General features: G+C 71.1%; 108 protein-coding genes and 1 pseudogene (1 of these 109 cut by a window edge). 46 read left to right on the plus strand and 63 right to left on the minus strand.

Features of this window, described 5'->3' with window-relative positions:
- Positions 1-154 precede the first annotated feature (154 nt).
- The 4 genes from ACIBHX_RS06970 to ACIBHX_RS06985 are packed head-to-tail and all read right to left on the minus strand — an operon-like array spanning position 155 to position 4701.
- The gene (locus tag ACIBHX_RS06970; RefSeq protein WP_397065045.1) at positions 155-313 is read right to left on the minus strand and encodes a hypothetical protein; all 159 of its coding nucleotides are present in this window, start codon (positions 311-313) and stop codon (positions 155-157) included.
- A 7-nt stretch (positions 314-320) separates the two neighbouring features.
- Positions 321-1409, minus strand: coding sequence for an acetate/propionate family kinase (locus tag ACIBHX_RS06975; RefSeq protein WP_397065046.1), 1089 nt, complete (start codon positions 1407-1409; stop codon positions 321-323).
- Positions 1406-2374 (minus strand): Acg family FMN-binding oxidoreductase, encoded by a 969-nt coding sequence (locus ACIBHX_RS06980; RefSeq protein ID WP_397065048.1) that lies wholly within the window; start codon positions 2372-2374, stop codon positions 1406-1408. The genes ACIBHX_RS06975 and ACIBHX_RS06980 overlap by 4 nt, the downstream gene beginning before the upstream one ends.
- Before the next feature lie 50 nt (positions 2375-2424).
- Positions 2425-4701 carry a phosphoketolase gene (locus ACIBHX_RS06985; RefSeq protein ID WP_397065050.1) on the minus strand — a complete coding sequence of 759 codons (2277 nt, stop codon included), beginning with the start codon at positions 4699-4701 and terminating at the stop codon, positions 2425-2427.
- Positions 4702-4897: 196 nt separating this feature from the next.
- Between ACIBHX_RS06985 and ACIBHX_RS06990 the strand changes: the two genes are divergently transcribed.
- The gene (locus ACIBHX_RS06990; RefSeq protein WP_397065051.1) at positions 4898-5530 is read left to right on the plus strand and encodes a hypothetical protein; all 633 of its coding nucleotides are present in this window, start codon (positions 4898-4900) and stop codon (positions 5528-5530) included.
- 118 nt (positions 5531-5648) lie between these two features.
- Positions 5649-6494, plus strand: coding sequence for a M55 family metallopeptidase (locus tag ACIBHX_RS06995; protein ID WP_397065053.1), 846 nt, complete (start codon positions 5649-5651; stop codon positions 6492-6494).
- Here ACIBHX_RS06995 and ACIBHX_RS07000 read toward each other — a convergent pair.
- Positions 6463-7116: a protein-L-isoaspartate(D-aspartate) O-methyltransferase gene (locus tag ACIBHX_RS07000; protein WP_397066042.1), complete on the minus strand. Its 654-nt coding sequence runs from the start codon at positions 7114-7116 to the stop codon at positions 6463-6465. The genes ACIBHX_RS06995 and ACIBHX_RS07000 overlap by 32 nt on opposite strands.
- A gap of 6 nt (positions 7117-7122) precedes the next feature.
- A complete protein-coding gene (locus tag ACIBHX_RS07005; protein ID WP_397065054.1) occupies positions 7123-7971 on the minus strand; it encodes a universal stress protein in 849 nt (282 codons plus the stop codon).
- Positions 7972-8220: 249 nt separating this feature from the next.
- On the opposite strand from ACIBHX_RS07005, the gene ACIBHX_RS07010 reads away from it, so the two are divergent.
- A complete protein-coding gene (locus tag ACIBHX_RS07010; RefSeq protein ID WP_397065056.1) occupies positions 8221-9441 on the plus strand; it encodes an SGNH/GDSL hydrolase family protein in 1221 nt (406 codons plus the stop codon).
- Positions 9442-9518: 77 nt separating this feature from the next.
- On the plus strand, positions 9519-10133 hold the full coding sequence (locus ACIBHX_RS07015; protein WP_397065058.1) for a TetR/AcrR family transcriptional regulator: 615 nt from the start codon (positions 9519-9521) through the stop codon (positions 10131-10133).
- 86 nt (positions 10134-10219) lie between these two features.
- On the opposite strand, the gene ACIBHX_RS07020 is transcribed toward ACIBHX_RS07015, so the two are convergent.
- Both ACIBHX_RS07020 and ACIBHX_RS07025 read right to left on the minus strand, forming a co-directional pair.
- On the minus strand, positions 10220-10465 hold the full coding sequence (locus tag ACIBHX_RS07020; RefSeq protein ID WP_397066044.1) for a class II aldolase/adducin family protein: 246 nt from the start codon (positions 10463-10465) through the stop codon (positions 10220-10222).
- Positions 10466-10499: 34 nt separating this feature from the next.
- The gene (locus tag ACIBHX_RS07025; protein WP_397065060.1) at positions 10500-11411 is read right to left on the minus strand and encodes a LysR family transcriptional regulator; all 912 of its coding nucleotides are present in this window, start codon (positions 11409-11411) and stop codon (positions 10500-10502) included.
- Positions 11412-11516: 105 nt separating this feature from the next.
- Between ACIBHX_RS07025 and ACIBHX_RS07030 the strand changes: the two genes are divergently transcribed.
- Complete coding sequence (locus ACIBHX_RS07030) at positions 11517-11918, plus strand: carboxymuconolactone decarboxylase family protein (RefSeq protein ID WP_397065062.1); 402 nt, start codon at positions 11517-11519, stop codon at positions 11916-11918.
- 48 nt (positions 11919-11966) lie between these two features.
- Positions 11967-12416 carry a hypothetical protein gene (locus ACIBHX_RS07035; protein WP_397065063.1) on the plus strand — a complete coding sequence of 150 codons (450 nt, stop codon included), beginning with the start codon at positions 11967-11969 and terminating at the stop codon, positions 12414-12416.
- On the opposite strand, the gene ACIBHX_RS07040 is transcribed toward ACIBHX_RS07035, so the two are convergent.
- Genes ACIBHX_RS07040 through ACIBHX_RS07055 form a run of 4 tightly spaced genes read right to left on the minus strand, consistent with a single transcriptional unit; the run spans position 12400 to position 14962 of the window.
- Entirely contained in the window at positions 12400-12873 is a 474-nt protein-coding gene (locus tag ACIBHX_RS07040; protein WP_397065064.1) for a nitroreductase family deazaflavin-dependent oxidoreductase, read from the minus strand. The two genes, ACIBHX_RS07035 and ACIBHX_RS07040, sit on opposite strands and share 17 nt — an antisense overlap.
- A gap of 2 nt (positions 12874-12875) precedes the next feature.
- Entirely contained in the window at positions 12876-14039 is a 1164-nt protein-coding gene (locus ACIBHX_RS07045; RefSeq protein ID WP_397065065.1) for an FAD-dependent monooxygenase, read from the minus strand.
- On the minus strand, positions 14036-14626 hold the full coding sequence (locus ACIBHX_RS07050; protein WP_397065067.1) for a TetR/AcrR family transcriptional regulator: 591 nt from the start codon (positions 14624-14626) through the stop codon (positions 14036-14038). The genes ACIBHX_RS07045 and ACIBHX_RS07050 overlap by 4 nt, the downstream gene beginning before the upstream one ends.
- Positions 14627-14635: 9 nt before the next feature.
- Positions 14636-14962, minus strand: a complete 327-nt coding sequence (locus tag ACIBHX_RS07055) for an NIPSNAP family protein (RefSeq protein ID WP_397065068.1) — start codon at positions 14960-14962, stop codon at positions 14636-14638.
- A gap of 172 nt (positions 14963-15134) precedes the next feature.
- Between ACIBHX_RS07055 and ACIBHX_RS07060 the strand changes: the two genes are divergently transcribed.
- Positions 15135-16325 (plus strand): FAD-dependent monooxygenase, encoded by a 1191-nt coding sequence (locus ACIBHX_RS07060; protein ID WP_397065069.1) that lies wholly within the window; start codon positions 15135-15137, stop codon positions 16323-16325.
- Positions 16326-16463: 138 nt separating this feature from the next.
- Positions 16464-17099, plus strand: a complete 636-nt coding sequence (locus ACIBHX_RS07065; RefSeq protein ID WP_397065071.1) for a C40 family peptidase — start codon at positions 16464-16466, stop codon at positions 17097-17099.
- Between the two features lie 176 nt (positions 17100-17275).
- Here the strand turns inward: ACIBHX_RS07065 and ACIBHX_RS07070 are convergent, their stop codons facing one another.
- Positions 17276-17542, minus strand: coding sequence for a hypothetical protein (locus ACIBHX_RS07070; RefSeq protein WP_397065073.1), 267 nt, complete (start codon positions 17540-17542; stop codon positions 17276-17278).
- A gap of 272 nt (positions 17543-17814) precedes the next feature.
- Entirely contained in the window at positions 17815-18897 is a 1083-nt protein-coding gene (locus tag ACIBHX_RS07075; RefSeq protein WP_397065075.1) for a GEVED domain-containing protein, read from the minus strand.
- A 160-nt stretch (positions 18898-19057) separates the two neighbouring features.
- On the opposite strand from ACIBHX_RS07075, the gene ACIBHX_RS07080 reads away from it, so the two are divergent.
- Positions 19058-19285 carry a hypothetical protein gene (locus tag ACIBHX_RS07080; protein WP_397065076.1) on the plus strand — a complete coding sequence of 76 codons (228 nt, stop codon included), beginning with the start codon at positions 19058-19060 and terminating at the stop codon, positions 19283-19285.
- Positions 19286-19456: 171 nt separating this feature from the next.
- Here the strand turns inward: ACIBHX_RS07080 and ACIBHX_RS07085 are convergent, their stop codons facing one another.
- Positions 19457-20710 carry an NAD(P)-binding domain-containing protein gene (locus ACIBHX_RS07085; RefSeq protein ID WP_397065078.1) on the minus strand — a complete coding sequence of 418 codons (1254 nt, stop codon included), beginning with the start codon at positions 20708-20710 and terminating at the stop codon, positions 19457-19459.
- A 40-nt stretch (positions 20711-20750) separates the two neighbouring features.
- Positions 20751-21845 (minus strand): ATP-grasp domain-containing protein, encoded by a 1095-nt coding sequence (locus tag ACIBHX_RS07090; RefSeq protein WP_397065080.1) that lies wholly within the window; start codon positions 21843-21845, stop codon positions 20751-20753.
- Between the two features lie 422 nt (positions 21846-22267).
- On the opposite strand from ACIBHX_RS07090, the gene ACIBHX_RS07095 reads away from it, so the two are divergent.
- Positions 22268-23530 carry a glycosyl hydrolase gene (locus tag ACIBHX_RS07095; protein ID WP_397065082.1) on the plus strand — a complete coding sequence of 421 codons (1263 nt, stop codon included), beginning with the start codon at positions 22268-22270 and terminating at the stop codon, positions 23528-23530.
- On the opposite strand, the gene ACIBHX_RS07100 is transcribed toward ACIBHX_RS07095, so the two are convergent.
- From ACIBHX_RS07100 to ACIBHX_RS07135, 8 genes are read right to left on the minus strand one after another with little or no spacing between them, the layout of a single operon-like run.
- Complete coding sequence (locus ACIBHX_RS07100; RefSeq protein ID WP_397065083.1) at positions 23505-24611, minus strand: glycosyltransferase; 1107 nt, start codon at positions 24609-24611, stop codon at positions 23505-23507. The genes ACIBHX_RS07095 and ACIBHX_RS07100 overlap by 26 nt on opposite strands.
- A gap of 12 nt (positions 24612-24623) precedes the next feature.
- The gene (locus ACIBHX_RS07105; protein ID WP_397065084.1) at positions 24624-25739 is read right to left on the minus strand and encodes a GNAT family N-acetyltransferase; all 1116 of its coding nucleotides are present in this window, start codon (positions 25737-25739) and stop codon (positions 24624-24626) included.
- Positions 25736-26353, minus strand: coding sequence for a Wzz/FepE/Etk N-terminal domain-containing protein (locus tag ACIBHX_RS07110; RefSeq protein WP_397065086.1), 618 nt, complete (start codon positions 26351-26353; stop codon positions 25736-25738). The genes ACIBHX_RS07105 and ACIBHX_RS07110 overlap by 4 nt, the downstream gene beginning before the upstream one ends.
- Positions 26353-27465, minus strand: a complete 1113-nt coding sequence (locus ACIBHX_RS07115; protein WP_397065088.1) for a glycosyltransferase — start codon at positions 27463-27465, stop codon at positions 26353-26355. The genes ACIBHX_RS07110 and ACIBHX_RS07115 overlap by 1 nt, the downstream gene beginning before the upstream one ends.
- Positions 27462-28160, minus strand: a complete 699-nt coding sequence (locus ACIBHX_RS07120; RefSeq protein WP_397065089.1) for a polysaccharide deacetylase family protein — start codon at positions 28158-28160, stop codon at positions 27462-27464. Before ACIBHX_RS07120 ends, ACIBHX_RS07115 begins: the two co-directional genes overlap by 4 nt.
- Complete coding sequence (locus tag ACIBHX_RS07125) at positions 28157-29683, minus strand: lipid II flippase MurJ (protein WP_397065091.1); 1527 nt, start codon at positions 29681-29683, stop codon at positions 28157-28159. The genes ACIBHX_RS07120 and ACIBHX_RS07125 overlap by 4 nt, the downstream gene beginning before the upstream one ends.
- Positions 29680-31020, minus strand: coding sequence for an O-antigen ligase family protein (locus ACIBHX_RS07130; protein ID WP_397065093.1), 1341 nt, complete (start codon positions 31018-31020; stop codon positions 29680-29682). Before ACIBHX_RS07130 ends, ACIBHX_RS07125 begins: the two co-directional genes overlap by 4 nt.
- Positions 31020-32351 (minus strand): sugar transferase, encoded by a 1332-nt coding sequence (locus tag ACIBHX_RS07135; RefSeq protein WP_397065095.1) that lies wholly within the window; start codon positions 32349-32351, stop codon positions 31020-31022. The genes ACIBHX_RS07130 and ACIBHX_RS07135 overlap by 1 nt, the downstream gene beginning before the upstream one ends.
- Before the next feature lie 707 nt (positions 32352-33058).
- Here ACIBHX_RS07135 and ACIBHX_RS07140 point away from each other — a divergent pair.
- Positions 33059-33925: a hypothetical protein gene (locus ACIBHX_RS07140; protein ID WP_397065096.1), complete on the plus strand. Its 867-nt coding sequence runs from the start codon at positions 33059-33061 to the stop codon at positions 33923-33925.
- Between the two features lie 177 nt (positions 33926-34102).
- Positions 34103-35074 (plus strand): hypothetical protein, encoded by a 972-nt coding sequence (locus ACIBHX_RS07145; protein WP_397065098.1) that lies wholly within the window; start codon positions 34103-34105, stop codon positions 35072-35074.
- Here ACIBHX_RS07145 and ACIBHX_RS07150 read toward each other — a convergent pair.
- The 4 genes from ACIBHX_RS07150 to ACIBHX_RS07165 all read right to left on the minus strand — a co-directional run bounded on the left by ACIBHX_RS07150 (position 35071) and on the right by ACIBHX_RS07165 (position 40195).
- Positions 35071-36855: a flavin-containing monooxygenase gene (locus ACIBHX_RS07150; RefSeq protein ID WP_397065100.1), complete on the minus strand. Its 1785-nt coding sequence runs from the start codon at positions 36853-36855 to the stop codon at positions 35071-35073. The genes ACIBHX_RS07145 and ACIBHX_RS07150 overlap by 4 nt on opposite strands.
- 111 nt (positions 36856-36966) lie before the next feature.
- On the minus strand, positions 36967-38313 hold the full coding sequence (locus ACIBHX_RS07155; RefSeq protein ID WP_397065101.1) for a family 2B encapsulin nanocompartment shell protein: 1347 nt from the start codon (positions 38311-38313) through the stop codon (positions 36967-36969).
- Positions 38314-38331: 18 nt separating this feature from the next.
- Positions 38332-39372, minus strand: coding sequence for a polyprenyl synthetase family protein (locus ACIBHX_RS07160; RefSeq protein ID WP_397065102.1), 1041 nt, complete (start codon positions 39370-39372; stop codon positions 38332-38334).
- A 91-nt stretch (positions 39373-39463) separates the two neighbouring features.
- Positions 39464-40195, minus strand: coding sequence for an IclR family transcriptional regulator (locus ACIBHX_RS07165; RefSeq protein WP_397065104.1), 732 nt, complete (start codon positions 40193-40195; stop codon positions 39464-39466).
- A gap of 165 nt (positions 40196-40360) precedes the next feature.
- On the opposite strand from ACIBHX_RS07165, the gene ACIBHX_RS07170 reads away from it, so the two are divergent.
- The 4 genes from ACIBHX_RS07170 to ACIBHX_RS07185 are packed head-to-tail and all read left to right on the plus strand — an operon-like array spanning position 40361 to position 44723.
- Positions 40361-41725 carry a family 2B encapsulin nanocompartment shell protein gene (locus ACIBHX_RS07170; protein WP_397065106.1) on the plus strand — a complete coding sequence of 455 codons (1365 nt, stop codon included), beginning with the start codon at positions 40361-40363 and terminating at the stop codon, positions 41723-41725.
- Positions 41726-41738: 13 nt separating this feature from the next.
- The gene (locus tag ACIBHX_RS07175) at positions 41739-42563 is read left to right on the plus strand and encodes a geranyl diphosphate 2-C-methyltransferase (RefSeq protein ID WP_397065108.1); all 825 of its coding nucleotides are present in this window, start codon (positions 41739-41741) and stop codon (positions 42561-42563) included.
- Between the two features lie 22 nt (positions 42564-42585).
- The gene (locus tag ACIBHX_RS07180) at positions 42586-43749 is read left to right on the plus strand and encodes a family 2 encapsulin nanocompartment cargo protein terpene cyclase (RefSeq protein ID WP_397065110.1); all 1164 of its coding nucleotides are present in this window, start codon (positions 42586-42588) and stop codon (positions 43747-43749) included.
- A 41-nt stretch (positions 43750-43790) separates the two neighbouring features.
- Positions 43791-44723: a TIGR03619 family F420-dependent LLM class oxidoreductase gene (locus ACIBHX_RS07185; RefSeq protein ID WP_397065112.1), complete on the plus strand. Its 933-nt coding sequence runs from the start codon at positions 43791-43793 to the stop codon at positions 44721-44723.
- On the opposite strand, the gene ACIBHX_RS07190 is transcribed toward ACIBHX_RS07185, so the two are convergent.
- Positions 44720-45562: a sulfurtransferase gene (locus tag ACIBHX_RS07190; RefSeq protein WP_397065114.1), complete on the minus strand. Its 843-nt coding sequence runs from the start codon at positions 45560-45562 to the stop codon at positions 44720-44722. The two genes, ACIBHX_RS07185 and ACIBHX_RS07190, sit on opposite strands and share 4 nt — an antisense overlap.
- A 115-nt stretch (positions 45563-45677) precedes the next feature.
- On the opposite strand from ACIBHX_RS07190, the gene ACIBHX_RS07195 reads away from it, so the two are divergent.
- On the plus strand, positions 45678-47012 hold the full coding sequence (locus ACIBHX_RS07195) for an alpha/beta hydrolase family protein (protein ID WP_397065116.1): 1335 nt from the start codon (positions 45678-45680) through the stop codon (positions 47010-47012).
- On the opposite strand, the gene ACIBHX_RS07200 is transcribed toward ACIBHX_RS07195, so the two are convergent.
- The 7 genes from ACIBHX_RS07200 to ACIBHX_RS07230 form a co-directional block, all read right to left on the minus strand.
- Positions 47009-47791 (minus strand): pyrroline-5-carboxylate reductase family protein, encoded by a 783-nt coding sequence (locus tag ACIBHX_RS07200; RefSeq protein ID WP_397065117.1) that lies wholly within the window; start codon positions 47789-47791, stop codon positions 47009-47011. The two genes, ACIBHX_RS07195 and ACIBHX_RS07200, sit on opposite strands and share 4 nt — an antisense overlap.
- A 130-nt stretch (positions 47792-47921) precedes the next feature.
- Positions 47922-49190 carry an ABC transporter substrate-binding protein gene (locus tag ACIBHX_RS07205; protein WP_397065119.1) on the minus strand — a complete coding sequence of 423 codons (1269 nt, stop codon included), beginning with the start codon at positions 49188-49190 and terminating at the stop codon, positions 47922-47924.
- Between the two features lie 128 nt (positions 49191-49318).
- On the minus strand, positions 49319-51763 hold the full coding sequence (gene mgtA / locus ACIBHX_RS07210; RefSeq protein ID WP_397065121.1) for a magnesium-translocating P-type ATPase: 2445 nt from the start codon (positions 51761-51763) through the stop codon (positions 49319-49321).
- The gene (locus ACIBHX_RS07215) at positions 51747-52094 is read right to left on the minus strand and encodes an ArsR/SmtB family transcription factor (protein ID WP_397065123.1); all 348 of its coding nucleotides are present in this window, start codon (positions 52092-52094) and stop codon (positions 51747-51749) included. Before ACIBHX_RS07215 ends, mgtA begins: the two co-directional genes overlap by 17 nt.
- 25 nt (positions 52095-52119) lie before the next feature.
- Entirely contained in the window at positions 52120-52329 is a 210-nt protein-coding gene (gene tatA / locus ACIBHX_RS07220) for a twin-arginine translocase TatA/TatE family subunit (protein WP_397065125.1), read from the minus strand.
- Between the two features lie 45 nt (positions 52330-52374).
- A complete protein-coding gene (locus tag ACIBHX_RS07225; RefSeq protein WP_397065127.1) occupies positions 52375-53706 on the minus strand; it encodes a 6-phospho-beta-glucosidase in 1332 nt (443 codons plus the stop codon).
- Complete coding sequence (locus ACIBHX_RS07230) at positions 53703-54464, minus strand: DeoR/GlpR family DNA-binding transcription regulator (RefSeq protein ID WP_397065129.1); 762 nt, start codon at positions 54462-54464, stop codon at positions 53703-53705. Before ACIBHX_RS07230 ends, ACIBHX_RS07225 begins: the two co-directional genes overlap by 4 nt.
- 112 nt (positions 54465-54576) lie before the next feature.
- Here ACIBHX_RS07230 and ACIBHX_RS07235 point away from each other — a divergent pair, with 112 nt between their 5' ends.
- The 5 genes from ACIBHX_RS07235 to ACIBHX_RS07255 are packed head-to-tail and all read left to right on the plus strand — an operon-like array spanning position 54577 to position 61299.
- Entirely contained in the window at positions 54577-55692 is a 1116-nt protein-coding gene (locus ACIBHX_RS07235; protein ID WP_397065131.1) for a carbohydrate kinase family protein, read from the plus strand.
- Positions 55689-57035, plus strand: a complete 1347-nt coding sequence (locus ACIBHX_RS07240) for an ABC transporter substrate-binding protein (protein WP_397065132.1) — start codon at positions 55689-55691, stop codon at positions 57033-57035. The genes ACIBHX_RS07235 and ACIBHX_RS07240 overlap by 4 nt, the downstream gene beginning before the upstream one ends.
- The gene (locus ACIBHX_RS07245; RefSeq protein WP_397065134.1) at positions 57032-57913 is read left to right on the plus strand and encodes a carbohydrate ABC transporter permease; all 882 of its coding nucleotides are present in this window, start codon (positions 57032-57034) and stop codon (positions 57911-57913) included. Before ACIBHX_RS07240 ends, ACIBHX_RS07245 begins: the two co-directional genes overlap by 4 nt.
- A complete protein-coding gene (locus ACIBHX_RS07250) occupies positions 57910-58710 on the plus strand; it encodes a carbohydrate ABC transporter permease (protein ID WP_397065136.1) in 801 nt (266 codons plus the stop codon). The genes ACIBHX_RS07245 and ACIBHX_RS07250 overlap by 4 nt, the downstream gene beginning before the upstream one ends.
- A gap of 18 nt (positions 58711-58728) precedes the next feature.
- A complete protein-coding gene (locus ACIBHX_RS07255; RefSeq protein ID WP_397065138.1) occupies positions 58729-61299 on the plus strand; it encodes a sugar-binding protein in 2571 nt (856 codons plus the stop codon).
- Here the strand turns inward: ACIBHX_RS07255 and ACIBHX_RS07260 are convergent.
- Positions 61296-63035 (minus strand): serine/threonine protein kinase, encoded by a 1740-nt coding sequence (locus ACIBHX_RS07260; protein ID WP_397065140.1) that lies wholly within the window; start codon positions 63033-63035, stop codon positions 61296-61298. The genes ACIBHX_RS07255 and ACIBHX_RS07260 overlap by 4 nt on opposite strands.
- A gap of 42 nt (positions 63036-63077) precedes the next feature.
- Here ACIBHX_RS07260 and ACIBHX_RS07265 point away from each other — a divergent pair, with 42 nt between their 5' ends.
- The 3 genes from ACIBHX_RS07265 (at position 63078) to ACIBHX_RS07275 (ending at position 66228) form a co-directional block, all read left to right on the plus strand.
- Entirely contained in the window at positions 63078-64082 is a 1005-nt protein-coding gene (locus tag ACIBHX_RS07265; protein WP_397065141.1) for an aminotransferase class V-fold PLP-dependent enzyme, read from the plus strand.
- 62 nt (positions 64083-64144) lie between these two features.
- Positions 64145-65485 (plus strand): serine/threonine-protein kinase, encoded by a 1341-nt coding sequence (locus ACIBHX_RS07270; RefSeq protein WP_397065143.1) that lies wholly within the window; start codon positions 64145-64147, stop codon positions 65483-65485.
- Positions 65482-66228, plus strand: coding sequence for a hypothetical protein (locus ACIBHX_RS07275; protein ID WP_397065144.1), 747 nt, complete (start codon positions 65482-65484; stop codon positions 66226-66228). The genes ACIBHX_RS07270 and ACIBHX_RS07275 overlap by 4 nt, the downstream gene beginning before the upstream one ends.
- Before the next feature lie 368 nt (positions 66229-66596).
- Here the strand turns inward: ACIBHX_RS07275 and ACIBHX_RS07280 are convergent, their stop codons facing one another.
- The 5 genes from ACIBHX_RS07280 to ACIBHX_RS07300 all read right to left on the minus strand — a co-directional run bounded on the left by ACIBHX_RS07280 (position 66597) and on the right by ACIBHX_RS07300 (position 69628).
- Entirely contained in the window at positions 66597-67463 is an 867-nt protein-coding gene (locus tag ACIBHX_RS07280; protein ID WP_397065146.1) for an LLM class flavin-dependent oxidoreductase, read from the minus strand.
- 142 nt (positions 67464-67605) lie between these two features.
- Entirely contained in the window at positions 67606-68736 is a 1131-nt protein-coding gene (locus ACIBHX_RS07285; protein ID WP_397065148.1) for a phosphatidylinositol-specific phospholipase C1-like protein, read from the minus strand.
- A gap of 81 nt (positions 68737-68817) precedes the next feature.
- On the minus strand, positions 68818-69339 hold the full coding sequence (locus ACIBHX_RS07290; protein ID WP_397065150.1) for an XdhC family protein: 522 nt from the start codon (positions 69337-69339) through the stop codon (positions 68818-68820).
- 2 nt (positions 69340-69341) lie between these two features.
- Complete coding sequence (locus ACIBHX_RS07295) at positions 69342-69470, minus strand: helix-turn-helix domain-containing protein (RefSeq protein WP_397066046.1); 129 nt, start codon at positions 69468-69470, stop codon at positions 69342-69344.
- The gene (locus tag ACIBHX_RS07300) at positions 69416-69628 is read right to left on the minus strand and encodes a hypothetical protein (protein ID WP_397066077.1); all 213 of its coding nucleotides are present in this window, start codon (positions 69626-69628) and stop codon (positions 69416-69418) included. Before ACIBHX_RS07300 ends, ACIBHX_RS07295 begins: the two co-directional genes overlap by 55 nt.
- Before the next feature lie 196 nt (positions 69629-69824).
- On the opposite strand from ACIBHX_RS07300, the pseudogene ACIBHX_RS07305 reads away from it, so the two are divergent.
- The 3 genes and pseudogenes from ACIBHX_RS07305 to ACIBHX_RS07315 all read left to right on the plus strand — a co-directional run.
- Positions 69825-70415 (plus strand): annotated as a pseudogene (locus ACIBHX_RS07305) (carboxylesterase family protein); the annotation flags it as partial.
- A 114-nt stretch (positions 70416-70529) separates the two neighbouring features.
- Complete coding sequence (locus tag ACIBHX_RS07310; protein WP_397066047.1) at positions 70530-71060, plus strand: carboxylesterase family protein; 531 nt, start codon at positions 70530-70532, stop codon at positions 71058-71060.
- A 161-nt stretch (positions 71061-71221) separates the two neighbouring features.
- Positions 71222-72220 (plus strand): LacI family DNA-binding transcriptional regulator, encoded by a 999-nt coding sequence (locus ACIBHX_RS07315; protein ID WP_397065151.1) that lies wholly within the window; start codon positions 71222-71224, stop codon positions 72218-72220.
- Between the two features lie 313 nt (positions 72221-72533).
- On the opposite strand, the gene ACIBHX_RS07320 is transcribed toward ACIBHX_RS07315, so the two are convergent.
- The 7 genes from ACIBHX_RS07320 to ACIBHX_RS07350 all read right to left on the minus strand — a co-directional run bounded on the left by ACIBHX_RS07320 (position 72534) and on the right by ACIBHX_RS07350 (position 79056).
- The gene (locus ACIBHX_RS07320; protein ID WP_397065153.1) at positions 72534-73091 is read right to left on the minus strand and encodes an NADAR family protein; all 558 of its coding nucleotides are present in this window, start codon (positions 73089-73091) and stop codon (positions 72534-72536) included.
- Between the two features lie 73 nt (positions 73092-73164).
- Complete coding sequence (locus ACIBHX_RS07325; protein WP_397065154.1) at positions 73165-74643, minus strand: MFS transporter; 1479 nt, start codon at positions 74641-74643, stop codon at positions 73165-73167.
- Between the two features lie 2 nt (positions 74644-74645).
- The gene (locus ACIBHX_RS07330) at positions 74646-74990 is read right to left on the minus strand and encodes a VOC family protein (protein WP_397065156.1); all 345 of its coding nucleotides are present in this window, start codon (positions 74988-74990) and stop codon (positions 74646-74648) included.
- Position 74991: 1 nt separating this feature from the next.
- Positions 74992-75165, minus strand: a complete 174-nt coding sequence (locus ACIBHX_RS07335) for a CopG family transcriptional regulator (protein WP_397065158.1) — start codon at positions 75163-75165, stop codon at positions 74992-74994.
- Between the two features lie 249 nt (positions 75166-75414).
- Positions 75415-75660, minus strand: coding sequence for a hypothetical protein (locus ACIBHX_RS07340; protein ID WP_397065160.1), 246 nt, complete (start codon positions 75658-75660; stop codon positions 75415-75417).
- Positions 75657-75944: a DUF6247 family protein gene (locus tag ACIBHX_RS07345; RefSeq protein WP_397065161.1), complete on the minus strand. Its 288-nt coding sequence runs from the start codon at positions 75942-75944 to the stop codon at positions 75657-75659. Before ACIBHX_RS07345 ends, ACIBHX_RS07340 begins: the two co-directional genes overlap by 4 nt.
- Before the next feature lie 376 nt (positions 75945-76320).
- The gene (locus tag ACIBHX_RS07350; RefSeq protein ID WP_397065163.1) at positions 76321-79056 is read right to left on the minus strand and encodes an AAA family ATPase; all 2736 of its coding nucleotides are present in this window, start codon (positions 79054-79056) and stop codon (positions 76321-76323) included.
- Positions 79057-79158: 102 nt separating this feature from the next.
- On the opposite strand from ACIBHX_RS07350, the gene ACIBHX_RS07355 reads away from it, so the two are divergent.
- Both ACIBHX_RS07355 and ACIBHX_RS07360 read left to right on the plus strand, forming a co-directional pair.
- Entirely contained in the window at positions 79159-79776 is a 618-nt protein-coding gene (locus ACIBHX_RS07355) for a LysE family translocator (protein ID WP_397065165.1), read from the plus strand.
- 4 nt (positions 79777-79780) lie between these two features.
- Complete coding sequence (locus ACIBHX_RS07360) at positions 79781-80332, plus strand: TetR/AcrR family transcriptional regulator (protein ID WP_397065166.1); 552 nt, start codon at positions 79781-79783, stop codon at positions 80330-80332.
- On the opposite strand, the gene ACIBHX_RS07365 is transcribed toward ACIBHX_RS07360, so the two are convergent.
- The 6 genes from ACIBHX_RS07365 to ACIBHX_RS07390 form a co-directional block, all read right to left on the minus strand.
- Entirely contained in the window at positions 80329-81519 is a 1191-nt protein-coding gene (locus tag ACIBHX_RS07365) for a hypothetical protein (protein WP_397065168.1), read from the minus strand. The two genes, ACIBHX_RS07360 and ACIBHX_RS07365, sit on opposite strands and share 4 nt — an antisense overlap.
- Positions 81520-81528: 9 nt before the next feature.
- Positions 81529-81909, minus strand: a complete 381-nt coding sequence (locus tag ACIBHX_RS07370) for a RidA family protein (RefSeq protein WP_397065170.1) — start codon at positions 81907-81909, stop codon at positions 81529-81531.
- A gap of 9 nt (positions 81910-81918) precedes the next feature.
- Positions 81919-82965, minus strand: a complete 1047-nt coding sequence (locus ACIBHX_RS07375; RefSeq protein ID WP_397065172.1) for an alanine racemase — start codon at positions 82963-82965, stop codon at positions 81919-81921.
- Positions 82966-83116: 151 nt separating this feature from the next.
- Positions 83117-84649, minus strand: coding sequence for an amidohydrolase family protein (locus ACIBHX_RS07380; protein WP_397065174.1), 1533 nt, complete (start codon positions 84647-84649; stop codon positions 83117-83119).
- Positions 84650-84679: 30 nt separating this feature from the next.
- Complete coding sequence (locus ACIBHX_RS07385; protein ID WP_397065175.1) at positions 84680-87868, minus strand: DUF4153 domain-containing protein; 3189 nt, start codon at positions 87866-87868, stop codon at positions 84680-84682.
- Entirely contained in the window at positions 87865-88548 is a 684-nt protein-coding gene (locus ACIBHX_RS07390) for a response regulator transcription factor (RefSeq protein ID WP_397065177.1), read from the minus strand. The genes ACIBHX_RS07385 and ACIBHX_RS07390 overlap by 4 nt, the downstream gene beginning before the upstream one ends.
- A 74-nt stretch (positions 88549-88622) precedes the next feature.
- Between ACIBHX_RS07390 and ACIBHX_RS07395 the strand changes: the two genes are divergently transcribed.
- The 4 genes from ACIBHX_RS07395 (at position 88623) to ACIBHX_RS07410 (ending at position 92422) form a co-directional block, all read left to right on the plus strand.
- A complete protein-coding gene (locus ACIBHX_RS07395; protein ID WP_397065179.1) occupies positions 88623-89477 on the plus strand; it encodes an arylamine N-acetyltransferase in 855 nt (284 codons plus the stop codon).
- A gap of 67 nt (positions 89478-89544) precedes the next feature.
- Positions 89545-90678, plus strand: a complete 1134-nt coding sequence (locus tag ACIBHX_RS07400; RefSeq protein WP_397065181.1) for a hypothetical protein — start codon at positions 89545-89547, stop codon at positions 90676-90678.
- Between the two features lie 131 nt (positions 90679-90809).
- A complete protein-coding gene (locus ACIBHX_RS07405) occupies positions 90810-92123 on the plus strand; it encodes a glycosyltransferase family 39 protein (RefSeq protein WP_397065183.1) in 1314 nt (437 codons plus the stop codon).
- Between the two features lie 104 nt (positions 92124-92227).
- Positions 92228-92422 (plus strand): hypothetical protein, encoded by a 195-nt coding sequence (locus ACIBHX_RS07410; RefSeq protein WP_397065185.1) that lies wholly within the window; start codon positions 92228-92230, stop codon positions 92420-92422.
- 13 nt (positions 92423-92435) lie between these two features.
- Here ACIBHX_RS07410 and ACIBHX_RS07415 read toward each other — a convergent pair whose 3' ends face one another.
- Positions 92436-92744, minus strand: a complete 309-nt coding sequence (locus tag ACIBHX_RS07415) for a DUF3817 domain-containing protein (RefSeq protein ID WP_397065186.1) — start codon at positions 92742-92744, stop codon at positions 92436-92438.
- Between the two features lie 5 nt (positions 92745-92749).
- The gene (locus ACIBHX_RS07420; RefSeq protein ID WP_397065188.1) at positions 92750-93541 is read right to left on the minus strand and encodes an SURF1 family protein; all 792 of its coding nucleotides are present in this window, start codon (positions 93539-93541) and stop codon (positions 92750-92752) included.
- Positions 93542-93646: 105 nt separating this feature from the next.
- Between ACIBHX_RS07420 and ACIBHX_RS07425 the strand changes: the two genes are divergently transcribed.
- Positions 93647-93820 carry a hypothetical protein gene (locus ACIBHX_RS07425; RefSeq protein ID WP_397065190.1) on the plus strand — a complete coding sequence of 58 codons (174 nt, stop codon included), beginning with the start codon at positions 93647-93649 and terminating at the stop codon, positions 93818-93820.
- 71 nt (positions 93821-93891) lie between these two features.
- Here ACIBHX_RS07425 and ACIBHX_RS07430 read toward each other — a convergent pair whose 3' ends face one another.
- Positions 93892-95259: an MDR family MFS transporter gene (locus ACIBHX_RS07430; RefSeq protein ID WP_397065192.1), complete on the minus strand. Its 1368-nt coding sequence runs from the start codon at positions 95257-95259 to the stop codon at positions 93892-93894.
- Positions 95260-95345: 86 nt separating this feature from the next.
- Between ACIBHX_RS07430 and ACIBHX_RS07435 the strand changes: the two genes are divergently transcribed.
- Genes ACIBHX_RS07435 through ACIBHX_RS07450 form a run of 4 tightly spaced genes read left to right on the plus strand, consistent with a single transcriptional unit; the run spans position 95346 to position 99179 of the window.
- Entirely contained in the window at positions 95346-95987 is a 642-nt protein-coding gene (locus tag ACIBHX_RS07435; RefSeq protein ID WP_397065194.1) for a TetR family transcriptional regulator, read from the plus strand.
- 57 nt (positions 95988-96044) lie between these two features.
- Positions 96045-96863 (plus strand): M24 family metallopeptidase, encoded by an 819-nt coding sequence (locus tag ACIBHX_RS07440; protein ID WP_397065195.1) that lies wholly within the window; start codon positions 96045-96047, stop codon positions 96861-96863.
- Positions 96860-97732 carry a metal-dependent hydrolase gene (locus tag ACIBHX_RS07445; RefSeq protein WP_397065197.1) on the plus strand — a complete coding sequence of 291 codons (873 nt, stop codon included), beginning with the start codon at positions 96860-96862 and terminating at the stop codon, positions 97730-97732. Before ACIBHX_RS07440 ends, ACIBHX_RS07445 begins: the two co-directional genes overlap by 4 nt.
- Positions 97725-99179, plus strand: coding sequence for a flavin-containing monooxygenase (locus ACIBHX_RS07450; protein WP_397065199.1), 1455 nt, complete (start codon positions 97725-97727; stop codon positions 99177-99179). Before ACIBHX_RS07445 ends, ACIBHX_RS07450 begins: the two co-directional genes overlap by 8 nt.
- Here ACIBHX_RS07450 and ggt read toward each other — a convergent pair.
- Positions 99169-100914: a gamma-glutamyltransferase gene (gene ggt, locus ACIBHX_RS07455; RefSeq protein ID WP_397065201.1), complete on the minus strand. Its 1746-nt coding sequence runs from the start codon at positions 100912-100914 to the stop codon at positions 99169-99171. The genes ACIBHX_RS07450 and ggt overlap by 11 nt on opposite strands.
- A gap of 94 nt (positions 100915-101008) precedes the next feature.
- Here ggt and ACIBHX_RS07460 point away from each other — a divergent pair, with 94 nt between their 5' ends.
- Complete coding sequence (locus ACIBHX_RS07460; protein ID WP_397065203.1) at positions 101009-102169, plus strand: sensor histidine kinase; 1161 nt, start codon at positions 101009-101011, stop codon at positions 102167-102169.
- Positions 102166-102813, plus strand: a complete 648-nt coding sequence (locus tag ACIBHX_RS07465) for a response regulator (RefSeq protein ID WP_397065205.1) — start codon at positions 102166-102168, stop codon at positions 102811-102813. Before ACIBHX_RS07460 ends, ACIBHX_RS07465 begins: the two co-directional genes overlap by 4 nt.
- 50 nt (positions 102814-102863) lie before the next feature.
- On the opposite strand, the gene ACIBHX_RS07470 is transcribed toward ACIBHX_RS07465, so the two are convergent.
- The 3 genes from ACIBHX_RS07470 to ACIBHX_RS07480 form a co-directional block, all read right to left on the minus strand.
- The gene (locus ACIBHX_RS07470; RefSeq protein ID WP_397065207.1) at positions 102864-103331 is read right to left on the minus strand and encodes an NUDIX hydrolase; all 468 of its coding nucleotides are present in this window, start codon (positions 103329-103331) and stop codon (positions 102864-102866) included.
- A gap of 126 nt (positions 103332-103457) precedes the next feature.
- Complete coding sequence (locus ACIBHX_RS07475) at positions 103458-105044, minus strand: ABC-F family ATP-binding cassette domain-containing protein (RefSeq protein WP_397065209.1); 1587 nt, start codon at positions 105042-105044, stop codon at positions 103458-103460.
- A gap of 135 nt (positions 105045-105179) precedes the next feature.
- A complete protein-coding gene (locus tag ACIBHX_RS07480; RefSeq protein ID WP_397065210.1) occupies positions 105180-106532 on the minus strand; it encodes an FAD-dependent monooxygenase in 1353 nt (450 codons plus the stop codon).
- A 50-nt stretch (positions 106533-106582) separates the two neighbouring features.
- Here ACIBHX_RS07480 and ACIBHX_RS07485 point away from each other — a divergent pair, with 50 nt between their 5' ends.
- The 4 genes from ACIBHX_RS07485 to ACIBHX_RS07500 all read left to right on the plus strand — a co-directional run bounded on the left by ACIBHX_RS07485 (position 106583) and on the right by ACIBHX_RS07500 (position 108542).
- Positions 106583-106786, plus strand: a complete 204-nt coding sequence (locus tag ACIBHX_RS07485) for a hypothetical protein (RefSeq protein ID WP_397065212.1) — start codon at positions 106583-106585, stop codon at positions 106784-106786.
- An 8-nt stretch (positions 106787-106794) separates the two neighbouring features.
- On the plus strand, positions 106795-107244 hold the full coding sequence (locus ACIBHX_RS07490; RefSeq protein ID WP_397065214.1) for a Clp protease N-terminal domain-containing protein: 450 nt from the start codon (positions 106795-106797) through the stop codon (positions 107242-107244).
- A 129-nt stretch (positions 107245-107373) separates the two neighbouring features.
- The gene (locus ACIBHX_RS07495; RefSeq protein WP_397065216.1) at positions 107374-107634 is read left to right on the plus strand and encodes an SHOCT domain-containing protein; all 261 of its coding nucleotides are present in this window, start codon (positions 107374-107376) and stop codon (positions 107632-107634) included.
- A gap of 50 nt (positions 107635-107684) precedes the next feature.
- A complete protein-coding gene (locus ACIBHX_RS07500) occupies positions 107685-108542 on the plus strand; it encodes a sulfite exporter TauE/SafE family protein (RefSeq protein WP_397065218.1) in 858 nt (285 codons plus the stop codon).
- Here ACIBHX_RS07500 and ACIBHX_RS07505 read toward each other — a convergent pair.
- Positions 108501-109811 carry a M28 family peptidase gene (locus tag ACIBHX_RS07505; RefSeq protein ID WP_397065220.1) on the minus strand — a complete coding sequence of 437 codons (1311 nt, stop codon included), beginning with the start codon at positions 109809-109811 and terminating at the stop codon, positions 108501-108503. The genes ACIBHX_RS07500 and ACIBHX_RS07505 overlap by 42 nt on opposite strands.
- A gap of 51 nt (positions 109812-109862) precedes the next feature.
- On the opposite strand from ACIBHX_RS07505, the gene ACIBHX_RS07510 reads away from it, so the two are divergent.
- Positions 109863-110311, plus strand: partial view of an alpha/beta hydrolase gene (locus ACIBHX_RS07510; protein ID WP_397065222.1) — the 5' portion only. It continues 373 nt past the right edge of the window; 449 of the gene's 822 nt are visible here — the first part of the coding sequence; the start codon lies at positions 109863-109865; its stop codon lies beyond the right edge, outside the window.

Raw genomic sequence — 110311 nt, forward strand, 5'->3', positions numbered from 1 at the left:
ACCGGCTGGTCGGTGACCGCGGTGGGACACGCCCGCGCCGTCCACACCCCCGAGGAAATGGCCCGCCTGATCCAGCTTCCCCTGCTGCCATGGGCACCGGGCAGCCGCGACCACTACATCGTGGTGGCCGCCGAACAGGTCACCGGACACCGCATCACAGCGGCACCGACCAGCTGAGCCGCGTCCCGCCCTGCGCAGGCGACTCCACGGTGAACGTGCCGCCCAGCCGGGCCGCCCGCTCGGCATCACCGATCTGTCGGTCATACCCGAAGTCCGTCTCCCGCCGCGCCCGGTCGGCGAAGGTCAGCGCCACAAGAGACCTAGCCCGTCAGGGTGGCGGCCTGGTGGGCGATCTCCCATTCCTCGTCGGCAGGGATGATCAGGACGCGCACGTCGGAGTCGGAGATGGTCTCGCGGTGGGCGGCGTTGTGGTGAGGGTCGAGCTGGATGCCCAGGCGTTCGAGCCCACCGAGGGCCGCGGCGCGGATGTCGGCGTCGTGCTCGCCCACTCCCCCGGTGAAGACGATCGCGTCCACGTGGCCGAGCAGCGCGTAGTAGGCGCCCACGTACTTGCGGATCCGGTAGCAGTACACCTGTCTGGCCAGCAGGGCGTCCGGGTCGCCGAGCTCGGCGCGCCGCCGTACTTCGCGCATGTCGGACGCGCCGGTCAGGCCCAGCAGGCCGCTGCGGCGGGTCAGGACCGCGGCGCCCAGCTCGGCGGCGAGGTAGGGGTCCACGTCTCCGCTGCGGGTGCCCATGACCAGGCCTTCGGTGGGCGTGGCGCCCATCGAGGTGTCGATGCTGCGGCCGGCGCGGATCGCGGTGGCGCTGGCGCCGTTGCCCAGGTGCAGCACGATCAGATCGGGTTCGGGGCGGCCGAGGATCTCGGCGGCGCGCCGGGTCGCGTACGAGCACGAGGTGCCGTGGAAGCCGAAGCGCCGTGCCCCGGCCTCGCGCGGCACCGCGTAGGTGTAGGCCTCGGGCGGCATGCTCTGGTGGAAAGCCGTGTCGAACACCGCCACCTGCGGCACCCCGGGAAAGGCCGTCGCGGCGGCCCGGATCCCGGCCAGGTTGACCGGGTTGTGCAGCGGCGCGAGCGGCGCGAGCTCGTCGATCGCCGCCATCACGGCATCGTCGACCAGCACGGGTCCATGGAAACGGGTGCCGCCGTGGACGACCCGGTGCCCGATCGCGCTCGGCCGTACATCTGTCAGCAGATCGAGCGCCGCACTGAACGCGGCCGCGTGGTCGGCGAAGGGCCCTTCGCGGAGGTACGGCGGGCGGCCCTCGACCCGGTGGGTGAGCGCCCCGTCCAGCTCGGCGAGCCCGCGCACGGGCCGCGTGCCCGCCTTCAGGTCGACCAGCTCGTACTTGACCGACGACGAGCCGGTGTTGAAGACGAGGATCACGAGTCGGTCAGGTCGGTGAGCGGGCGTCGGACGCCGTGGCCCTCCTCGGCGGTGATGCCGAGCCGCATGAGCATCTGCGGGTAGGCGCCGTCGCACACCCGCTCCCGGAGGAACTCGCGCAGGTGCGGCTCCTCAACCGTCTGGGTGTGGAACGCGGCGCTCACGCCGTGGGCCGAGGCGTGCAGCAGCACCCGCTGCAGCGCCTGACCGGCCGCCAGCCAGGCCTCGCGGGTGTCCTGTCGGGTGGTCAGCAGCGCCACCACCCCGGTGGCGGCGGACGTGCGCGGGTCGGGGTCGGTGCCCCAGGGGTGCAGGTGGGCGTAGTCGCGCTGGGCGAACTCGCCTGCCGACTGCTTCGGATAGGCGTCGGCGGGCACGCCGTCGCCGCGGGCGCTGCCCGGTGGGCGCGCCCACCGGATGACCTCCAGGGTGAAGGGCCGGTCCTGCGACTGGACGGCCTGGGCCGCCTCGGTGAGTCCGGCCAGGGCCCGCACGGCGGCCGGCGCCCCGACCGGCGTGAAGGTCGCGCCCTCGGCCGCGGCCTCCCGCTCCCACTGTTCCGCCAGCCGCTCGGGTACGGGCGTGTCGGTGAAGCCTGTCCGGTGCGTGCGCCGCCGTTCGATCTGCCCGGCCAGCATCCTGGTGTGCTCATCCGGCTCGACGGACGGGCCGAGCCGTACCGTCGCGATCAGCGAGGGGCGGTCGGGATCGGGCAGGATGCGCACGATCGGCTCGCGGCCGGCCTGGCGCAGCGCGGTGCGCAGGTTGAACACGGCCGCCCCGCAGCTGATCAGCAGTTCCCTGCCGCCCGGATCCTCGAGGGCCAGCTTGCGATCGGTGTCCGCGCGGACGGCGATCTCCTCGCCCGTGACGGCGAAGGTCCAAGGCTGGGTGTTGTGCACCGACGGCGCCCAGCGCGCCGCCTCAAGCCCGGAGTGGATGGCCTGGTCAGCAGTGGTGTTCATATCCTCACCTCAGCACCGGCTCTGCCCTGCGGGCAGGGCCGAAAGTCCCTTCATCCTGTGCTCCAGGTCCAGTCGCGGATGTCGGGAGCGTCCTCACCGTGTTCGCGGGTGTGGGCGCGGGCGCGCAGCCGGGTCTCGGCCATCTCCTGGCGCAGGTGCGCCTGTGCGGTGGCCAGGCCGGGGACGCGGTCGATGACGTCCATGACCAGGTGGTAGCGGTCGATGTCGTTGAGCATGGCCATGTCGAAGGGCGTGGTCGTGGTGCCCTCCTCCTTGTAGCCGCGCACGTGCAGGTTCGGGTGGCCGTGCCTGCGGTAGGCCAGGCGGTGGATCAGCCACGGGTAGCCGTGGAAGTCGAAGATGATCGGCTTGTCCGTGGTGAACAGCGCGTCGAACTCGGCGTCGCTCAGCCCGTGCGGGTGCTCGGAGGTCAGCCGCATCAGGTCGACCACGTTGACGACCCTGACCTTCAGGTACGGCAGGCGGTCGCGCAGGATCGCGGCCGCGGCGAGGGTTTCCAGGGTGGGCACGTCGCCGGCGCAGGCCAGCACCACGTCGGGTTCGCTGCCGGCGTCCGTGGAGGCCCAGGGCAGGATGCCGACCCCGCGGGTGCAGTGGGCGATGGCCTCGTCCATGGTGAACAGGTCGAGTACGGGCTGCTTGCCGGCCACGACCACGTTGACGTAGTCGCGCGAGCGCAGGCAGTGGTCCGTCACCGACAGCAGCGTGTTGGCGTCCGGCGGCAGGTAGACCCGTACCACCTCGGCCTTCTTGTTGACCACGACGTCGAGGAACCCGGGGTCCTGGTGGCTGAAGCCGTTGTGGTCCTGACGCCACACGTGCGAGGACAGCAGGTAGTTGAGCGAGGCGACGGGATTGCGCCAACCGATCTTCCGGGACGCTTCCAGCCACTTGGCGTGCTGGTTGAACATGGCGTCGACGATGTGGATGAACGCCTCGTAGCAGTTGAACAGGCCGTGCCGGCCGGTCAGCAGGTAGCCCTCCAGCCAGCCCTGGCATAGATGCTCCGACAGGACCTCCATCACCCGCCCGCCGCGGGCCAGATGGTCGTCGCCTTCTTCGCGTGCGGCGTTCCATGCCCGGTCGGTCACCTCGAAGACCGCGTTCAGCCTGTTGGAGGCCGTCTCGTCCGGCCCCATCAGCCGGAACGTGGTCCTGTTTTCGGCGATCACGTCGCGCAGGAACGTGCCCAGGACGCGGGTCGGCTCGCTCGACTGGACGCCCGGCTGCTCGACCTTGACCGCGTAGTCGCGGAAGTCGGGCAGCCGCAGCGGCGCGACGTACGGGTTGGTGTGCGGGCTCGCGCTCATCGGCTTGCGGGGCACGTTGGCCAGCACCGGTTGGGCAGGGCGTCCGTCGGCGTCGAACAGCTCCTCCGGATGGTAGGAACGCATCCACCTCTCCAGTTGCGCCAGATGGCGAGGGTTCTCCCTGACCTGGGCGAGCGGCACCTGGTGGGCGCGCCACGTGCCCTCGACCGGCAGCCCGTCGACGTAGTCGGGTCCGGTCCAGCCCTTCGGCGTGCGCAGCACGATCATGGGCAGCTTGTCGCTGTAGCCGTCCCGGTAGACGGCGATCTGGTCGAAGGCGACGTCCAGCGCCCTGGCCATCTCCTCGTGCGACGGGCCCACCTCCAGGGGGCGGTAGCCGTACCCCTCCATGAGCTTGACCAGGTCGGGGAAGGGGATGCGCGCCAGCACGGTCGGGTTGGCGATCTTGTAGCCGTTCAGGTGCAGGATCGGCAGCACGACGCCGTCGCGGAGCGGGTCGAGGAACTTGTTGGCGTGCCAGCTGGCCGCCAGCGGGCCTGTCTCGGCCTCGCCGTCGCCGACGATGCAGGCCACCACCAGGTCCGGGTTGTCGAAGGCCGCGCCGTACGCGTGCGCCAGCGAGTAGCCGAGCTCGCCGCCCTCGTGGATGGAGCCGGGGGTCTGCGGCGCGACGTGGCTGGGGATGCCGCCGGGGGCGGAGAACTGGGCGAACAGCCGCCGCATCCCCTCGGCGTCCTGCGAAACGTCCGGATAAATCGCGCTATAGGTGCCCTCCAGCCAGGCGTGCGCCACGGCCGCCGGGCCGCCGTGCCCGGGGCCGGCGATGTAGATCAGGTCCTGGTCGCGCTCGGCGATGATCCTGTTCAGGTGTGCGAAGCAGAAGTTCAGCCCGGGCGTGGTCCCCCAGTGACCGAGCAGGCGCGGCTTGATGTGCTCCGGCTCGAGCGGCTCAGTCAGCAGCGGGTTGTCGCGCAGGTAGATCTGCCCGACCGACAGGTAGTTGGCGGCGCGCCAGTAAGCGTCAACGACATCCATGACCTCACTGTCCGTCGTGGCCGATGCCCGGCAGCACCAGCGAACGTCACCTATGCCTGGGCCCAAAGTCCCTACTTCTGTGATCGCGCGAGATTGTGGATGAGGGCTGCCCTTAGGCGGGAGCGGCGATTCTCAGGGACGGCTCAGGGGTGATCACCGATGGGCTCGGGCGGTTCCGGGCGGGCAGGGTGGGGGCATGACCGCCTCTCCCGCATCCTTTACCGCCGGGCCCGCCGCGCTGTTCGGCGGCTGGGTCCTGATGCGCCCCATCGACGGTGACGCCGTGCCGGGCGCCTGGTGGACGGCCGCGCACGCAGTGTGGCTGTTCGGCTTCCTGATGTTCGGCGTGATGATCGTGCGGCTGTGGCGGCTGGCGGCGCCGCGTACGAGGGGGCAGCGGGTGGCCGTCGCGGCGGCGGCGGGGGTGGCGCTGTTCAGCGTCGCCGCGAACGTCGCCCAACTCGCCGTCGACCTCGTCGCCGGGCTCACCAGGGCTGACGGGGCGGGGATGAAGGCGCTGTTCGACCAGGTCAAGGCCTATCCGGGGGTGGAGCCGATCGTCTACGGGATCGGCGCGCAGCTGTTCTTCGCCGCACTGCTGGTGCTGGCCGGGATCATGGCGGCGCTGCGGCGGGTCACGTCGCTGAGCGCGGCCCTGGTGGCCACGGGCGTGGTGGTGCTGGCCGTGGCGACGCTCGGCTTGGGACGTGACTCCGCGCTGGTCGCCGTGGGGATGGCCGTTCTGTGGCTGGGGGCGCTGCTGCTGGGCCGCAGCCCGGACGGCGGCGACGCGATCATCGCCTCCAGCGCGCCTCCCCTTCGGCCTTGAGCAGTCGCGCCGCTGTGCTGGGCGCCCAAGGTGGGCGCTCAGCTTCGGCCGCGGCGACAAAGCCCTCGGGGGCAGCAGGTGACACCCTGTGACGGACGTCCACGGAAAGGAGTAACCGGTGCGGGTCTACATCTCCATCGACATGGAGGGCGTGGGGGGCATCGCCACCATGGACCAGGTCGTCCGGGGCGGTCACGGGTATCCGCGATCGCAGCGGCTGATGACGGCCGAGGCCAACGCCGCCATCGAGGGCGCGTTCGCGGCCGGCGCCGACAGCGTCCTGATCAACGACAGCCACGGCACCATGGACAACCTGCTGCACGAGGAGCTCGATCCGCGTGCCCGGCTGATCTTCGGCTCTCCCAAGCTGGACTGCATGGCCGAGGGCGTCTCGGCCGAACACGACGTGGCCATGTTCCTCGGCTACCACGCCGCCGCCGGCTCGCCCGGCGTGCTCTCCCACACCTTCTCCTCGCACTTCTACGAGGTACGCCTCAACGGCAGGCCGGTGTCGGAGGCCGAGGTCAACGCGCTGCAGGCCGCCGCGGTGGGCGTCCCGATCGGGTTGCTCACCGGCGACGACGTCATCTGCGGTGTCGCGGAGAAGGCCTTCCCGGGCGTGCGTACGGTCGCCGTCAAGGTCGCGCACGGCCACACCGCCGCCGACAGCCTCTCCCCCACCGAGGCCAGGCGGCTGATCAGGGAGGCGGCGGCGGAGACCGTGCGGGGAGCCGGGGAACTGGCGCCGCTCCCGATGCCCGACGTGCTCGAACTCGAGATCGACATGCCGAGCACGCCCGCGGCCGAGCTGGGCGCGCAGATCCCGGGCGTGCGCAGGATCGCCGACAAGACGCTCGCCGGCACCTTCGCGACGCCCACGGAGGTGCTGGGCTGCGTGACGGTCTGCTACCACCTCGCCGCGGACGCCATGATCAGCCGCATGGCCCTGTTCGGCCGCCGTTAGAGTACGGGTCCGGCGGCGACCGGACCAGGGGGACGAAGCAGGCCGGCAGCAACAGCCGCTGCTCCTGGAGGCGGCCGTGGCGCTTGGCGAACAGGGTGACCATGTCGGCCGCACGCTCGTGGATCGGCATGACCAGCCGGCCGCCGTCTTTCAGCTGTTCCACCAGCGGGGCGGGCACCTCGGACGCCGTGGCGGACACGATGATGGCGTCGAACGGCGCGTGCGCCGGCAGGCCGAGGCTGCCGTCGCCCACCACGATCTCGACATCGGTCAGGCCCGACGACGCCAGGTTGGCCATGGCGAGCTCCGCCAGATCGGCATGGCGCTCGACGGAGTAGACCCGGCGAGCCAGGCGCGCGAGCAGGGCCGTCATGTAACCGCAGCCGGTGCCGATCTCCAGGACCTCGTCCGTGTCCGACAACCGGAGCGCGTCGATCATCCGGGCGACCAGGGACGGCTGCGAGGTCGGCTGGTCGTGCCCGATCGGGATCGGCGCGTCCAGTTCGGCGCGCGCGGCGAACTCCGGCGGCACGAACCGCTCGCGCGGCGTGGCGCGGACGGCGTCCAGCAGGCGGGGGTCGGTCACCCCTGCCTGCCGGACGATCTCCACCAGCGTCCTGATCGCCTCCTACGAGCGGACCACCGCGACGGCGCACCGGGCGTGGTGGAGGACGCCCCGGCTGACCGAGCCGAGGAGGGCGGCGGCGAGGGCACCCCTGCCGTGCGAGCCGACCACCACCAGATCGGCCGTGTCGGACGCCTCGACGAGGATCTCGACGGGATGCGCGCGTGGCGCGTACTCCACCACCGTCACGTCGGGGTATCGCGGTTCGAACGCGACGAGCCTGCCGGCCAGGATCCTGTGGTGGGTGGTCCGCACCTCGTCCACGTCGAAGACGAAGTCCGCGTAGGCGAGCTGCGGCAGATGCCAGGCGTGCACCGCCCTGAGCATGACGCCCCGGAGGTCGGCCTGGGCGAAGGCGTAGGCGAGGGCAGGCTCGCATTCCTTCGACTCGTCCACGCCGACCACCACCTCGTCGTACGGCTCCCGCGGGCCCTCACGCACGACCACCACAGGGCAGTGCGCCTGCCCCGCGACATGGTGGCTCACCGGGCCGAGCAGCGCTCCCGCGAACCCGCCCAGGCCCCGGTTGCCGATCACGATCTCGACGGCGTCCTTGGCCTGCTCGCACAGGACCGCGGCGGGATGGCCGTCGACGATCTCGGTGGTGACCTCGACGCCCGGCCGGCGTTCACGGGCGAGATGGGCCGCCTCGGCCAGGATCCGCTCCGCGCTGCGGGTCAGCGGGTCAGGCTCACCGGTGGAGTGAAAACTCACGATCCGGTACGGCCAGCGGTCCAGGGCGTGCACGATCCGCACCGGGGCGTGCATCCGGTAGGCGTCGTCGACCGCCCACTCCACCGCGGACCGTGCGGCCTGCGAACCATCGGCTCCTACGACGATCGAACCAGACATGATGCCCCCTCCCATCAAACCTCCTCCGGGCCGCGATTCTCCAGCCCGCGACCCTATTCGGATTTCTTGGTAGGAATGCTCGGGATCGCCCTCGAGGGCGCGCAGCAAGTTCCCCGGGTGGTCTGGCGGGCCGCTTTCATTCCTCCGGTCGATGGGGTGGCGCCACAGACCGGCCGAATGGTCGATTCCGGATCTCGCGCGCGTTGGAACACTCCTGTGATCGTCAAGACGATGAGGGATGGGCGTGAGATGAGATTGCGGAGATGGGTCGTGGCGGCAGGTGTGGCCGTGGCCTCGATGACGGTGACCGTACCGGCGGCGACGGCGGACGCGGACGGGGCGCACTGGGTGGCGGCCTGGGGCGCGGCGATGCAGCGGCCGACCCCGGGCACCGAGGACAACGGGCCGAACTGGTCGGTCAAGGGATTCGATGATCACACGGTGCGGCAGGTGGTCAGGGTGACCGCGGCCGGATCGAGGGTGCGCATCCGGCTGTCGAACGTCTACGGCACCAAGCCGCTGGCGATCGCCGGTGCCCGGGTCGCCCGGTCGGCCGGAGGCGCCCTGGTGTGGCCGGGCAGCAGCCGGCCCGTCACTTTCGCGGGGAAGCAGGCGGCGAGCATCCCGCCGGGCAAGGAGCTGGTCAGCGACCCCGTGGCGCTGAACGTCTCGCCGATGGAACGGCTGGCCGTCTCCATCCGAGTGCCGGCGGCCACGGGGCCCGCCACGTTCCACCGGTTCACCACCGCCACGTCCTACCGGGCCCACGGCGACCATCTGGACGACGTGGCGGTCAAGGCGTTCGGCGAGGCGACGCAGTCCTGGTACTACCTGACCGGCGTCGAGGTCGACAACCCCGGCGGCGCCGTGGTCGCCTTCGGCGACTCGCTGATCGACGGGGTGGGGTCGACGGCGGGCGCCGACGTCAGGTTCGTCGACCAGCTGGCGGAGCGGCTCGGCCTCCCCGTGGTGAACGCGGGGATCGCGGGGAGCCGCCTGCTCAACGCCTCGTCCTGCTACGGCGACAAGGCCGTCGACCGCTTCCGCCGCGACGTGCTCGACCGGCCTGGCGTCACGCGCGTGATCATCCACCTCGGCGCGAACGACCTGGGATACCCGCAGGTCGGCGGCGCGTGCGCGAAGCCGAACCGCAAGGTGAGCGTCGATCAGCTCATCGCCGGATACCGGGCGCTGATCGACGCGGCCCACGCCCGCGGCGTGCGGGTGACGGGGGTCACCATCCTGCCGCTGCGGGGATCGCTGTTCCCGTTCTGGACCAAGGAGGTGGAGGCGGCGCGGACCGCGGTCAACCAGTGGATCAGGACGGGCGGCGCTTACGATGCCGTGCTCGACGCCGACCGCGCCATGGCCGATCCCGCCGCCCCCGGCACGTCCAGGCCCGGCTACCTGTTTATGGACGGCCTGCACCCCAACGACGCCGGCCACTACGCCATCGCGGCCGCCGGATAAGGCCGCGATCGCCACAACGGAGTGAGGGCTCACTTCTCTCTTGACGGAGTGAGCACTCACTCCGTAGCATCGGTGGCATGACAGAGAAGCGGCGCAGGGCGCCGGGGATGAGTCCCGAGGAACGCAGGGCGATGATCGTCGCGGCGGCGCTGCCGCTGGTCGCCGAGTACGGTACCGCCGTGACCACCAGCCAGATCGCCAGGGCGGCCGGCATCGGCGAGGCGACGATCTTCCGCGTGTTCGCCGACAAGGAGGAGGTTCTGGACGCCTGCATGCACGAGGCCATGCGACCCGACAACGCCGTCAAGCAGATCGCGTCGATCTCGCTGGATCAGCCGCTGCCCGACCGGCTGAGCGAGGCCGCTGACGCGCTCAGCGCGCACCTGACGCGGATGGGCACGATCGCCGGGGCGCTGTACGGCTCCGGGCACCGGCGGCCGGCGCGGGAGGCCACCGTACAGAACGAGCAGGAGATGGAGCGGGGGCGGATAGCCTCGATCGAGGTGATCAAGGACGCTGTCGCCGAGCTCTTCGAGCCCGACCAGGACCGGCTGCGGCTTCCCGCTGGGCAGATCGCCGGGGTGTTCCTGGCGCTGACGTTCACCCGCGGCCGGGTCAACGGCCTGGCCGAGGGCGCGGACCTCATCGAGATCTTCCTGTACGGCGCGCTGAAGGCGGAAGAGCAGGCATGACCGTCGACAATCCCCTGTGCCCGCGTGGCCTGTTCTTCACCGACGCGGCCGGCAACCTCTACGAGGTCGTGTCGCCCGAGTAGCAGTCAGTCGAACAGGTCGGTGTCGGTGCGGACGATCTGGTCGTAGAGGGGCTGGAAGTTGATCCAGCCGGCCAGGTCGCTGCCGATCTGGCCGTGGGTGAGCATGGCCTGGTCGTGATCGATCGACACGGTCGGGCCCGCGGCCTTGGCCAGCAGCTGCGCCTGGCACGAACGCTCCATCGTGATGAACCACCAGGCGGCCGCGTCGACGGAGTCGCCCACGGTCAGCAGGCCGTGGTTGCGCAGGATGACGGCCTAGAGAGGCGGGTTGCCGCGTCGGGATTCACTCCGCCTCTTCTCGCCCGGCGCCCGGCGTGCTTGCGAGCGAGGCGAGGACGGTGCGGAAGCGCTCGAGCAGCGGGTTGCGGTCGTCCGCGCGCCAGACCAGGTAGAGCGTGGTGGAGGTGCCGGCCAGTGGCCGGGCCCTGACGCCGACGCGGCGCAGCGCGCGATGCGAGTCCGGCATGACCGCGGCGCCGAACCCGGCGGCGACCAGGGCGAGCACCGTCTGGACGCTGCGGCCGTGTGCGCCGATCTGGGGGACCACGCCGGCCTGGTCGCACAGCGCGATGATCTCGTCGTGGGAGTGCGGTGACACCTCGCGCGGCCAGACGACCAGCGGGATCTGCCCGAGCGCGGTCAGCGGAGCCGGGCCGGGCGCGTGCGCCAGCGGGTGCCCGGCGGGCATGAACAGGCTGAGCGGCTCGTGCCACCAGGCGCGCGTGGCCAGCCGGGCGTCGCGGGAGGGCAGACGCTGGACGGCGATGTCGTAGCGGCCGTCGAGCACACCGCTGGACATCTCGGCGTCGTTGAAGCTCTCCTCCAGGCGCAGCTCGACCCTGGGCAGCTCGCGCCGCAGCCGGCCCAGGGCGCCGCCCAGCGGGCCGTTGATCCCGGATCCGGCGAACGTCACCGTCACGCGGCCCGCCAAGCCCTCGCCGGCCAGCCGTACGTCCTCCAGTGCCGCGCGCGCCTCGGCGAGCACGGTCGTCGCGCGCGCCACCAGGGCGCGTCCGGCGGCGGTGGGAGTGATGCCGCGGCCCTGGCGCTCGAAGAGCGCGGTGCCCAGCCGGCGCTCCAGCTCGCGCAGCTGGCGGCTGAGCGTCGGCTGCGTGAGGTGCAGCCGGCGCGCGGCGCCGCTGATGCTGCCCTCCTCGGCGATGGCGACCACGTAGCCGAGCAACCGCAGATCCACGCATACCTCCCGGGCATGGTTCGTATGCCAAAGCATGCCTGATGAGCAGGCATGGCGGCGAATCGCGCAACGATTGGGACATCAACCACTAGAGGAGGACATGTCATGAACCGCGAGGAGCGCTACGAGGCCGGGCTGAAGGTGCTGAACAGCGTGGACGGCGAAGCGGGGCAGCGGGTCGTCGAGTCGCTCGCCGACGTCTCCCCTGAGCTCGGCCACCAGGTGGTCGCCTGGGCCTTCGGCACCATGTACGCCCGTCCCGAGCTGTCGCCCCGCGACAGGCAGTTGGTCACGCTGGGTGTGCTGACGGCGCTCGGCGGCTGTGAGATCGAGCTGAACGTGCACATCAACGCCGCGTTGAACGTCGGGCTGAGCGCCACGGAGATCGCCGAGGCGCTGCTGCACACGGCGGTCTACGCGGGCATGCCCCGCTCGATCAACGCCACGCTGGTCGCCAAGCAGGTCTTCGCCGACCGTGGGCTTCCGCCCGTCAGCAACCTGTCGTGAGGCTAAGGTAGTTGCAATTGAGTCGCAACTACTGGGTGAGGGTGGGCCGTGCGGGAAGTGATCGTCGAGCTGATCCTGCTGCGCGCCGCACCCGAGGGCTGGAGCTTCCGCCGCCAGGCCGCGCCGCTCGACCGGGAGGGTGACCCGAGCGAGCTGGCGCGGAGCCTGGCGGGCGAGCCGCTGCTGCTGCACTCCACCAGCTGGCGGCACGAGCCGGACGAGGGGATCGTGCTGACGTACGCCGCCTACCCGGACCCCGATCCGGACGCGCGCGCCGACGAGCTGGACGAGCTCGAGGTGGCCTTCGGCGCCGCACCCGACGATCCACGGCCCGTCGAGCTGACCGCGGCGCACGTGGCCGCGCACGCCATCCGCCACCTGGCCTTCCTCGTGGCCTCCGATCCCGTGACCGGCGCCGCGATCGTCGCCGACCCCGCGGTGGCGGCCCTGCTCGGCGGCGTCCGGGCGGAGGCCGCCGGGCTCATCCCTTCGGGGTGAACCTGACGAACGGGATGTGCCGCCCGACCTCCCGGTAGTCGGCCGTGCTGCCGTCCACCGCGAAGCCCATGATCTTGCACAGCTGGCGGGCCAGCACCGGGTGCCGCGGCGCGTACCTGGCCATGAGGTCGGCACCCTCGTCGGGAGACAGCGGCAAGGCGGTCGCCCCCATCACCCGGCCGCCGACCTGGATGACGACGTCCGGGGTCTTCTTGATGTTCTTGTACCAGTCGGAGCCCGGGCCGAACCCGGAGGGTGCCACGTATCCGTCAGGGCCGTGCTCGACGACTTCGATGACGACCTGGCGGGGCCGCCCTGACACGCGGCCGACGTGGTTCAGCAGCATGAGGCGCCGGCTGAGCAGCGGCCCGAGCCCCAGCCGGAACAGCCGGATGGGCAGCCGCCACAGCAGCCGCTGAAACCCGGCGGGCGGATCCGGCTTCTTGACGATCTCCATGTCTACTCCTTCTCCGCGGGCAGGACGCTGTCGACGCCGAACTGGCGGCGCAGCACCGCCGCGAACGCGTTGCGCATGATGACCTTGCTGAGCAGCCGCTGCGCGAGGACGCCCGCCGAGGTCCCGGGTACCAGCGAGCGGGCGAAGACCAGGGCGTTGCGCTGCCGCCTGGCCACCTCGGGCAGCATCCGCGCCTGATAAGCAGGGAAGGCGCGCTCGTGGCCGCCGTCGCGAGACAGCTCCTCGGCCAGCGCGTAGGCGCCGGCCATCGCCATCGACACGCCCTGCGCCGACACCATCGTCATGCAGCCGCACGCGTCGCCGACCAGCGCGACCCGGCCCCTGTGCCAGGCCGGCATGACGATCTGCGCCATCACGTCCATGAAGAAGGACTCGGGCGCCTCCTCGAGCAGGGAGGGCGTGATCCAGCCCATGCCGTCGAAGCGGTCGCGCAGCACCGCCGGCCGCCGCTCCCTCGGCACCGGCCTGGTGTCCTCCGTGGTGAACAGCAGCAGGGCGACCAGCTGGCCCGGCTCCCCGGTCGGGTAGACCACGGCCTGGCGTCCCGGCTCGGTGTAGTGGGCCCTCACCCTGCCCCAGCCGTAGCGGTCCTTGACCGGGTAGGAGGCCAGGTGGACCCCCAGGTAGCGGGCGTAGGCGGGCTCGGCGCCGAAGACCAGGTCCCTGGTCCTGGAGTGGATGCCGTCGGCGCCCACCAGCAGGTCGAAGCGCTCGTGGTCGCCGTCGTCGAAGGTGACGTCCACGGCGGTGGCGCTCTGCCGTACCTCTGAGATGGACCGGCCGAAGCGGATCTCGACGTCGTCGCGGACGGCGTCGAGCAGCGCCTCCTCCAGCGTGGTGTGCATGAGCGCGAGGTGCGGGCCGCGCATGATCCGGTCCAGGAGCGCGGGCGACAGCCGGGCGGTGGGCCGGCCGGCGGCGTCGAGGAAGTCGACCGAGTCCACGGGCAGCGGCCGGGCCGCGAGGCGGTCGATGATGCCCATCCGGGTGGCGACGTCGTACCCGCTGCCGAAGAAGTCGATGCCGTAGCCGCCCACGCGCCCGTTCGGGGAACGCTCGAGCACGACCGGCTCCATGCCGCGCCGCCGCAGCCAGTAGGCCAGGGTCAGCCCCCCGACGCCGCCGCCGCTGATGAGGATCCTCATGACTCCTCCAGCAGGTCGCGCAGTACGGCGAAGGCGTCGTCGAGCGGCAGCGCGGGGTCGACCATGTAGTGCAGCACCAGCCCGTCGATCAGGGCGGTGACCAGCGTCGCCACCCCGTCCGGACGCCTGGCCGGCCAGGTGGGGTGCAGCCGGCGCAGGCGCTGGGCGAACTCGGTGCGGACCTGCCTGAGCTGGTCCTTGAGCACCTCACCCAGCGCCGGGTCACGGGTGGCGCCGGCGATGAGCTCGACGGCCAGTCGCATCGCGCGCTCGTCGTCGGTGGTGTGCGGAAGCAGGGCGCGCATCGTGGCCACCGCCACTCCCTGGTCGAGCGCGTCCGCGAACGTGGACACCACCGGCCCGATCACCAGGTCCCCTGCCCGCCCGGCGATCGCCGCGTGCAGGCCGGGGAGGCCGCCGAAGTGGTAGTGGATCAGACCGGGGTTGGTCCCGGCGCGCTCGGCCACCGCGCGGGTGGTGACCGCGGGCCAGCCGTTCTCGCAGAGCAGGTCGACGCCCGCCTCGACGAGTTGCTCGCGCCGCCGATCCCCGCGCGGAGAACTTGGTCGATCGACTAAGTTAGTCACATGGCCAAGTTAGCACACGAGCGGCGCCAGGGCCGTTTGCTCGAGGACGATCGTGTGGTAGGTCTCGATGCGCGACAGGATCCCCTCGCGCGGGCCCTCGTGCCACTCGCGGCTGGAGTAGAAGGCCTCCTCCTGCTCGTCGCGCTGCTCGAGCGTGGCGAACGAGCGGATCAGGTAGGCCTCCTCGTGCCCGTCCTCGTCCACCAGCGAGGGCCCGCAGTCGACCACGCTCAGGCCGAACTTGGCGAGCAGGGGCACGGCCTCCTCGCGCATCACCCGGACGAACTCGTCACGCGTGCCGGGCTTCAAGCGGTATGTGCGGATTTCCAGAATCATGCCGCCGGACGCTACCGCCAGACGCTGACACCGCCCGTCAGCGATCCTTCGGCTTTTGGCGCCGGGCTTGTTCAACGACGGGCCGTGGGCGCGGACGGCGCGGCATGCGATGCCGGGGCGTACGCGGATGGCTACTCTGTGCGATAGCGCGTACGAACGTCCGGGAGCTCATGTGAAGGTCACCTGCGTCGGCGGCGGGCCCGCCAGCCTGTACTTCTCGATCCTGATGAAGCTGCGGGACCCCTCTCACGACATCACCGTCTATGAGCGGAACCCGGCGGGGTCGACGTACGGCTGGGGCGTGACGTACTGGGGCGGGCTGCTCGACAAGCTCCGCGAGAGCGACCCCGAGTCGGCCCGCGCCATCGGCGAGGCCTCGGTGCGCTGGCGCGACGGGGTCGCCCACGTCGGCGGCCGCAGCACCAGGCACCGCGGGGACGAAGGCTTCGGCATCGGCCGCCGCCGACTGCTCGGCATCCTCGCGGACCGGGCGGCAGGGCTGGGCGTGCGGGTGGAGTTCGAGCACGAGATCGCCGGCGAGGTCGCCGGCGCCGACCTGGTCGTGGTCGCCGACGGTGTGAACAGCCTGCTGCGCAGGCACCACGAGGACGACTTCGGCACCGAGGTCGCCACCGGGCGCAACACCTACATCTGGCTCGGCACCACCAAGGTCTTCGACGCCTTCACCTTCGCCTTCGTCGAGACGGAGCACGGCTGGATCTGGTGCTACGGCTACCGCTTCAACGACGAACGCAGCACCTGCGTGATCGAGTGCTCGACCGCCACGTGGGCCGGGCTCGGGCTCGACCGTGCCGGTGAGGCCGACGGGCTGGCGCTGCTGGAGAAGCTGTTCGGCGAGCTGCTCGACGGGCACCGGCTCATCGGACGCGGGCAGGCCGACGCCCAGTGGCTGCGCTTCCAGACCGTGACCAACCGCTCCTGGTACCGCGGCAACCTCGTCCTTGTCGGCGACGCCGCGCACACCACGCACTACTCCATCGGCGCGGGCACGACGCTCGCGCTCGAGGACTCCATCGCGCTGGCCGGCGCGCTCGGCAGGCACGCGGGGCTGGAGCCCGCGCTCGCCGAGTACGAACGGAAGCGGAAGGCCGCACTGCTGCCGGTGCAGAGCGCGGCCCGCTACAGCGCCAGGTTCTACGAGAGCCTGCCGCGCTACGTCCGCCTGGAGCCCGCGCAGATGTTCGCGCTGCTCGGCCAGCGGCACTCCCCGCTGCTCCCGCACATCCCCCCGCTGCTGTACTACCGGCTCGACCAGGCCGCCGGCCGGCTGGAGGCGCTGCGCAGGGTCAAGCGCTGGGCCGGGCACAGGATCGCCGGCTCGCTGCAGCTCTTCTCACGCTGACGCCTGTCTCGCGTACGGCGGGCGACTCCGTCCGCCGTACGTAGCTATGCCACTCGATGTCCGAGTATTGGCAATGATCATCCGCTGTCACGGGAACCTTCTGCGCCACCATCTCGGACAACGGACCTGGCAGGCGACATGATCCACGTTCTTCCTCTCGGCGCGGTCCTGGCCGCCTACCTCCACGGCTCGCCGGTTCCCGACGTGGACGACTCGCACTGCCTCGGCGGGAGGGCGCCCGTCACAGCGCCCATCACAGCGGCCTCGCCCGGCGATCCCGTGCACTACGGCACGCCCTGGTGCGCTCCCAAGACCTGGACACCGGCCACCGGGCTGTCCCGCGGCCGGCTCGCCGCGAACGCCGCGCTGGCCATGCTGGGCATCCCCTATTCGTGGGGCGGGGGCGGTCCCGACGGGCCGACTTTCGGCATCGGGCACGGCTCCAAGACCATGGGATTCGACTGCTCGGGGCTTACCGAATACGCGTGGGCGCGGGCCGGGCTGCACATCGGCACCACCTCGTACGCGCAGTGGCGGGCGGGCCAACGCATTCCTCGCAGGGAAATTCAGGCGGGGGATCTGGTTTTCTTCGACACGAAACCGAAACGTAAGGGACCGGATCACGTCGGTATAGCGACCACCGGCAAGGAGATGGTGGTCGCGCCATTCACGGGCGCGTCAGTGCGGACGGAGAGAATCGCGCGCAAGACGTTTATGGGAATAGTACGCCCGACGCCGATATTCAATTCCGCGGAAATTCGGAGCCGGACATGAAACTGCCTCCGGGCCGGCCCTACGGGAGTAGAGAACCGGTCTGGAGGCAGAATGCGTCAACAGCGTGATGGTGGGGTCGAGTGAGTTAACCCCACCATCACAGCCCTCGTCTCAGCTCCGGCCGGACGTCACGGCTCGGCCGAAGATGCAGGAAGCGTTCGAAGCTTCCCAGGAGACTACTCGCTCTCGTTGTCGTGTCCCTCGGAGACGTTCGCCGACTCGTTGGTGAGCAGGTTCAGCTGGTTGTCCTGAACGGCGACTGCGAGGATGTTGTTGCGGTTCAGGGCGTCGTTCAGGAGCGGGCAGACGACGGCCGCGGTGCAGGTGATGTTCTCCTCGCCCCCCGGCTGCTGCTCTCCCCAGGTCGCGGCGGAAGCCGCGGTGGACGACGCCGCCAGGAAAGCCCCCGCGGCGAGGGCTGCGATAGCAATGCTGCGAAGCATTTTTACTTCCTCCATTGTACGAGTGGAATCTTTGGCGCCGCGCCGCCTACGAATTCGACAGCCGCGCGATGCATGTCTACCTTGCCGCGCCACGCGAAGTAATTCCACTGAGGACGCCCTTGCTAAAGTCAAAGAGCGACATGGATTCCTTGGTATTCCTGGGCGGTTGATAAAACTCCGAGAGGCTTAAGACCCGAAGGGCGGGAAATGTCCAGTTCGCTCGTATTTACCGGGTGATTTCGGCCCGGCAAAACCGGCAGAAGTGGCGAATGTTAATTCATGCGATGATCGCGGTGCTGATGCGTGCGCATCGGATTGTTCCGGACATCCAGCGCGATCCGGTGGTCCTCGACCTCGCCCGTCGCCGCCCAGCCCGACGGCGCAGCCACCTCGTCGGCGTCGTGGGCCAGGCGCAGGCGCAGCCACGTCCGGCCCGGACGTACCCCGTCCGGGACGGTCCAGGTCAGCCCCGCCCTTCGCGAGCCGTCCGAGACGCGGGCTCGCGCCATTTCGCCGGACTCGAAGCGGCCGTCGCGGTCGAAGTCGATCCAGCCCGCGAGCGTGGCGGCCGAGGGGGTGTCCACTGGGGCCGACAGGTGGATCCTCTTACCGGGAGCCAGGCCCTGGAAGGGGTCCTCGCGCAGCCACGGCGACCGCTCTCCCGTGTCGGTACCGCCGCTCCTGCGGGGCACGAAACTCACGGTCCGCTGGTTGTCCGCGGTTACAGCGTCGCCGATCCTCAGGTCGGAGATGCCGTGGGAGGCGGCGCCGTAGGAGTTCGGGGCGTCCGAATCGTCCTCGTCCAGCGTCACCCGGAAGACGCCCCACATGAACGGGTCCCCCGCGGAACCCGCCAGGCGTACGTTCAAGGCCCTGAGATCCACGGAGAACGACGTGAGCGTGCCGTTGACCTGGGCGGTACCACACATGTACACGACGCCGCAGGTGGGCTTCCTGTCCGGTTCGAAGGGCGCCGGCACGATCTCCCTGCTGGTCACCTGGAATCCGGGGAATCCGGCGACCTTGGAGAACGTGGGCGTCGACGGCGTGCCACCTGAGAGCCGCAGCCCGCTCCAGTAGTCCTCCCTGTTCCCCATGAAGCCCGTCGCGCCGCCGGTCCCCGCGATGTGCAGCCGCGGATTGTGCACGGGCCGGGAGAAGCTGAACGTCAGCGTCGCGATGTCGCTCCATTCGTTGGGCTCGACGGCGAATTTCTCGTAGAGGTCGCTGATCGCGGGCGCGGCCTTGGCGTTCTCCGGGATGAGGTACTCGTCCGGCGGGGCGGCCGGATTCGCCCGCACCGTCTCCGCGCGGGAAATGACGGTGCCCTCTCGCAGCGTTTTCCTGACGGTCATCACGACGCCGGAAGGAGTGACGCCGCGGGCCTGTGTCGACGAATTGCTCAGCGTCCATTCGGGCGCGCCTCGCGGGGCCTGACTCGGGTTCTCCGAGGCTGTTCCGCGGCCTGCGGCGAGCGCCTCAGGAATGGTGGCAAGCGTCGCTATCATCGTCGTCGTGAATGCGAGCGCGACGATTCCACGCGTCAACTGCGAGTTTGGCAACATCAATGCCGCTCCATCCATGTCACAGGTCGTCTACTTTCGAGGTCTCCTCAGGGCGCGAGCCCGTGTCGTCCTCTACAGAATGAGCACAGAAAGGGAATATCTGCACCAGCGCGCGCATTCGGCCGTGCTCGCCTATGACGCTTCCCTGCGCGGTCTGTGGAACCGGCGCGCGCACTGACTTTCAAATACTGCACAATCGCGACCATCTCCTCAACGAAGACGTCCCGCGCGAAGATCAAAATCTCTCTTGACTTTCGACAGGATGGGAGAAATAGCCGGGATTGCCCGAGGTGACCTGGCAGCGAAACGGCCCCGCCATACCGGCGAGGCCGTCCGAGGGTCTGTCAGGTCAATGGTCGTTCGTGCCCGAGAGCGCCACCTGGGCGGGCAGCAGCCCGCCCCGCCCGCGCTCCCTGGCGGAGCGCACGAGCGCGGGAGTGATGGTGCGCGCGGCGTACCGGGCGCCGTGGACGAAGCGCATCACGGGGCCGAAGGTGTGGGCCGCGGCCAGGCCGACCATGAACAGGCCCGGGACCGTGGACTCGAACTCCCTGGTCAGCATCGGCGCCCAGGAGGCGTGCCGTACGGCCGCGCGCAGGCCGGGTTCGAGCACCTTGAGCCGGCGCACGTCGACCGTGTACCCGGTCGCGGCGATGACGGCGTCGGCCTCGATCGTCTCCTTGTGCCCGCGCGACTTCACCGTCAGCTCGACCCCGCCGCCGCGCCTGGCGGCGTGCACGAGCTTCGTGCGCAGGCGCACGTCGACGCTCTCCAGGCGCTCCCGCAGCCACCAGGAGCCCGCAGGGCCGAGCGTGGTGCGCACGATGTGCCGCCGGTAGGACGAGGGCAGGAACGGCACCAGGCCCGGCGCCTCCGCCCACACCCAGGAGCGCCATCCGGTGCCCAGGCCCGACTCCGGGGCCAGCACACGGGAGAGCAGCCCGCGCTCGACCACGGGCACCGTGTTCCACCGCAGTTCCTTGCACCGCGCGAGCACCTGAGGCTGGGCACCCGCCTCCTGCAGCAGGCAGGCCGTCTCCAGCGCGGACTGGCCGGCGCCGATGACGGCGACCCGCTGGCCGGCGTAGCCACTCAGGTCGTTGACCTGGCAGCTGTGCGCGAGCACCGAGGCCGGCAGCCCCGCCAGCGAGGCGGGCACGCGGGCGAACGGCAGGAACCCCAGCGCGAGCACCACGACCCTGGCTCGCACCCTCTCGTGCGTCGACAGCGTCAGGACGAAGTCCCCGCCCTCGGAGCCGACCTCGGTCACCTCCGCGTCCACCGTGACGTCGCGCGCGGCGTTGTCCTGGAACCACCGCCCGTACTCCACGAACCGCTGGACCGGAACCGGCGACCCGTAGGCGTACTCCAGGCCGTGCCGCGCGCAGTACGCCTCGAGCGTGTAGGCCCTGGCAGGATCGGCGAGGTGCGAGGCGGCGGGCTCGGACTTCAGCATCATGCCGACAGGCATGTGCTGGTTCCACGCCTTCATGGGCCGGCCGAACACCCGGACGTCAAGCCCCTCGGCCTGCGCGTAGGCCGCGACGGAGAGGCCGTAGGGACCCGCGCCCACAATGGCGACATCGAGGGTTTGAGTAAGCATCGTGCTCCATACCTAGAAAGGACAACCGGCAAATTGCGATTTACCGCCGGTGAATTCTCACCGAGCGAAGCAGCGTGTGCTCCACCATGCCGAGAAAGGGCTTCAGATCGTCTTTGGAGTACCACGCGAGCTCGCTGGCGTGCCCGAGAGAGTAGAGCCAGCCGGGCGCGGGACGAGCGCCGCCAGGACGCTTCCTGAGTTTCCGCAGCAGGTCGTAGTTCTCCACCAGGTACGTCCGGCCGTAGACGGGCAGGCACGGCGCGTGCGGCTGACCCGTCAGGTTCAGATAGGCGGACCTGACGACGTCCAGGTCGTTGGGGTCGCGGAAGAGGCCGAACTGCGCCCCGATCCGGGGGTTGAAGTCGAGCAGGTAGAACCGGTCGCTGCGCCGGCAGTACCGGAAGTCCATGTCGACGATCCCGGCGTAGCGCAGGGACGCGGCCATCGCCTGGGCCGTCTCCGCGATCCGCGCGTTGGGCAGCCAGCGCCCCAGCGTGGTGAGCCCGGCCGTCGGCGGGTAGGCGCGGTCCTTCCTGCCGGTGCCCGCGAACGCGCACGTCGAGTCGTCCATGAAGTAGCCGTGGAAGAACCAGTCGGCGTGCGGCACCGGCGGAATGTAGCGCTGGAGCAACAGCTCCCGCCCCATCCGAGCGGCCTGCTCGTAGAGGCCGGCCACGTGCTCCGCCGAGTGGACGACCGCGGTGCTGCGCATCCGCGCGTCCTTCGGCGCGGTCCAGGGCCGCGCCCACTTGGCGACCATCGGGAACCCGTAGTCCTCCACCGCGCTCTTCACGTCCGCCCGGCTCACGGCGACCACGGTGTCCGGATGGGAGACGCCCAGCTCCGCGCAGGTCACGGCCAGCGCCCGCTTGTCGGCCAGCCGGCTGGGCAGTTCGCCGGCCTGCTCGGGCAGCAGGAACGCCGGCGACAGCAGGTGGGCGTTGCAGGCGATGTTGATCGCGCTGATGTCGTCCAAGGCCAGCAGTACGGCGGGCCGTCCGATCCGCTTCGCCGCCGTGAGCAGCGTCCTGACGAACGTCTCCTGGTCGTCCCCCGTCTCGTCCCAGGTGACGCAGCTGGCGAGGTATTTCGACCGGGCGACGGGAACGTGCGTGCCCTCGAGAACGGCGTGCACCGCCACGCCCATCCTCCCGAGCGAGCGGATGGCGGCGAGCGTACCGTGATGAAACGGATTTCTGTCCATTCTTATGAGCAGCGCAGGGACACGCGTGTCCACCGGGAGTGCGTCATCGACGCTCTTTTGGCCGGTGTCACTGGTGTCGCTGCTCACGAATAGTTCCTATCACAGGCCAGATGCCCGTCATTTTCATGACTCTGTTGTTTGTCCTTATTGATTTCTTTAACGTCCCCAGAACTTAGTGGGTGCATATGCCGACAAACGGCGCAGCGAATCCGGCATAAGGTTCATTGGGCACATTATCTTTCGCTCATTAATGTTCTCGACCAGGCTCGAGCGGGAATAGTCGCCGACGACGATCAAGTCCAGGGAGGTGCTGGATGGGTGGACGGAGGCATTCGCGCCTTCGCGTGTGCTCCGTGCTTGTGGCTGGGGCATTGCTGATGGTGATCACCACCGAGCATCCGAGCTCCGGGACGGTGCCCCCGCTGCCGAGCGACACCGGTCCCCATCCGCCGGCGAAGCTGGGCGTCTTCCTCGGCTCCGACGCGGTGGGGACCGCACACATCCCCGCCTTCGAGCGGTGGCTGGGCCGCGAGGTCACGGTCGGCAGGACGTATCTGCCGGGCGACAGCTGGAGCGGGCTGAACGGGCCCGATTTCGTCCTGCGGCCGTGGGCGAAGTGGCGTGCCGCCAAACCGGGTCGCGTCCTGGCCATCAACGTCCCGATGGTGGCGCCCAACGAGGGCCACCTGTCGAACGAAACGGTGGCCAGCATGCTGAACGCGGGAGCCGCCGGCACCTTCGACCTCGTCTTCCGCCGCCTGGCCGGCAGGCTCGTGGCCGCGGGGGCGGCGGACTCCATCATCGTGCTCGGCTGGGAGATGAACGGCACGACCTACTCCAGCCGGTGCGCACCCAACCCGACGGCGTGGAAGACCTACTGGCGGCGGATCGTGGCCACCATGAGGTCGGTGCACGGGCAGCGTTTCCGCTTCGACTTCACCGCCAACCGCGGCACGGACGCCATTCCCTGGCCGCGGTGCTATCCGGGTGACGACGTGGTCGACATCATCGGCATGGACAACTACGACCAGCCGCCGTCGAACAATTTCGCCGGCTACGTCTCGCAGCCCTACGGCCTGCGCTACCACGCCGCGTTCGCCGCGGCCCACGGCAAGCCGATCTCGTTCCCCGAATGGGGCCTGTTCCGCTACGGTGACCGGCCCGGATTCGTCCGCTCCATGATCCAGTGGATCCGCACCCACAACGTGGCCTACCAGGCGATCACCGACTACTGCCCGCACGGGGTGTGGCAGTGCGGCCACAACCCGCTCTCCGCGCTGTCCTACCGCAAGGAGTTCAAGATCAGCGGTCCGGCACCGCCGAGCAAGCCCCTGATCACGACGCCGACGTCCACGGTGCTCACCCCCACGGTGACGACTCCCAAGGTGTCGGTCCCCGCGGCGGCGACGCCCAGACTGACACCCACGCTGCACCCCAGGGTGACTCCCAAGGTGACTCACACGGTGACTCCCAAGGTGACTCACAGGGTGGCCACGCCGCCGGTGCGCGTTCACCGGCCGTCGTCGTCCGCGACCGTGGCCAAGGCCGGCCTGCCGCGTCCGAGTCCCACGTCGCTGCCGAGCGCGAAGCCTACGAGGGCCCGCGCCTACTGGTAGCGAGGGTGAGCTCGGCCAGCCGGTCGAAGGTGAGCCGCGCGTCGAAGAGCTTGGCGCGGGTGGCGGCGGAAAGGCCCTCGTTCCAGGCGGCCGCCGGTTGGCGCAGCCGCAGTGACACGGCCACGGCCAGGACCTGTTCGTCGCCGAAGGGCACGAGCTCGCCCACGTCCCAGGACAGGACCTCGCTCAGGCCGGGGACGTCGAAGGCGACCACCGGACGAGCGCAGGCCAGCGCCTCGAGCGCGCTCAGCGGCAACCCCTCCCAGCGGGACGGCAGCACCACGACGTCGCAGGCGGCGTACCAGGGCCGCACGTCGGGCGTCGCCGGCACGAAGCGGACGCCCGCCGGGGCCCGCTCCCTCAGCGCGTCCGCGAGCTCGCCGTCCCCGACGATCGCCAGCAGCGCCTCGGGGCACTCCGCCGTGACGCGCGGCCACGCCTCCAGCAGGAGGTCCTGGCCCTTCTGGCGGGTCACCCTGCCGGTGCACAGCGCCAGCGGGACGTCCTCGCCCACGCCCAGTTCCCGGCGCGCGCGCGACCTGTCCTCGATGCCGGCCGGCCGGAAGTGCTCCAGGTCGACGCCGTTGCGGATGACGGTGAGGTTCCCGCGCAGGCCTCGGGATCGGGCCAGCTCCGCCTCGCCCTCGCCGACGCAGACCAGGGCGTCGGTGTAGGACGTCGCGGCCCTCTCCCAGGCCGTCACCAGCCGGGCCATGGGCCCGCGGCAGGGCAGCCAGGACCACCCGTGCGGCTGGAAGATGGTCGGCCGCCGCCCGCGCAGGGCGAGCCGCCCGGCCAGCCCCGCCTTGGCTGAGTGCAGGTGGACGACGTCCGGATCGAGCCGCCCGACCAGGCGGCCGAGGGCTCTCGCCTCGGCCAGGGATGACAGGCCGGGAGAACGGCGGGCCTCCCACTCCAGGTACCCGATGCCGGCGCCGGCCAGCCGTTCGCGCAGCGGGCCGTGCTCGGGTGCGGCCACGGTCACCTTCCAGCCGCGCCGTACCTGGTCGGTGGCGGCGGCCACGACGTAGCCCGCCACGCCGCCGTCGGTGGGCTGGGTCACGTGCAGCACGCTCGTCACGCAGGCATCCCTTCAGAGACGGAAACGGACCGCTTCCGCGAGGTTCGGGAAGCGGTGCTTTGCCATCGCCGCGGCGCCGACGCGGCCGCTGGCGGCCGCCGCGTAGAGCGCGGCCCGCCGGTTGTGGCCGAGGATCAGCCGGTGGTTGTCCACGACCACGGCTCCCCACTTCGCCTTGTGCGGCTCGGCGCCGCGCAGCATGCTCAGCGTGGCCAGCCCGCGCTCTGTCGTCTCCCGCAGGCAGTGCCCCAGCACCAGGGCGAACACGTCGATGCTGGTGCGCAGCCGCGGGTCGGCCCCGTAGAGGTAGCCGCCGGCGAAGTCCTTGCCGATGAGCGAGAAGTTGGAGGCGACCAGTTCCCCGCCCACGCGGAACTCGGTGAGCGCCGCGTGACCGGCCGGGATCAGGTTCTTCGCGGCGTGGACGAGGTGGCGGCGGAACTGCGGCCGGAGATGGTCCTTGTTGATGCCGCGCCCCGACCACTGCAGGCAGTGCAGCCGCAGCAGCTCGTGGATCGCGGCCGGCACGCCGTCGGCCGTGACCGGGGTCGCCGTGACGTTCAGGGCCTCGATCTTGCGCAGGGAGCGGCGCAGCTTGCCCGCCGTCCGCCCGCCGATGCGCGCCACGTGCTCCTCCAGCGGCATGGCCGCCATGGACAGGCAGGACGAGGCGGGCACGTGCCAGATCCGTCCCGCCCACGACTCGCCCAGGAGATCGGCGGCGGAGCCCGGCCGTACCTCTGGCAGGTCGATCGCGTCCCAGCCGGGCAGGCGCGCCAGGCTGTCGGCGACCACGTCCAGGACCTGCTCGCCCGCGCCCTCGTCCAGCAGGATGTCGGTGTAGTCGGAGTGCGTCGTCGCGATCGGCACGAGGACCCGGTATCCCCAGCGCCGCCTCCGCATCAGCGGCAGCGCGGCGACGAGCCGGTCGGCCCGCCGTACCAGGAGCGCCGACAGGTCGCCTGCCCGGCCGTACTGCCGCCACCAGGACCCCAGCCAGGCGTGGGACTGGAACGGCGTGGCGGTGGCGCACCTGGCGTACAGGTCGTCCCAGTCCCGCTGGAGCCGTGGCCATTCGTCCGGGTCGGTGACCACGGCGGCCTGCAGGCTCGGGGTGGACGTCCTCATGCCTGGACTTTCTGCTTGGGCGCGCTCTCGTCGGGGTACTCGCGGGTGGCCCCGCACCGGCACCGGGTACGGCGGGCGGGCAGGACGGGCGAGACGAGGTAGCCCAGCCCGCCGAGCAGCACGCCCGCCGCGCAGCCGACGGCCAGGTTGACCGCCAGGCTCGAGGACGAGGGCTCGGTGGGCGGCGAGGCGGTCGACAGGCTCGCCAGGCGGACGCCGGTGTCGCCCTTGTGGTCGTTGGCGTAGGTGATGAGCGCCTCGGCGACCTCGTTCGCCTGGGCGGCGGCGGGGCCGGGCTGCGGGCCGGTGGCCGACAGGAGGATCACCGGGGCGTCCGGGGACGAGGCGACGCGGATCGCCCGCTGGAGGCGGCTGAGGTTCTGCGTGCCGACGATCGCGGGCTGCGTGACGATCCTGGCGTAGGCCTGCGCGAAGTTCGTGGCCTGGTCGATGTTGACCTTGTCGTCGGCTACGGCGACGACGTACGCCTCGGCTGTGTAGACAGGCTGCCTCAGCGCCGAGAAGAGCAGCCCGGCGAGCACGCCGAGCAGGACCGCACTTACCTGAAGCCACCATCGCCTCGCCAGGACGGCGGCTCTCCTCGCGTACTTCATCACTGCTCCCTCTTCGTGCGGGACGTGTGCTGGTGGACTCGGGTGTACAGCGCCTCGATCCGGGCCACGTGGTGCTTGATGTCGTAATGCCGAACAGCTGCCGGAACCGAGAACCTGGTTGGTGCGGCGTTGATCAGCGCTTGAACGGCCCGCCGGAAGTCGTGCGGCGTCGACGGCACCCGCCGCGCGGCGGGCGGATCGAGCCCGGCGGGCAGCTCGTCCAGCGCCGGGCACACGCCGTAGACGACGGGCAGCCCGGCGGCCAGCGCCTCGAGCACGGCCAGCCCGAACGTCTCCTCCTGGGACGGCGCGGCGAAGACGTCCATGGCGGACAGCAGCGCCGGGATGTCGTTCGACTCTCCGACGAAGATCACCCGGTGCCCGGCGCCTGCCCTGCGGGCGAGCTCGGCCAGGCCGTCGCGGGCCGGGCCGTCGCCCACCAGGAGCAGGACGGCCTCGGGCAGGCCCGCCACGGCCTCGACGAGGACCTCGAACCGCTTGCCCGGATCCAGCCTGCCCACTCCCCCGACCACGACCGCGTCCTCGGGGATGCGCAGCCGCCCGCGCGTCTCCTTCCTGGCCACCGGGTCGAAGTCGAAGGCCAGGTGGTCGAGGCCGTTCGGGATGATCTCGATGCGCCTGGCGGGCACGCCCCACGATCGCAGGCGGCGGGCGGCCGCGGACGACACCGCGACGGTGACGTGGCCAAGCCGCTCGCCGCCGCGGGCCAGCAGCCGGATCGGCTGGGTGATGGTGCGCCCCTCGATGTGGCGCTCGCCGATGGAGTGCTCCGTCGCCACGATGGCCGGCACCCCGGCCAGGCGCGCGGCCAGGCGACCGTACAGGCCCGCCCTGAACAGGTGCGTGTGGACCACGTCGTAGCCGCCCGTGCGCACCAGGCGCGCCAGCGACCCCAGCGCGCGCACGTCGCGGTTGCCGCGCATGCCCAGCTCGTGGACCCGGATTCCGGCGGCCCTGATCTCCTGCGCCACCACCCCGGGGTTGGTGAGCACCGCCACCTCGGTGGGCTGGCCGCGGCGGGCCACCAGATCGCGCAGCTGCCGTTCCGCTCCTCCCGAGGCCAGGCCGGTGATCACGTGCAGCACCTTCATCTGCCGCGCCCCCAGGCCCACAGGTGGCGGGCGTGCTTGGCACGTAGGCGCAGCGGACCGTCCTTCTCGCCGACGTAGGTCCTGGGCATGGCGTAGGCGTCGGCGCGCGGCGGGCTGATGGCGCACGCGTAGCCGTACCCGGCGCCTCTGACCAGCTCCATCGCCCGCGCGTCGAGGTGCCCGTAGGGGTAGGCGAACCCGGTCACCTCCCGGTCGAGCAGCTCCTCCAGCGCGACCCTGCTGGCCTTGAGCTCGAGATCGACCTGGTCGGTCGGCGCGCCCGCGAGGGACAGGTGGGTCATGGTGTGGGAGCCGACCTCCATCCCCTGGCCGGCGATCCACCGCAGCTCCGCGGCGGTCATCAGCGCCTTGCGCGGCCCCTCTGGGTCCCACGCGTTGGTCATCCCGACGCGGTCCGCCACGACGAACACGGTCGCGGTGAACCCGTGACCCATCAGCGCCGGCAACGCGTGGACCACGAAGTCCGCGTAGCCGTCGTCGAAGGTCAGCCCGACCAGCCCACGTGCCCGTCGCGCCGCCTGCGCCTCCCGCAGCTCGCGCACCGACACCCCGCGCAGCCCCCGCCGAGCCAACCAGGCCAGCTGTACGGCCAGCCGCCGCGGAGACACCGTGATCTGGTACGGGTCGTCGGCCACGTCGCCGACGGAGTGGTACATCAGCACCCACGAGGTCATCGGATACCACCCTTCTGCCGGAGCGCGACCGTGAGATCGTGCCTGCCGCCGGTGATGACGACCGCGACGGCGAACGCCGCGATCACGGTGAGGGCCCCACAGCTCACGGTGAGGACCAGGGGAAGGCGGGCCAGCCAGGGCTGCGCCAGGAAGGCGATCCCGGCCGCGGCGGCGGCCGCCAGCGTCAGCCGCCCGAGTGCCAGTGTCACGGGCCGTTTGGGGAGCACGAGCAGCGGCGGCCCGAGCCGGACCAGCAGCAGCACCGCGCCGAGGGTGATGCCGGCCGCGTTGGCCAGCGCGATCCCCCCGGTCCCGAGCGGCTCGGCCAGCACGGGCGCCAGGGCGCCGGTCACGACCAGGCCGGCGCCCATGGCCACCGCCGGGTACCAGGAGGGCTGCTCGGCACAGAAGTACACCCGGCACAGGACCCCGACGACGACCTGGCCGAGCAGCCCCGGCACGTACAGCCGCATGGTCCAGGCCGTCGCCTCGGTGTCGGTCGCGGTGAACGAGCCGTGCTCGAGCAGCAGCCGCGCCACGTCGGGGGCGAAGACGGCCAGGAACACCGCCGAGACCAGCACCAGGCTGCCGGCCACGACGAGGTCGGCGACCACGTGCCGCTGGGCGGCCTGGTGGTCCCGCGCCGCGATGGCGCGCGCCAGCGCGGGGAAGGACACGGTGGCGATGATGAGCGAGACCACCATCGGCACCTGTGCGATCTTCTGGGCGTAGTTGAGGTAGGAGATCGCCCCCGCGGGCAGCGACGATCCGACGAACCGCTCGATGAACACCTGGGCCTGGCGCAGCAGCGTGAACGAGGCCATCGGGAGGAAGGCGCCGAGCGAGATGGCCGTGGCCGCCGCCGGCCGCATGGGCGCGCCGATGTACCGCAGTACCGCCGGCGCCTGGACCAGCACCATGAGGACGCCACCTGCCGCCACGCCCCAGGCGACCGCGGTGATCCCCAGGCTGTCGCGGCCCAGCGCGATGAACGTGATGATCGTGGCGTTGTAGGCCAGGTAGATCGCCGCGGGCGGGCCGAACACCTGCCGGGTGCGCAGCGCCGCGCCCAGGTAGCCGGCCAGCCCGAAGGCGGCCACGGTGATGGAGGTGATCTGGGTGCACCGGGTGGCCAGCGAGTGATCGGCCATCCCCGGCGCCAGCAGCGCGACGATCAGCGGCGCCCCGAGCACGGTGACCACGGTCAGCAGCAGGAACGCCGCCGCGGCCCGCGGCAGCGCGCTCCAGACGATCTCGCGGATCGTCCTGCCCTCCTCCAGCCTGCGGCTGAAGGCCGGGATCAGCAGGTACGCCAGGGCGCCCTCGATGAGCAGCGGCGCCGCCGTCTCGGGGACGGTCCAGGCCACCATGAACGCGTCGGTCCCAGCACTTGCCCCGAACATGCCCGCGACCAGCAGGTCCCTGCCGAACCCGAACAGCGATCCGAGCGCCGTCAGGATCATCGTCAGGCTCGCGGCCCGCATCAGTCGCTGGTTGCCGGCCTTGACCGGTGCTGCGGTCATCGAATCCGGTCCTCGCCCCCGGAGATCGCCCAGGACAGGACCGCGCCCAGCATGACCGACATGACCACGGTGGGAGTCCCGCCGATGTCGGCGTAGAGGAAGTCGGTCAGCTGCCAGCCCAGGAAGCCGGCCGCGACCAGGCCCGCCGTACGGCCGGCCGGGGTGGGACCGGCGCGCAGCGCGCGGATCGACCACACGATGAGCGCCGCGCACAGCAGGCAGAAGGCCGTGAGGCCGAGCAGTCCCTGCTCGCTCAGCACGAGCAGGTACATGTTGTGCGGGGAGCGCAGCTCCTCGCGGTGGAAGCCGTTGACGGGGTCGTCGGTGTCGCTGCTGGCCGACACCTGCAGCGGCGCGTAGCGGTCGCGGTGCAGGACGAACCCCCGGGGTCCGACGCCGAGCAGCGGGTGGTCGCTCCACATGCCGGTGGCCGCCTGCCACAGGCCGTACCGGTCGGTGACGGACTGGTCGGGCTGCGTCGCGGCGGCGGTGATCGACGACAGGCGCGCGGTGAGGGTGTCGGAGCTCGGGCCGGTGCCCGCGAGCAGCACGACGGCGCACCCGCCGACGACGGCCGCGCGCAGGAACGCCCGCCTGCCGGTGAGCGCAACCATGAGCACCGCGGCCACCGCGCACGCCAGCCAGGTGCCGCGGCTCAGCGAGAACACCAGCGCGGGCAGCAGGACGGCCAGAACCCCGAGGGCGGCCGCGCGACTCCTGCCGCGGGTGGTCAGGGCCGCCGCGCCCGCGATGATCGCTCCGTAGCTGACGACGGTGGCCATGCCCATCACGTCGAGCGCGCCGAACGTGCCGACGGCGCGGATGCGTTCGCCCGCGTAGGAGGCCCCGCTGCCGGACAGCGTCTGCCACCACCCGACGACCGCCTGCACGAGCGCCGCCGCGGCCAGAGAGCCGAGCACGAGCCCGCGGTCGAGCTCGTCGCGGATGGCCAGCACCACGGCGAGCGGGACCAGGACGAAGACCTCCAGGTACCGCACCAGGCCCGGCAGGCCCGCCACGATGTCGGCCGAGGCGAGGGTCGCGGCGCACACCGCGAGCGCGAGCGGGGCGAGCACCAGGACGCGCGGGGAGATACGCCGGTGGTGGAGGAGGACGCCGAGTCCCGCTACCGATATCAGGCCCACGGCGGCCAGATCGGCGAAGGTGATCTGGAAGGCCGCGCCGCCGTCCGTGCGCTGCTGCGGGACGCAGCTGACCACGGCGGTGAGCGCCGCCAGCAGGCTGGGGCGCAGCAGGCGCCGCACCCGGGGCGGGCGGACGTCCGCCACCAGGGGGTCGGAGGGCAGGCGGGAGGCTGGGACGGTGACGGGCCCCACTACGCGCCCTTCAGCCGCAGGACGCAGGCGATCGTCCTGACGATGATCTTGAGGTCGAGACCGATGGACCACGCGTCGATGTAGTGGTTGTCGAAGCGCGCCCGGTCCTCGATGGAGGTGTCGCCGCGCAGGCCGTGGACCTGCGCCCAGCCGGTGATCCCGACCGGCAGCCGGTGCCTGCGGTCGTAGTGCGCGACGCTCTGCGAGAACTGGTGCACGAAGAAGGGGCGTTCCGGGCGCGGTCCCACGATGCTCATGTGGCCCTGCACGACGTTCCACAGCTGCGGCAACTCATCCAGCGAGGTCTTGCGCAGGAACGCGCCCACCGGCCCGGTGAAGCGGCTGCGGCCGACCTTCCACTGCGTCGCGGCGTCGTGCGCGGTGGTCGCGGTCAGCGTCCGGATCTTGAGGATCTCGAAGCCGCCGCCGTCCTGGCCGATCCGCCGCTGGCGGAACAGCACACCGGGCCCGCCTTCCAGGCGAGCGGCCAGCAGGCACAGCACCAGCACGGGCGAGGCGAGCGTCAGCGCCGACAGCGCGACCACCACGTCGAGCATTCGCTTGAGCCCCCAGTACGGCCGGCGCTGCGCGGGCGGCGTCAGCGGCAGCAGCGGGAAGCCCCGGATGTGCCGGTCCACCGGGACGAAGTCCAGGATGGGGTCCTCGGGGACGGGCGCGTAGAGGACCCGGCATCCGGTGCCGGCGATCCGCTGCAGCCACGCGCGGGAGGCGGGCAGCCGGCCGGCGAGGATGACCAGATCGGCCTGCGACCGCCGGACGGCCCGCGCGCACGCCCCGGCCGAGTCGCCTGCGAAGCCGACGGGCACGATGCGGTACTCGGGGTGGTCGAACAGCGCCCGTGCCAGCCGCCTTCCGTGCTCGCCCTCACCTGCGATGACGGCCCTGCGCTTGCCCCCGCGGGCGACGGCTCGCACCAGGCTCGCCAGCAGGGATGCCAGCACCGCGTAGGTGGCGCCGGCGGCCAGCCACGTGTCACCGTCGACCGGCCGCCCCATCACGGTGGCCTCGATCGCCAGGCTGATCAGCCCGACGCACAGATGCCTGGACGCGGCGGTCCAGATCGGCAGTCCCGGGCGCCCGGCCCCCGAGACGGCGTACACGACAACGGCGATCAGTGTGGCGACGGCGACGTCGGTGACGGGCGTGCCCCAGACGGCCGTCGCCGCGGCGAGGCAGGCGGACACTCCCAGGAGGCGCAGCGAGGTGGCCGCGAGCCGGTGGAGGGCACCGACTGGACGGGCGGACGCGACCGGAGTATCGGCGTCCAGCCCACCAACGGCCGGATCACTCGTTCCAACCGATGCGGTCATCTTGCCTCCAGTCGTTTGACAGCCTGATGAGGCGGGTCTCGGGAAATGGGCGATCGCCCGGGGTGCGGATGCCTTTCGGGGGGCGCTCGATTTCCATTCCCGAGCAGCACCAAGATCGCCTCGATGTTACGCAGTCGAATGCCCACGAAGCCGCACCCAGGTGCCGAGCCACGTTCAGATGAAGGCAAATTTTTCGCAGCCGATCCGCTCGCAAATGATCGTCACCGAGGTTTCACCGGCGCCTTGCATGGATTTCCATGCTTTGCGATCCGGGAAAGAGCCGCATACCTCCCCAGAGCGAGAAGTCAGACAAGTCGCTCGACAGGCCCGATGTAGAGCCATAGGCGGTTCATCCGGATAGCGCCGGATGTCGCGCGCCGGATGCCGAGGATTATCGGCCGATGACCGGATCCAGGGTGAACGCCGGACTGGCGGCCGTCACCTGGGAAATTTCCGTCTTGGTCCTTATTTCGATTCCGCTGCCATTATTGAACTGCCTGACCTTAATCATTTTCAAAACCAGCGCCCTTGGAGTTTCACGGGACGGGATCAGCACTCCCGGCCGGTGATACAAAAGCCTCAGTAGCTCGGTCGTGACCCGTGCCAGGTGTGGTGCCCACAAGCGTGCGTCGCGGCTTTCGGAAGTCGTCGGTTCGCAGCGCGACACTCAATTCGACGGCTGCGATCGATCCGCCGGAAAGGCAATCATGAAGCGTCTTATCAAATCGTCCGCCATCGCCGCCGTATCACTGGGGCTGGCCGCCGCAATAGCGGGTCCCGCGCTGGCACAGCCGGGCCCCATAGGCTCGACGGATTCACTCAGCATGTTGCTCGGCACCTCCCGGGCCGGCGGCGCGCTGCTCGGCCAGGGCCAGAGCCCGCTGATGTCGCTGATCACACCCGTCAACCAGATCGCCCAGAGCAAGGACCCGGTGGACGGGACCATGCTGACCCTCGACAAGGCCGCGCGCTCGGTGGACGGCACCGCTCAGCTCCTGCCGCAGGGCGACCTGCGCAACGGCCTCCCGGTTTCCGATGTCTCCAATGTGGCGGGCATCCGGACGGTGAGCGGCACGCCGATCATGGGGGCCGCCATGTCCCCCTTCACGCTCTCCCTGCTCGACGGGCCCCAGGTCGTGGGCGTCGCGCAGAACGGGAAGCCCGTGCCCGGCACGTTCAGCGCGATCTCCGGCCGGGCCGGCAGAGTCGTGCACGCCCCCGCGATGCGGCCGGTGACCACGTACACCGTGCGCCAGGTCACCGAGCGCCTGGCCATCACCGCCGACCAGGCGGACACCGTGACCCGGACGTTGGGGGGCGCGGCCCGCACGGTCTCGTCGCGAGACACGCTGGGAGGCCCGGCGGAGGGCGTCAAGTCGGCGCTGCCGGACACTCTGTCGACGGAGCTCGTGCCCGTGCTCGGCGCGCCCCTGGAGCGGCATCCGATGCGCGCCCGTGGGGTCCCCGGCGCCTCGATGCTCGCCCTCGACGAGATCGCCCCGCTCGTCGAGGGCACCGTCACCATGGCGACCGGCTCCACCACCGGGCTGACCAAACTGACCGCCATCCGCTGACGCCCGCTGGACGCGATCCCGGCTCCCGAGGTGCTGGTGCCGCCCCACGGGGCGCCGGCCGCGTCCACCCATGAGACCCGCGCCTGGACCGATCGCGTCCAGGCGCTTTTTTCGTGCCGCAAATATCCGCAAATGCCGCTTTAATATTGGCGGACGATTGTGGGTACAAGTCGCCCCATGATGCGTTCTTCCGGGGGGACAAAGAGAGTCATCCACATATTCACCGCCGCAGTCCTCGCTTTTCCCACGGCAGCCGGTACGGCAGAGCCCAGGCTGCCCGTCGACCTGACCTCTCACGAAACCGCCCAGTACAACGTCGACCACACACCCGGCGGCCTCACTCTGTCGGGAACCGCCTCATCCCAGGGCTTCTACGTCAGCCCGCCGACGGCGACGCCGTTTCCCGTCATGGGAATCCGCACCGCGACGTCGGCCACCAGACCGGCTGGAACGGGAATCGTGGTGGAACTGCGCGGGCAGTCGGTATCCGGCGGCTGGACGGAATGGCGCACGGCCACCGCCGACTCCTCCGTGATCCAGCTACCGGAATACGCCCGGTCGGTCCAGGCGAGAATCACCTTTTCCGGTAAGGAGCACCTCGGCAAACCGGCGGTCGTGTCGCTGTATATTTCCCCGCTGGGAAGCCACGACCCGCGCCCGGAACGGCAGGCGAACCTCAAACCGTTCTCGAGCCGCGTTTACGCCACCCGTATCGGGCTGGTCGGCGAGCGCACGGCCAACGGTCACGTGATACGGCGCAGGGACCGGTTCGCGTCGCTGCCTTCCCGGCGGGGATTGAACTCCGACGACACAACAAACGACTACGTCGTCGAAATCTGTTATTCGCGGACAAATCGCTGCGCGCGTGCCCCCGTGTGGGACGTCGGACCGTGGAACCTCCGCGACGACTACTGGAACCCGCCCGCCTCCCGCGAGATGTGGCAGGACCTGCCGCAGGGCAAGCCCCAGGCCCAGGCCGCCTACGCCGACGGCTACAACCAGGGCAAGGACGAACGCTCGCGCAAGGTGCTGAACCCGGCCGGCATCGACCTGGCCAACGGCCTGTTCTGGGACGACCTCGGCATGACCGGCAACGACTGGGTCACGGTCACCTACCTGTGGACCGGGTCGGCGGCGGACGACTCCTAGCGGAACTCGAGCCCGTCGAAGTCCCCGGACGACCGCCACCCGTCGATGTAGGCGAAGTAGGCCATCGCGCCCTCCGGATAGCCCACGTTGACCCACGCGCGCAGCCCGGCGTCCTGGCCCTCGTTGTTGTAGTAGCCGGGCGTGCACTCCTGCGAGCCGAGCAGCCCGCCCCGGTTGCTGAGCAGCAGGTCCATCCACGCCTCCTGGGCCTGCTCGGTGACCTCGACCTCGCGGTGGCCCCGCGCCAGGGCGTGCTCGACGATCACGGCGATCGTCCTGCCTGCCTCGGTCAGGTTGTGCGGGATGTTGGAGATCAGGTTCGCGCCCTGGGTGGGCTGGACGAAGAAGGCGTTGGGGAAGCCGCGGGCGTGGATGCCGTGCAGGGTGCGCATGCCCTCGGCCCAGTCCGCGGAGAGCCGCACGCCGTCGCGCCCGATCAGGTCGTGGCCCGACCGCCGGGTGTAGTCCGTACCCACCTCGAAGCCGGAGGCGTAGATGAGGCAGTCGAGCTCGTACCGCACGCCGGCCACCACGACCCCGGTCTCGGTGATCCGCTCGACACCCTTGCCGTCGGTGTCCACCAGGTGCGCCGCGGGCAGGTTGTAGGCCTGCAGGTACTCGTCGTGGAAGCACGGCCGCTTGCACAGCTGCCGGTACCAGGCCTTCAGCCGCCGCGCGGTCTCCGGGTCCTCGACGACGGCGTCGACGCGGGCGCGGATCTCCTCCATCTTCTCGAAGTCGGAGTCCTCGAAGGCCTCCAGCATCCTGGCGATGGTCCGCTCCTGCGGCGCCAGCGTGCCGATCCGCTCACGGACGCGGCGGGAGATGTCGGTCCAGCCGTCCATCACCAGGTCCTCGGTGGCCGCGCCGCCGGCCTGGTTGGCGGTGAAGTTCTCCAGCCACCGCCGCTGCCAGCCCGGCGTGGCGATCCGGGCGAACCACTCCGGGTCGGTCGGCCGGTTGTCGCGCACGTCGACCGAGGACGGGGTGCGCTGGAAGACGTACAGCTCCTCGCACGCCCGCGCCAGATGAGGCACACACTGTACGGCTGTCGCCCCCGTGCCGATGACGCCCACCCGCTTGCCGGCGAGCCGGTCGAGCGGCGCCCCCGAGGGGTCTCCCCCGGTGTAGGCGTAGTCCCAGCGGCTGGTGTGGAAGGAGTGGCCGCGGAAGGTCTCGATGCCCGGGATCCCCGGCAGCTTGGGCACGTGCAGCGGGCCGATGCCCATGGCGACGAACTGGGCGGTGAAGGCGTCGCCGCGGTCGGTGCGCACGATCCAGAGGGAGCGGCTCTCATCCCACTCCAGGCTCTGGACCTCGGTGTGGAACAGGGCGTTGTCGTACAGGCCGTACTGCTTGCCGATGCGCTGGCAGTGCTCGAGGATCTCCGGGCCGTGCGCGTACTTCTCGCTCGGCATGTGGCCGGTCTCCTCCAGCAGCGGCATGTACACGAACGAGGCGGTGTCGCACTGCGCGCCGGGGTAGCGGTTCCAGTACCAGGTGCCGCCGAAGTCGCCGCCCTTCTCGACGATGCGCACGTCGTGGACGCCCGCCTCCTTCAGCCGCGCCCCGGTCAGCAGGCCCGCGAAGCCGCCGCCGACGAAGGCGACCGTCACGTGGTCGGTCTTGGGCTCCCGCTCGGCCCTGGGCGTGTGGGGATCGTCCAGGTAGTGGGCCAGCTGTCCGGTCAGGCGCAGGTACTGGTCGTTGCCGTCGGGACGGAGGCGCTTCGCGCGCTCCTCGGCGTACCTGCGTCGGAGGGCGTCCTTGTCGAGGGCCATAAATTCAGAATGGCATTCGAGAATATTGTTCGGCAATATCTGGGTACGGGCGAGCGATGATCGGGCCGTCCCACCCTCCGGTTCTGCCCGATCATCGCTCTGTCCCAGGGTTCAGGCGACCTCGACGCTCTCCAGGATGGCCAGCGCGTCGGGCACCAGGACAGCGGCCGAGTAGTACGTGGTGACGAGGTAGGAGACGATCGCCTTGTCGCTGATGCCCATGAAGCGCACCGACAGGCCGGGCTCGTACTCGTCCACCAGCCCGGTGCGGAAGAGCCCGACGACGCCCTGGTTGTGCTCGCCGGTGCGCATGGCCATGATCGAGCTGACGCCCTTGTCACTGACGGGGATCTTGTTGCACGGCAGCATCGGCACGCCGCGCCAGGCGGGCACGTGCTGGCCGTTGACCTCCGCGCTCTGCGGGTAGACGCCGCGGGCGCTGCACTCGTGGGCGAAGGCGGCGATGGCCTTGGGGTGGGCCAGGATGACCGACGGCTCCTTCCACACCAGCGCGAGCAGGTCGTCCAGGTCGTCGGGGGTGGGCGGACCTGTGCGGGTGTGGATGCGCTGTTTGAGGTCGGCGTTGTGGAGCAGGCCGAAGCCGTGGTTGTTGACCATCTCGTGCTCCTGGCGCTCGCGCAGCGCCTCGATGGTCAGGCGCAGCTGCTGCTGCGTCTGGTTCATCGGCTCGTTGTACAGGTCGGCGACGCGGGTGTGGACGCGCAGGATGGTCTGGGCGACGCTCAGTTCGTACTCGCGCGGGGCCAGCTCGTAGTCCACGAACGTGCCGGGCAGCGTCGGCTCGCCGGTGTGGCCCGAGGCCAGCGCGATCTCCGGGTCGTCCGCCGCTTCGCCCGCGATGTGCGCTCGCAGGCTCTCGACCTGGTCGCTGAGCTCGCCGTACTGTGCCCTGGTGAGCACGAGCACGGTGACCGGGGTGACGGTCCTGACGGTGTAGTCCCAGGTCCCCTCGGGGCCGCCGAGCGCCTGATCGCCCAGGTGATCGCCGTCGGCCAGGACGCCGAGCGCGGCCTGCTTGCCGTACGCGCCCTCGCCGAGCTTGCTGACCTTGCCGTGGGCCAGCAGGATGACCTCGTTCACCGGCGACCCCGCCTCGACGATGACCTCGTCGGGGCCGTACTCGCGCTGCACGAACAGCGAGGCCAGCCTGGCCAGCACGTCGTGGTCGTCGTAGCCGCGCAGCGGCGGCAGCTCGGACAGCTCGGCGGGGATGACCCTGACCTGGGCGCCGGTGTTGGTGAAGGTCACCCGGCCGTCGCCCAGCTGGTAGGTGAGCCGCCTGTTGACCCGGTAGGTACCACCGATGGCCTCCACCCAGGGCAGCACCTTGAGCAGATGCCTGGAGGTGATCTCCTGCATCTGGGGCGGGGTCTTCGTGGTCGTCGCCAGATTTCTGGCGGCCTTGGTACCGAGGCTCAGCGGGCTCTCGTCGGGCATGAGCAACTCCGTTCTCTGTTAGCGGGTCCGGCGCGTCAGCACGTCGGCGAGCACGGTCATGGCGGTATGGGTGCCGGGGTCTACGGGGCTGGAGCGCAGCTCGCGGATCGCCTTCTCGACGAGCAGCTCGATCGTCGACTCGACGCGGGCCAGCGCGCCGGTCTCGAGGATGATCTGCCGGAGCACGGCCGCGTGCCCCTCGTCCAGCGTGGGGTTGCCGTGCCACAGCCGCACCTGGTGGCGCTGGGCGGGTGAGCAGGCCGCCAGCGCGTGGGCGATCAGCACGGTCTGCTTGCCCTCGCGCAGGTCGTCCAGGTTCGGCTTGCCGGTCGCGGCGGGGTCGCCGAAGACGCCGAGCACGTCGTCGCGCAGCTGGAACGCCTCGCCGAGCGGGACGCCGAAGCGCGAGTAGGCGGCCAGCACCTCGGGCTCGGCCCCGGCCAGCGCGCCGCCGATCTGGAGCGGGCGCTCGACGGTGTACTTGGCCGTCTTGAACCGGATGACGTTCAGCGCCTGGTCGACGCCGGGATCCTCGCGGTGATGGGCCAGGATGTCGAGGTACTGCCCGGCGAGCACCTCGGCCCGCATCTGGTCGAACAGGGCGCGCACACTCGGGCCGGCGATCTCCGACAGCAGCTCGTCCGCCCAGGCCTGGACCTGCGCCCCGAGCAGGATGGCGGCGGCGTGCCCGAACACCTCGCCGCGGCGGGCCAGCGCCCGGTGCACCGTGGGACGTCCCCTGCGCAGTGTGCTGCCGTCGATGACGTCGTCGTGGATGAGCAGCCCGGCGTGGTTGAGCTCGAGCGCGGCCCCCGCGGTGATCGCGGCGGAGTCGTCCTCGCCTCCGGCGCCGCGCCAGCCCCAGTAACACAGGATCGGGCGGATGCGCTTGCCTCCGCAGGTGACGAACTCGTGCAGCAGCCGGTACCCCTCGGCGACGCCCGGATGGGCGACGGGGGCGGGGTGGGCGTCGAGGAAGGCGGCGAGCCTGTCGTCGACGCGCCGGCGGACGTCGGCCGTGATCTCCCGGGTCGTGGACTCAACGATGTCGGCCGTCATGGCCGGCCTCCTCGCCGCCGAATCGATCTTCTCTACAGGAAGTTACGTGCCAGCTACGGAAAGTCGATCGCCGGTTCCGACAATCGGAACCTCATCGGCTCTTGAGCAGCGTCAGCGCCATCTGGTCCGCGGCATGCCGTACGGCGCCGCCCAGCTTGCCCAGCGGGAGGCCGGCGGCCGGCGCCGCGACACCGATGGCCATGCGGACCTCGCCATCGGGCCCGAAGAGCGGCGCGGCGGCGCACACGACCCCGTCGACGAACTCCTCGCGCGAGTAGGCCACGCCGTCCCGCCTGACCGTCTTCAACTCCTGGTCCAGCAGGTCGCGGCGGACGATCGTGCGGCCGGTCATGCGCTGGAGCGATCCACCGAACGCCGCGCCTCTGAGGTCGGCGGAGAAGGCGAGCAGCACCTTGCCCACGGCGGTGCAGTGCAGCGGAGCCCGGTCGACGCCGTCGGAGCGCGACCGCACCCGGTTCTCGCCGTAGATCCGCTCGACGTAGTGCGCCTCGAAGCCGCGCAGCACGGCCAGGTTCACCGTATGCCTGGTGGCCTCGTACAGGCGGACCAGATGGGGCAGCACCAGCCGGCGACTGCACGGCAAGCGCCGGCCGACCAGGACGTAGTCGCCCTCCGAGCGCCGGATGAGACCGCGCCGTTCGAGAACGCTGAGCAGCCGGTGGGTCGTCGTCTTGGGCAGCCCGGTGGCACGGGACAGCTGGGTGAGGCTCATCGGCCTGCTCTGCGAGGACAGACAGTCCAGCAGCTCGATGCCCCGCTCCAGACTGCCCAGAGCGGCCGGACGCGTCGCTATCTCGATCATGTCTCCCCCGGATTGGCCGGCCCTTTCCGCAGCCATGACTACCCTGGGTGTTTCGGCGCTACACACAGCGTTCGGGTCCGATTAATGGAACACCTCGCTTTACGCTGCGTCCATCTCTCGTAGCGTTGCGTATAGATGATCTCGAGCCCCCGTTGAGGTGACCCTGTGCCCGATACCCGGCTCAGCCTGGGAACCCAGGCCGCGCGCAAGCTGGCGACGACCACCAAGACGCCGCCCCAGATGCAGGAGATCAGCCCGCGGTGGCTGCTCAGGATGCTGCCCTGGGTCGAGGTCCCCGGCGGCGCGTACCGGGTCAACCGGCGCCTGAGCTACCTGGTCGGCGACGGGCGACTGACCTTCGAGCAGTCGGGCGGCGTCACCAGGGTCGTGCCCGCGGAGCTGGGCGAGCTGCCCGTGCTGCGCTCGTTCGGCGATCCCGAGGTGCTGGCCGCGCTGGCCGGCCGCTGCGAGCAGCGCACCGCCGAGCCGGGCGAGGTCCTGGCCGAGCAGGGCGCCGACGCCGACGCCGTGCACCTCATCGCGCACGGCAGGGTGGCCAGGTCGGGCCCCGGCGCCTATGGGCAGGAGATCTCCCTCGGCGTCCTGGCCGACGGCGAGTTCTACGGCGACAAGGCTCTGGTGACCGAGGCGCGGTGGCCCTTCACCGTGCGCGCCACGACCAGGGTCGTCCTGCTGACGCTCTCGCGCGCGGCCTTCCAGCAGGTGCTCGGCCAGTCCCCCGCGCTGCGGGCGCACGTCGAGGCGTACCTGACCGCGCCCGAACACGAGCAGAACAAGTACGGCGAGGCCGCGATCCACGTGGCCTCCGGCCATTCCGGCGAGCCCGTGCTCCCCGGCACGTACGTGGAGTACGAGGGCGCGCCCAGGGAGTACCAGCTGAGCGCCGCCCAGACCGTCCTGCGCGTGCACACCCGGGTGGTGGACCTCTACAGCGAGCCGATGAACCAGCTCGACCAGCAGCTGCGCCTGACGGTCGAGGCGCTGCGCGAGCGCGAGGAGCACGAGCTGGTCAACAATCCGGACTTCGGCCTGCTGCACAACGCCGACTTCCGCCAGCGCATCCACACCCGCACGGGCCCGCCCACCCCCGACGACCTGGACGACCTGCTCGCCCGCCGCCGCAAGACCAAGCTCTACCTGGCGCATCCCAGGGCGATCGCCGCCTTCCACCGCGAGTGCAACCGCCGCGGCGTCTATCCCAGCACGGTCGAGGTGGACGGCAGGACCGTGAACGCCTGGCGCGGCGTGCCGATCTTCCCGTGCGACAAGATCCCGATCACCGCCCAGGGCACCACCTCGATCATCGCGATGCGCACCGGCGAGGACGACCGCGGCGTGATCGGCCTGCACAGGACCGGGATCCCCGACGAGTACGACACCTCCCTGTCCGTGCGCCTGCTCGGGATCACCGACAAGGCCATCGCGCAGTACCTGGTCACCGCCTACTACTCCTGTGCCGTTCTGGTCCCGGACGCCCTCGGCGTCCTGGAGTCGGTTGAAATCGCCTGAAAGGAAGCCCGCGATGTCCATCCTGACCACCGCGTACCAGCAATCCATCGCCGACTACTGGAACAAGGAGGAGAGCCCGGTCAACCTCCGGCTCGGGGAGGTGTCCGGCACCTACCACCACCACTACGGCATCGGCGCGGTCGACTGGTCGGTGCTCGGCGGCCCCGATGAGCGCATCATCGAGGAGATGCACCGCCTTGAGACCGCCCAGGCCGAGCTCCTGCTCGACCACCTCGGGGTGATCGAGCCCACGGGACGCCTGCTGGACTCGGGTTCCGGCCGCGGCGGCACCAGCTTCATGGCCAACCAGCGCTTCGGCTGCCACGTCGACGGCATCTCCATCTCGCAGAAGCAGGTCGACTTCTCCAACGACCAGGCCCGCAGGCGGGGCGTGAAGGACAGGGTGCGTTTCCACTTCCGGAACATGCTCGACACCGGTTTCAAGACCGGCAGCCTCAACGGCATCTGGAACAACGAGAGCACGATGTACGTCGACCTGTCCAAGCTGTTCGCCGAGTACGCCCGCATCCTGGCGCCCGGCGGCCGCTACGTGTGCATCACCGGCTGCTACAACGACGTCTACGGCCACCCGTCCAAGGCGGTCAGCCAGATCAACACCCACTACATCTGCGACATCCACCCGCGCAGCGCCTACTTCAGGGCGATGGCCGACAACCGCCTCGTCCCGATCAACGTGGTCGACCTGACCGAGGCCACGATCCCCTACTGGGAACTGCGCGCCCAGTCCACCGTCGCCACCGGCATCGAGGAAGCGTTCCTGAACGCCTACAAGGACGGCAGCTTCCACTACCTCCTCATCGCCGCCGACCGCATCTGACCCGACTCGCGAAAGGTACGGCATGCGTCCCCCCTCCGTGGATTCGCTCCTCTCCCCTTCGACGGCCATAGGGCAGGTCACGGGGCCGGTCACCGTACTTCCGGAAGCGCTCGAGCGGGTGCTGTCCGGGCCCACCGGTCTCGGCAGCGGGGTCGCGCACCTGCCAGGTGCGCGCAACCTCGCGGCTCCGCTGGTCTACGCGCCGCGACCGTGGGGGGATGGGACGCTGCCGCCGCTGTACTGCCCGCTCACGGTCCGGGTCGACGACGAGCTCGGCGAAGAGGTCAACGAGCTGCTCGTGGCCTGGGCCGAGGGGATCGGCCTGCACGAGGGCCGCATCGACACCTTCCGCAAGACCGGGTTCGGGCGCCTGGCCATGCTCACCCACGCCGAGACCGACGACCGCGACCGGCTGCTGCTGGCCGCGCAGATGAACGCGGCGTGGTGGGCGTGCGACGACTACTACGCCGACGAGACCGACCTGGGCGCCGACCCCGACCTGCTGGGCGGCCGGCTGGCGCTGGCGGTGTCGGCGATGGACCCGCCGCCGCCGGCCGACGAGTTCACCGACCAGCTCGGCGAGCAGCTGTGCGCCGATCCCGTGCTGGTCGCACTGACCTCCGCCACCGAGCGCGTCGCCCGGCGTTCGACCGCCGCCCAGCGGATGCGCGTGTGCAACACCTCGTTCCAGATGTGGACGATCTGGAACGCCTACGCCTCCTGGCGGCGCAACGGCGAGCCCGTGCCCGCCTGGCGTTACCTGGCCGCGCGCCAGCACGACAGCTTCTACACCTCGATGACGCTGATCGACATCGTGGGCGGCTACGAGCTGCCCAACGAGCTGTTCTACTCCCGGCGCGTCCACACGGCGGTCATGCGGGCGGGCACCGCCGCCGTGCTGGTCAACGACCTGTACTCGGCGGTCAAGGAGAGCGCCGACGAGCTGCCCGACTGCAACCTCGTCCTGCTCGTCGCGGCCGAGCGCGGCTGCTCGCTGAGGGAGGCGGCCGAACGCGTCATCCAGCTGCACAACGACGTCGTGCACGCCTTCGAGAACGACTGCCACGAGCTGCGGTCGATCCCCTCGCTCGAGCTCCAGCGCTTCCTGTGGGGGGTCGGCGCGTGGCTGGGCGGCGGGTTCGAATGGCACTCCACCACCGGCCGCTACTCGCTGACCCCGCCATAGCCATCCGAATCTTGGGTTATGTCACGCCCTAAACTGGGGCCATGCGCATGGGACTGGCCGTTCCGCAGTACGGCGCCTTCGCCGATCCGCGACTGTCCGCCGAGGTGGCCACCGCGGCCGAGGACCTGGGGTTCGACAGCCTCTGGGTGGGCGACCGGCTGCTGACGCCGACCGCGCCGCGGAGCCCGTACCCGGGCGGCGACGGCACGATCCCGCCCGAGCATCAGGTCTTCCTCGACCCGCTGACCATCCTGACCGTCGCCGCCACCGTGACGCGGCGGGCGCGGCTGAGCTTCAGCACGCTGAACGCCTTCTGGCAGCCGCCCGTGGTACTCGCCCGGTCGCTGACCACGCTCGACATCGTCAGCGGCGGGCGGCTCGACGTGGGTCTCGGGCTCGGCTGGTCCGTGGACGAGTACGAGGCGGTGGGCGTGCCGTGGCGCGGGCGCGGCGACCGGCTGGAGGAGACGCTCGACGTGCTCGAGCGACTGTGGGGCGAGGACGAGCTCGTCCAGCACAAGGGCGAGCACTGGACGATCCCCGAGTCGACGGTGCTGCCCAAGCCGGTGCAGCGGCCACGGCCGCCGCTGCTGCTCGGCGGGTTCGGCGCGGCCACGCTGGAACGGATCGGGCGGCGGGCCGACGGCTGGCTGGCCGGTCCCGCGCCCCTGCCGGTGCTGACGGCCATGTGGCGGGCCGTCAGGCGGCACGCCGAGGACGCCGGCCGCGACCCGGACGCCCTGCGGCTGGTCGTGCGCGCCAACCCGGTGATCACCGCCGAGCCCGCCGACGAGGCCGGGGTCCCCGGTCGCGGCACTGTGGACCAGGTGGCCGCCTACCTGGCGGCCACGGTCACCGAGCTGGGCGCCGAGCCGATGCTCGACCCGCACTTCGCGGCCAGGGACGCCGAGCACTACCTCACGCTCGCCCACGACCTGCGCGAGCAGGTCCGCGACCGGGTCGGCCGAGGCTAGACGTTGTCCCAGATCCGGCCGTCGCCCAGCTCGATGGGGACGCCGACGAGCGAGCCGTACTCGGTCCACGAGCCGTCGTAGTTGCGCACGTCCGGGTGGTCGAGCAGCTCGTGCAGGACGAACCAGGTGTGCGCGGAACGCTCACCGATCCGGCAGTAGGCGATCACGGGCTCGTCCGGCTCGCCGTACAGTGCGCGCAGTTCGGCGTCGGCCTTGAAGGTGCCGTCGGCCAGGCAGGCGCGTGACCAGGGGACGTTCATCGCCGAGGGGATGTGGCCGGGGCGCTGGGCGCTCTCCTGGGGCAGGTGGGCGGGCGCGAGGAGGCGGCCCGTGTACTCGTCGGGCGAGCGCACGTCGATCAGCCGGTCCTTGCCGATCGAGGCGAGCACGTCGTCGCGCAGCGCGCGGATGTCGCCGCGCGGCTCGTCGGCGACGTAGTCCGTGGCCTGCCGCTCGGGGACCTCGGTGACCAGCGTGCCGCCCTCCAGCTCCCACTTCATCCGGCCGCCGTTGAGCAGCCGTACGTCCGGGTGACCGTAGATCTTCAGATACCAGTAGGCGTAGGCGGCGAACCAGTTGTTGTTGCCCCCGTACAGCACGACGGTGTGGTCGCGGGCGATGCCCCTGCCCGACATCAGCCGCTCGAACCCGGCCTTGTCCACGAACTGGCGGCGGACGGGGTCCTGCAGCTCCTTCGTCCAGTCCAGCCGGACCGCGCCGGTGATGTGGCCGCGGTCGTAGGCGGTGGTGTCCTCGTCCACCTCGACCAGCACGACTCCGGGATCGTTGAGGTGCGCCTGCGCCCAGTCGATGTCGACCAGCGCCTTGTCTCTACTCATGCCCGCCAGCCTGGAGGCCGGACATTGACGTCTCATAAGCGTGCGACCCAGGTAGGACATGATCGTGGACGTTAGGTCGATGCGCCGCGCGGGACTCCGCCCCGACCATGGACGGATGGAGATCGTGGTCGTGGCCGGCGCCCTGCTTCTGGTGGCTGCCCGGTGGTTGCCGGAGGCCTGGCGCCTGAGAGTCATGGCGGGCGCCGGGGTGGCCGTCGCGGTGGGCACGGTGGTGACGTTCGTGGACGGGTTCCGGTGGCAGCTGCTGCCCGTGCTGGCCGGGGCCGTGCTCGCGCTGGTGTGGCGGGGCAGGATCGTCGGAGCCGTGGTGTGCGCCGGGTTGGTCGTGGCGGGCGCCGGGGCGGCGTGGGCACTGCCGACGCCCGACTTCCCCGAGCCGTCCGGCAGGTACGCGGTGGGCACCACCGTCGCGCAGTGGACCGACCCGGATCGCGGTGAGGACGCCACGCCAGAGCCGGGCGACCGGCGCACGGTGGTCGTGCAGCTCTGGTATCCGGCCAGGAAGACCGCCGGGCCGGGCGCGCAGTACCTGGGGCGGACCGAGCACGAGGCGAGCGTGGTCGCCGGCGGCCTGGCCGCCTACCTCGGCGTGCCGGCGTTCACGCTCGACGGGCTGCCGCGCGCCCGCAGCCGCGCCGTGTTCGACGCCCTTGTCGCCGACGGGGGCGAACGCTACCCTGTCGTGCTGTTCTCCCCCGGCCTGGGCGGCGTGCGCACCCAGAACACGGCCTGGGCCGAGGAGCTGGCCAGCCGCGGCTACGTCGTGGCCGCCCTCGACCACCCCTACGACTCGGCCATCGTCACGCTCGCCGACGGCCGCGCCGTGCGCACCCGGCTGAAGGCCACCGGCGACCCGGCAGAGGACGAGCGCAGGGCCGCCACCTGGTCGAGCATCAGGGCGGCCGACCTGAGCTTCGCCCTCACCCGGCTCGAGCGGATCGAGGGCCCGCTCGCCGGGCACCTGGACACCGCCAGGGCCGCCGTCACGGGACACTCGATCGGCGGCAGCGCCGCGCTGCAGGCCGCCCGCCAGGATGACCGGTTCACCGCCGTCATCGACCTGGACGGCTATCCGCACGACCCGGCGCCGCGGCCGTTCCGCCAGCCGGTGCTCGCGCTCACCCACGACGTCAGGCCCGGCGAGCAGCCGGACTACCTCCCGCACCTGTCAAAGGTCCTCGACCTGAGCGGTTCCACGGCCTACCGCCTGACCGTGCCGGGCTCGGCGCACCTCACCTTCACCGACGCGCCGCTGTTCCTGCCGCCGCTGCCCTCGCTGGCCGGCTCGCTCGGCCGTGCCGGCAGCCTGCGCGTCACGGCCGGCGCCACGGCCGCCTTCCTCGACGCCACACTCCGCGGCAAGCCGGGCGACCTGGCCAAGGCCCTGTCCGTGTACGGCAGGCTCACCACTCACGGGGCGCCGGGCTAGCGCTGCGCGAGCTGGCCGGCGCGGCGGATGGCGGCTTCCACGGCCTTGCGGAGGTTGTGGTCGACCGAGTGGTGGCTCAGGGCCTCGAAGGCGGCCTCGCTGACCCCGCCAGGAGTCCTGGCCTGGTCGACCAGCTCGGCGGGCGCCACTCCGGCCTTGAGCAGGGCGGCCGCGCCGTACAGGGCCTGGGCGGCGAGCAGGTGGGCGTCGGCGACCGGCAGTTCGTGCTGCAGCGCGACCGTCCCGATGGCGCCCGCCAGGTAGGCGCCGAACATCGGCCCCGCACCCGCGATCGCGGTGACCGTGTCCTGGTCCTGCTCGGGCACCTCGATGACGGCGCCGAGCCGCTCGAACAGCCTGCGCACCACGGCGACATGGACCGGCGTGGCGGAGTGGCCCGGCGTGATGGCGCTCATCGCCTCGCCGACCCGGGCGGCGGTGTTGGTCATCACCCGCACCACCGGGTTGGCCCGTGACAGGTCCGCCTGGACCGTGCTCGTCGGCACGCCCGCGGCCAGGCTGACCACGATGGCGTCGCGGGCCAGGGCCGGGCCGATCTCGTGGGCCACGGTCGCGACCCGATCGGGTGGAACCGCGAGCAGCACCACGGAGGCGTCCTTGACCACCGCCGCGTTGTCGGGTTCCACGTCGATGCCGAACGCGTCGGACGGCTTCTCATTACCCCTGAGGGCGTCGGCGGGGTATCCGGACCGCAACAGTCCGGCCAGCACCGCCTCGCCCAGCCGCCCGACGCCGATGATCGTGACCTTTGGCTCCATAACCCAGGTGTTCCTCAGTCACGGCCAAGTCCAGACCAAGCCCGTCCTACGAATCACCAGCAGCACCAGCACGCGTGCCGTCCGGGGGTTGCTGCCGATCGGGTCGACAGCGTGCGTGCCCGGGTGAGGATCAGCCCGCGATGTCGCCGGTGCGGTACTCGATCGCCTTGGTCGGGTACGTGTTGCCGGGGCCGTACTGGTAGATGCCGATCGTGGCGACCGCGGGGTCGCCGACGCTGTTGAACTCGACCGGACCGCTGACGCCGTCGTAGTCGATGTCCTTGCCCGCCTTGAGCAGGGCGTCGCAGGACTTGAAGTCCTTGCACTTCTCGCCGCCCTTGCTGACGTCGGCCAGCTTGGCCGCGATGGCCACGCCCGCGTCGCTCTTGGCGGCCTCGGCGGCCAGCGCGATCAGGTTCATCGCGTCGTAGGCCTCCGGAGAATAGGAGAAGTCCTTCAGCTTGGGGTTGATCTGCTTGAGCTTGGCCTGGAACCCCTGCGGCGAGGCCGCGCCGGGGACGGTGCCCTTGACGCCCTCGAGTGTGCCCTTGGGCATCTGCAGGTAGTTGGTGTTGGAGGTGTTGCCGTCGACCATGTACCACTTGTGGGTGTCGGCGGTGAGGCCCTGCTTGACCAGCTCCTGGATGACCTTGGCCGTCTCCTCGAACCCGACCAGCACGATCGCCTTGGGGTTCTTGGCCTTGAGCTGGCTGACCTCGGCCGAGAAGTCCGTGGCCTTGGGGTCGTAGTCGGCTCGCGCCACCACCTGGGCGCCACCGTCCTGGACGGTCTTGGCGACGTTGTTGGCCAGGCCGGTGCCGTAGGAGTCCTGCATGGCCATGATGCCCACGGTGTCGCTGCCGTCGGCGACGATCATGTCACCGAGCACGCGGCCCTGCAGCTTGTCCGGCGGCGAGGTGCGGAAGTACAGGCCGCGGTCGTTGATCGTGGAGAACGTGTCGGAGGTGTTGGCCGGCGAGAACTCGACCACTCCGGCGCCGGTGATCTTGTCGATGACCGACAGCGACACCGAGGACGACGCCGCGCCGATGATCGCGTCCGACTTCTGCGCGAGTAGCTTGTCCACCGACTGAGAGGCGATGTTGGTCGTGGTGTCGCCGGAGTCGGTGTCGTACTTGACGACAGGCTTGCCGAGCACGCCGCCCGCGGCGTTGATCTCCTTGACGGCCAGGTCGACGCCGGCGAACTCGGGCGGCCCCAGGAAGGCCAGCGAACCGGTCTGCGGCAGCAGCGTGCCGACCGTGAGCACGCCGTCGCTCTTGGCGGCAGGCGCCGCGGAGCCACTCCGCGCGGTCACTGTGTTGCCACCCCCGCCACATGCGGCCAGCGTGGTCGCCACCACGGCCAGGGCGAGTCCCCGGGAAGCGATACGGATCATGACGTGGCTCCTTTCCCAACTGAGCGCAAGGTACGAAACCGCAGGCCACTCCGGCCAGAGGCACGGGAGAACCGTGGACAGTTGCATGCCGAGTCATGACTGGTTCTCAACTTGCGCAGCTGGGCGAACTATGCCGATTTCCTGGACGCCTGACGGGTTCTGAGGACCGACAGCGCACCGCCGTACAGGATGACGACGAGCAGCAGCCAGGCGTAGCTCGCGGCGGGGAGCGTGGTCAGGCCGAACGGGCCGGCCAGCGGCGAGAGCGGCAGCAGCAGCGCGACCGCCGCGAGCAGGCCCGCCGCCAGCCAGAGCGGGCGCGAGACCCGGGCGACGGGGCGGAGCAGCAGCATGATCACGGCCTGGGTGAGCAGGTTCTCGATGAACCAGCCGGTGTGGAAGGCGGCCTGCTCGCCGGCGCCGAGGACGGCGAACGTGGCCAGGTCGACGCCGGCGTTCAGCACGCCGAAGCCGAGGATGAAGCGCAGGATGCCCCGCGGGCGGAGCAGGAAGGGCCGGCGCAGGATGGCCGGGTCCGCCCGGTCGAAGGCCAGGGCGAGCTGGGCGGCGTCGAAGCTGAGGTTCTGCACCAGCACCTGGACGGGCAGCATCGGCAGGAACGGCAGCGCCAGCCCGGCGAGCAGCATCGCGATGACGTTGCCGACGTTGGACGACAGCGCGATGCGCAGGTAGGTGACGATGTTGCCGGTGCTGCGCCGCCCGGCGACGATGGCCTGGTCGATCGCGGTGAGGTCCTTGGCGGCCAGCACGATGTCGGCGGCCTCGCGGGTGACGTCGACGCCGTCGCGGGGACAGATGCCGACATCCGCGGCCCGGATGGCGGGCAGGTCGTTGACGCCGTCGCCGAGGAAGCCGACGGTGTGCCCGGCCGCGCGCAGTGCCGTGACCACGCGCGCCTTGTCCTCGGGGGTGCAGCGGGCGATGACGGTCGCCTCCGCCAGGTCGGCGTCCGAGGCCGTTCCCGCCTCGACGACCAGGCCGACGGGCAGGCCCAGGTCGCGGCAGGTGCGGGCGGCGGTGGCCGGGTGGTCGCCGGTGAGCACCTTCGGGGTGATCCCTCTGCGGATCAGCACGTCCAGCGCGTCGGCCGCCTCGGGCGAGGGCTCGTCGACCAGGGTGAGGAATCCGACGAGGGTGAGCCCGCGCTCGTCGCCCAGCCGGTGGTGGGCGGGGCGATCCGCGACGGCCACCGCGAGCACCCGCGCGCCCTGCCCGGCCAGCCGGTCGGCCAGATCCTGGTGCCGCGTCCCCGGACAACGGTCGAGCACCGCCTCGGCGGCCCCCTTGACCACCACGACGTGCCCGCCGCCGTCCTGCACCAGCGCGGACGAGACGCGGGTCACCGGATCGAACGGCGCGGCGTCCACGCCCTCGACGTCACCGGGTCCAGGCACGGCGGCCAGGATCGCCTCATCCAGGGCGTCAGGCGTGGGCAGGTCGGTCAGGTGCAGCGTCCAGAAGCTGTTGATCGCCGCCCAGCGCAGCACCTCGGGATCCGGAAGCCCGCCGGGTCCCACCGAGGCGTCGATCACCGGGCGGTCGCGGGTGAGCGTCCCGGTCTTGTCCATGCACAGCACGTCGATCGCGCCCACGTCGTGCAACGCCGGCAACCGCTTGACGATCACTCCGGTCCGCGCCAGCAGCGCGGAACCTCTGGCCAGGGCGGTGGTCACCACGACCGGCAGCATCTCGGGGGTGAGGCCGACGGCCACCGCCACCGCGAACGGCAGCGCCTCCAGCCCCCTGCCGCGCAACACCGCGTTGGCCACCAGCGCGACCGGCGGGATGATCAGCATGAGCCTGACCAGGATCCAGGAGATCTGGTTCACCGACCGGTCGAAGGCCGTCGATCTGCGCACCGGGGCGTGGTAGGCCCCGGCGAGCACCGTGTCGCCACCGGTCGCCGTCACCACCGCCAGCGCGCTGCCCGTGGCCACGCTGCTGCCCTGCCAGCACAGGTGGTCGTCACCGTCCGGCAGGTCGACCGCCCGCTTGGGCACGGGCGCGGACTCGCCGGTGACCGGCGCCTGGTGCACCGTCAGCCCGCTGGCGCGCAGCAGCCGCACGTCAGCGGGCACCAGGTCGCCTGGCCCGAGCTTGATCACGTCGCCGGGCACCAGCTGGTCGACGGGGATCTCCCGCTCCCACGGCGGGGCGTCCTCGGACGGGCGCCGGCGGACCGTGGTCGTGGTGGCCACCAGCGCGCGCAGCGCCGCCGTCGACCGGTCGGCCCGGTACTCGCCGTTGGAACGGAGCAGGCAGCTGGCCGCCACCAGGAGCACGATGACGCCCGCCGCACCCCAGGACGCGATCAGTGCGGAGACCAGCCCGAGTGCCAGCAGCACCATCGTGAACGGGTCGCGCAGGCTGCGCGCCAGGCGACGCGGCCAGGAGGGCGGGCGGTGGACGGGAACGGCGTTGTCGCCCAGGCGCAGCAGGCGGGCCTCGGCATCCGCCTCCGCCAAGCCGCGCGGCCCCGAGTCCAGCCGCCGCAGCGCCTGCAGCTGGGTCAGCTCGCGCGTCCTGCGCGGCGCCTCAGGCGCCCAGACCACGCGCGGACTCCCCCGGCGCGCCCGCGCGCTCGGCGAGCCGCCCCACCAACCCCTGAACCGTGGCCACGATGTCCTGATCGTCGATCAGGTAGACCACCCGGCGGCCTTCCCGCCTGGAGCGCACCAGGCCGGCCAGCTTGAGCTTGGCCAGGTGCTGGCTCACGGCGGGCAACGCGCCGCCCACCCGCTCGGCCAGCCCGCTCACGTCGCACTCGCCCTGCGCGAGCGCCCACACGAGGTGCAGCCGCGGCGGCGAGGAGAGCAACCCGAAGGCGGCCGCCGCTTCGGCCAGCACGTCCGCGGGCGGGTCGCCGATCTCCTTGGTCGCCACAGGCGCCCAGTCTAGGCGTGATCCGTCACTTGTCACCGGCGGCCCGCAACCTCGCGGCCTCCTCCTCCAGCCGCCGCGCCTGCTCTTCGAGCGCGGCCGCCGGGTTCATCTCAGCCTTGAAGATCCGCAGCGAGCGCCCGACGGCGCGGGCCGTGTCCGGCAGCCGCTTGGCGCCGAACAGCAGCACGAACACGACGGCGACGAGGAGGATCTCACCCCATCCCAGATCTGCCATGACATCCAGACTGACCCATACTTGCGATCCTGCGCAAGTATGGAACTATCCGGGGAACGTGGCGGCCAGCGTCGGGATGCGCGCGCGGTACCCGTCGAACAGCAGGCGGGCCGTGCCCACCGAGTCGACCAGCGGGTGCAGGGCGAAGGCGGCCACCGCCAGGCGCGGCGAGCCCGTCAGCGCGGCCTCGATGGTCGCCTGCTCGGCCGCCTTGACCTGCTGCACCATGCCCAGGAAGCGCCCGTCGAGCGGGCTGGTGGCCAGCGGCTTGATGCCGGAGCCCGTCACCACGCAGGGGATCTCCACGACCGCGTCCGCCGGCAGGCCGGGCACGGCGCTGCCGTTGCGGACGTTGAGGATCATCGTGGACGGCTCGCCCCTGGCCAGTGCGCCCATGAGCGCGAGCGCGATGCCCTCGTAGCCGCCCGCTTCCAGGTCGGCGGCGTCCCGCTCGCCGGTGCGGGCCTCGGCCATGTAGCTGGCGTCGCGTTCCCTGCGCGCCTGCTCCCACTCGGTCAGGGCATGGTCCGGCCGCTCGCGCACGGCCGCGTAGAAACGCTCCTGCTGGCGTTCGAGCGACTCGCCGCGGGTCAGGTCGCGCCCGGTGATCGAGGCGATGGACTCGCGGGCGAAGTAGTAGTAGTGCAGGTACTCGTTGGGCAGCACGCCCAGGGTCCGCACCCACTCGTTGCCGAAGAGCCTGGCCTCCTCCACCCGCTCCAGCGCCTCGTCGTCGGCGAGCAGGTCGGGCAGCACGTCGCGGCCCTGATAGGTCAGCCCGCGTAGCCAGCCCAGGTGGTTCAGCCCCACGTAGTCGGGCGAGACGCGCGCCGGGTCGAGGGCGAGCGCGGAGGCGGCCCGCCTGATCAGGCCGATCGGCGAGTCGCAGATGCCGACGACCCGCTCGCCCAGCACGCTCTGCATGGCCTCGGTGATCATGCCGGCCGGGTTCGTGAAGTTGATCACCCAGGCGTCCGGCGCCACGGCGGCGATCCGCTCGGCCACGCGCACCGCCACGGGCACGGTCCGCAGGCCGTACGCGATGCCGCCGGGGCCGGTCGTCTCCTGGCCGAGCAGGCCCAGCTCCAGCGCCACCCGCTCGTCCGCGGTACGGCCGGCCAGCCCGCCCACCCGGATCGCGGAGAAGACGAAGTCGGCGCCGCCCAGCGCGGCGTCCAGGTCCGTGGTCGTATGGACCTTGATCTCGCGTTCACTCCCGGCGAGCTGCTCGAGTACGTGACCGATGGCCTCCAGCCGTTCGGCGGACACGTCGTACAGCACGACCTCGTCCACCCGGGGTCTGGCCGTGTCACGCAGCAGCGCGCCGTACACCAGTGGAACCCGGAAACCCCCACCGCCGAGGACGGCCAACTTCATACCCGTACAACCTCCGCACCAGCGGCCGCGCAGTTGCGCAGCGTCGTTTCGTCGGCACCCCTGTTGGTGACGACGACGTCGATGTCCTCGGGCCCGCAGACCCGCAGCGCGCCGGTGCCGGGGAACTTGTGCCGGTCCACCAGCAGCACCACCTCGCCCGCGGCCGCGATCATGGCCCGCTTCAGCGGCACCTCGGCCAGCGTCGTGTCGACCAGCTGCCCGTCCTGCCGGACGCCGCTCACGCCGAGGAACACGCGGTCGGCCACCACCTGGCCGAGCGCCGCCTCGGTGAGCACGCCGACCAGCGAGTGGTAGGGGCGGCGGAGCCTGCCCCCGAGCAGCAGCAGTTCGACGGCGGAGTCGTGGCGCAGCACGTCGAACACGGCGAGGCTGGAGGTGATCACGGTGATCGAGCGGCCGCGCAGGTGGTGCGCCAGGCGCATGGTCGTGGTGCCGATGTCGAGCAGCACCACGTCGCCGTCGCGCACCAGCTCGGCGGCGGCGCAGGCGGCGACCGCCTCCTTGTCCTGCTCGTCGACCTCGGCCACCTCCGCGAAGGGCCGGTCGGTGTCGGCGTCGACGCTGGCGAGCGCCCCGCCACGCACCCGGCGCAGCGTGCCGTCCCGATCCAGCACCTCGAGGTCCCGCCGGATCGTCGACGGGCTGACGCCGAGCTGTTGAGCGAGTTCCTGCACGCTGGTCGCACCAGAAAGGCGAACCCTGCGCATGATCTCTGCATGCCTGACGCGCTGAAGCACGATCGGATCGTATCAGCCATTTCCGAGCAAAAGCGAGCACTATCACTTGATATCTACGCGTAAACATGCAAGATTGCGCACATCTCGGCTTGTCGATGAGGAGCAAAAACCCGTGTACGACCCCCTTGCCGATCAGCGCAGCCCCGAGGGGCCCCAATTCGATGTCTTCCTGGCGGGCACCGTCTTCCTCGACATCGTCTTCACCGGCCTGCCCGCCATGCCCGCCGCGGGCACCGAGGTATGGGCCGAGGGCATGGGCTCCTGCCCTGGCGGCATCGCCAACCTGGCCATCGCCACCAGCCGGCTGGGCCTGCGCACGTCGCTGGCCGCCGCGTTCGGCGACGACGACTACGGCGACTTCTGCTGGCGCACGCTGGCCGAACAGGAGTCCGTCGACCTGTCCAGAGCGCGCCGCTTCGAGCACTGGCACTCGCCCGTGACGGTGTCGATGGCCGTCAACCGCGACCGCAGCATGGTCACGCACGGGCATCCCTCACCCATGCCGTACGCGGAGATGATCGGCTGCCCGCCGCCGTCCAGGGCGGTGATCGTGGACCTGTCCAGCGAGGACCACCAGGGCTCCTGGGTCGAGCGCGCGCACGACAACGGCGCGCTGATCTTCGCCGACGTGGGCTGGGACCCGTCGGAGACCTGGTCGCCCGAGCTGCTCGACCGGCTGTCCACCGCGCATGCCTTCATGCCCAACGCGGTCGAGGCCATGGCCTACACCGGCACTGAGACGGCGCGCGACGCGCTGTACGCGATCGCCGACCGGGTCCCGCTGGCGGTCGTCACCGACGGGGCCAACGGCGCCATGGCCATCGACTCGACGACCGGCGAGGAGGCCTTCGTGCCCACGCCGCGGGTGACCGCGCTCGACCCGACGGGCGCGGGCGACGTGTTCGGCGCCGGGATCGTGCTCGGCACGCTGAGCGGCTGGCCGCTGACCGACAGGCTGGCCTTCGCCAGCCTGTGCGCGGCGCTGGCCGTCCAGCAGTTCGGCGGCTCGCTGGCCGCACCGGGATGGGGAGACATCGCGGACTGGTGGCACGAGGTCCGCGCGTCGGCCGGGACCGGCGGCGCCTACGGCGACTCGCTGGCCCGCCGCTACGCCTTCCTCGACCGGCTGGTTCCCACCGTCCCCGTGGGCGCGGTGCACAGAGCGGCGGCCACCATCGCCCGCTATGCCGACCTCGGGATGGCCACGCAAGAAGGAGCAACTCCATGATCGCCAAGTTGCGCGTCGCGGCCGCCGCCTGCGCCGTCACCCTGGCCGCCGCCGCGTGCGCGCCCGGATCCTCGGCCCCGCCCTCGGCGCCGCCGGCCCAGCCGAGCGGCGGCGTCCGTACCGACGCCGCCAAGCTCGGCAACGTGACGCTCACCGTCTGGGACCAGGAGGTGCGCGGCGGGCAGAACGCGCAGATGTCCAAGCTCGTCGCCGACTTCCAGGCGAAGTACCCGAACATCAAGATCAAGCGGGTGTCGCGCTCCTTCGACGACCTCAACACCACGCTGCGCCTGGCGCTGACCGGCAACGAGCCGCCCGACGTCGTCCAGGCCAACAACGGCAGGCCCCAGATGGGCGCCTTCGTCAAGGCAGGGCAGCTCCGCCCGCTCGACGCCTACGCCGAGGCTTACGGCTGGAAGAAGCGCTACCCGCAGTCGGTGCTGCAGTACGTCAGCTACAGCTCCGACGGCAAGATCTTCGGCCAGGGCAGCGTGTACGGCATGCCGCAGGTCGGCGAGGTGGTCGGCGTCCTGTACAACAAGGAGAAGCTGGCCAAGCTCGGCCTGACCCCGCCCAAGACGTGGGACGACTTCCAGGCGGCGCTGGCCAAGGCCAAGGCCGCCGGCGAGACGCCGCTGATGCTCGGCAACCTGGACAAGTGGCCGGCCATCCACGTGTTCGGCACCGTGCAGGGCCAGAACGTGCCCGCCGACCAGATCAGCACGCTGGGCTTCGGCCGCAAGGGCGGCTCGTGGAACACCCCGGAGAACACCAAGGCCGCCCAGCAGCTCGTCGACTGGGTGGACAAGGGCTATTTCAACAAGGGCTTCAACGGCGAGGGCTATGACCCGGCCTGGCAGGCCTTCGGCAAGGGCGAGGGCGTGTTCCTCATCGGCGGCAGCTGGCTGCTGGCCGACCTGGAGAAGACCATGGGCAAGAACCTGGGCTTCATGCTGCCGCCCGGCGCTCCCGTCGCCACCGGCGGCACGGGCCTGCCGTTCTCCATCACCGCCAAAAGCCCGAACCCGGACGCCGCGGCCGCCTACATCGACTTCATCACCAACTCCGACGCGATGAAGGTGCTCACCACCAACGGGCTGCTGCCGATCGCCGACACCGAGCAGCAGACGGTGCCCGCGGGGCCGCAGCAGGACATGTTCACCGCGTTCGCCACGATCTCCAAGCAGAACGGCCTGGCTCCCTACCTGGACTACGCCACCCCCACCTTCTCCGACACGCTGGGCGCCGCCCTGCAGGACCTGCTGGCCAAGAAGCAGACGCCGCAGGAGTTCCTGGCCACACTGGAGAAGGACTACAAGACGTTCTCGGACAGCAACGGATGACAGGCCGACCACCCGGGGAGCCTCGGCGGGTCGCCTACCTGTTCATTCTCCCGGCCTTCGCCATCTACGCCGCGTTCCTGCTCTACCCGATGGGCCGTGCCGTACAGCTGTCCCTGTACAACTGGGACGGGTTGTCGCTGGGGACGTGGGCCGGGCTGGACAACTACGTGGCGATCTTCACGGACGAGGGGCTGCGGGCGGCCTTCGGGCACGCGCTGGTGCTCATCGGGTTCTTCGCGGTGGCGCCGGTGGCGATCGGGCTGATGCTGGCCGCGATTCTCAACCACGCCAAGGTGCGCGGGATGGGCTTCTTCCGTACCGTCGTGTTCCTGCCGCAGGTGGTCGCGATGGTCGTGGTGGCGGTGGCCTGGCGCAAGGTGTACGCGCCGGACGGGACGCTCAACGGGTTGCTCGACGCGCTCGGGCTGGACTCGCTGACCAGGGGCTGGCTGGGCGACTACACCTTCGCGCTGCCGGCGGTGGGCGTGGTCGGCACCTGGTTCGAGACCGGGCTGGTGACCGTACTGCTGCTGGCGGGGATGAGCAGGATCTCCCCGACCCTGTACGAGGCGGCCCGGCTGGACGGGGCGAACGCGGTCAGGGAGTTCTTCTCCATCACGCTGCCGTCGGTGCGCGGCGAGATCGCGGTGGCGTCGACGCTGACCGTGATCGCCGCGCTGCGCACCTTCGACCTGGTCTACATCACCACCAGGGGCGGCCCCGGCAACTCGACCTCGGTGCCGTCGTACGAGGTCTACCACCGGGCCTTCGGCCTGGGTCAGGTGGGCTCCGCGGCGGCGATCGGGGTCACGCTGACCGTGGTCATCTTCGCCATCTCGTTCGTGATCAACCGGTTCGCCGACGGGGAGGCGACGTGATCTCGCGGGCGGAACGCCTGGGCAACTACGCCATCCTCATCGTCTTCGCCGCCTTCGCGCTCTTCCCGATCATGTCGATCCTGACCGCGGCGTTCGGCCCGTCCGACAGCGGCGCGACCAGCGGGCTCGGCAACTTCGCCGCCGCCTGGGAGGTCGGGCGGTTCGGTACCTACCTGCGCACGAGCGTGGCGGTGTCGGCGTTCGTCGTGGTCGTCAGCGTCATCCTGTCGATCATGGCCGGCTACGCCTTCGGAACGATGCGCTTCCGCGGCCGGTCGGTGCTGTTCTACCTGTTCCTGCTCGGGATCATGATGCCGAGCGAGGCGGTGGCCGTGCCGCTCTACTTCGACCTGCGCACGCTCGGGCTGATCGACACGTTCTGGGCGGTGGCGATGCCGCAGGTGGCGCTGTCGGTCGCGTTCGGCACGTTCTGGATGCGCGCCTACTTCCGCGCCTCGTCGCGGGCCATCGTGGAGGCGGCCAGGATCGACGGCGCCTCGGTGTGGCGCACGCTCTGGCAGGTGCTCGTGCCGCCCGCCCGGCCGGCCATCGTCACGCTGGCCGTGCTGGTCTTCATGTGGACGTGGAACGAGTTCCTCATCCCGCTGATCATGGTGACCAGCGAGAACCTGCGCACGGCACCGCTCGGCCTGGCCTTCTTCCAGGGGCAGCACACCTCCGGCTTCACGCTGCTGGCCGCCGGATCCGTCATCGTCGCGACCCCGGTCGTGATCTTCTACCTCTTCCTTCAGCGCCACTTCATCCGCGGGCTGCTCCAAGGGGCGGTCCGCGAGTAACACCCGATCGGAGGTTCCATGCGCGCGCTTTTAGTCGCGGCCTTACTCCACCTCTTCCCGATCACTCCGACGACAGTCTCACCAACCCCACCACAAGCCGACCTGGACGTGCTGTTCGTCGGCGCCCACCCCGACGACGAGGCGTTCAGCCTGTCCACGCTCGGCCAGTGGAACGAGGACCACCGCCTGCGGGCCGGCGTCGTCACCGTCACCAGGGGCGAGGGCGGCGGCAACGCCGTCGGCCCCGAGGAGGGCCCGGCGCTCGGCCTGCTGCGCGAGGGCGAGGAGCGCGCCGCCGTCGGCAAGGCCGGCGTGCGCGACGTGTTCAACCTCGACGACGTCGACTTCTACTACACGGTCAGCGCGCCGCTCACCGACCAGATCTGGGGCGGCGACACGCTGGAGAAGGTGGTTCGCGTCGTCCGCCAGACCAGGCCCGAGGTCATGCTGACCATGGACCCGGCGCCCACCCCCGGCAACCACGGCAACCACCAGCAGGCGGCGCGGCTGGCCATCGAGGCGTACTACGCCGCCGCCGACCCCAAGGCGTTCCCCGAGCAGATCACCCGCGAGGGGCTGAAGCCGTTCGCGCCAGCTCGCCTCTTCCTGGGCGGCGCCCGCGGCATCGCGCCCAGGACCGGCCCCGAGTGCGAGAGCGTCTCCGATCCCGTCCGCGACGTCTACGCCGTGTGGAGCGGGCGGCAGTCTCAGAGCCAGGGCAGGAGCTGGGCCGCGATCGAGCGCGACGCCCAGCGCACCTACGCCTCCCAGGGCTGGGCCGGGTTCCCCGACGTGCCCTCGGATCCCGCCAAGCTCGGCTGCGACTACTTCACCCAGGTGGACTCCCGGGTCCCGATCCCCGAGCCGGGCACCGCCTCGCCGACGGCGATGCTGGAGGGGGCGGTGGTCCAGGGTCAGGGCGGGCTTCCGCTCGGCACGCAGCTGTCACTGAACACCGGCTCCTTCGCCGTCCGCCCCGGCCAGCCCTTCACGGTCACCGTGTCGCTGAAGTCGCGCGGATCCCTGGGACGGGTCTCGGTCGAGCCGCGCGTACCCGACGGCTGGAAGGTCAGCGGGTCAGGCACGACGTTCACCGTCACCCCGGGCGCCACGTTCGGCCGGGCGCGCATCGGCGCCGTCGTGACCACCGACCGCGGGCGCGGCTACGCCGACCGCCAGGTCGAGGTCGGGCCCGCCGTACGGGGTCAGCAGCAGCTGCTGCCGCAGGTCACGCAGTACGAGAAGTGGGCGGCCGTGGCGCCGCAGCTGCGCGGGATCGTCACGCCCGTGCTCACGCTGCCCTCCGGCGGCTCACGCCAGGTCGGCGTGACGGTCACCAACGTCGGCTCCGCCACGGAGTCGGGCACCGTACGGCTGGCCCTGCCCAGCGGCTTCACCGCCGACCGCACCGAGGCGGCGTACTCCGGGCTGGCCGCCGGCGCGACGACGACCGTGCCCTTCACCATCACCAACTCCGACCCGTCGCTGAAGACCTCCAACGAGGGCGGCGACTACGCCTACACGATCACCACCACCGGCTCCGACGGCTCCAGCGTGGCCAAGCCCGCGCTCGAGCTCGTCCCGTCGGCCACGATCCCGCAGGCCACCACCGCCCCGGCGGTCGACGGCGTGGAGTCGCCCGGCGAGTACCCGGGCCAGGCGCTGGACATCTCCCGCGTCTGGGAGGGCAGCCCGTGCGCGTCGCCGGCCGACTGCTCCGGCACGGCCAAGGTCACCTGGCGGGACGGCACGCTGTTCGTCCTGGTCAACGTCAAGGACGACGTGCTGGGCACGAAGCTGGCCACCTCCGACTGCAAGCGGCACTGGCGCACCGACTCGGTGGAGGTGACCTTCGACCCGCGCGGCACGTCGGAGAACACCTCGACCACGTTCAAGACCGCCGTGCTGCCGGTGACGGCCGAGGGCCCGCCGTGCGTGCTGCGCGACGCCGACAACCACCAGGGTCCCGGCGCGCCCGGCGAGAAGGTGGCGTCCAAGGTGTCCGCGGGTGAGTACACGGTGGAGCTGTCCATCCCGATCGCGGCGCTGCCCGGCCCGGTCGATCCCGCGCATCTCGGGATGAACATCCTCGTCTACGACTCCGACACCCAGGACAAGACCGGCCAGACCCGGATCGGCTGGTCCACCTGGGGCGGCGTGCAGGGCGACCCGTACCGCTGGGGCGTGGCCACGCTCGCCGGCTACCAGCCGGGGACCGGCACAGTGCCCGACCCGGTGATCCCGAACACCGCGCTGTCCAGCCTGGACTCGCCGCAGTCGCTCGAGCAGGCGGCACGGCTCGGCCTGCCGCTGGCCGGCGGTCCCGCGGCGCCCAGGTCCGAGGCCGGCTGGGTCACCGCGGCGAAAGTCTCGGGACAGGCCGTCCAGGTGCGCTTCCACGCCGACAGCCCGGGCGAGCTGCACCTGTTCGTCCGCGACGACCAGGGTACGGCCGGCGGCAAGGTCGCCACGGTCTCCCGCGACGGGACCGTGACCGTGCCGCTCACCCGTGCGCTGAGCGGGAACGCGTCCGTGGTGGCGGGCTGGAATTCCGCCGGGACGCTGGCCTCCCAGGTCCGCGTCCGCTAGCCGGAGCGCCAGTCGCTGTAGTCGGTGGTGAACTCCGACCGGTAGACGCCCCCGTCGCCGGTCGGGACGCACCACGTCAGGCGGAAGCGCTCCGGTAGTCCGTCGTCGTCGATGGACAGGGAGAACGTGAGGTACGAGCGGGGACTGTTGGCCACGGCGTCCCCGCTCATCCACGAGTCGAGCAGGAACCGCAGGCGTCCGCTCGTCTGGCCGATGGCCAGGGTGCCCGAGTAGGAGTGCCCGCTGTGGCGCATCCGGGAGGAGTTCGCCACGACCTCCCTGATGACGGACGGGCCTGCCGTACCGGCGACCATGAGCGCGTACCAGCGCCGGTCGGCCGGGGACAGCGTGGTCAGCCGCTGCCCGTCGGCCGTGCCACCGCGAACGGAGTGGTGAGCCGTCGTCTCGTCACCGGCCTTGACGCGCATGTCGAGGCTGTCGTCGTCGGAGCCGCTCTCCAGGCTGCCCGTGGCCTTGGTGCCGGAGGTGTCGCTCTGGGTGAAGCCGCCCTCGAAGTCGAAGTCGGCCGCCGGGGTGTTCTCCAGAGCCAGCTCCAGGGCGGCAGCCAGCTCGGTGCTCGTCCTCGGCTCCTTCGGGGTGGTGTCCTCGGGGGTGGGGCTCTCTTCGTGGGTGGGGCTGTCTTCGTGAGTGGGGGTCTCCTCCTGGGTGGGCGTGTCCTCCTGGGTGGGGCTCCGCGTGGTCTCGACCGTGGCGGGCTGCGGGGTGCTCACGCTGGCGGAGTAGCTGGGCGTCTGCTCAGGTGGCGAGGTCGGCAGCTGGATCAACCGGAGCGAGGCCGCCGCGCCCACGCCGAGCACCACCGCCGCGGCGGCGAACGCGACAGCGGTTCTGCGCGGATTGCCGCGGCTCGGCCACGGGTCCTCCTCGTGCGCCAGCACCCAGGTGTCGCCGAGCCGGACGGTGAGCCCGTCCGACCCGCTGAAGCTCCAGACCCGGGACACCGCCGCCATGACCTCGTCCGTGGACGGGCGGGCGGCGGGGTCCTTCGACAGCGCCCTGCCGACCAGGCCGCGTACGGGTTCAGGGACCGCGGTGGTGTCCACCTCGTCGTTGAGCACCCGGTGCGCGAGGACCTCGGGGCGCCCGGTGCCGTAGGGCGGCCTGCCCGTCGCGGCGTGGACGGCGAGCAGCCCCCAGCCGTACACGTCGGCCGCGGGCCCGGCCTTGCCCGCGCGGTACTCCTCCGGGCTCACCCAGCCTGGCGTCCCGACCAGCGTGCCCGACCGCGTCACAGAAGTGCCGTCAAGCGCCCGGGCGATCCCGAAGTCCACCAGCTTGGGCCCGCTGGGAGACAGGATCACGTTGGAGGGCTTGATGTCGCGGTGCACGACGTTCACGGCGTGGATGGACACCAGCGCCTCGGCCAGCCCCGCCACGAGCCCGAACCACCGGTCTCCCTGGAGCGGCCCGTGCTCCTCCAGAGTCGGGCCGGGCACGTATTCGGCCGCCAGCCAGGGCCGGGCTGCCTGCCCATCGGAGGCGAGGATCCGCGCGGTGCACACCCCTCGCACGCGGCCGAGCAGCGCGATCTCCCGGGCGAAACGCGCACGGAACTCCGGGTCGCCGGCGAACGCGGTGTGCACGAGCTTGACCGCGACCCGCTCGCCGCGCGGGTCCAGCCCGGCGAACACCACGCCCATCCCGCCCTCGCCCAACCTCCCCACGATGCGATACGGGCCGATCTGCCGGGGATCGTCGTTCGTGAGCGAGATCACCCGGAGTTTCTACCATGTGAACCGATCGCTACGCTCGGCTACATGGACATAGCCGACGCGCACCTGCTGTGGGACGCGGAACCGGGCTGGCTCAACACCGCCTCCTACGGCCTGCCCCCGCGGCAGGCCTTCGAGGAACTGCAGGCCGTACTGACGCAGTGGCGGCACGGAAGCAGCGACTGGAAGCCGTGGGACGCCTCCGTCGGGCGAGCCAGGGCCGGCTTCGCCCGCATGATCGGCGCCTCCCCGGCCGACGTGATGATCAGCTCGACCGTGTCCCAGATCATGTCCGTCGTGGCCACCGCGCTGCCCGAGGGGGCCAAGGTCGTCGTTCCGGAGATCGAGTTCACCAGCAACCTCTTCCCCTGGCTGGTGGCCGCCGACGTCGAGACCGTGCCCGCGGAACGGCTGGCCGAGGCGATCACCGATTCGACGGCCGCCGTCGCTTTCAGCCTGGTCCAGTCGGCCACCGGCCAGGTCGCACCGCTGGCCGACATCGTGGCCGCCGCCCGCGCGCACGGTGCGCTGGTCATCGCCGACGGCTCGCAGGCCTGCGGCTGGCTGCCCGTCGACGTCTCCGGGATCGACGCGCTGGCCTGTACGGGCTACAAGTGGCTCATGGCGCCGCGCGGCGCCTCGTTCGGCTACCTGGCGCCCGACCTACGCGAGCGCATGCGCCCGTTGGCCGCCAACTGGTACGGCGCCGACGTCTACTACGGCCCTCCCCTGCGTCTGGCCGACGACGCCCGCGCCTTCGACCTGTCGCCCGCCTGGTTCTCCTACGTCGGCGCCGCGCCCGCGCTCGACCTGCTCAACGACCTGGGTATCGAGCGGATCCGCGAGCACAACGTGGCTCTGGCCAACCGCTTCCGCACCGGGCTCGGGCTCGAGCCCTCCGACAGCGCCATCGTCACCGTCGACGCCCCCGGCGAGCGCCTGGCCGCGGCCGGCATCCGCGCCGCGGTCCGCGCCGGGAAGGTCCGCGCCGGCTTCCACGTCTACAACACCGTCGCGGACGTCGATCGGGCGCTTAACGCTTTGTCCTGACCGACGGCAAACCGTGGCGTACATTGCTGTGCGTATCCGATCGTGCGGGATCCGGAGGGACGGTGGAGTCCGTTCACGCGGTCGCGGACCGATACCGGCTGGAGGAGCGGATCGGCTCCGGCGGCAACGGCATGGTGTGGCGTGCCGTGGACGAGGAGCTCGGCCGGGTGGTGGCCGTCAAACGGGCGCTGACCGGCGACGACCAGCGGGTCGCGCTGCTCAGGCGGGAGGCGCGGATCCTGGCCAGGGTGAGCCACCCCAACGTGGTCACCGTGTACGACCTGGTGCCCGACGGCGGCGCGTGGTGGCTGGTCATGGAGTACGTGCCCGCCAGGAGCCTGGCCGAGCACGGCACACTGCCGCCCGGCCGGGTCGCCGAGATCGGCGTCCAGCTGGCCTGCGGGCTGCGCGCGGTGCACGAGGCGGGCGTCCTGCACAGGGACGTGAAGCCGGGCAACGTGCTGCTGTCGGACCACGGGCAGGCCAAGCTGGGCGACTTCGGCATCTCGCGCTCTCCCGACGGCGAGATCACGATCACCGACGTCGGCACGGTGATCGGCACGCCCGCCTATGTAGCGCCCGAGGTGGCCAACGGCGCCGACCCCAGCCCCGCCTCCGACGTCTTCTCGCTGGGGGCCACGCCTGCTGCGTCCCGGCGACCTGGCGCGGCTGCCCGGGCTCGGCCCGAGCCCGGAAGTGGGGTTCGGGCGGTGGGAGTGCCGCTGGCGCGAGCCAGGGGACCGGTCCTGGCTGCTGGTCCGCTTCGACCAGAACGCGCCACTCGGACCCAGCGACGGGCGGCACGTCCGGCTCGCCGGGCACGACGCCTATGTCTCGCAGGACGGGTACGGCGCGCACACCTGCGCGGTCAGGGTCGTGCACCGGACGCTGGCCGCCGGCGCGCAGCCGGTGGCCGAGCTCCTGCTGGTCGCCGTGTCCGGCTCCTCGTCGCGGCTCTGCGACCCCGCCCTCGACCTGGCGCGTACGGCTGCCGCCCGGCTGCCCGCTACAGCGGCCGGAAGCGCAACGTCGCCGAGTGCCGCTTGATGGAGACCGGGGTGACCAGCAGGTTGTTGAGGCGGCCGCTGCCGTACCTGTCGAAGCGGACCTCCAGGGAGACGCCGCCGCCGTACCCGCGCACGCGGACCATGCCGCCCGATTGCCTGGTGATGGAGATCCTGGTGATGCCGTACCTGCTGGAGACGCGGAAGCTCGCCGGGCGCGTCACAGTGATCTCGCAGCTGCCGTCGAAGCAGGGGTGCGCGCTCGTGGCGGCCTGCGCGGGGGCGGCCTGGAGGGCGGTCGTGAGGGTCAGGAGCGCGATGCCCGTCCTGAACATGATCGTCCTTTCTCGTGGGGTGTTCCCGAGGCTAGGACTCGCGCCCGGGAGGGTTCCCGAATGATCGACAGCCTCGCGTTCGGCGTGTCACCGTCCGCGCCCGGCACGCTGCATCTGCAGGCGATCGGTGGCGCCCTGGTCGTCGAGCCCGTGGAAGGCCGCACGGTCGTCTTCGGGCGCAACAGGAACGCGGTGGACCTGTGCGTGGGCGAGAACGACCGGCGGGTCAGCCGCAGGCACGGCTCGCTGACCAGGGAGTGCGGCGTGTGGTGCGTGCGCGCGCTCGGCCACGTCCCGATCCGGCTGCCCGGCGGGCGCCGGGTCTACCGCGAGTACGACCCGATGCCGCTGGCCGATGGGTACACGCCGCTGTTCCTGCCGGGCACGCGCCAGCACCTGCTTGAGGCGTATGTGCAGGGCCCGCGCGGGAACTTCCCCTCGGCCCGGCCGGACGAGATCACCCAGCCGCCCAGGACGTGGCGGCTCTCGCCGGACGAGCGGCTGGCCCTGGTCGCGCTCGGGCAGCGCTACCTGCTGTACGAGGCGCATCCGCAGCCGCTCACCTGGCAGCAGGCCGCCGACCTGCTGGACGAGACGCAGCCGGGCGCGGGCTGGACGGCCAAGCGCGTCGAACACACGGTGGTGGCGGTGCGGACCAGGCTGTCCAGGGGTGGCGTGTCCGGGCTCACCCGGGAGGAGGTCGGCCAGCCGGTCGGCAACGCCCTCAACCACAACCTGATGCTCGAACTCCTGGACAGCATCACCCTGGTCCCGCCCGACCTCCGCCTCCTCGAAGAAGAGCCATGATGCCCAAGCCTCCAGCCCCTGGCCGGTCCCCGCCCGAACACCACCTCGATACGAGTCCCCGTTCACCGAATCCCTGGCATGCCGACCGGCCCTCTTACTCACCGCACGCGTCGCGCCGGACTCCGCCGTACACCATCCCGCCGACCCGGCGCCCGAGGGTCACCGCGGTACGCCCCGGTATGCGGCCCCACGGTACTCACTCGACGCATGCTTCCCGTTCGCCGGACCTGATGCCAGGCGGCGCTCTTACTCGGCGTACGCGGTGTGGCGGGTCCCCGTTCGCCGGGCCTGGCGGCGATCTCGTACGTGGTGCGCTGGGCTCCCGTGTACATCGGCTCGCCGGCCCGGTGCTTGGAGCGGCGCTTCGGTCAGTGGGTTAGGAGGGTGGCGGTTTGGGCGGCGAAGCGGATGAAGGCTTCGGGGTCCGGGTCGTCGGCGGTGGGTTGGAGGATGAGGTGGGTGGCGCCCGCGGCGGCCCAGTGGGTCAGGGCGTAGGCGGCGTCCTGGGGGTCGCCTGCCACTTCCGTGGGGGTGGCGGGTGGGTAGTTTCGTCGGCGGCGTTCGGCTGCCAGGCGGGTGCGGGCGTCGGGGCCGGTGGCCGCCAGGACGTTGACTACCAGGGGGTGGGGGCCGGGCAGGGCGGCGCGGGCTTCGGCGATGGTGTCGTGGGCCTGGCGGACCTGGGCGGGGGTGGTGCGGGCCGTGAGGATGGCGCCGTCGGCGGCTTCGCCGGTGAGGCGGAGGGTGCGGGGGCCCGTGGCTCCGGCGAGGATCGGGGGTGGCGTGGTGGGGGGCCAGTCGAGGGCCACGTCGTCCAGGTGGACGTAGCGGCCGTGCGTCGTCACCCGCTCGCCGCGCATGAGGGCGCGCAGGGCGTCAAGGTATTCGCGGAGCAGGGTCATGGGCGACTCGGCACGGGCGCCTACCTGAGCCATCCAGTCCTGCACGCCGTGGCCGACGCCGACCGTCACCCGGTCGGGGAAGAGGCGGTGGAGGGTGGCCACCTCCATGGCCGTGAGCGCGACGTTGCGCAGCGGCACCGGCAGCACGCCGATGCCGATGCGCAGCCGTCGCGTCCAGGCCAGCAGCGCGGCGGCGGAGGCGATCCCGCCCTGCAGGAAGCAGTCCTCCCAGAGCCAGAGCTCCTCTAGGCCGGCCTCCTCGGCGGCCACGGCGATGGAACGCATCCGCTCGGGCGGGAACTGGGGCACCAGCACTGCGCCAACACTCGTCATGGCGAAGATGATGCCCCGCTCCACCGACAATCCACTCACCTCAGCCCGCGATCGCGGCAGCCACCGCCGAAACGGCAGCTGGCCGCCAGGACCGTCGCCTGGTGGGCGACGGTGCGGGCGGCTCGAGGCCGTGGTCGGACGGCTATTCGAGGCCGCGGTCGTGGCAGTTGTGAGGGGCGGTGATCGGGTTGCAGCGGGCGACCGCCCCGCCGGGGAGCTGGGCGACGTAGTCCGTGCCGTTGCGGGCCGCGAGGCCGACCGCCGGGAAGTCGGTGCTGATCATCTGGGCGCCGCTGTCGAGGGCGTTGGTGAGGCGGGTCGTGTCGCCGGAGCGCGCCTCGGTGAAGGGGACGTCGGAGCGGGTCCTGACGTAATAGCCCTTGCGGACGAAGTCCTGGATCTGGGCCACGTTGGCGCCCGTCGGGTCGTTCCACTCGACGAAGGCCGCGTCGGCGCGCCCGGGCCGGGAGTTGGTGAACAGGACCCGGCCCTCGAGGTTGGGCTTGCCGGCCAGGTAGGGGGTCTGGAACTTCGGATCCTGGTTGTCCATGAGGAACATGACCTTGCCACGGGACTCGTCCAGGCGCGGCCAGCCGTACTTCAGCACAGACTGCTCGAGCGTGAGCCCAGGCTTGCGGATGTCGTCGGGCGTGATGAGGCGGTCGTCCGACAGGACCGAGCGGATCTCGGCGTCGAGGGCGTCGAGCAGCGGCGTGTCCCAGGCGGGGCTCTTGGCGCCGCCCATGGCCTCCTTGGCCGGGTCGGTGCTCTTCAGTTCGATCAGGATCGTCAGCGGCACGTGCCCGGCGTGCGCGTCGGACCAGCTCTTCACCTGGCGCAGGCAGAGCGCGAGGCTGACGCAGTTGGAGCCGTAGTCGTGGTCGGCCCAGTGCAGCACCTTGAAGCCGGGCTTGCGCAGCTCGGGGTCGGTCAGCGCGGGCAGGCCTGCGTCGCGCCTGACCAGCGGGTTGGCGTAGAGGCCGCCCTGCGGGTCGGGGAAGACGTCCAGCTCGATGCCGCGCACGTGCTCGTTCTCGAACTGCAGGGGCAGCGCGGGGTGTGAGTACTGCAGGTTCCACCAGCCGTTGTCCGTCTTGCGCTGGACGTCCTTCTCGGCGTCGGTCAGCTCGCGGTGGTAGCTGTTGTGGGTGGCCATGGTCTGGATCTGGTTGATCCGGATCCCGCCCTTGCCGTAGTCGTCCGCCACAGCGGGCGAGGCGACGAGTCCGATGAGGGCGGCGGCGAGGAGTGCGGAGATACGCCCGAGACGCATGTGGCTCCTGTCCTAAAGGGGGATTACGGACAGACCATCTGACACCGGCGTGAACCAATGATCAAGACATAGCCAAACTTGTCACGAAATGTCGGAGAACGAGAACCCTCCCGGCCGCCCGTTCCTGTCGGCGATCAGCCCGGCCAGCGTGGCCACGGCGATCTCCGGCGGCGTCTGCGAGCCGATGTTGAGCCCGATCGGCCGGTGCACCCGGGCGATCTCCTCCGGCGGCACGCCCAGTTCGGTGAGCGCCGCCACGTGCGGGCCAGTGTGGCGCGGGCTGCCCATGATGCCGATCCAGCGAGCCTGGCTCTTGAGTACGTCACGCAGCACGGGACCGATCTCGTCGCGGTGGTGGTCGGTGAGGACCACGTCGGCGGAGCCGTCGAGCCAGTCGCCAAGCGACCGCATCACGATAAATCCGGGCATGTCGCGGGACTCGTCCGGCTCGAACAGGACGGGGCGGAAGCCCAGCTCGGCCCCGAACCGCAGCAGATGGGAGGCCACCGGAGAGGCGAACACCGCCACCAGGGTCCTGCCCGCCACGGCGGGCGGCGCGTCCACGTGCGCGACCTCGCACGCGGGATCATGAATGTGGCTCATCCTCACACGGTACGCCGGGCGACCAGAGCGGCGCCGAGACGCTGGACGTGCGCGTCGTCCGTGGGATCGAGCGAGGTCAGCCTGGCCACCTCGCGCAGCCGGTAGCCGACCGTATTGGGGTGCGGGTGCAGAGCGGCCGCCGCGGCCCGCCGGACCCGTCGAGCATCGGCAGGGCGGGACCGTGGCCGAAGGCGTCCAGCTGGCGCAGCAGCCGGTGGGCGCGGCGCCGGTTGGTGACCGGCGTGCTCTCCTCCAGCGCCAGGCTGAGCACCAGGTAGTTGGCGGCCACACCGGCGATCTGCTCGCCGTTCGTGAGCGCCGAGGTGAGGCGGTAACGGGCGTCCTGACAGCGTCCGGATCGCGCACCGGCTCGGCGACCTGGCCTGGGCGCGTAGGGCCGTGCCGACGCCGCACGGGCTGGTCTCGGTGGAGGTCGACGGCACGCGGGTCCGTGTCGACTCGCCCGTTCCCTACGAGGTGATCCGATGATCGTGGAGACCGCGTCGGGGCGGGTGCGCGGGCGGGTGGCGGACGGGGTCGCGGTCTTCCTCGGCCTGCCGTACGCGCGACCGCCCTTCGATGAGGTCCAGCAGCCCCAAATTGGCTGGGGCATCGGGAAACAGCCGGTGGGCGCGCGGGATCTGCCGGTCATGGTGTGGATCCACGGCGGTTCGTTGCGGTACGGGTCGTCCATGCCCGCCGTGTACGACGGTACGGCTTTCGCCAGGGATGGCGTGGTCCTCGTGTCGATCAACTACCGGCTGGGGATCGAGGGGTTCGGGACTCCTCGCGCGACCTGCTCGTCCACAGCCTGGGCATAACTCCCGCCGAGCCCGGGTACGCAGCTGGCGGCGTTGCGGTGGGTTCGCGATCACATCGCCGCCTTCGGCGGGGATCCGGGGAACGTGACCGTCTTCGGGGAGTCCGCGGGAGCGATCTCGGTGGGGGCCCTGCTGTCCGTGGGCGACGGGCTGTTCCGGCGGGCGATCATGCAGTCCGGTCCTCTCGACACCGTACGGCCGGCCGCGGCGAGACGGCTGACCAGGAAAATCGCGCGCAGGCTGGGGATTCCCGCGACGGCGGCGGCCTTCGCCGACGTCGATCGGGAGCGGCTGCTGGACGCGCAATCGGCCGCGCGCTCCTTCGGCATCGTCGATCTCGGTGCGGGCCGGCGGTTCGACGGTGAGCTCATGGTCGGCTACAACACCGAGGAGTACCGGCTCTGGTTCGTGCCCAGCGGTCTCGTCGACCGGATCGGGCCGCTCGCGTTCGCTCTGGCGCGGCTGAAGTACCGGATCGGCGGGCGGGTGGCCAGGCTCTACCGGGCTCACCGCCCGGGGGCCAAGCCGGGCGAGGTGCTCGGGGCGCTGGTCACCGACAAGGTGCTGCGAGTTCCGCTGAACCGATTGGCCGACGAGCGGACGTCCAGGACGTACATGTACGAGTTCGCCTGGCGCACTCCCGTGCAGGACCTGGGGGCGTGCCACGCGCTGGAGATCGGCTTCGTCTTCGACACGCTGCGCACGGCGGACGCCGTCGCGCTGGCCGGGCCGGGCGCGCCGCAGCCGCTGGCCGACGCCATGCACGCGGCCTGGGTGTCCTTCGCGCGGACAGGTGACCCCGGCTGGCCCGCCTGGTCGGGAAAGCGACCCGTCATGCGCTTCGACGTCGAACCCGAGCTGGTGTACGCGCTCCTGGAGGATGAGCGGGCCGCCTGGTAAATCGATCTCCCCCGGTGCGGGGGTTACTGCCGTACCGTTGGTCCTGGCCTTCTGGAGTTCCTCGGCCATGGTCCTGCGCGCGGCTTGCCGTACGATGCGCCCTGGAGCAATCGATTTCCAGCAAGGCCTACACTGTCATCCGACCACAGGGGGGGACGAGGTTGCTCAAGATCCAGGACGTGGCACGGCACGCGGGCGTCTCCGCCGCGACGGTCTCGCGCGTGCTCAACGGGCGCGCCACCGTCAACCCCGAGCTGGCCGCGCGGGTGCAGGAGGCCGTCGCCGAGCTGGGCTACCGGCCCAACGGCGTGGCCCGCAACCTGCGGCGCAGGCAGACCACGCTCTGGGCGGTCCTGATCTCCGACATCGGCAACCCGTTCTTCACCTCGCTGGTGCGCGGCGTGGAGGACGTCGGACGGCAGCACGGCTACTCGGTCGTCCTGTGCAACACCGACGAGAACCCGGCGCGCGAGGCCGAGTACATCGCGGTCGCGCTCTCCGACAACATGGCCGGCGTGATCATCTCGCCCGCCGACGACACCACCGACATCAGCGCCCTCGTCGCTGCGGGCACCGCCGTGTGCACCATCGACCGCGAACTGCCCGAGACGGACGTCGACGCCGTCCTGGTCGACAACGAGAAGGGCGCCGAGCAGGCCACCGCCCACCTCGTCGAGTCCGGCTACCGCCGCGTCGCCTGCATCACCGGGCCGCGCCGCATGTCCACCGCCATGCGCCGCCTGCGCGGCTACCAGCGGGCCCTGCGCCTGGCCGGCCTTCCGCAGGACAAGGCCCTGGTACGACATGCCGACTTCCGCGAAGAAGGCGGGTACACGGCGATGGCCGCGCTCCTGGACGAGGGCGTGCAACTGGACGCCGTCTTCGCCGCCAACAACCTCATGACCGTCGGCGCCATGGAATGCCTCGCGGAGCGCGGCGTCGCGGTGCCTGCGCAGATCGGTGTCATCGGCTTCGACGAGATCCCCTGGGCCCGGCTCTCACGCCCGTCACTCTCGACGGTCAGCCAGCCCACCTACGAACTCGGCCGCGCCGCGGCGCAACTTCTCGCGGACCGCATCGACACCCCCTCCCGCCCGCCCACCCGCATCGTCCTCCAAACAGAACTCCACGCCCGAGCCAGCTCCCACCCCCGCCCCTAACCACCTCCCAGCCACGCCTCCCCGCCCACCCCCGGATGCCCGTGCACCACGGCGATCCCCGCGCCACGTCATCGCCCAGCCACGCGCCCAGCCGGACTCCACGCGCCCCACCCCACGCGCGGCGGAGATGCGAGGGTGTGGCGGGCCAGAGGGACCGTGGTGCCCGGGTCACGAAGCCTCGTGGCGGCGGGCGAGCGTCCTCGACTCGCCAGAAGCGCCGGTCACAGGCCCTCAGCCGAAGTGCGGAGGGCGGCCGGTGGCGGCGGCTTGCCGTACAAGCCCATGCAACACCTACCCAGGCAACACCTAGGCGTCAGTCTGGGGTGAGGGTGTCGCGGGCGGCCATGAGGGCGAAGCCGAGGAGGTTGAAACCGCGCCAGGTCGACGGGCTGGCGGCGCGCTCGTCGGCGGCCGTGAGGCCGATGCCCCAGATGCGGTCGCGCGGGCTCGCCTCCACCAGGACGCGCTGCCGCGTGCCGAGCAGGAACTCGCGTAACTCGGCATGCTGCCCGAACTTCGCAGCGTTTCCCCTGACGACGATGCCGAAGCGCTCCGCCTTCCACACCTGGTCGTCGAAGCCCTGTACGGCACGGCCGAGATTCTTGGCCTCGCCTGGATGGGAGGTTTCCAGGATCCGCCCGGCCGTCTCGTCATCGCCGAACAGCCACGCCTTGTGCGCCATCATGTAGTGCTCTGCCGAGGCGAACGTGTGCCCGTCTTCCGTGAAGGTCACCGGCCACCACTGCGAAAGGCATCCGGGCACCAGGCTCCCCGTGTGCCCCCAGAAGTAGAGGTAGCGCAGGACGCGACCCGCCTGCTCGGCGGTGATCGCCTCGTCGCGGCTGCGGGGAAGGTCTTCGGAGGTCGACACCCCCGAAGGTTCCCACACGCCACCGACAATCCGGCTTCACGCGTCCGCGCCGCCGTACCGGATCCGGGAAGCCTCAGCGGTCTGGCGCGGCGGCCACCGGCGCGCCGGGCCCCTGAGCAGCGACGAAGTCCTTGCCGCGGATGAGCGCGAAGGCGAGCACGCCGCCCACGAGGGCCAGGATGCCGCTGACGAGCAGCACATCGTTGAGTGCCGCGCCCGCCACGCCCGCCTGCTTCGCACCCCGCTGGACGGCGGCGGCGATCCGATCGGCGTAGTCACGCGAGCCGAATCGCGCGTACAGCTCAGCGCGCAGGGACGCGGCGAAGATCGAGCCGTACAGGGCGATGCCGACGGCGATGCCTATCTGCCGGAAGGTCTGGTTCACCCCCGAGGCCATGCCGTAGCGGTGGACCGGCACGACGCCCACCGCGGTCGAGGCAAGGGGCGGATTGACCAGGCCCGTCCCGATACCCGCGACGATGAACCCGGGGACCAGGTGCGTCCAATCCGACCGCGCGTCCAGGCCCCGCATCAACAGCAGCCCGGCCCCCACCAGGACCAGCCCCGGACCGATCAGCCACCGGACCTGGACGTGGCTCGACAGCCGTCCCGCCACCGTCGCGGCGATCACCGTACCGGCGGAGACGACCAGAAGCCGGGCACCGGTGCCCAGAGCGCTGTAACCGAGGTCGTTCTGGAGATAGAGCACGATGTAGAGGAACATCGCGAACAGCGAGGCGTTCATCGCGAACGCCGCGATCGACCCGCCCAGGAACGTCGGCGTCCGCAGCAGCGACAGGTCGAACATCGGCTCGCGCACCCGCGACTCCACCACGACGAACCCGGCAAGCAGCACCGCCGCCAGCCCGAAGCAGACGACGACGCCGAGCTCGCCCCACGCCGTCTCACTGGCCCTGATCAGCGCATACACCAGGCTGAAGAGCCCAGCCGTCAGTGTGACCACGCCGGCCCAGTCGATTCGCGCACTGTACGGCGAGCGGGACTCATCCACCCTGGTCAGCGCGACGGCGATCGCGACGACGCCGATCGGCAGGTTGACCAGGAAGATCCCGCGCCAGCTGATCTCCGTCGTGATCAGGCCGCCGAGGATCGGACCGAGCGCCGTGGCCACGCCCGCGACCGCGCCCCAGACCCCGAAGGCCACGCCCCGCTCCCTGCCGTGGAAGGCACCGGCGATCAGCGCCAGCGAGGTGGCGAACAGGATCGCGCCACCGGCCCCCTGCACCGCCCTGGACACGCTCAGCATCGCCGGACCCTGCGCGACGCCGCAGAGCACCGAACCCACGGTGAAGATCGACAGGCCGACCGCGAACACGCGCCGCCTGCCGTACCTGTCGGCCAGCGACCCCGCCGTGAGCAGCAGCGCCGCCAGCGTCAACGCGTAGGCGTCCGTCACCCACTGCAGGTCGGCGAAGTCCGCGCGCAGCGCGTGCTGGATGTCCGGTAGCGCGACCACCACGATCGTGACGTCGAGCAGCAGCATGAACGTCGCGGCGCTCGCCACCAGCAGCGTCCACCACCTGCGCGCCATGTTCAGCCCTTGGCCGGGGCCTGCAGGCTCCAGATCCGCCCGTCGGGATCGCGGACGGTCATCTCCTTCGTCCCGTAATGGGTGTCCTCGAACGGCGTGACCACCTCGACCACGGGGTCGGCCTGGAACGCCTCCGCATCGGCCACCTTCAGCACGACCTGCACCCGCGGCTCCCGATCCGCGGGAATCTCCGACAGGACAAGGTACGGCCCGCCGCCGTTCCGCAGCACCCCCGAGCCGTCGCCGGTCGAGAACTCCACCTCGAACCCCAGCGCCTGATAGAACCTGGCCGCCTTACCCCAGTTGTGCGTCTCCAGGTACACGCCTTCGATGCCCTCGGTCGCCATGTCAACCCTCCTCTTCAGCCGATCGCCGCTGCCCGTGGGCGTCGAGGTAGACGCGCAACGCCTCGGCCACCAACGCCGACAGGGACATCTCGGACTCGATGGCGTGATGCTTGACCTGCTTGATCAGCCCGATCGGCAGGTACACGTTGAACTGCTTGACATCCTCATCACCCACGGCTGTCATGCTAGCACGCTAGCAACCTAGACCTTTGCCACGATGAGATCGAAGTACGGCTTACGAATATTCAGCTCTGTCACGCTTCCGGAATAGCGAGCCGCGAGCCCCTGTTCAGATCAGCCCTCTTCGCCGCCGAGGCGTGACACTGCTCACAATCAGTGGTCACGACCTCGGACGTTCCGCGCAGGACTAGGCTGGCGCCTCCGCTGGGATTGGCGCCACGTCGTAGCGTCGAGAGATCCGCGATCAGCCGGCCCAGGTAATGCTGAAGATCCAGATCAGCGCATCATCCTCAAGGAGCCGGAAGTACAGCACTCCATATGCGCCGAACGTCGTCTCTCGGATGTCGGGACGCTCTGGATCGAGGACGTGCGCATCCCAGGGCTCATGAACAAGGTCAACGGCACGCCGCACCAAGGCGTCGAAGGCATCGCTCGGCAATCCCTTCAACTGCTCCAGCGCCGCTACGTGAAACTCGACGCGATAGTTCACAGGCCGCGCGGCCAACCGGGGATGACATCCTTCGCGGACACGAACTCTTCCCGTCGGCCCTCGAGAGCTGCCTGCTCCGCTCGATCGAAGTCCTGATGCGAAAACGCCGCTGCTCGCAGATGCCACCTGTGGAGGACTTCACGGAGTTGCTTGAACTGCCAGACCTCATGGGCGGCTTCCAGGGCCGTGTGGTACTCCCCCAAAAACTGGGCATGCCATCGTTCCGGCAGAACACTCAAGATCTCCGCTGGATCCTCGAGGGCATGCAACGGCTCGGCGGTCATAGGGGAAGGCTACCTTGCGAGTACTTCCAGCGTCCGCTACGTGCGCAAAGCCAGGTAGAGGAGGCCATCACAGTTGATCTGATCCGGTCGGTGGTGAGTCCATGGACGCCGACACCGGCACCTATATACAAAGCTCGTGAGCCATCCGGGCACGCCGATCGGCTTGTCCCCGGGCTCCGGCCGGGGAGTGCGAGGGGCCCGGCCCCTCGCCGGGGTGTGGGGCGTGCCCCACTCGGACACAGCCCGAGCGCGTAGCGCGAGGACCATGCCTTTAACCCTCCATATGAACGCCCGAACGTAGCGAGGACCACGCCTTTTAAGCCTCAGTAAGAACGTCCGAGCGGAGCGAGGCCGTCTTCCTCAAGGAGAACTGGGCCTAGCCGAGGAGGCCGCGGGAGCGGGCGGTGGCGGCCGCCTGGGTGCGGGTGGAGGCGTCGAGCTTGGCGAGGATGTTGGAGACGTGCACGCTGACCGTCTTCTGCGCGATGAACAGCCGCTCGGCGATCTCCCGGTTGGTGAGCCCCTCGGCGACGAGGCGGAGGACTTCGAGCTCCCGGGCCGTGAGCCCGCCGTCGCCGTGGGCGCCGCCGAATCGGGCGCGGCGGCCGAACTCCGTGAGGGCCGTCTCCAGGGGCGCGGCGCGGAGCTTGCCTGCCGTCTCGCGGGCGAGCTCCCACTCGGCCTGGGCCGCGACGCGGTCGCCGGCGGCCAGGAGGGCTTCGGCCAGGCGCCAACGGGCGCGGGCGGTCTCGTAGACGAAGCCGTAGTCGAAGGCCGTCACGGTGGCCCGCCACAGGTCGACGTCGAGGCGCCCGTGGGCGCGGTGCCACTCGGCCTCGGCGCGCAGCGCCCAGGCGCGGCCCTCGGGACCCATCTCGCCGCGCTGGCCGGTGGGGCCGGCGGTGATCGCGAAACGCGCGGCCTCGATCAGCGAGTCGGCCCCTTCCAGGGAGCCGAGGTCGGCCAGCGCCCACAGGCCCATGGCGGCGACTCGGACCGAGCCGGAGTCGCCAGGGTCGAGGGCCGCGAAGGCGGCGTGGACGTGCTCGAGCGCGGTGGCCGGGTCACCGTTCCACAGAGCCTGCTCGGCGGCGAGGCCGCGCGACATGTACGCGACCAGCCCGTCGGACCAGAAGGGGCGCAGCAGCTCAAGCCGGGGCTCCACGGCGGGCAGCCCGCGGGCGACCTCGATGAACAGCGCGAAGGAGGACAGCGTGGCCTCGGGGATCGTGCCGACGCGGGCGGGGAAGCCGGCGGCGACGGCCTCCGCCTGGTCCCACTCACCGGCCACGTAGTGGATCAGGAAGCGCAGGAAGCGGAGGTCGGTGCCGTAGGTGCTCCAGGTCAGGCCGGACTCGCGCGCCATGCGGATGCCCTCGTCGGCCATGTCGGCGGCGGCCTCGAGCAGGCCCTGCTCGTAGTGGATGCGGGCGTGGAAGAAACGGGCGCGCAGGTCCATCGCCAGATCGCCGGTGCTCATCGTGGTGGCGGTCTCGATGATGGTGTGCGCCCGGTCGACGTCGCCCTGCAGCTCGGCCCTGGCGGCCTGGGTGATGAGCGCGCCCGCCTCGGCGTCGCGGACTCCGGCGGTCCTTGCGGCTTCGAGCGCGCGGGCGATGAGGTCCTCGACCTCGGTGTGGCGGGGCGTGTAGCTGAGCGTGCGCGACAGCGTGGCCAGCGCGCGGGCCAGCTGGGTCTGGGAGCCGGCGGTCTCGACGGCCCGCTCGGCGAACTCGACGGAACTGCGGTCGTCCATCTCGTAGAGGTAGTAGGCCAGGCGCTCGTTCACCTCGGAGGTGGACGGCAGCGCGCGCAGCTGATGAACGGCACGGTGGTTGTCGCCGCTGTCGGCGGCCATGACCGCGCTGCGGAAGGCCAGCACGACCCGGCTCTCGCCGGCCAGCGCCTCGGCGCCCTCGACCCGCTCCCACAGGCCGAGTGCCTGGTCGTAGTGGCTGTGCGCCTCCGCGGGCGCGCCCAGCCGCTCGGCCAGGCGGCCGGCCTCGGCCGAGGCCGACAGGGCGCCGGCCAGGTCGTGGCCGGCGAGGTAGTGGTGGGCCAGCTCGGCGGGCGAGGTGAGCAGGCCGGCGAAGGCGGCGTGCAGCCTGGTGCGCTCGCCGGGCAGCAGGTCGGTGTAGACGGCCTCCTGCAGCAGCGCGTGGCGGAACGCGTAGCCGTAGCCGTCGACCCTGAGCAGCCCGCGCGAGACGATCTCCCGCACGGCCTCCTCGAAGTCGGCCAGCGGCAGCCCGGAGACCTCGCGCAGCAGCTCGTCCTCGACCCGGCGACCGGCGACCGCGGCGGCGCGCAGCACCCGCTGCCCGGACTCCGACAGCACCTCGACCCGGGACATGAGCAGGCTGGCCAGCCCGTCGGGCAGGCTGTCGCCCTCGGCCATGGCGGCGAAGAGCTCCTCGGCGTAGAACGGGTTGCCGTCGGCCCGGGTGACGATCTCCCCGAGCCGCTGCGGATCAACCGACCCCAATGTCGCCACATAGTCCGACATTTCGCCAGAGCCGAGCGGCGTGACCTCCAGAGCCGTGACCGTGGGCAGGCGCTTGAGCTCGGCCAGCACCGAACGCATCGGATGGCGGCGGTGCAGGTCGTCGGTGCGGTAGGTGCCGACCACGCAGACGCGCTCGGTCTGCACCATCCGGCTGAGGAACACCAGCAGGTCGCGGGTGGACCGGTCGGCCCAGTGCAGGTCCTCGATCACGAACAGCACGGGCTGCACCTCGCCGAGCAACCCGAGCAGCGAGCCGAACAGCCGCTGCTGGGTCAGCGCCGACGGCGGCGCGCTCTCGCTGCCGGGCAGCAGCTGCCCGAGCAGCGGCCGCTCGGCGATGGCCTCGCGCACCTCCGGCCCGGCGCCGCGCAGCGCGTCGGCCAACGGCAGGTACGGCAGGGCGTCGCCGAGCTCGGCGCACTGCCCGACCAGCACGTGGAAGCCGCGTTCGCGCGCCTCGGCGACGAGCTCGGTCGCCAGTCTGGTCTTCCCGATACCCGCGTCACCGCCGATGAGCGCGACGCCGGCGGTGCCCGCGCCGGCGGACTCGAGGACGCGGACGAGCCGTGCCAGCTCAGCCGCACGCCCAACGAGAAGACCGTTCACGGGAGCAACTATGCCACGCCGCACCGACATTCCCATTGGTCCGTGATCCCGGTCACCGAATGGCCCTCAACGCAGGACCAAATCCGGCCTACGCTTCGAAAAATGATCCATTGGTCGACATTCGTCCTCTTCGTCGGCACCTCGTTGATCCTGGTGATCGTCCCGGGGCCGAACCACCTCTACATCGCCGCCAGAGGCCTGGCCCAGGGCCGTTCGGCGGCGCTGGCCAGCGCGTTCGGCGTGGAGACCGGGACGCTGGTGCACATCGGCGCCGCCGCGGCCGGCCTGTCGTACCTGATCAGCACGTCGGCGACGCTGTTCGGCATCGTCAAGTGGGCCGGCGTGGCCTACCTCTTCTACCTCGGCGTCCGCGCCCTGACCAGCAAGACCGAGGCCATCGCCGAGGCGCCGGAACCGCAGCCGCTGGCCAAGGTGTACGCCGAGGGCATCGTCGTCAACGTGCTCAATCCCAAGGTGACGCTGTTCTTCCTGGCCCTGCTGCCGCAGTTCGTCCGGCCCGGGGCGGGCTCGCCCGCGCTCCAGATCGTGGTGCTCGGTGTCACGGTGATGTCCCTCGGGCTCCTGTCCGACATGATCTACGCCTTCACCGCGGGCGCGCTGGGACAGCGGCTGGCCAGCAGAGCGCGGGCGTTCAAGAAGGCCAGCGGCGTGGTCTACCTGGGATTGGGCGTGCTCACCGCGTTCGCGGGGCGAAAATGATCGCATGGCGCCACGCAAGCAGCAGGAGATCTTCGACGCGACGCTGCGGCTGGTCTCCGAGCGCGGCTACGACGGCCTGACCATCGAGGGCGTCGCGGAACGCTCGGGGGTCAACAAGACGACGATCTACCGCTGGTGGCCGTCGAAGGCCGCGCTGCTCGGCGCCGCCCTGGTCGAGGCCGACACGCTCGGCTTCGACCCGCCGGACACGGGCAGCCTGCGCGGCGACCTGATGGCGGTGGTCGAGGGGATCAGGCGCCTGCTCACGCAACCGCCCGGACGTGACATCGCGGTCGCCGCGCTCGGCGCCGCCGTACACCATCCCGAGCTGGACGTGCGCGGGTTCTTCGCCGACCGGATGGCGCGCGAGAAGGAGATCTTCGACAGGGCGGTACGGCGGGGCGAGCTCACCGCGGAGACCGATCCGATGCTCGTGATCGACCTGCTGGCGGGGGCGGTGTGGATCAGGGCCGTGTTCCGCGGCCTCCCGCTCGACGACGAGTTCGCCCAGGACGCGGTGGCCGCGGTGCTGGACGGCGTCGCGAAACAGGGCTAGGGCGTCTCCCCGAGCGCCGTCGGGATCCGGTCGAGCACCGGGTGGGGCACCAGCCCGTAGGCGTAGAAGTCCACCGCGGACGCCCCGGCCGCCTTGGCGCCGCGGGCCTTGGCCACGAGCCGGTCGGTGGAGTCGCTGTCGGGGTACCCGGGGCGCAGCACGGCCCGCACCTCCCGGTCCTTGCCCACGGACCGCAGGTAGGCGCCCACGTCGTCGGCCACCCTGGCGGCGTCCCTGGCGTAGGCCAGCACCCCGAACGCGGGCACCAGGTCTCCCAGCGCCACCAGGTCCACCCCGAGCTGCCAGGCGTCGTGCGCGGCCAGCCCGGGCGTGGGAAGCCCGTCGGTGTATCCCTTGACCGCCCCGGTGGAGTCGATGAACACCAACCGGGATCCCTCCTCGGCCACCGCGGAGGCCACCTCGGACACCAGCGTGGTCACCGTCTCGGAACGCGCGCGGGCGTAGGCCACCACCTCGGGCCCGGCGTAGGCGGTCAGCGCGGCCCTGGTCACCTCGCCCTGGGCGGGCGGGTCTCCGTCGAGGACGCCGCCCACGATCCTGGCGCACTCGTCGCGCGCGACCTCGGCGTTGACGCCCAGGTCGGCGGCGCGCGCCATGCAGTAGTCGCAGAAGCAGAGCCCGAACAGATAGGCGTCCATCGGTCCGAGCGGCACGAACGAGCGCTGCGGCTTGAGCGGCCTGAAGTGCAGCGCCTCGGCCACCACGCTGTCCATGCCCAGCCTGGCCACCGCCCGGGCCAGCGCGACCGCGTACTCGCGGACGTCGGGGTGGGCGGGGCACAGGTCGGTGAGCGAGCCCCTGTCGCCGAAGCAGTCACGCACGGTCACGTCGGGGTGTTGCTCGCCGAGGGTCAGGTTGCGCAGGAAGACGGTCCACCCGTGCAGCTTCAGTCCCCGCTCGGTGCACGCCTGGCGGAGCCCGTCGAGCGCGTCGAGGTAGCCGGGGACGGGGCGGAGCCGGGCGAACAGGTCGTGCGGGGCGGCGAAGTGGGCCCCGTCGTGGCGGATGGTGAGCCTGGACAGCCCGTGCGGGGTGACGTCACGGGAGGCGTGGTGGGCGGCGCCCACGGTCAGGCCCCGCACGCCGTACCCGCTGATCCTGTCGAGCACGCGCTCGACGCCCTCGCCCCGCAGGTCCTCGACGAAGACGTATACCGAACTGTCCACGCACCGACCCTACGCGCTCTTGTGAGCGACGAAGTCGATCTCCACCAGGATGTTCATCAGGTCGGAGCCCACGGTCGTGCGGACCGGATAGGGCTCGGTGAAGTACGACTTGTACACCTCGTTGTAGCCGGCGAAGTCCCGCTTGAGGTGCTGCAGGTGCACCGTGGACTTGATCACGTCGTCGAAGCCGAGCCCGTGCGCCGCCAGGATCGCGCCCAGGTTGCGCATGGTCTGGTGGGTCTGGGTCTCGATGTCGTCGCCGACGACCTCGCCGGTCTGCGGGTCGAGCGGGCCCGCGCCGGAGGTGTAGACGAAGTCGCCCACCACCAGTCCCTGGGAGTACGCGCCGATGGGGGCGGCGCCTTCGGTGGTCCTGAGCTCCTTCTTCACGTGGTCTCCTCAGAAATGTGTGTTGATCGTGCCGACAACGTTGTAGTCCTCGTCGACCAGCGGCAGCGAGCGCCACTTGTCGAAGGCCGTGCACGGGTGCGAGATGCCGAAACTGACCACCTCGCCGACGTTCAGGTCGCCGTGCACGATCGTGTGCTGGTCCAGCATCTTGACCACGGTGACGCCCTCGCGCCGCGGGATGGGCAGGCCCTCGTCGTAGGGGGCGTCGCGCTTGCCCATCCCGATGATCGCCAGCCCAGGCTCGGGTGTCGAGAGCACGTGGGCGAAGACCTCGAGCGCGGGGCGCAGCTCACCCTCGATGCGGTTGAACGGGGTGCGCTGTCGGTAGTAGCCGTCGTCGTGGGTGACGTAGGCGCCGCTGCGCAGCAGGATCCTGGCCTGGGTGGCGACCAGCTCGCGGCCGATCACGTCGAACCACTGGCTACCGCCGACCGTCAGGATCGGGTTCCTGACCCGCAGGTACTCCACTGCCTCCTGCAGCCGATCCAGATATTTCCGGACCTCGTCGGCGCTCTGCAGCGCTCCCTCGTACCCGGCGACCCCCGCCAGCTCGACCCCGTCGACGGCCTGCACGTACGCGGCCACGTCGAGCAGCGCGTCCAGCGACCTGCACCCGGCGCGCCCGCCCTCGTGTCCCAGCTCGACCAGCAGCTGGAAGGGCCGCTCCCCGGCATGGGCGGCCAGGATGTCGACCCCCGTCCGGGAGTCGGCGAAGCTCAGGAACTCGAAGTCCGGGTCCTCGTCCAGCTCGGTCGCCGCCCACCGCAACCCCTGGGGGTCGAGGATCTGGTTGGCCACCATGATCCGGTCGGCGCCGAACCCGCGCGCGGCCATCGCCTGCCGCCCGGTGGCCACGGTCAGCCCCCACGCCCCGGCCTGAAGCTGCCGGCGCGCGATCTCGCCGGACATATGCGTCTTGACGTGCGGCGCCAGCTGCATGCCATGATCCCGCACGAAAGCCGCCATCGTCGCGATGTTGTGCTCCAGCGCGTCGCTGCGCACCACCATCACGGGCAGCGAGTACCCCTCCAGCACGTTATGACCCTATCGTTTTGGACGATGATCTTGTACGGCGAGCCACCCCACCGGCCGCCCACCGCACTCCGGCTGAGGACCCGCGACCGGCGCTTCCGGCGAGTCGGTGACACTGCCCCGCCGCAACGGCGCACGGGACCCATCTGGCTCCCTATCGCGGTTTCAACGCCCTTCCCGGGGTCTTCCCCGTGAGTGCGCCACCCGCCAGGACCTGCACGCCCGAGACGAACACGTCGTCGACCCCCACCGCCAGGGCCCGGGGATCGTCGTAGGTCGAGACGTCCGCGACCACGGCCGGGTCGAAGACCACCACGTCAGCGGCGAACCCGGCCCGCAGCAACCCCCGATCGGCCAGCCCGAAGCGGCGCGCGGGGTGCGAGGCCAGGTGGACGGCGGCCTGCTCCCACGTCCAGTCGCCCAGCTCCCGCACGTGCACCCCAAGGAAGCGGGCGAAGGCCCCGAACCCCCGCGGATGCGGATGCCGACCCACATAGATCCCGTCTGACCCGCCCGTGTGCACCGGATGCCGCAGCACCCGCCGCACCGACTCCTCCCCTTCTGGCCCCTCGTCGGGCCGCGCGGTCACGCACCCCGCCTCCAGCCGCGTCGAGATGAGCAGCCGCCGGCAGAACTCGGCCGGCTCCACGCCTTCCCGCTTGGCCGCCTCCACCATGGTCAGCCCCTCGGCCCAGGCCAGCCCCGGCGCGTGCGAGATGGTCAGCCGCGGCCAGGTGTCGCCCAGCCCCTCCCACCAGGCGGACAGGTCCTCGGATTCGAGCATCTCCAGCGCCCGGTCGACCTCGGCCCCCGGCACCGACGGCGGCAGCACCACCATCGCCAGGATCGTGTTCCCGCGCAGGTAGGGGTAGGTGTCGAAGGTCAGGTCGACCCCGCCGTCGAGCGCCGAGTCGACCAGGGGCAGCAGCACGTCCGCGGGCCCGTGCAGGTGCGAGACGTGCACGGCGGCCCCGGACAGCGCGGCGATCTCGCCGACCTCGGCCATGCCCGTCCCGGCGCGCTCGCCGTAGGCCCGCATGTGGGTGACGTACGGCAGGCCGCCCAGCGGGCGGCAGAGCGCGGCCAGCTCGGCGGCGGAGGCGTAGCGGCCGGGCAGGTACTCCAGCCCGCTCGACAGTCCGGCGGCCCCCTCCTCGAGCCCGCGCTCGACCTGGGAGACCATGCGGCGCAGCTCGTCCGGGTTGGGTGCGGCGGATGACGGGCCCAGCACGTCGTAGCGGATCGTCCCGTGCGGGAGGAGATAGGCCGTGTTGAGGGCGACCGCCCGGTCGTAGGAGCCGAGCAACCCGGCCACCGTCAGCGGGCCTTCGGCGAGCGCGGGCCCGTTGACGGCGGCGAAGTAGCGCGAGGCGTAGGCCACGGTCTCGGCGGAGCCGGGCGCGAACGACAGCCCGTCCTGCCCGAGCACGAACGTCGTCACCCCCTGGCGCAGCGCCGCGAGCTGCACCGCGGGGTCGAAGACCGCGGCGTCGCCGTGGGCGTGGCAGTCGACGAACCCGGGCGCCACGAGCCGCCCGGCGGCGTCCACCACCTGGCGGGCCTCGGCTCCGTCGAGGCGGCCGACGGCGGCGACGCGGTCCGCGGTGATCGCCAGATCAGCCCGGTACGGCGGCGCCCCCGTCCCGTCGAGCACCCGTCCGCCGGTGATGATCACATCGAAAGCCACTCCTGGATTAAACCCGATCCGGACCGGCGATCACTCGGTGCCGTAGCGGCCGGTACTGGGGCAGGAGGAGGTGCTCCGCACCGGATGCGCGGCCAGCAGCTCGCGTGCCTGTGACCTGGCCAGGTTCCAGCCGTTCCACTGATCCGGCTCGCGCAGGCCGTTGGTCCGCACCACCGAGGCCAGCACGCAGCTGCGCTTGGGCTCGGGCAGCCGGTCGAGCGCGGGCACGGCCTCCGCTCCGAGGTCACCCAGGTAGTCGGCGTCGATCCGCTCCACGCCGCGCACCTCGACGGCCGACTGGGCCACCCGCAGATCCGGGTTGACCATGGCGAACGCCGCCACACCCAGCCCGGTCACCAGGACGATCGTGCGAGGCAGCCACCGGGCTCCCCTGCCCGCCAGCCGTACCGCGCCTGCCAGCAGGACCAGCACGAACACCGCGCCCAGCCACCAGACGGTGGCCTGCACCGACAGCCGCAGCCGCGACAGGCCGTAGGCGTCGGTGTAGAGCTCCATCCGGTGCAGCGCCGAGGCCAGCACCACCATCGTCAGCGCGCACAGCACGCCCAGCTCGCCGGCCATCACCCAGCGCTCGCGCCGCTCGGTCCTGATCATGCCGCCGGCCACCGCGACGATCCCCAGCACGAAGACGCTGACGACGACGAGCTGGAAGAAGCCCTGCCTGGCGTACTCGGCGTAGGTCAGGCCCGCGGTCCTGCGCACCCAGGCGTCGCCGCCGAACAGGGCCGTGACCTGGACCGCGACGAACGCGGCGAACAGCAGGTTCACCGCGGTCAGCGGCACCAGCCAGACGCTCCTGGCCACGCGCAGCTTCACGCCGGGCCCCACCGGCTCGTTGACGGGGCGCAGCGCCACCAGCACGACCGCGGCGAGCAGCACCGCGAACACCACGAACACGAAGACCCGGATCGGCGCCGACTCCATCCACACCGGCGTCGCGGTCAGCCGCTGCACGTACGCGGCGAAGACCGCGTCCGCGGAGGCGAACAGCAGCCCGAACACCAGCAGCAGCACCGCCGTGATGGCCAGCGCCGCGAGCGTCGGCAGGATGCGCCGCCTGGCCACCAGCCGCCGCAGCGGCCCACCCACGAACCAGGCCACCGGCCCCAGCGCGAGCAGCACGGACACGCCGCCCCTGATCACCCCGAGCCAGCCGGCCCCCGCACCCGAGACGGCCAGCGCCCCCAGTCCCGCGCCCGCCAGCAGCAGCACGGCGACCAGCCAGTCAGCGTCCCGCACGGCCGCCATCGCGATCAGCCAGTAGGCGATCACCCCGAAGGCGAACGTCCACGGCGTCATCCTGCGCAGCACCGCGGGCAGCGCGGCCGCCCCCAGCACCACCGCGACCAGCACGACCCCGAGCCCCGCCTTCGCGTCGGGCAGCGCTACGGCCGCGAACACCCCCGCGCCCGCCGCCGCCGGCAGCAGCCAGCGCGGCGTCTCGGGCAGATCCGGCTTGGGGAACAACGGCGGCGGCACGTATCCCGGCGGCCCACCCTGCTGCTGCACTCCGTACGGCCCGGCCTGCTGCACCTCGTGTGGCCCTCCCTGCTGCACCCCGTACGACCCGGCCTGTTGCACCCCGCGTGCTCCGCTCTGCTGCTCCGCGTACGGCGGGCGTTGCTCGCCCGCGTACGGCCCGGCCATCCCGCCCTGCGCCGAGGACACGGCCCCGGCGGCCGGGGGTGCCGCTCCGGTTGGAGGCGGGTAGGCGGGGGCGGGGCGCGAGCGTGGCCGCCCCCCGCCCGACACGGCCACACCCAGCACGACGCCCGCCAGCATGGCCAGCATCAGCGTGGCCAGGGCCGCCACACCGCCGAAGAGCACGGACACGACCACGGCACCGAACAGGCCGACGAGGAACCCGCCCAACGCCCCGAGCACCGCCCCGCCGAACAGCCTCCCGAACCCCACCCCGCCCACCGGCGCGGGCGGCGGAACCGTGGGCGCCCCCTCCGGCACGCCCCCGGACTCCACGGCGGCACCGGGTGGCGCAGCCTCTCCCGCACGCGCGGCGCCCTCCGCATCCACACCGACCACAACCGGCATGTCAGGCACGACCCCCGTCACCACCGCACCTCCCCCGGACACAGGGCCCGAGGAGACGGTTAAGGCTCCTGAGACGGCAGCCTCGGGCTCCGGGACCCGATCCGGTACGGCGACGACCGGCTGCTCCCCCGTGCCGGCCTCCTGGGGCGTTTCCACCATCGTGGTCCTCCCTGGTAAGTCGACGATCATGCGGCACCCCGCGCAGTCGTCGATGCGGATGGAGCCGCCGTGAAGCTCGACGATCTCCTTGACGATGGCCAGCCCGAGTCCCGCGCCCCCGGAGTCCGCCGCCCGCCCGGCGTCCAGCCGGGAGAAGCGCTCGAACACGCGCGCCCTGGCCGAGGCCGGGATGCCCGGCCCCTGGTCGGCGATGACGATGCGCACCCCCGAGCTCTCGGGGGCGGCCGTGACGCGCACCACGCCTTCGGAGGGGCTGTGCCGTACGGCGTTGTCGAGCAGGTTGGCCAGCACCTGCGCGAGCAGGTCGGGGTCGGCGCGCACCACCAGGTCGGCGGGCACCGAGGGCGCCAGCAGGACGTCCTCCCTGGCCAGCTCGGCCTCGCGGACGGCCTGCTCGAGCAGCGGCGCGAGCTCGACGGCCTCCGGCTCGATGAGCCTGACGCCCGAGTCGAGGCGCGAGAGGTCGAGCAGCTGGGCGACGAGCCGGCCGAGCCGTTCGGTCTGCGCGAGCGCGGTGGCCATCGTGGTCGGGTCGGCGTCCGAGACGCCGTCGACCACGTTCTCCAGTACGGCGCGCAGCGCGGTGATGGGGGTACGCAGCTCATGGCTGACGTTGGCGACCAGCTCGCGGCGCTGCCGGTCGACCTCGCCCAGGTCGGCGGCCATCGCGTTGAACGCCCTGGCCAGCTCGCCCACCTCGTCGCGCGAGGTGGCCCGCACGCGCAGCGAGTAGCGGCCCTTGGCGATGGTCTGGGCGGCGCTGGCCATCTGGCGCAGCGGCTTGGTCATGCCCATGGCCAGCAGCTGCACCATCACCAGCGCGAGCACGACGGCCACCGCGATGCGGATCGACCGCGACCAGCCGGCGCCGATGCCCAGCTCGTTGACCAGGAATGCGGTCCCCACCGCCAGCACGATGACGATGCCCAGCTTGACCTTGATCCGGCCGAGGAAATCCAGCGGCCTCATCGGCGCACCAGGGCGTAGCCGACGCCGTGGACGGTGCGCACGACGTCGGAGCCGAGTTTGCGGCGCAGCGCCCGGACGTGGCTGTCGACCGTGCGGGTGGCCGCCGCCTCGGAGAAGCCCCACACGTCCGACAGCAGCCTGTCGCGCTCGAACACCTGCCCAGGTCGCTCCGCCAGCCGCCTGAGCAGGTCGAACTCGGTCCTGGTGAGCTGCGCCTCGGTGCCGTTGACGAAGACCCTGCGGGCGGCGGTGTCGATCTCGACGGCGCCCACCCTGATCACGGTGTCCTCCACGGCCAGTTGCGCGGCCCGCTCGACCCTGCGCAGCAGCGCGTGGATCCTGGCCACCAGCTCCCGCATGCTGAACGGCTTGGTGATGTAGTCGTCGGCGCCCACCCCGAGCCCGACCAGCACGTCGGTCTCCTCGCTGAGCGCGGTCAGCATCAGCACGGGCACCGGGCGCGCCGCCTGCATCCGTCGGCACACCTCCAGCCCGTCGAGCCCCGGCAGGAGCCGGTCGAGGATCACCAGGTCCGGTTCGGCCTTGCCGTACTCGCTCAGAGCGGTCTCCCCGTCGGCGGCCATGCGGACGTCGAAGCCCTCCGCGGCCAGCCGGTTGCGTACGGCCAGGCCGATCGTCTCGTCGTCCTCGACCAGGAGGATGCGTCGCTGCTCTGCCACGTCCCAGAGCCTAGAAGGGGGCCTGTGCAGAGGGCACTGCCCAGTTTGTGAACATCCCGTGCAGACTGTGCCTTGTGGACATCCCTGGTTACCTGCGCCGCCTGGGCCTCTCCCGTCTCGCGGACGCCCCGCCCACCGCCGCCGGCCTGCGCGCCCTGCACGTCGCGCATGTGGAGAAGATCGCCTACGAAGCGTTGGAGATCTGGCTCGGCCGTCCCACCACGGTCGACCCCGAGGAGTCCGTGGCCAGGATCGTGCGCGGCCGCGGCGGCTACTGCTACCACCTCAACGGGGCCTTCTCCCAGCTGATCAGGGAGCTCGGCTACGAGGTCACCCGGCACGTCGGCGGCGTGCAGAACCGGGGCCAGGAGCCCGGCATCACCGCCAACCACCTGGTGCTCACCGTCCACGGCCTGCCCACCGAGGACAACCCGGGCGGCGCCTGGCTGGCCGACCTCGGGCTCGGCGACGCCCTGCACGAGCCGCTCCCGCTGATCGAGGGCACCTACCGGCAGGGTCCTTTCACGTACGGCTTGCGCCCCTCGCAGATCGCGCCCGGCGGATGGCGCCTGGACCACGATCCGGCGGGATCCTTCCTGGGCATGGACTTCGACCCCAAATCCGCCGACATGTCCGCATTTATAGCCATGCACAACCACCTGTCGACCTCGCCGGATTCGGGCTTCGTCAGGGTGGCCACCGTGCAGCGCCGCGACGCCTCGGGGGTGGACACCCTCCGCAGCCTCGTCCTGTCCCGCATCGGCACCGGCACCCGGTCACTGACGCTCGAGACCGAGGACGACTACTACGCCGCGCTCGCCGACGTCTTCGGCCTGACCATGGCGGATGTGACCCCGGAGGAACGCACCGAACTCTGGAACCGCCTGGCCGATTCCCACGAGCGCTGGCTCGCCCAAGCCGCTCCGTGACCCGCGCCCTGCCGGGGTTCCGCGGCCGTGTAGCTATGGCGGGAGATAGGCCGCTATCGTGCAGTTCATGCGCTACCGGCTCATGAACCCCCTCGCAGGGGGAGCGGTGCGTTTGGGCTTCGACCAACTGGCGCACCGGGACGTGGCGATCCGCGCGCTCCCCGAGGACGCGGTACCCGCGGCCCGGCTGGCGATGGCGCTGCGGCACGCCTGCATCGTGCCGGTGCTCGACGTGGTGACGGGCCCCGAGGGCACCTGGCTGGTCACCGAGTTCGTCGAGGGCTCCTCGCTGGAGCAGACGGTGCTGACGCGGCGCCCGCTCCCACCCATCCAGGTCGCGCGGGTGGGCGTGTGCCTGCTGTCGGCGCTGGAGGCCGCGCACGCCGCCGGGATCGCGCACGGGCGGGTCAACCCCGCCAAGGTCCTGCTGGCCGGGTCGGGGCGGGCGCTGCTCAACGGGTTCGGGCTGCCGCCCACCGGGCTCCAGCCCGCCGCCGACCTCTGGTCGCTGGCCGCCACGATGCACTTCGCGCTGGAGGGCCGCCCGCCGGGCACGGATCCGGCGACGGGCGCCGATCCGCTCAGGACGCTCATCCGGGCCATGCTCGACCAGACCAACCCGCCTGCGCTCGAAACCGTCTCCCTGGCCCTGCACGACATCGCCGAGAACCGGCCCGCGCCCGAACCCCCCGCGCCGTCCGAGCCGCCCCCGCTGTATGAGCCCCCCTTCCCCCTGCAGCCGGCCGCCGAGCTGGCCGGGGTGGACCGGCCCCTGGACCGAATCGTGGGCACAGCGGGCCCGCTGCCGCCCGAGCAGGTGGCCGCGATCGGCCTGGCCGTCCTGGACAGGTTGGCGGCGCGGCACGAGTGCGGCCTGCGTCACGGCGACATCCGGCCGAGCACGATCCTGCTCGACCAGTCGGGCCAGGCGCTGCTCGCGCCTCCCGAGCCCGTCGCCGACCCCGCCTACACCGCGCCCGAGGGCAGCAGGACGCCCGCCTCGGACCTGTGGTCGCTCGGCGCCACCCTCTTCACCGCCGTGGAGGGCCACCCGCCCGCCCCTGGCGCGCCGCTGAACCGGGCGGGAGCGCTGGCGCCCGTCCTGTTCCGCCTGCTCTCGGGCGACCCGGCACAGCGCCCGACCCCCGACATCCTGCGGGAAGACCTGCAGGCCATCGCCAACTCCTGGCAGCACGTTTGAGCACAGCCCCGGACGGCGACGTGGTCTCGGATCCACCCGCCCCTGTAAGCGCGCCAGAAGACCCATCCGTCCCTACGAGCACCCCAGAGACCCACGGGCCACGCGCCGCCCGCTATATCGGGATACTTCCGATGCTGGTGGCGGCGGCCGTGGCGTGCTGGGGGCTCGCCACCCCGTCGCTCTGGCGGGACGAGTCGGTCAGCGTCTCGGCCGCCAGGATGCCGCTGTCGCAGCTGCGCCTCCTGCTCGGCGACATCGACGCCGTCCACGCCCTGTACTACCTGCTGCTCCGCCCCTTCATCACGCTCCCGCTGCCCGTCGAGGCGGCCGCGCGGCTCCCCTCCGTGCTGGCCTTCGCCGGCGCGGCACTCGGCGTGACCGTGATCGGCCGCAGGCTGGCGGGCCCGCTCGCGGGCCTGGCGGGCGGCCTGATCTACGCCGTGACCCCGATCGCCGTCCGCTACGCCCAGGAGGCCCGCTCCTACGCCCTGGTCAGCGCGGTCGCCGTGCTGGCCACCTGGCTCCTGCTCCGCCTCGCCGACCGCCCGGCCAGGTGGCCGTACGTCGCCTACGCCGCCAGCCTGGCCCTGCTCGGCTACCTGCACCTGTACGCGATGCTGCTGCTGCCCGCACACGCGGTCGCCGCCTGGTTCTCGGGCCGCAGGTGGGCGCTGGTCCCGATGGCCGCCGCCGGGCTCGCCCTGGTCCCGCTGGCCCTGGTCGCCTCCGGACAGCGCGAGGCCCAGGTGTTCTGGCTGAAGAAGCCCGACTGGTCGGACGTCGCGTCCTTCCCCGTCGAGGTGGCGGGCAGCGTCCCCGCCGCGATCGTGCTGTTCGCCCTGGCCGCCTGGGGCGTACGCCGGGCCTGGCCGGTGGCCCTGTGTGCGGTGCTGCCCGTCGCGCTGTCCTTCGCGATCTCCCAGCTCCAGCCGATCTACCACCCGCGTTACGTCCTGTTCGCCGTGCCCGCGCTAGCGCTGCTGGCCGGGGTCGGAGCGGCGAGCCTGCTGCGCGCCTGGTGGCCCGCCGTCCCGGCCGTGACGGTCTTCGCGGTCCTCACGTACGGCACGCAGCAGGCGATCCGGCTGCCGGACAGCCGCCCCGACGACCTCCGCACGCTGGCCGCCACGCTGGAGGCCGGCGAGCGGCCGGGGGACGCGGTGCTCTTCGTCCCGCAGCGCTACCGGCTGTTCGTGGCCGCGTACAGCCGGCCGTACGACAGGCTCGTGGACCTGACGCACGCGCCGGGCGACTACCAGCCCAGGACGGCCGACCAGCTGAGGCGGGAGCTGAGCGGGATCGAGCGGGTGTGGCTGGTCTCGCCCAGGATCGCGTGGAAGTACGCGGAGGATGAGCGCCTCGTCACGCTGCGGGAGACGTTCAGGAAGGGACAGGTGCGGATGTTCGGATCCATTCACCTGACGCTCTACACGCGCAAGAATTGAGATACATCGCGAATGGAACCCACACGCCGCCCCCACTCGTTGGACTGGCGACGCACAATGTGGGAGAGGCGGAGCGCACGCTCCGCGTTCGGAGGAAGTTGAGGATGTCGCCAGTCACGAAGTACGCCATCGGCGCGGGCGCCGCGGTTCTACTCTCGCTGATGATCTTTGGCACCGGATGGATCACCCTGCTGGTCGTCCTCGGCGTGATCGCGGCCCCGGTGGTCGGCTACCTGATGCTCGACCCGTCGCAGCGTGAGCGCCTCAAGAGGGCCCGCAGGCGCGGGATCGGCAGCTAGTCGCAGGCGGGGGTCACGCGGCCCCCGCCGTCGCGGCGTGCACCCGGCGTTCGACCTTGCGCTCGATGAAGAACGACAGGAACGGCACGGTGCCGCCGAGCATGATCCCGATCATGTACTGCCAGGTCCAGCGTGCCTTCATGCCCAGGTTCAGCACGGTGACCAGGTAGAGCATGTACAGGAAGCCGTGGATCGGCGCGATGACCTTCGACATCTGCGGGATCTGGAAGCCGTAGCGCAGCACGATGCCGACGCAGAAGATCAGCAGGGTGACGCCGACGATGTAGGCCATCACCCGGAACGGCTTGAGGGCGGACTCCACAGTTCTCAACCTTCCATAACGTTCTCGGGGGCCGCCTTGGAAGGCTCTGCCTCGTCCCGATCACTCCGCACGGCGTCGCGCACGAAGTGGAACCACATGAACACGGCGAACCCGGCGAAGATCCACCAATTGGCGGCGTAGGCCAGATTCCGCCAGGTGAACTCCCCGCCCACGATCGGCGGCGACACCTTCACCTGGGCCAGCGCACCCGACGGCGGCTGCGCCACCACGAACCCGTTGCGGAGCTTCTCGCCCTGCCACAGGTTGACCAGTTCCCCGGTCGAGACCGTCTGCACCTGCCCGGCGGGCAACCCTTCGGCCCGCCCCTGCACGCTGTCGGTGCTCTGCTGCGGCCGCAGCCGCCCGGTCACGCTCACCTTCCCCTGGGGTACGGCTGCCGCCGCCCCGTCGGCCGTGGCCGTCCAGCCCCGCACCACCGGGATGAGCGTGCCGTCGGAGAGCCGGAGGGGGGTGAGCACCCAGTAGCCCTTGTCGCGCGAGACGTTGCCGCCCGGCGCGTCCACGTCGGGCCGCCGGTCGGCCACGAGCAGCTGCTTGGCGGCGTCGTAGACCCCTTCCGCGCTGACCCTGCGCCCGACGGCGGTGCCCTGGATCTGAGCGCCCACCCGGGAGAGCGTCTCCACGGCCGCCGGGGCGGGGTCGGTGCTGGTGCGGGGCCTGCCCGAATCCTGGAAGACGCCGAGCTGCCAGCGGCCGAGCAGGATGAAGGCGACGAGGACCCCGACCGTCAGCAGGTGGAGGCCCACCAGGCGAGGGGAGAACAGGGTCCTGAGCATGTCTCCAAGCTATCCGCCGGATGGACCGGTCCCCTAATCAGCCCACACCTACAAGTACCGCTAAAAGGTGCAAACGGCTCATCTGTTGCCGCTAGGCTGGCGGCCATGTCTGACCAGCACATCGACCCCGCGGGCAATACCCAGCAGTTCCGCGCGTTCGCACAGCGGTCCGAGCAGGAGACTTCTTCGCACCGCAAGAAGTCGCCCCTGCTGCCGATCATCGCCGTCGTCGTCGTGATCGCCGTCATCGGCGTCGCGGCCTTCCTGCTCCTGAAGTAAGCCTTCCTGATACGAGCGCCGTGGGCCCGAGGGCCTTCGGCGCATTCTGTGCTCCTCAGTAGCGATCGCGGTCACTTCTTGGGGTAGAGCGCGGCCGGGGCGAGGGTGAGCGCGGACAGGCCGAGCGCCCACCAGAACGTGGTGCCGAAGGCGGCCGCGGTGGCGTGGCCACTCTGCAGGACCCCACTCTGCAACACCATGGCCAGGACGGCGGTGCCGATCGAGCCGCCGACCCGGTTGAGCACGTTGAGCGCCGAGGCGGCGCGCGGCGTCTCGTGCCGCTCGACGCTGGCGTAGACGGCGGCCATGCCGGGAGCCATCATCATGCCGAGCCCGGCGCCCCTGACGACCAGCGAGAGCGTGAGGACCCACGCGGCCGGGTGCGAACCGACCAGCGCGAACGCCACGGTGCCCGCCATGGCCAGGGCGATGCCGGTCAGGATGAGCGGGCGTGGCCCGATCCTGTCGCTCAGCCGGCTGGCGAAGAACGTGACCATGGCGGTGCCGAGCGCCTGCGGCGCGAGCAGCAGCCCGGCCTCGAGCGCGCTCGCGCCCCCGATCTGCTGGTAGTAGAGCGGGATCAGCAGCATCGAGCTGTAGACCGACGCGCCGAGCAGGAACGAGCTGCCGGTGGCCGCCGCGAAGCCGCGCCGGGCGAACAGCCGCAGGTCGATCAGCGGAGCCGTGGCACGCAGCGCGTGCACGGCGTATCCGGCCACCAGCAGGCCGCCCACGGCCAGCGGCAGGGTGGCGCCCGTGCCCGAGGCCAGCTGGGCGAAGCCGTACACGATCGCGGCCAGTCCGGGCGAGAGCAGCGCGAGACCGCGCACGTCGAGCGGGGCCCGTGGGCCCGCCGGCGGGGCCGCGGGCACGATCCTGGCGGCGAGCAGCAGCGTCACGAGCCCGATGGGGACGTTGACGTAGAACATCCAGCGCCAGTCCACCCCGGCGATCAGGCCGCCCAGCACGGGACCGAGCACGGGCGCGAACGTGATCGGGATGGTCAGCACGCCCATCACCCGGCCGATCCGGCTCGGGCCGGCCGCCTGGGCCACGATCGACTGGCCGATGGGCTGCATCATGCCGCCGCCGATGCCTTGGATCAGCCGGAAGACGATCAGGCTCTCCGGCGACCAGGCGAGCCCGCACAGCGCCGAGCCGGCCACGAACAGCGCCACCGAGGTCAGCCACATGGTCTTGGCGCCGAAGCGCTCGCTGACCCACCCGGACAGCGGCATCACCATCGACACGGCCAGCAGGTAGCCGGTCGAGACCCACTGCAGCTGACCCAGAGTGCCGTGCAGGTCGCGGCCCATGGTGTCCAGGCCGACGTTGACGATCGTCGTGTCGAGCATGGCCAGGATCGCGCCGAGTGTGAGGACCAGTCCCATGCGGACGAGCGACGGCTCGAGGCGTTCCGTGGTGCGCGTGATCGGCATGCCCACTCCCTTTGCTAGGTGCGACCTAAAGACTAGGTTTGACATAGTCAATTGGTCAAGCCCATGGTTTTTGCTACCGTGTTCCCATGGCAGAGGGGTTGCGCGAGCGGCAACGACAGCAGACGCGGCGGGAGATCTCGGGCGTCGCGACGGAGCTGTTCCTGGAGCGCGGGTTCGAGCAGGTGACGATCTCCGACGTGGCGGCGCGGGCGGGGGTGGCCAAGATGACGGTCACCAACCACTTCCCGCGCAAGGAGGACCTGGTCTTCGACCGGGACGAGGAACTGATCGAGGGGCCGGTGCGGGCCGTGCGCGAGCGGGCGCCCGGCCAGTCGGCGCTGACCGCGGTGCGGCGCGCGCACCTGGCGGCGATCGAGGCCCGTGAGCCGACCGCCGGCTTCTCCGGCGCGCCCTTCGCTCGGATGATCATGGAGAGCCCCACGCTCCGCGGGCGGCTCAGGGAGTTGCACGAGCAGAGCCAGGAGGCGCTGGCCGCCGTGCTCGCCGAGGAGACCGGGGCCGGCCCCGGAGACCTGCTGCCCAAGGCGGTGGCCGGCCACTTCGTGACCGTCCAGCGGGTGCTGTTCGACGAGGGCTTCGCGCGCGGGATGAACGGCGAGCCGGAGGACGACGTGGCCGCCGCGCTGGCCCGCGAGGCGGTGCGGCTCTACGACCTGCTCGAGCCGAGCCTGGGAGACTACGCCGTCCGCCAGACCTTGCGGGGGTGAGCCCTGTGAGGCGCTTCACTCTGGACCGGGTCGCGTTCGCTGACTACATTGGACTCTGTGTCCAATAGACCGGCGGACCTCGACAGGTTCCGCGATCTCCAGCGACTCGCCTACGAGGCGGCGGAGCACGTCGCCTCGCGGCTGGAGCCGGGGGTCACCGAACGGATGGCGACCAGGGCGCTGCGCAGATGGCTGGAGCGGCACGGGGTCGACGACTGGTTCCACGTGCCGTTCGCCTGGTTCGGTGAGCGGACCGCCTTCCGTGGTTTCCGGATTCCCACGCAGTTCCTGCCGACCAACCGGCGGCTCGCGGAGGGCATGCCGTACGTGCTGGACTGCGCGCCCGTGATGGACGGCTACGTCGCGGACATCGGCTACTCGGGGGTGCTCGGCTCGAATCCCGGGTGGTCTCGGCTGGACCACGACTTGTCCGGCTTTCGCGTGAAAATTCTGGATCTCGTACGGCAGCGCCGTACCTTCCGCGAGATCTACCGGGAGGTCGACGCCGAGATCGCGGCGCAGGGGAACAGGAACCGGCACCAGGTGTATCCGGGGCGGGTGATCGGGCACCAGGTGGCGCGGATCCGGCTGGGCGGGCCGCGGTTCGTGGTCTTCGAGTCGTTCGGCATCAGGACGCTGCGCACCGTCGGCCGGGAGCTGGTCAAGGAGCGCCTGGAGGGACGTTCGCCGCTGTGGGCCGGCGGCAGGGCCTCGGCGCACCCGCCGACTCCTGGGCTCTGGGCGGTCGAGCCGCATCTGGGCACGGACGGTGACAGGATCGGGGCCAAGTTCGAGGAGATCCTGGTCGTCACCGACGACGACGCGTACTGGCTGGACGACGACCTCCCCCACGTCCGTCGCTGGAGCCTGTCATGACCGTGGAGATCAAGCCGCGCCGTGTCCGCTTCTCCTGGGAGGAGACGCCGCTGCACTGGGTGCCCGGCGATCCGTACAGCACCCACGTCATCAACTCGCTGCACCTGCTGCTGCCGGCTGGCGAGCGGTGGTTCGTGCACGTCTTCAAGCAGGCCCTGCCGTACATCACGGACCCCGAGCTGAAGGCCCAGGTCAAGGGGTTCATGGGGCAGGAGGGCACGCACGCGGTGGCGCACCAGCGGGTGCTCGAGCACATGAAGGAGCAGGGGCTCGACCCGCAGCCGTACGTGGACAACGTGGAGTGGGCCTTCGAACGCCTGCTGGGCGACCACACGCTGCCGCCGATGGCCAGGGAGTACTGGCTGCGCGAGCGGGTGGCCATGATCGCGGCGATCGAGCACTACACGGCCGTGCTCGGGCAGTGGATTCTCGACGCCCGGCCACTGGACGCGGCCGGGGCCGACGCGGTCATGATGGACCTGCTGCGCTGGCACGGGGCGGAGGAGGTCGAACACCGCAGCGTGGCCTTCGACCTGTTCATGCACCTCGACGGCTCGTTCGGGCGGCGGGCCAGGACGATGGCGATGGCCGGGCCCGCGCTGATCTACCTGATCAGAAGGGGCGCCGGGTTCCTGATCGCCAACGATCCGCTCATCGACGGACGGGTACGGATGAAGTGGACGCACTACTTCTTCCGCGCCCACCAGGGCAGGGTGCCGACGCTGCGCAGCCTGCTGCTCGCCATGCCGACCTACGTCAAGCCCTCCTTCCACCCGAGCCAGGAGGGCGATCTCCAGCAGGCGCTGGACTACATCGCGATCTCTCCCGCACACGCGGAGTTCGAGTCCTACAGGAGGACCGGTGGCTGAGCCAGGGATAGTGATCATCGGTTCCGGCTTCGCCGGGATCGGCATGGCGATCAAGCTGAAGGAGTCCGGGTACCACGACTTCGTCATTCTGGAGAAGGCGGAGGACCTGGGCGGGACCTGGCGCGACAACACCTATCCCGGCTGCGCGTGCGACGTGCCGTCGCACATGTACTCCTACTCCTACGAGCTGAATCCCGGATGGTCGCGGATGTTCTCCCCTCAGGAGGAGATCTGGGAGTACATGCGCGCGTGCGTCGACAAGTACGGCATCGGGCCGCACTTCCGGTTCGGCAAGCAGGTCGTGGGGCTCGAGTACGACGACGAGGCCAGGCACTGGGAGGTCGCCACGGGCGACGGGCAGGTGCTGCGGCCCAACGCGGTGATCTCGGGCATCGGCGCCCTCCACATCCCGAAATTTCCAGAAATTGTGGGGCATGAGACCTTTGCCGGTCCGGCGTTCCACTCGGCCGAGTGGGACCACTCCGTGGACCTCACCGGCAAGCGCGTCGCCGTGATCGGCACCGGGGCCTCCGCCATCCAGTTCGTGCCGCAGATCGCGTCGCAGGTCTCCCACCTCACGCTCTTCCAGCGCACGCCGCCGTGGATCCATCCCAAGCCCGACTTCGCCATCCCCGGCCGGATGCGGCGAATCCTGCGCCTGCCGGGCGCGGCCAGGGCCATGCGCACCAGCATCTACTGGGTGCTGGAGACCAGGGCACTGGGCTTCACCATCGACCCCCGGCTGATGAAGGTGCACGAGCGGGTGGCGCTCAAGCACCTGGAGAGCCAGGTGCCCGACCCGGAGCTGCGCAGGCGGCTGACGCCCGACTACACCATCGGCTGCAAGCGCCTGCTCATCTCCAGCGACTACTATCCGACCCTGACCAGGGAGAACGTCACGCTGGTCACGGACGGGATCCGCGAGATCAGGCCGCACTCGATCGTCGACGAGGCCGGGGTCGAGCACGAGGTGGACGTGATCGTCTACGGCACGGGCTTCAAGGTCACCGACGCGCTGCAGGACCAGCGGATCGTCGGCCGCGGTGGGAAGAAGATCCAGGAGGCCTGGCAGGACGGCATCGAGACCTACTACGGCATCACCACCGCCGGCTTCCCGAACCTGTTCTTCCTGCTCGGCCCCAACACCGGCCTCGGGCACAACTCGGTCGTCTTCATGATCGAGTCCCAGGTCCGCTACGTCATGGACTGCCTGCGCCTGCTGTCGCGCACCGGCGCTCGTGCCATCGACGTGCGGCCGGATCGCCAGCGGGCCTTCAACCGCCGCCTGCAGGACAGGCTCGACCCGCTGGTGTGGAACGCCGGCGGCTGCACGTCCTGGTACCTGGACGAGCACGGCAGGAACCGGACGATCTGGCCGGGCTTCACCTTCGAGTACTGGGCACGCACCCGCAAGGTGAAGCCCGACGCCTACGAGCTCATCTACTAGGCAGGAGCACCATCGCGCTGCCGCCGCCGCGCCTGGTGGGCTCGGCGACCGCCTGGATCCTGCCGTGGCCGAGGAACTCCAGGCCGGTGGCGGCGCCGATCTCCGGGTTGAGCTTGAAGCTCTGCCCGTGCTGGGTCGTCAGCTCCGCGCCGTACTTGTCGATGAAGGCCTGCTCCGCCTCGGTCTGTACGGCGTTGCGCTGCGAAGCCCTGGGCGCGGCCAGCGCGTCCGGCAGGCTCATGCCGAACTCGTAGCGGTTGACCAGGATCTGCAGCACGGTCGTGATGATCGTGGCACCGCCCGGCGACCCGACGGCCAGCACCGGCCTGCCGTGCTCGAACACGATCGTGGGCGCCATCGACGAGCGCGGCCGCTTACCCGGCCCGGGCAGGTTCGGGTCGCCGACTGCGGGTCCGAACGTGAAGTCGGTCAGCTCGTTGTTGAGCAGCACGCCCCGCCCAGGCACCACAATGCCGTTGCCGCCGGTCGACTCGATGGTCAGGTTGTAGGCCACCACATTGCCCCAGCGGTCGGCCACGACCAGGTGCGTGGTCTCGGGCCCCTGGGGGTTGCCGTCGGCGTTGGGGGTGCCGGTCGGGGTGGCGCACGGCTCGTAGCTGCCGTCCGGGTTGCCGGGGGCGACCGGGCTGGTCAGCGCCTTGTCGCCGATCAAGCAGGCGCGTTCCTTGGCGAAGCCGTCGGACAGCAGTTCCTTCAGCGGCACGTTCGGGATGTCGCCGACGTACTTGTTCCTGTCGGCGAAGGCCAGCCGCGACGACTCCAGGTACTCGTGCAGACCGACTGTGTTGTTTTCTGGCGAGGGCAGCGCCTGCAGGATGTTGAGCGCCTCGCCCACGGTGGAGCCGCCGGAGGACGGCGGCGCCATGCCGTACACGTCCAGGCCCTTGAAGGAGACGTGCGTGGGTTCGCGGAGCAGCGCCCGGTAGGAGCGGAGATCGGACAGTTCCATCAGGCCGGGCCTGACGTTGCGGGTCGAACCCGGGGTGATCGGCGGCTGCTTGACCGTGGTCACGATCTCCTGGCCGAGCTGCCCGCCGTACAGCCAGCCGGGTCCGCGCCGGCCCAGCTCGCGGTAGGTGGCGGCGAGTTCGGGGTTGCGGAAGGTGGAGCCGACGGCGGGCGGCTGGCCGTTCGGCAGGTAGAGCTTGGCGGTCGAGGTGAAGTCCTTGAAGCGGTCGGCGTTGGCCGCGATCTGGTCGTGGAAGGTCTGGTCGACCGTGAAGCCGCCCGAGGCCACCTCGATCGCCGGCTGCAGCGCCTGGCGCAGCGTCAGCGTGCCGAAGCGCCGCAGCGCCACGTCCCAGGTCGCGGTCGTGCCGGGGATGCCCGCCGACAGGCCGCTGGTCACGCCCTCGGCGAACGGGATGCCCTCGAACGTGCTCGCCGTCATGGCCTGCGGCGCGGTCTCGCGGCCGTCGACGGTGAACACCTTCCGCTGGCGGGCGTCGTAGTAGAGCATGAAGCCGCCGCCGGTCAGCCCGGCCGAGAACGGCTCGGTGACGCCCAGCGCCGCGCCGGCCGCGACCGCGGCGTCCACGGCGTTTCCGCCCCTTCTGAGTACGGCTATCGCCGCCTTGCTGGCGTCGAGGTCCACGGTGGCGACGGCGCCGCCGTACCCCTCGGCGACGGGGACCTTCTGCTGTGAGTCGGCCACCGCGGGCGTGGCCGTCAAGGAGACGAGGATTGCTGCTGCGGGAACGAGCACTCGGCGCATGCCTTCCACGATCTCCCAGGTACGCCCGTCGCGGTAGGGCCCCCTGCGACGCGCGGGGGATGCGCAGGTCAGGGCGTTCATCTAGCGTGTTGGCGTGCGCACGAAGTCCGTATACAGCCCCTATCTCGCCCTGATCGTGGCGGTCGCGCAGGTCGTGATGTCCGAGGGCGCCTACTGGGGCCAGCGGAGCTTCCGGTCGCCGCTGGATCCGTGGGCGTACGGCCTGCTGCTCGTCGGGCCGCTGATGGTCCTGGTACGGCGGCGCTTTCCCGTCACGTCGCTGGTCGTCACGCTGGCGGCCACGTTCGCCTTCGTGTGGGGCGGCTACCCCTACGGGCCGATCTTCTTCAGCCCCGCCATTCTGATCTTCACTCTGATCACCGAGAAGCGCCGGCTGCTCGGGTGGATCACGGCCGGGGTCATGCTGGCCTTCTTCCTGATCTACGCGTATCTGAGCGGCCAGCGGGACTTCTTCCACGACGTGTGGATCACCACGTTCATGCTGCTGTTCATGGTGATCGCGGAGCTGATCCGCATCGCCATGGAACGGCGCAGTGAGCGGCAGCGCATGCAGGAGGAGGAGTCTCGGCGCCAGGCCAGCGAGGAGCGGCTCACCATGGCGCAGGAGCTGCACGACGTGCTCGCGCACAACATCTCGCTGATCCACGTGCAGGCCTCGACCGCGCTGCACCTGATCGATGACCACCCCGAGCAGGCGCGCACCGCGCTGGCCACGATCAAGACGGCCTCCAAGGAGGTGCTCGGCGAGATGCGCTCCGTCCTGAACGTGCTGCGCGAAGGCGCGCCGCGCTCCCCCACCGCCGGGCTCGACCGCCTCGACGACCTGGCGGAACGCTCCGGCCTGGACGTCACGATCAAACGGGTCGGCTCCCGGGCACTGCCGCCCACGGTCGAGCGGGCCGCCTACCGCATCGTGCAGGAATCGCTCACCAACGCCGCCAGGCACGCGCCCGGCTCGCGTGTCACGGTCAGGCTCGAGTACGGCGAGCGGGAGCTGGCCGTACTCGTCACGGACACGGGTGCGACGCGGCCCGCCGTACTGTCCGAGGAGGGCAGCGGCAACGGCATCCCCGGCATGCGCGAGCGCGCCTCGGCCCTCGGCGGCACGCTCGAGGCCGGGCCCGCCGACGGGGGCTTCCGGGTGGAGGCCCGGCTACCCTTGCCTTCGGCATCGGCCCCTGAATCGGCCCCTGAATCGGCTCCCGCATCGGCTCCTGCGGAGGAGAACTCATGATCAAGGTCCTGCTCGCGGACGACCAGGCGCTGGTGCGGGCCGGGTTCAAGGCCCTGCTCGACGCCCAGGCGGACATGACGGTGGTCGCCGAGGCCGGTGACGGCGCGGAAGCCATACAGCTGGCGGGCCTGCACAAGCCGGACGTGGTGCTCATGGACATCCGCATGCCCGGCACGGACGGCCTCACGGCCACCCGCCAGATGCCCCCAGGACCCAAGATCATCATCCTGACGACGTTCGAGCTGGACGAGTACGTCTTCGAGGCGCTGCGCGGGGGCGCCAGCGGCTTCCTCGTCAAGGACACGGAGCCGGCGGAGCTCATCCAGGCGGTGCGCGTGGTGGCCAACGGCGAGGCCCTCCTGTCGCCCAGCGTGACGCGCCGCCTCATCGGCGAGTACGCCTCCCGGGCCAAGGAACCCATCGCCGCGGACGGCCTCGAGCAGCTCACCGACAGGGAACGCGAGGTCCTCTCGCTGGTCGGGACGGGCATGACCAACGACGAGATAGCCGCAAAGCTCTTCATGTCCCCCGCCACGGCCAAGACTCACGTGAGCCGCGCCATGATGAAACTCCACGCCCGCGACCGCGCCCAACTGGTCGTCATCGCCTACGAAAGCGGCCTCGTCAAACCCGGCTGGCTCTAAGCAAGGTCCTCGCGCTTTCGCGCCCACAGCGCGCAAAGGACCTCGCCGCTTCACCAATCGAGGGTGACGGGCCGCTCATGCCGTACTCCTTGGAGCAGGTCTTTCAGCAGTCCAGCCAGCCCTGGTGGAAAGACCCGCTCATTGGTCGCGCCGAGCTCGGCCACGGTCCACCATCGGTGCCCGTACCCGTCATCCCCGGTTCCAGAGACATCTACCTTTGGGACTCGGGCGAAGAAGTACGTGTGCACGGTGTAATAGTGGCTGCCCTGGATGGACCACTCTCCCGCGTTGACGGCCACCGGCTCGCCTAGATCTTGGGGCACGAGGATGAGGCCGGTCTCTTCGCGAACCTCCCGGGACGCCGCTTCCACTACTGATTCGCCTGGTTCGATCCCGCCGCCGGGGAGGTGCCAGGCGGGCTCGCTGGGCCAGGGGTCGGGCGGGACGAAGCGGAACATCAGCACGCGGTCGGCGGGGTCGGCCAGCATCACACGGGCCGTGGGGCGGTTCGTGATCATTTGTCCGACGCTACCGGTGCCGCGAGCATGGAAATCCGCGCGAAAGTGCATACGACGGCCTTGGAAGCATGTCAGCCGCGCTGTCGCTGCCCGGGCGGGCAGCGACAGCAACCGCCCCGGCCGGGGCTAGGACAGGGTGATCAGGTCGGCGTAGTCGCGGCCCCAGAGGTCCTCGGTCGCGTCGGGTAGCACGAGGACGCGGTCGGGGCGGAGTGCCTCGACCGCCTCCGGGTCGTGGGTGACCATCACCACGGCTCCTTGGTACTGGTCGACGGCCCGCAGTACCTCCTGCCTGGAGGCCGGGTCGAGGTTGTTGGTGGGCTCGTCCAGTAGCAGCACGTTGGCGCCCGAGCTGACCAGCCCGGCCAGCGCGAGCCGGGTCTTCTCGCCGCCCGACAGCACCCCGGCGGGCTTGTCCGTGTCGTCCCCGCGGAAGAGGAACGAGCCGAGAATCCGACGGGCCTCCGCCTCTGCCAGTTGAGGCGCGGAGGAGGCCAGGTTCTCCCGCACTGTCCGCCCGGGATCGAGCGTGTCGTGCTCCTGCGCGAAGTAGCCCAGCCGCAGCCCCGGCCCGTGCACGACCCGGCCCGAGTCCGGGTTCTCGTGCCCGGCGAGCAGCTTGAGCAGGGTGGTCTTGCCCGCGCCGTTGAGCCCGAGCACGACCAGCCGGCTGCCGCGGTCGACGGCCAGGTCGACCCCCGCCAGCACCTCGACAGGGCCGTAGCTCTTGGTCAGGCTGATCGCGCCCAGCGGCATCCGCCCGCTCGGCGCCGGCTCGGGCAGCCTGATGCGCGCCACTTTCTCGGTACGGTGGGCCGGCCGTACCCCTGCCAGCATGCGGTCGGCGCGGCGTGCCATGTCCCTGGCGCGTACGGCGGTCGAGTTCCTGGCACGCATCCGGTCGGCCTGGGCGTGCAGCGCGGCGGCCTTGCGTTCGGCGGCGGCGCGCTGCCTGATCCGGCCGCGCTCGACCGCCTCGCGGTCGGACAGGTAGGTGGCCCACCCGGTGTTGTGCATCTCGATCGCGGCATGGTCGGGATCCACCCGCCACACGCGGTTGACCACGTCGGCGATCAGCTGCGTGTCGTGGCTGATCAGGACGAGCCCGCCGGAGTACCCGGTCAGGAAGCCGCGCAGCCAGGCCACCGAGTCGGCGTCGAGGTGGTTGGTCGGCTCGTCGAGCAGCAGCGTGCCCCGCTCGGCGAACAGCACCCTGGCCAGCTCGACCCGGCGCCGCTGCCCGCCGGACAGCTCGCCGAGCGGCCGGTCGAGCACGCGATCGGGCAGCCCGAGCCCGGCGGCCAGCCTGGCGGCCTCCGCCTCGGCGGGATAGCCGCCGCGAGCCTGGAACTCGGCCTCGGCCCGCACGTACGCGGCCATGGCCGTGTCCTTCGCCGTACCCAGGGAGAGTTCCGCGTCGCGCAGCGCGCGGACGGCGGCGTCGAGGCCGCGCGCCGACATGACACGGTCGATGACGGTGACCGACGGGTCGGCGGCGGCCGGGTCCTGCGGGAGGTAGTTGACCGGGCTGTCGGAGGTGATGGCTCCACCGGCGGGGGCGAGCTGCCCCGCGAGAACGCGCAGCAGCGTGGTCTTGCCCGCGCCGTTGCGCCCGACCAGGCCGATGCGGTCACCAGGGGCGATGTGAGCGGTGATGCCGGAAAGAAGAAGACGGGCGCCGACGCGCACGTCGACGTCACGGAAGGTAAGCACGGGGATACGCTCCGGAATTGCTAGAAGTTACACCTATCGCGCGGAAGCGAGGTGTCTCTCTAAGACATCCGGGGCGTAGACATGCTCACATGGTAACCATGCAGCCGGCCTTTGACGATGTGGTTTCCGGTTGGGCTACCAGCGGCCGGCCCTTCGAGTGATCGAGGCCAGGGCTTCCTCGAGCCCGTCGATCCCGGCCCAGGCCACGTAGCCGTCGGGTCGGATCAGCAGCGCCTCCGCCGGCGGGTCCGGCATCTCCGCACGGACCACGTCGATTCCGGACAGCCCCGCCACGCGGCCGGCGAAGTCCACCACGAAGGGCTTGGCTGCCCGCAGGAGCTCGGCACCCACGCCCAGCTCGGGGACGAGCCGACCGACCAGCGGATGCGCGGCGGAGCCGTACCTGACCTCGGATCCCTGCAGCACCTCGGCGAGGTGGCGCCGTGGCCCGTCGTAGGCGAACAGCTCGCTCAGCAGCCCGCGCAGCGCCTCGCCCTCCTCGCCGTCGTGTCGGCCGAGCGCCGCCTGGGCCCGGGTCTGACGCAGCGCGGCGGCCCCGACGGGGTGGCGTTCGGTGTGGTAGGTGTCGAGCAATCCGTCGGGGGCGGTGCCGTGGACGGCCGCGGCCAGCTTCCAGCCCAGGTTGACGGCGTCCATCAGGCCCGCGTTGAGCGCGGACCCTCCGGCGGGGAACAGGTGGGCCGCGTCGCCGGCCAGAAAGACGTCGCCCCTGCGGTACTCGGTGGCCTGCCTGGCCTGGGCGACCGTGCGCGAGACCCAGATGGGCTCGCCCAGCTCGACGTCGGTGTCGAGCACCCGGCGCAGCGACTCCCGCAGTTCCTCGACGGTCATCGGGCCCGCCGGCTGCGCGCCCTTCTCGCGCACACCGACGATGAAGACGCCCGGCTGCAGCGAGGTGACGATGGCCTGGCCGCGGGGCGTGTGCCGCCAGTCGCCCGCGTCGCCGAAGATGCCCTTGGCGCGCACGGACCTGAAGTGGCCGAGCCGTACCACCTCCTCGTCGGTCGTACCGGGGAAGTCGAAGCCGGCCAGCTCGCGCACGGTGCTGCTCGCGCCGTCGCACCCGACCACGTAGCGGGCGCGCAGGTCGTCGAGCGAGGCCACCTCCGCGCCCCACTCGACCTGGACGCCCAGCTCGGCGGCGCGTTCCTCGAGGATCCGCTCGATCTGCGGCTGCTGTACGGCCAGCAGGTCGAGGCCCACGTCCAGCCCGGCGAAGCTCACGGGCACGCCGCCGAACGGGAACCCGGGCGGCCTGCCCGCGAAGGAGGCGGCCTCCTCGAAGCGCTCGAGCAGACCGCGCAGGGCCAGCACGCGCACGATCTGCCCGCCGAAGCCGTTGGCCTTGGGCAGCGTGCTCCGTTCCGGGCGCTTGTCAAGGAGCATCGGCCTGACGCCTGCCAGGCCGAGCTCGCAGGCCAGCATGAGCCCCACGGGGCCCGCTCCCACAATGATGATCTCGTCCACCCTGTCAGGCTAGATTGACAATTCTTCCTCTGTCAAGCTAGCCTGACAGGGTGGACGTGGGAGAACTTTCCGAGCGCATCAAGTCCAACGACCCGGCCGTGGGCCTGCGCGCCGTGGGCGCGCTGCACCGGCTGGCCGAGCAGGTCGAGGCCATCTCGGTCGCGCAGGCCAGGGAGCAGGGCTGGACGTGGGAGCAGATCGGTGACGCGCTGGGCATGTCCCGGCAGTCGGTGCACGCCAAATACGGGAAATGAGGTCGACGGTGACACCCTTCTCCACGGCCGTGAAGGCCGCACTCGACGAGGCCCGGCAGCGCGGCGACCGCCGGATGGGCACCGAGCACCTGCTGCTCGGCCTGCTGCGGGACCCCGACTCCGAGGTCGCACGCGCGCTGGGCGTCTCCCTCGACACCGCGCGCGCCGGGCTCGACGCCCTGGACCGGGCGGCGCTGAGCGCGATCGGCATCGACGTGGGTGAGGTGCCCGATCGCCGGCCGCGCAGACATCCCCGGATACCGGGCACCAACTTCACCTCTACCGCCCGGGCCGTCGTCAACCAGGCGCTCAAGGAGACGACGATGCGCACCCGCGGCGCGCAGGCCCCCAAGCACGTCCTGCTGGTGCTGCTCGACCAGCAGCCGCCCGATCCGGTGGCCGCGCTGATCGACGAGCTCGGCGTGGACCGGGCCGAGGTCCGCGCCCGGCTGGCCTGAGTACCTCCCCGGGTGTAGCGCGAGCGCCCGCGCGCACTCCCCCGGTCGGATGGCAGGAAGGGCCCGCTGTCCGATTCGGCGGCCATGCCTCCGGAGCGATGCTGAGGAGCGTCGAAGGAGGACAGAGACATGAACGCACTCGCGATGGCGCATTGGGGCTGGGGCGGCGGCTTTTGGCCGATCATCCCGCTCTTCTGGGGCCTGTTCTGGGTCGCCGTGGTCGGCTTCGCCCTCTGGGCATGGCGGCGCGGCGCTTGGGGGCCGCCGCGCCGTACTCCGGCAGGGGCCACGGCGTCGGCGGAGCAGATCCTCGCCGAGCGGTACGCGCGCGGCGAGATGAGCGACGACGAGTACTTCCAGCGGATCTCGGTACTCAAGGGGGGTTCGTAGTAAACAAACTGTGACTGGCCGCATCCGTCAGGCGACGTTACGTTGCGATTATGCAGGCGATCATCGCCCTGCTCGCCAGCGGGCTCGCCGCCGGTCTGGTGGCAGGCACCGTATCGTGCACCGCTGTCCAGGGCGGGCTGCTGGCGGGTGTGGACGGCAAGGTCGGTTGGTTCCTGGCCGGCAGGCTCTGCTCCTACACGCTGGCGGGGGCGCTGCTCGGCTGGCTCGGCTCGGTCGTACGGCTGCCGCCGGCGGTCAGGGCGGTGTTCCTGGTCGTGGCCGGGATCGTGGTGATCGCCTTCGCGGTCAGGCTCATCAGGCGCGACCACGTGGACTGCCCGGCGCCCACCAGGCCGGGGGTCCCCGTACTCGTAGGGGCGGCCACGATCCTGGTGCCGTGCGGGGTCACGGTCGGCATGGAGATCGTGGCGGTGTCCAGCGGGTCGCCGGTGGGCGGGGCGGCGGTGATGGCCGGGTTCGTGCTCGGCTCGGCCCCGGCGTTCGCGCTGCTCGGCTTCCTGCTGCGGCGCGTGTCGCGGACCAGGCTGGCTCGGGTGGCGGGGGTGGTCGCGCTGTTGGCGGGGGTGTGGACGATCGGTTCGGGGCTGAGCCTGGGCGGCTGGCTGCCTGGGCCCGCGGCTCCGGCGGCGGCTACGGCGGCGGGGAGCTCGGCCACGATCTGGGCGACGCGGGTGGGGTATCGGCCCGGGTTCGTCACGTTACGTGCGGGGGTGCCGGTGACGCTCGACTTCCGGCTGGTCGACCGGGGATGCACCGGCACGGTCACGCTTGATGGGCACGACTACGCGTTGCCGTCGATCGTGCGGCTTCCTCCGCAGCGGCCAGGCACGTTGCGGTACGTCTGCTCAATGGGGATGTATGCGGGCTTCATCCGCTTCGCGCAGTGACGCCGGATCCCAGCCCGCCGTGCCCCGCACGATGCGGAAGGCGGCCCCGGCCAGCGGTTCCAGCCCCGCCACGTCCACCTTGTCGACGGTGTCGGCGGAGTCGAACAGGTACATGGGGGCCGACAGGAAGTGCACCAGCGGCACGCCCTCCGGATGGAAGAACGCCCCGTCCGTCGGCGGCATCGGCGAGAACGCGTCCGGTGGCAGCACGAGCGACCTGCGCAGGCCCTCGGCCGCGATCGTCTCGACCACCAGCCGCTCCAGCCGCGGCGCCCGCGTGGTGAACCACCACCGCACCTCGGGATCCGCGGTGGGCACCAGCCGGCCGTCCACGCCCTCGCAGCGCAGCGCCGCGTGCTCCAGGTGAACCTGCAGCACGACGTCGGCCAGCAGGTCACGGTGCGCCTCGATGAACGCCCTGGTGCCCGCGGCGTGCGCCATGTGCCCGGAGGTGAACAGGAAGAGCAGGTTGTGCGGCCTTTCCGACTGCGGCACCCTGGCCCACCGGCGCGCGGACTCCAGCACGAGCGCGATGCCGGTGGCGTCCTCCACGGCCGACGCCCACGGCCCGTCGTGGTGAGATCCCACGATCACCCAGTACGGCGAGCTCCCCGGGAGCGTGGCGACCACGTTGTGCGTGGTCACGGTGTCACTGACGGACTCGGCGACGATCGTGCCCATCGCCGGCAGCCGGTCGAGCAGCGCCCTGCCGTCCCCGCCCGAGAGCCAGAGCCCGGGGATGGGCCTCTCGACGGCGTCGTAGGGGACGTAGTAGTCGCGCGTCTCCCACGGCAGGCCCGTCAGCGCCCCGACGTAGCCGGCGGCGCCCCTGGCCATCGCGGGCTCGACGACCTCCATCATCCGCGGACCGAACGGGATCGTCTGCACCAACGTGTCGAAGACGCCCTCGGGGTCGTAGTACGCGGTGGCGAGCGCCCTGACCAGCGACTGCGGCAGCTCGGTGAAGGCGACCTCCTCCACCGCGATGTCGCCGGGCTCCGCCTCCTCCAGCCGCGCGAACCTGGCCCGCAGCCCGGAGGTGGGCGCCGTGAACGGCAGCGGGAAGCCGGGCAGTTCCTCGCCGGTGTCGAGCCGGAGCACGCCGGCACCGGGCCGCCACCGGGTCAGCTCCACCGGCTCGAGCGCCACGTCCAGGCCGAACCCGGCGAGCCGCTCCGCCAGCCAGCGCTCGGTCCACTCGTCGGCCGGATAGCCGGGCCTGCGGATGCCGCGCGCCGTGATCGTCTCTATCCATTCAAGTATTGACATCGGTTACGAGTGAAGCAAATGATCGGTCATCCGTACAAGACAGGGGGCCGAATGAAGCTCATCTCCGCCGTCATACTCCTCCTCGGATTACTCACCAGACCGGCGACCGCCACGATCGAGGCGCACTACGCGGCCGCGGGCTCATGGGCGGTCACCACCGCCGACGTGGGCACCGACTACAAGCTCTTCTACCCTGCCAACCTGGGCGCGGGCGGCTTCAAGCACCCGATCATCACCTGGGGCAACGGCACAGGCTCAACCCCGGCCAAGTACCCGGGCGTGCTGAACCAGCTCGCCTCGTGGGGCTTCGCCGTGGTGGCCAGCACCGACACCACCACGGGCACCGGCACGGAGATGATCGCCGCGGCCCGCTACCTCGTCGACCGCAACAGCGACCCGAGCAGCGTCTTCTACGGCAAGCTCGACGTGACCAAGGTGGGCGCGGTCGGCCACTCGCAGGGCGCGGGCGGCGCGGTGAACACCGCCACCAAGTCAGGCGG

The organism is Nonomuraea sp. NPDC050536 (assembly GCF_044457685.1).
Lineage (GTDB): Bacteria > Actinomycetota > Actinomycetes > Streptosporangiales > Streptosporangiaceae > Nonomuraea.

What these genes read in the sequence shown, in the direction of transcription:
- ACIBHX_RS07085 (WP_397065078.1), bottom strand. Translation starts at nt 20,710, where the DNA reads ATGCTTACTCAAACCCTCGATGTCGCCATTGTGGGCGCGGGTCCCTAC.
- ACIBHX_RS07145 (WP_397065098.1), top strand. Translation starts at nt 34,103, where the DNA reads ATGATGCGTTCTTCCGGGGGGACAAAGAGAGTCATCCACATATTCACC.
- ACIBHX_RS07065 (WP_397065071.1), top strand. Translation starts at nt 16,464, where the DNA reads ATGATCCACGTTCTTCCTCTCGGCGCGGTCCTGGCCGCCTACCTCCAC.
- ACIBHX_RS07200 (WP_397065117.1), bottom strand. Translation starts at nt 47,791, where the DNA reads ATGGAGCCAAAGGTCACGATCATCGGCGTCGGGCGGCTGGGCGAGGCG.
- ACIBHX_RS07195 (WP_397065116.1), top strand. Translation starts at nt 45,678, where the DNA reads ATGGAGATCGTGGTCGTGGCCGGCGCCCTGCTTCTGGTGGCTGCCCGG.
- ACIBHX_RS07385 (WP_397065175.1), bottom strand. Translation starts at nt 87,868, where the DNA reads ATGAGGCCGCTGGATTTCCTCGGCCGGATCAAGGTCAAGCTGGGCATC.
- ACIBHX_RS07330 (WP_397065156.1), bottom strand. Translation starts at nt 74,990, where the DNA reads ATGGCGACCGAGGGCATCGAAGGCGTGTACCTGGAGACGCACAACTGG.
- ACIBHX_RS07255 (WP_397065138.1), top strand. Translation starts at nt 58,729, where the DNA reads ATGCGCGCGCTTTTAGTCGCGGCCTTACTCCACCTCTTCCCGATCACT.
- ACIBHX_RS07275 (WP_397065144.1), top strand. Translation starts at nt 65,482, where the DNA reads ATGATCGACAGCCTCGCGTTCGGCGTGTCACCGTCCGCGCCCGGCACG.
- ACIBHX_RS07160 (WP_397065102.1), bottom strand. Translation starts at nt 39,372, where the DNA reads ATGACGGCCGACATCGTTGAGTCCACGACCCGGGAGATCACGGCCGAC.
- ACIBHX_RS07185 (WP_397065112.1), top strand. Translation starts at nt 43,791, where the DNA reads ATGCGCATGGGACTGGCCGTTCCGCAGTACGGCGCCTTCGCCGATCCG.
- ACIBHX_RS07360 (WP_397065166.1), top strand. Translation starts at nt 79,781, where the DNA reads ATGGCGCCACGCAAGCAGCAGGAGATCTTCGACGCGACGCTGCGGCTG.
- ACIBHX_RS07470 (WP_397065207.1), bottom strand. Translation starts at nt 103,331, where the DNA reads ATGATCACGAACCGCCCCACGGCCCGTGTGATGCTGGCCGACCCCGCC.
- ACIBHX_RS07355 (WP_397065165.1), top strand. Translation starts at nt 79,159, where the DNA reads ATGATCCATTGGTCGACATTCGTCCTCTTCGTCGGCACCTCGTTGATC.
- ACIBHX_RS07110 (WP_397065086.1), bottom strand. Translation starts at nt 26,353, where the DNA reads ATGAAGTACGCGAGGAGAGCCGCCGTCCTGGCGAGGCGATGGTGGCTT.
- ACIBHX_RS07290 (WP_397065150.1), bottom strand. Translation starts at nt 69,339, where the DNA reads ATGAGCCACATTCATGATCCCGCGTGCGAGGTCGCGCACGTGGACGCG.
- ACIBHX_RS06980 (WP_397065048.1), bottom strand. Translation starts at nt 2,374, where the DNA reads ATGAACACCACTGCTGACCAGGCCATCCACTCCGGGCTTGAGGCGGCG.
- ACIBHX_RS07495 (WP_397065216.1), top strand. Translation starts at nt 107,374, where the DNA reads ATGAACGCACTCGCGATGGCGCATTGGGGCTGGGGCGGCGGCTTTTGG.
- ACIBHX_RS07410 (WP_397065185.1), top strand. Translation starts at nt 92,228, where the DNA reads ATGTCGCCAGTCACGAAGTACGCCATCGGCGCGGGCGCCGCGGTTCTA.
- ACIBHX_RS07125 (WP_397065091.1), bottom strand. Translation starts at nt 29,683, where the DNA reads ATGACCGCAGCACCGGTCAAGGCCGGCAACCAGCGACTGATGCGGGCC.
- ACIBHX_RS07325 (WP_397065154.1), bottom strand. Translation starts at nt 74,643, where the DNA reads ATGGCGCGCAGGTGGTGGACGCTGCTGGTGGCGAGCGCCGCGACGTTC.
- ACIBHX_RS07140 (WP_397065096.1), top strand. Translation starts at nt 33,059, where the DNA reads ATGAAGCGTCTTATCAAATCGTCCGCCATCGCCGCCGTATCACTGGGG.
- ACIBHX_RS07280 (WP_397065146.1), bottom strand. Translation starts at nt 67,463, where the DNA reads ATGACGAGTGTTGGCGCAGTGCTGGTGCCCCAGTTCCCGCCCGAGCGG.
- ACIBHX_RS07420 (WP_397065188.1), bottom strand. Translation starts at nt 93,541, where the DNA reads ATGCTCAGGACCCTGTTCTCCCCTCGCCTGGTGGGCCTCCACCTGCTG.
- ACIBHX_RS07500 (WP_397065218.1), top strand. Translation starts at nt 107,685, where the DNA reads ATGCAGGCGATCATCGCCCTGCTCGCCAGCGGGCTCGCCGCCGGTCTG.
- ACIBHX_RS07245 (WP_397065134.1), top strand. Translation starts at nt 57,032, where the DNA reads ATGACAGGCCGACCACCCGGGGAGCCTCGGCGGGTCGCCTACCTGTTC.
- ACIBHX_RS07135 (WP_397065095.1), bottom strand. Translation starts at nt 32,351, where the DNA reads ATGACCGCATCGGTTGGAACGAGTGATCCGGCCGTTGGTGGGCTGGAC.
- ACIBHX_RS07040 (WP_397065064.1), bottom strand. Translation starts at nt 12,873, where the DNA reads ATGGAGATCGTCAAGAAGCCGGATCCGCCCGCCGGGTTTCAGCGGCTG.
- ACIBHX_RS07205 (WP_397065119.1), bottom strand. Translation starts at nt 49,190, where the DNA reads ATGATCCGTATCGCTTCCCGGGGACTCGCCCTGGCCGTGGTGGCGACC.
- tatA (WP_397065125.1), bottom strand. Translation starts at nt 52,329, where the DNA reads ATGGCAGATCTGGGATGGGGTGAGATCCTCCTCGTCGCCGTCGTGTTC.
- ggt (WP_397065201.1), bottom strand. Translation starts at nt 100,914, where the DNA reads ATGCGCCGAGTGCTCGTTCCCGCAGCAGCAATCCTCGTCTCCTTGACG.
- ACIBHX_RS07150 (WP_397065100.1), bottom strand. Translation starts at nt 36,855, where the DNA reads ATGGCCCTCGACAAGGACGCCCTCCGACGCAGGTACGCCGAGGAGCGC.
- ACIBHX_RS07265 (WP_397065141.1), top strand. Translation starts at nt 63,078, where the DNA reads ATGGACATAGCCGACGCGCACCTGCTGTGGGACGCGGAACCGGGCTGG.
- ACIBHX_RS07180 (WP_397065110.1), top strand. Translation starts at nt 42,586, where the DNA reads ATGCGTCCCCCCTCCGTGGATTCGCTCCTCTCCCCTTCGACGGCCATA.
- ACIBHX_RS07015 (WP_397065058.1), top strand. Translation starts at nt 9,519, where the DNA reads ATGACAGAGAAGCGGCGCAGGGCGCCGGGGATGAGTCCCGAGGAACGC.
- ACIBHX_RS07075 (WP_397065075.1), bottom strand. Translation starts at nt 18,897, where the DNA reads ATGACCGTCAGGAAAACGCTGCGAGAGGGCACCGTCATTTCCCGCGCG.
- ACIBHX_RS07435 (WP_397065194.1), top strand. Translation starts at nt 95,346, where the DNA reads ATGGCAGAGGGGTTGCGCGAGCGGCAACGACAGCAGACGCGGCGGGAG.
- ACIBHX_RS07105 (WP_397065084.1), bottom strand. Translation starts at nt 25,739, where the DNA reads ATGAGGACGTCCACCCCGAGCCTGCAGGCCGCCGTGGTCACCGACCCG.
- ACIBHX_RS07175 (WP_397065108.1), top strand. Translation starts at nt 41,739, where the DNA reads ATGTCCATCCTGACCACCGCGTACCAGCAATCCATCGCCGACTACTGG.
- ACIBHX_RS07005 (WP_397065054.1), bottom strand. Translation starts at nt 7,971, where the DNA reads ATGTCTGGTTCGATCGTCGTAGGAGCCGATGGTTCGCAGGCCGCACGG.
- ACIBHX_RS06990 (WP_397065051.1), top strand. Translation starts at nt 4,898, where the DNA reads ATGACCGCCTCTCCCGCATCCTTTACCGCCGGGCCCGCCGCGCTGTTC.
- ACIBHX_RS07505 (WP_397065220.1), bottom strand. Translation starts at nt 109,811, where the DNA reads ATGTCAATACTTGAATGGATAGAGACGATCACGGCGCGCGGCATCCGC.
- ACIBHX_RS07430 (WP_397065192.1), bottom strand. Translation starts at nt 95,259, where the DNA reads ATGCCGATCACGCGCACCACGGAACGCCTCGAGCCGTCGCTCGTCCGC.
- ACIBHX_RS07165 (WP_397065104.1), bottom strand. Translation starts at nt 40,195, where the DNA reads ATGATCGAGATAGCGACGCGTCCGGCCGCTCTGGGCAGTCTGGAGCGG.
- ACIBHX_RS07190 (WP_397065114.1), bottom strand. Translation starts at nt 45,562, where the DNA reads ATGAGTAGAGACAAGGCGCTGGTCGACATCGACTGGGCGCAGGCGCAC.
- ACIBHX_RS07115 (WP_397065088.1), bottom strand. Translation starts at nt 27,465, where the DNA reads ATGAAGGTGCTGCACGTGATCACCGGCCTGGCCTCGGGAGGAGCGGAA.
- ACIBHX_RS07465 (WP_397065205.1), top strand. Translation starts at nt 102,166, where the DNA reads ATGATCAAGGTCCTGCTCGCGGACGACCAGGCGCTGGTGCGGGCCGGG.
- ACIBHX_RS07010 (WP_397065056.1), top strand. Translation starts at nt 8,221, where the DNA reads ATGAGATTGCGGAGATGGGTCGTGGCGGCAGGTGTGGCCGTGGCCTCG.
- ACIBHX_RS07400 (WP_397065181.1), top strand. Translation starts at nt 89,545, where the DNA reads ATGCGCTACCGGCTCATGAACCCCCTCGCAGGGGGAGCGGTGCGTTTG.
- ACIBHX_RS07445 (WP_397065197.1), top strand. Translation starts at nt 96,860, where the DNA reads ATGACCGTGGAGATCAAGCCGCGCCGTGTCCGCTTCTCCTGGGAGGAG.
- ACIBHX_RS07285 (WP_397065148.1), bottom strand. Translation starts at nt 68,736, where the DNA reads ATGCGTCTCGGGCGTATCTCCGCACTCCTCGCCGCCGCCCTCATCGGA.
- ACIBHX_RS07070 (WP_397065073.1), bottom strand. Translation starts at nt 17,542, where the DNA reads ATGCTTCGCAGCATTGCTATCGCAGCCCTCGCCGCGGGGGCTTTCCTG.
- ACIBHX_RS07055 (WP_397065068.1), bottom strand. Translation starts at nt 14,962, where the DNA reads ATGATTCTGGAAATCCGCACATACCGCTTGAAGCCCGGCACGCGTGAC.
- ACIBHX_RS07240 (WP_397065132.1), top strand. Translation starts at nt 55,689, where the DNA reads ATGATCGCCAAGTTGCGCGTCGCGGCCGCCGCCTGCGCCGTCACCCTG.
- ACIBHX_RS07310 (WP_397066047.1), top strand. Translation starts at nt 70,530, where the DNA reads ATGGTCGGCTACAACACCGAGGAGTACCGGCTCTGGTTCGTGCCCAGC.
- ACIBHX_RS07345 (WP_397065161.1), bottom strand. Translation starts at nt 75,944, where the DNA reads ATGACCGCCGAGCCGTTGCATGCCCTCGAGGATCCAGCGGAGATCTTG.
- ACIBHX_RS07405 (WP_397065183.1), top strand. Translation starts at nt 90,810, where the DNA reads ATGCTGGTGGCGGCGGCCGTGGCGTGCTGGGGGCTCGCCACCCCGTCG.
- ACIBHX_RS07425 (WP_397065190.1), top strand. Translation starts at nt 93,647, where the DNA reads ATGTCTGACCAGCACATCGACCCCGCGGGCAATACCCAGCAGTTCCGC.
- ACIBHX_RS07120 (WP_397065089.1), bottom strand. Translation starts at nt 28,160, where the DNA reads ATGACCTCGTGGGTGCTGATGTACCACTCCGTCGGCGACGTGGCCGAC.
- ACIBHX_RS07155 (WP_397065101.1), bottom strand. Translation starts at nt 38,313, where the DNA reads ATGCCCGACGAGAGCCCGCTGAGCCTCGGTACCAAGGCCGCCAGAAAT.
- ACIBHX_RS07225 (WP_397065127.1), bottom strand. Translation starts at nt 53,706, where the DNA reads ATGAAGTTGGCCGTCCTCGGCGGTGGGGGTTTCCGGGTTCCACTGGTG.
- ACIBHX_RS06985 (WP_397065050.1), bottom strand. Translation starts at nt 4,701, where the DNA reads ATGGATGTCGTTGACGCTTACTGGCGCGCCGCCAACTACCTGTCGGTC.
- ACIBHX_RS07045 (WP_397065065.1), bottom strand. Translation starts at nt 14,039, where the DNA reads ATGAGGATCCTCATCAGCGGCGGCGGCGTCGGGGGGCTGACCCTGGCC.
- ACIBHX_RS07030 (WP_397065062.1), top strand. Translation starts at nt 11,517, where the DNA reads ATGAACCGCGAGGAGCGCTACGAGGCCGGGCTGAAGGTGCTGAACAGC.